General features: G+C 65.5%; 96 protein-coding genes, 2 tRNA genes and 2 pseudogenes (2 of these 100 only partly in view). 53 read left to right on the top strand and 47 right to left on the bottom strand.

Annotation, left to right across the window (positions count from 1 at the left end):
* The 3 genes from HNP47_RS10905 to chpT form a co-directional block, all read right to left on the bottom strand.
* Positions 1-788, bottom strand: partial view of a protein-glutamate O-methyltransferase CheR gene (locus tag HNP47_RS10905; RefSeq protein WP_184279570.1) — the 5' portion only. It extends 28 nt beyond the left edge of the window; 788 of the gene's 816 nt are visible here — the first part of the coding sequence; the start codon lies at positions 786-788; the stop codon falls past the left edge of the window.
* Positions 785-1,162 carry a response regulator gene (locus tag HNP47_RS10900; RefSeq protein ID WP_017505646.1) on the bottom strand — a complete coding sequence of 126 codons (378 nt, stop codon included), beginning with the start codon at positions 1,160-1,162 and terminating at the stop codon, positions 785-787. Before HNP47_RS10900 ends, HNP47_RS10905 begins: the two co-directional genes overlap by 4 nt.
* A 91-nt stretch (positions 1,163-1,253) precedes the next feature.
* Complete coding sequence (gene chpT / locus HNP47_RS10895) at positions 1,254-1,925, bottom strand: histidine phosphotransferase ChpT (protein ID WP_184279569.1); 672 nt, start codon at positions 1,923-1,925, stop codon at positions 1,254-1,256.
* A gap of 96 nt (positions 1,926-2,021) precedes the next feature.
* On the opposite strand from chpT, the gene cysQ reads away from it, so the two are divergent.
* Positions 2,022-2,849 (top strand): 3'(2'),5'-bisphosphate nucleotidase CysQ, encoded by an 828-nt coding sequence (gene cysQ / locus HNP47_RS10890; protein WP_184279568.1) that lies wholly within the window; start codon positions 2,022-2,024, stop codon positions 2,847-2,849.
* A gap of 3 nt (positions 2,850-2,852) precedes the next feature.
* Here cysQ and HNP47_RS10885 read toward each other — a convergent pair whose 3' ends face one another.
* From HNP47_RS10885 to HNP47_RS10870, 4 genes are all read right to left on the bottom strand, one after another.
* A complete protein-coding gene (locus HNP47_RS10885; protein WP_184279567.1) occupies positions 2,853-4,067 on the bottom strand; it encodes a hypothetical protein in 1,215 nt (404 codons plus the stop codon).
* Positions 4,068-4,173: 106 nt separating this feature from the next.
* Complete coding sequence (locus tag HNP47_RS10880) at positions 4,174-4,518, bottom strand: hypothetical protein (RefSeq protein WP_184279566.1); 345 nt, start codon at positions 4,516-4,518, stop codon at positions 4,174-4,176.
* 55 nt (positions 4,519-4,573) lie between these two features.
* Positions 4,574-6,217: a peptide chain release factor 3 gene (locus HNP47_RS10875; protein WP_184279565.1), complete on the bottom strand. Its 1,644-nt coding sequence runs from the start codon at positions 6,215-6,217 to the stop codon at positions 4,574-4,576.
* 31 nt (positions 6,218-6,248) lie between these two features.
* Complete coding sequence (locus HNP47_RS10870) at positions 6,249-7,853, bottom strand: hypothetical protein (protein ID WP_221415073.1); 1,605 nt, start codon at positions 7,851-7,853, stop codon at positions 6,249-6,251.
* Positions 7,854-8,053: 200 nt separating this feature from the next.
* On the opposite strand from HNP47_RS10870, the gene HNP47_RS10865 reads away from it, so the two are divergent.
* Entirely contained in the window at positions 8,054-8,200 is a 147-nt protein-coding gene (locus HNP47_RS10865; RefSeq protein WP_184279564.1) for a hypothetical protein, read from the top strand.
* An 18-nt stretch (positions 8,201-8,218) separates the two neighbouring features.
* Here HNP47_RS10865 and HNP47_RS10860 read toward each other — a convergent pair whose 3' ends face one another.
* Positions 8,219-8,593 (bottom strand): hypothetical protein, encoded by a 375-nt coding sequence (locus tag HNP47_RS10860; protein WP_045811590.1) that lies wholly within the window; start codon positions 8,591-8,593, stop codon positions 8,219-8,221.
* Positions 8,594-8,821: 228 nt separating this feature from the next.
* Here HNP47_RS10860 and HNP47_RS10855 point away from each other — a divergent pair, with 228 nt between their 5' ends.
* Entirely contained in the window at positions 8,822-10,966 is a 2,145-nt protein-coding gene (locus tag HNP47_RS10855; protein ID WP_184279563.1) for a malate synthase G, read from the top strand.
* On the opposite strand, the gene HNP47_RS10850 is transcribed toward HNP47_RS10855, so the two are convergent.
* The 3 genes from HNP47_RS10850 to cysD are packed head-to-tail and all read right to left on the bottom strand — an operon-like array spanning position 10,954 to position 14,925.
* Entirely contained in the window at positions 10,954-12,003 is a 1,050-nt protein-coding gene (locus HNP47_RS10850; protein WP_184279562.1) for a mechanosensitive ion channel family protein, read from the bottom strand. The genes HNP47_RS10855 and HNP47_RS10850 overlap by 13 nt on opposite strands.
* Positions 12,004-12,043: 40 nt before the next feature.
* Entirely contained in the window at positions 12,044-13,957 is a 1,914-nt protein-coding gene (gene cysN, locus HNP47_RS10845) for a sulfate adenylyltransferase subunit CysN (protein ID WP_184279561.1), read from the bottom strand.
* Positions 13,957-14,925 carry a sulfate adenylyltransferase subunit CysD gene (gene cysD / locus HNP47_RS10840; RefSeq protein WP_184279560.1) on the bottom strand — a complete coding sequence of 323 codons (969 nt, stop codon included), beginning with the start codon at positions 14,923-14,925 and terminating at the stop codon, positions 13,957-13,959. The genes cysN and cysD overlap by 1 nt, the downstream gene beginning before the upstream one ends.
* 148 nt (positions 14,926-15,073) lie before the next feature.
* Here cysD and HNP47_RS10835 point away from each other — a divergent pair, with 148 nt between their 5' ends.
* A complete protein-coding gene (locus HNP47_RS10835) occupies positions 15,074-15,625 on the top strand; it encodes a lipocalin family protein (protein ID WP_184279559.1) in 552 nt (183 codons plus the stop codon).
* Positions 15,626-15,637: 12 nt separating this feature from the next.
* Positions 15,638-16,960 (top strand): sorbosone dehydrogenase family protein, encoded by a 1,323-nt coding sequence (locus tag HNP47_RS10830; protein WP_184279558.1) that lies wholly within the window; start codon positions 15,638-15,640, stop codon positions 16,958-16,960.
* 58 nt (positions 16,961-17,018) lie between these two features.
* On the opposite strand, the gene HNP47_RS10825 is transcribed toward HNP47_RS10830, so the two are convergent.
* Entirely contained in the window at positions 17,019-17,582 is a 564-nt protein-coding gene (locus HNP47_RS10825; protein WP_184279557.1) for a hypothetical protein, read from the bottom strand.
* Positions 17,583-17,907: 325 nt separating this feature from the next.
* On the opposite strand from HNP47_RS10825, the gene HNP47_RS10820 reads away from it, so the two are divergent.
* The 6 genes and pseudogenes from HNP47_RS10820 (at position 17,908) to HNP47_RS10795 (ending at position 23,922) form a co-directional block, all read left to right on the top strand.
* Positions 17,908-19,707: a long-chain-acyl-CoA synthetase gene (locus HNP47_RS10820; protein ID WP_184279556.1), complete on the top strand. Its 1,800-nt coding sequence runs from the start codon at positions 17,908-17,910 to the stop codon at positions 19,705-19,707.
* An 86-nt stretch (positions 19,708-19,793) separates the two neighbouring features.
* Positions 19,794-20,648 (top strand): annotated as a pseudogene (motA, locus tag HNP47_RS10815) (flagellar motor stator protein MotA); the annotation flags it as partial.
* A 110-nt stretch (positions 20,649-20,758) separates the two neighbouring features.
* Positions 20,759-21,064 (top strand): hypothetical protein, encoded by a 306-nt coding sequence (locus HNP47_RS10810; protein WP_184279555.1) that lies wholly within the window; start codon positions 20,759-20,761, stop codon positions 21,062-21,064.
* A gap of 85 nt (positions 21,065-21,149) precedes the next feature.
* The gene (gene mnmC / locus HNP47_RS10805) at positions 21,150-22,982 is read left to right on the top strand and encodes an FAD-dependent 5-carboxymethylaminomethyl-2-thiouridine(34) oxidoreductase MnmC (RefSeq protein ID WP_184279554.1); all 1,833 of its coding nucleotides are present in this window, start codon (positions 21,150-21,152) and stop codon (positions 22,980-22,982) included.
* Between the two features lie 25 nt (positions 22,983-23,007).
* Positions 23,008-23,394 (top strand): DUF6491 family protein, encoded by a 387-nt coding sequence (locus HNP47_RS10800; protein ID WP_184279553.1) that lies wholly within the window; start codon positions 23,008-23,010, stop codon positions 23,392-23,394.
* A gap of 87 nt (positions 23,395-23,481) precedes the next feature.
* Positions 23,482-23,922: a hypothetical protein gene (locus HNP47_RS10795; RefSeq protein WP_184279552.1), complete on the top strand. Its 441-nt coding sequence runs from the start codon at positions 23,482-23,484 to the stop codon at positions 23,920-23,922.
* Positions 23,923-23,940: 18 nt separating this feature from the next.
* Here HNP47_RS10795 and gyrB read toward each other — a convergent pair whose 3' ends face one another.
* The 5 genes from gyrB to rpsT all read right to left on the bottom strand — a co-directional run bounded on the left by gyrB (position 23,941) and on the right by rpsT (position 31,091).
* Complete coding sequence (gene gyrB / locus HNP47_RS10790; protein WP_184279551.1) at positions 23,941-26,367, bottom strand: DNA topoisomerase (ATP-hydrolyzing) subunit B; 2,427 nt, start codon at positions 26,365-26,367, stop codon at positions 23,941-23,943.
* A gap of 144 nt (positions 26,368-26,511) precedes the next feature.
* Positions 26,512-27,633: a DNA replication/repair protein RecF gene (gene recF, locus HNP47_RS10785; RefSeq protein WP_184279550.1), complete on the bottom strand. Its 1,122-nt coding sequence runs from the start codon at positions 27,631-27,633 to the stop codon at positions 26,512-26,514.
* 29 nt (positions 27,634-27,662) lie between these two features.
* Positions 27,663-28,781 carry a DNA polymerase III subunit beta gene (gene dnaN, locus HNP47_RS10780; protein WP_165113673.1) on the bottom strand — a complete coding sequence of 373 codons (1,119 nt, stop codon included), beginning with the start codon at positions 28,779-28,781 and terminating at the stop codon, positions 27,663-27,665.
* 109 nt (positions 28,782-28,890) lie between these two features.
* The gene (gene dnaA / locus HNP47_RS10775; protein WP_370458459.1) at positions 28,891-30,366 is read right to left on the bottom strand and encodes a chromosomal replication initiator protein DnaA; all 1,476 of its coding nucleotides are present in this window, start codon (positions 30,364-30,366) and stop codon (positions 28,891-28,893) included.
* A gap of 455 nt (positions 30,367-30,821) precedes the next feature.
* On the bottom strand, positions 30,822-31,091 hold the full coding sequence (gene rpsT / locus HNP47_RS10770) for a 30S ribosomal protein S20 (RefSeq protein WP_017505938.1): 270 nt from the start codon (positions 31,089-31,091) through the stop codon (positions 30,822-30,824).
* A gap of 339 nt (positions 31,092-31,430) precedes the next feature.
* Here rpsT and HNP47_RS10765 point away from each other — a divergent pair, with 339 nt between their 5' ends.
* From HNP47_RS10765 to HNP47_RS10750, 4 genes are all read left to right on the top strand, one after another.
* Entirely contained in the window at positions 31,431-33,974 is a 2,544-nt protein-coding gene (locus HNP47_RS10765) for a TonB-dependent siderophore receptor (RefSeq protein ID WP_184279549.1), read from the top strand.
* Between the two features lie 199 nt (positions 33,975-34,173).
* Complete coding sequence (gene gpmA / locus HNP47_RS10760; protein WP_184279548.1) at positions 34,174-34,887, top strand: 2,3-diphosphoglycerate-dependent phosphoglycerate mutase; 714 nt, start codon at positions 34,174-34,176, stop codon at positions 34,885-34,887.
* Positions 34,884-35,513, top strand: coding sequence for a bifunctional diaminohydroxyphosphoribosylaminopyrimidine deaminase/5-amino-6-(5-phosphoribosylamino)uracil reductase RibD (locus HNP47_RS10755; protein ID WP_184279547.1), 630 nt, complete (start codon positions 34,884-34,886; stop codon positions 35,511-35,513). Before gpmA ends, HNP47_RS10755 begins: the two co-directional genes overlap by 4 nt.
* A gap of 52 nt (positions 35,514-35,565) precedes the next feature.
* Entirely contained in the window at positions 35,566-36,834 is a 1,269-nt protein-coding gene (locus tag HNP47_RS10750; RefSeq protein WP_184279546.1) for a pentapeptide repeat-containing protein, read from the top strand.
* 4 nt (positions 36,835-36,838) lie between these two features.
* Here the strand turns inward: HNP47_RS10750 and metK are convergent, their stop codons facing one another.
* A complete protein-coding gene (gene metK, locus HNP47_RS10745) occupies positions 36,839-38,044 on the bottom strand; it encodes a methionine adenosyltransferase (protein ID WP_184279545.1) in 1,206 nt (401 codons plus the stop codon).
* A 160-nt stretch (positions 38,045-38,204) separates the two neighbouring features.
* Between metK and HNP47_RS10740 the strand changes: the two genes are divergently transcribed.
* From HNP47_RS10740 to HNP47_RS10725, 4 genes are read left to right on the top strand one after another with little or no spacing between them, the layout of a single operon-like run.
* A complete protein-coding gene (locus HNP47_RS10740; protein WP_184279544.1) occupies positions 38,205-38,651 on the top strand; it encodes a helix-turn-helix transcriptional regulator in 447 nt (148 codons plus the stop codon).
* Between the two features lie 27 nt (positions 38,652-38,678).
* On the top strand, positions 38,679-39,017 hold the full coding sequence (locus tag HNP47_RS10735; RefSeq protein WP_184279543.1) for a hypothetical protein: 339 nt from the start codon (positions 38,679-38,681) through the stop codon (positions 39,015-39,017).
* 14 nt (positions 39,018-39,031) lie between these two features.
* Positions 39,032-39,487 (top strand): hypothetical protein, encoded by a 456-nt coding sequence (locus HNP47_RS10730; protein WP_184279542.1) that lies wholly within the window; start codon positions 39,032-39,034, stop codon positions 39,485-39,487.
* A 5-nt stretch (positions 39,488-39,492) separates the two neighbouring features.
* Positions 39,493-39,861, top strand: a complete 369-nt coding sequence (locus HNP47_RS10725; protein WP_184279541.1) for a hypothetical protein — start codon at positions 39,493-39,495, stop codon at positions 39,859-39,861.
* On the opposite strand, the gene HNP47_RS10720 is transcribed toward HNP47_RS10725, so the two are convergent.
* The 4 genes from HNP47_RS10720 to hemC form a co-directional block, all read right to left on the bottom strand.
* Positions 39,862-40,215 (bottom strand): helix-turn-helix domain-containing protein, encoded by a 354-nt coding sequence (locus HNP47_RS10720; protein WP_039246365.1) that lies wholly within the window; start codon positions 40,213-40,215, stop codon positions 39,862-39,864. It abuts the gene before it with no gap.
* A 171-nt stretch (positions 40,216-40,386) separates the two neighbouring features.
* Positions 40,387-40,462, bottom strand: a tRNA-Thr gene (locus tag HNP47_RS10715).
* 41 nt (positions 40,463-40,503) lie between these two features.
* Positions 40,504-41,211: a uroporphyrinogen-III synthase gene (locus HNP47_RS10710; protein WP_184279540.1), complete on the bottom strand. Its 708-nt coding sequence runs from the start codon at positions 41,209-41,211 to the stop codon at positions 40,504-40,506.
* Positions 41,208-42,161 (bottom strand): hydroxymethylbilane synthase, encoded by a 954-nt coding sequence (hemC, locus tag HNP47_RS10705; RefSeq protein WP_184279539.1) that lies wholly within the window; start codon positions 42,159-42,161, stop codon positions 41,208-41,210. The genes HNP47_RS10710 and hemC overlap by 4 nt, the downstream gene beginning before the upstream one ends.
* Here hemC and tsaD point away from each other — a divergent pair.
* The 3 genes from tsaD to HNP47_RS10690 are packed head-to-tail and all read left to right on the top strand — an operon-like array spanning position 42,160 to position 44,751.
* Positions 42,160-43,350: a tRNA (adenosine(37)-N6)-threonylcarbamoyltransferase complex transferase subunit TsaD gene (gene tsaD, locus HNP47_RS10700; protein ID WP_260394789.1), complete on the top strand. Its 1,191-nt coding sequence runs from the start codon at positions 42,160-42,162 to the stop codon at positions 43,348-43,350. The two genes, hemC and tsaD, sit on opposite strands and share 2 nt — an antisense overlap.
* A 26-nt stretch (positions 43,351-43,376) precedes the next feature.
* Positions 43,377-44,375, top strand: a complete 999-nt coding sequence (locus HNP47_RS10695) for an NAD(P)H-dependent glycerol-3-phosphate dehydrogenase (protein ID WP_184279743.1) — start codon at positions 43,377-43,379, stop codon at positions 44,373-44,375.
* The gene (locus tag HNP47_RS10690; RefSeq protein ID WP_066554261.1) at positions 44,368-44,751 is read left to right on the top strand and encodes a Rieske (2Fe-2S) protein; all 384 of its coding nucleotides are present in this window, start codon (positions 44,368-44,370) and stop codon (positions 44,749-44,751) included. Before HNP47_RS10695 ends, HNP47_RS10690 begins: the two co-directional genes overlap by 8 nt.
* A gap of 7 nt (positions 44,752-44,758) precedes the next feature.
* Here the strand turns inward: HNP47_RS10690 and ppk2 are convergent, their stop codons facing one another.
* On the bottom strand, positions 44,759-45,508 hold the full coding sequence (ppk2, locus tag HNP47_RS10685; RefSeq protein ID WP_055753901.1) for a polyphosphate kinase 2: 750 nt from the start codon (positions 45,506-45,508) through the stop codon (positions 44,759-44,761).
* A 102-nt stretch (positions 45,509-45,610) separates the two neighbouring features.
* Between ppk2 and HNP47_RS10680 the strand changes: the two genes are divergently transcribed.
* Together HNP47_RS10680 and HNP47_RS10675 are read left to right on the top strand one after the other, a co-directional pair.
* Complete coding sequence (locus tag HNP47_RS10680) at positions 45,611-46,372, top strand: extensin family protein (protein ID WP_153923337.1); 762 nt, start codon at positions 45,611-45,613, stop codon at positions 46,370-46,372.
* Between the two features lie 196 nt (positions 46,373-46,568).
* The gene (locus HNP47_RS10675; protein WP_017505920.1) at positions 46,569-46,772 is read left to right on the top strand and encodes a cold-shock protein; all 204 of its coding nucleotides are present in this window, start codon (positions 46,569-46,571) and stop codon (positions 46,770-46,772) included.
* 83 nt (positions 46,773-46,855) lie between these two features.
* Here HNP47_RS10675 and HNP47_RS10670 read toward each other — a convergent pair whose 3' ends face one another.
* From HNP47_RS10670 to HNP47_RS10660, 3 genes are read right to left on the bottom strand one after another with little or no spacing between them, the layout of a single operon-like run.
* Positions 46,856-47,749 (bottom strand): DMT family transporter, encoded by an 894-nt coding sequence (locus tag HNP47_RS10670; RefSeq protein ID WP_184279538.1) that lies wholly within the window; start codon positions 47,747-47,749, stop codon positions 46,856-46,858.
* 57 nt (positions 47,750-47,806) lie between these two features.
* Positions 47,807-49,981: a histidine kinase dimerization/phosphoacceptor domain -containing protein gene (locus tag HNP47_RS10665; protein WP_184279537.1), complete on the bottom strand. Its 2,175-nt coding sequence runs from the start codon at positions 49,979-49,981 to the stop codon at positions 47,807-47,809.
* Entirely contained in the window at positions 49,978-50,565 is a 588-nt protein-coding gene (locus tag HNP47_RS10660) for a biliverdin-producing heme oxygenase (RefSeq protein ID WP_184279536.1), read from the bottom strand. Before HNP47_RS10660 ends, HNP47_RS10665 begins: the two co-directional genes overlap by 4 nt.
* A 131-nt stretch (positions 50,566-50,696) precedes the next feature.
* Between HNP47_RS10660 and HNP47_RS10655 the strand changes: the two genes are divergently transcribed.
* Positions 50,697-51,473, top strand: coding sequence for a transglutaminase family protein (locus HNP47_RS10655; RefSeq protein WP_184279535.1), 777 nt, complete (start codon positions 50,697-50,699; stop codon positions 51,471-51,473).
* Between the two features lie 7 nt (positions 51,474-51,480).
* Here HNP47_RS10655 and HNP47_RS10650 read toward each other — a convergent pair whose 3' ends face one another.
* Positions 51,481-53,205 carry a M1 family metallopeptidase gene (locus tag HNP47_RS10650; protein WP_184279534.1) on the bottom strand — a complete coding sequence of 575 codons (1,725 nt, stop codon included), beginning with the start codon at positions 53,203-53,205 and terminating at the stop codon, positions 51,481-51,483.
* Between the two features lie 109 nt (positions 53,206-53,314).
* On the bottom strand, positions 53,315-53,611 hold the full coding sequence (gene rpmB, locus HNP47_RS10645; protein ID WP_026108540.1) for a 50S ribosomal protein L28: 297 nt from the start codon (positions 53,609-53,611) through the stop codon (positions 53,315-53,317).
* Between the two features lie 236 nt (positions 53,612-53,847).
* Here rpmB and HNP47_RS10640 point away from each other — a divergent pair, with 236 nt between their 5' ends.
* Positions 53,848-54,327 (top strand): DUF3617 family protein, encoded by a 480-nt coding sequence (locus tag HNP47_RS10640; RefSeq protein WP_038294089.1) that lies wholly within the window; start codon positions 53,848-53,850, stop codon positions 54,325-54,327.
* Positions 54,328-54,399: 72 nt separating this feature from the next.
* On the opposite strand, the gene HNP47_RS10635 is transcribed toward HNP47_RS10640, so the two are convergent.
* Positions 54,400-54,930, bottom strand: a complete 531-nt coding sequence (locus HNP47_RS10635; protein WP_055753908.1) for a CarD family transcriptional regulator — start codon at positions 54,928-54,930, stop codon at positions 54,400-54,402.
* Positions 54,931-55,230: 300 nt separating this feature from the next.
* The gene (gene fdxA, locus HNP47_RS10630; protein ID WP_017505910.1) at positions 55,231-55,572 is read right to left on the bottom strand and encodes a ferredoxin FdxA; all 342 of its coding nucleotides are present in this window, start codon (positions 55,570-55,572) and stop codon (positions 55,231-55,233) included.
* A 171-nt stretch (positions 55,573-55,743) separates the two neighbouring features.
* Between fdxA and HNP47_RS10625 the strand changes: the two genes are divergently transcribed.
* The gene (locus tag HNP47_RS10625; RefSeq protein ID WP_184279533.1) at positions 55,744-56,370 is read left to right on the top strand and encodes a YceI family protein; all 627 of its coding nucleotides are present in this window, start codon (positions 55,744-55,746) and stop codon (positions 56,368-56,370) included.
* 23 nt (positions 56,371-56,393) lie between these two features.
* Here HNP47_RS10625 and HNP47_RS10620 read toward each other — a convergent pair whose 3' ends face one another.
* Genes HNP47_RS10620 through HNP47_RS10605 form a run of 4 tightly spaced genes read right to left on the bottom strand, consistent with a single transcriptional unit; the run spans position 56,394 to position 61,198 of the window.
* Positions 56,394-56,672, bottom strand: coding sequence for an RNA-binding S4 domain-containing protein (locus tag HNP47_RS10620; protein WP_184279532.1), 279 nt, complete (start codon positions 56,670-56,672; stop codon positions 56,394-56,396).
* The gene (locus HNP47_RS10615) at positions 56,669-59,158 is read right to left on the bottom strand and encodes a helicase-related protein (RefSeq protein WP_184279531.1); all 2,490 of its coding nucleotides are present in this window, start codon (positions 59,156-59,158) and stop codon (positions 56,669-56,671) included. Before HNP47_RS10615 ends, HNP47_RS10620 begins: the two co-directional genes overlap by 4 nt.
* Before the next feature lie 34 nt (positions 59,159-59,192).
* Complete coding sequence (gene fixJ, locus HNP47_RS10610) at positions 59,193-59,804, bottom strand: response regulator FixJ (RefSeq protein ID WP_184279530.1); 612 nt, start codon at positions 59,802-59,804, stop codon at positions 59,193-59,195.
* Positions 59,804-61,198 carry a nitrogen regulation protein NR(II) gene (locus tag HNP47_RS10605; protein ID WP_260394787.1) on the bottom strand — a complete coding sequence of 465 codons (1,395 nt, stop codon included), beginning with the start codon at positions 61,196-61,198 and terminating at the stop codon, positions 59,804-59,806. Before HNP47_RS10605 ends, fixJ begins: the two co-directional genes overlap by 1 nt.
* A gap of 507 nt (positions 61,199-61,705) precedes the next feature.
* Here HNP47_RS10605 and HNP47_RS10600 point away from each other — a divergent pair.
* From HNP47_RS10600 to HNP47_RS10540, 13 genes are all read left to right on the top strand, one after another.
* Entirely contained in the window at positions 61,706-63,637 is a 1,932-nt protein-coding gene (locus HNP47_RS10600) for a methyl-accepting chemotaxis protein (protein WP_184279741.1), read from the top strand.
* Entirely contained in the window at positions 63,637-63,912 is a 276-nt protein-coding gene (locus HNP47_RS10595; RefSeq protein WP_184279529.1) for an STAS domain-containing protein, read from the top strand. The genes HNP47_RS10600 and HNP47_RS10595 overlap by 1 nt, the downstream gene beginning before the upstream one ends.
* On the top strand, positions 63,909-64,274 hold the full coding sequence (locus HNP47_RS10590) for a response regulator (RefSeq protein WP_039246220.1): 366 nt from the start codon (positions 63,909-63,911) through the stop codon (positions 64,272-64,274). The genes HNP47_RS10595 and HNP47_RS10590 overlap by 4 nt, the downstream gene beginning before the upstream one ends.
* 29 nt (positions 64,275-64,303) lie before the next feature.
* Positions 64,304-66,541, top strand: coding sequence for a chemotaxis protein CheA (locus HNP47_RS10585; RefSeq protein WP_184279528.1), 2,238 nt, complete (start codon positions 64,304-64,306; stop codon positions 66,539-66,541).
* A 3-nt stretch (positions 66,542-66,544) separates the two neighbouring features.
* Positions 66,545-67,000: a chemotaxis protein CheW gene (locus tag HNP47_RS10580; RefSeq protein WP_039246217.1), complete on the top strand. Its 456-nt coding sequence runs from the start codon at positions 66,545-66,547 to the stop codon at positions 66,998-67,000.
* On the top strand, positions 66,997-67,857 hold the full coding sequence (locus HNP47_RS10575; protein WP_184279527.1) for a protein-glutamate O-methyltransferase CheR: 861 nt from the start codon (positions 66,997-66,999) through the stop codon (positions 67,855-67,857). Before HNP47_RS10580 ends, HNP47_RS10575 begins: the two co-directional genes overlap by 4 nt.
* The gene (locus HNP47_RS10570) at positions 67,854-68,903 is read left to right on the top strand and encodes a chemotaxis response regulator protein-glutamate methylesterase (RefSeq protein WP_184279526.1); all 1,050 of its coding nucleotides are present in this window, start codon (positions 67,854-67,856) and stop codon (positions 68,901-68,903) included. Before HNP47_RS10575 ends, HNP47_RS10570 begins: the two co-directional genes overlap by 4 nt.
* Before the next feature lie 3 nt (positions 68,904-68,906).
* Entirely contained in the window at positions 68,907-69,296 is a 390-nt protein-coding gene (locus HNP47_RS10565) for a response regulator (protein WP_184279525.1), read from the top strand.
* Positions 69,293-69,835 carry a chemotaxis protein CheD gene (locus HNP47_RS10560; protein WP_184279524.1) on the top strand — a complete coding sequence of 181 codons (543 nt, stop codon included), beginning with the start codon at positions 69,293-69,295 and terminating at the stop codon, positions 69,833-69,835. Before HNP47_RS10565 ends, HNP47_RS10560 begins: the two co-directional genes overlap by 4 nt.
* A gap of 2 nt (positions 69,836-69,837) precedes the next feature.
* Positions 69,838-70,182 carry a hypothetical protein gene (locus HNP47_RS10555; RefSeq protein ID WP_184279523.1) on the top strand — a complete coding sequence of 115 codons (345 nt, stop codon included), beginning with the start codon at positions 69,838-69,840 and terminating at the stop codon, positions 70,180-70,182.
* 4 nt (positions 70,183-70,186) lie between these two features.
* Positions 70,187-70,777: a response regulator gene (locus HNP47_RS10550; RefSeq protein WP_184279522.1), complete on the top strand. Its 591-nt coding sequence runs from the start codon at positions 70,187-70,189 to the stop codon at positions 70,775-70,777.
* Positions 70,774-71,253 carry a hypothetical protein gene (locus HNP47_RS10545; protein WP_184279521.1) on the top strand — a complete coding sequence of 160 codons (480 nt, stop codon included), beginning with the start codon at positions 70,774-70,776 and terminating at the stop codon, positions 71,251-71,253. The genes HNP47_RS10550 and HNP47_RS10545 overlap by 4 nt, the downstream gene beginning before the upstream one ends.
* A gap of 207 nt (positions 71,254-71,460) precedes the next feature.
* Positions 71,461-71,537 (top strand) — tRNA-Arg (locus HNP47_RS10540).
* Positions 71,538-72,369: 832 nt separating this feature from the next.
* On the opposite strand, the gene HNP47_RS10535 is transcribed toward HNP47_RS10540, so the two are convergent.
* From HNP47_RS10535 to HNP47_RS10520, 4 genes are read right to left on the bottom strand one after another with little or no spacing between them, the layout of a single operon-like run.
* Positions 72,370-73,710: an McrC family protein gene (locus tag HNP47_RS10535; protein WP_184279520.1), complete on the bottom strand. Its 1,341-nt coding sequence runs from the start codon at positions 73,708-73,710 to the stop codon at positions 72,370-72,372.
* Positions 73,707-76,220, bottom strand: coding sequence for an AAA family ATPase (locus tag HNP47_RS10530; RefSeq protein ID WP_184279519.1), 2,514 nt, complete (start codon positions 76,218-76,220; stop codon positions 73,707-73,709). Before HNP47_RS10530 ends, HNP47_RS10535 begins: the two co-directional genes overlap by 4 nt.
* Complete coding sequence (locus tag HNP47_RS10525; protein WP_184279518.1) at positions 76,213-79,569, bottom strand: TM0106 family RecB-like putative nuclease; 3,357 nt, start codon at positions 79,567-79,569, stop codon at positions 76,213-76,215. The genes HNP47_RS10530 and HNP47_RS10525 overlap by 8 nt, the downstream gene beginning before the upstream one ends.
* Before the next feature lie 4 nt (positions 79,570-79,573).
* Positions 79,574-80,590, bottom strand: a complete 1,017-nt coding sequence (locus HNP47_RS10520; protein WP_184279517.1) for a YafY family protein — start codon at positions 80,588-80,590, stop codon at positions 79,574-79,576.
* An 81-nt stretch (positions 80,591-80,671) separates the two neighbouring features.
* Between HNP47_RS10520 and HNP47_RS10515 the strand changes: the two genes are divergently transcribed.
* From HNP47_RS10515 to HNP47_RS10495, 5 genes are all read left to right on the top strand, one after another.
* Positions 80,672-80,965: a hypothetical protein gene (locus HNP47_RS10515; RefSeq protein ID WP_184279516.1), complete on the top strand. Its 294-nt coding sequence runs from the start codon at positions 80,672-80,674 to the stop codon at positions 80,963-80,965.
* 109 nt (positions 80,966-81,074) lie between these two features.
* Complete coding sequence (locus HNP47_RS10510) at positions 81,075-81,899, top strand: PD-(D/E)XK nuclease family protein (RefSeq protein ID WP_184279515.1); 825 nt, start codon at positions 81,075-81,077, stop codon at positions 81,897-81,899.
* Between the two features lie 12 nt (positions 81,900-81,911).
* Positions 81,912-82,520, top strand: coding sequence for a hypothetical protein (locus tag HNP47_RS10505; protein ID WP_184279514.1), 609 nt, complete (start codon positions 81,912-81,914; stop codon positions 82,518-82,520).
* 61 nt (positions 82,521-82,581) lie between these two features.
* Complete coding sequence (locus HNP47_RS10500; RefSeq protein ID WP_184279513.1) at positions 82,582-83,121, top strand: hypothetical protein; 540 nt, start codon at positions 82,582-82,584, stop codon at positions 83,119-83,121.
* Between the two features lie 107 nt (positions 83,122-83,228).
* Positions 83,229-85,916 carry a UvrD-helicase domain-containing protein gene (locus tag HNP47_RS10495; protein ID WP_184279512.1) on the top strand — a complete coding sequence of 896 codons (2,688 nt, stop codon included), beginning with the start codon at positions 83,229-83,231 and terminating at the stop codon, positions 85,914-85,916.
* A 220-nt stretch (positions 85,917-86,136) separates the two neighbouring features.
* Here the strand turns inward: HNP47_RS10495 and HNP47_RS10490 are convergent, their stop codons facing one another.
* Positions 86,137-87,933, bottom strand: a complete 1,797-nt coding sequence (locus HNP47_RS10490; protein WP_184279511.1) for an ATP-dependent endonuclease — start codon at positions 87,931-87,933, stop codon at positions 86,137-86,139.
* Between the two features lie 158 nt (positions 87,934-88,091).
* Positions 88,092-94,040 carry a DUF3320 domain-containing protein gene (locus HNP47_RS10485; RefSeq protein WP_221415071.1) on the bottom strand — a complete coding sequence of 1,983 codons (5,949 nt, stop codon included), beginning with the start codon at positions 94,038-94,040 and terminating at the stop codon, positions 88,092-88,094.
* Between HNP47_RS10485 and HNP47_RS10480 the strand changes: the two genes are divergently transcribed.
* The 4 genes and pseudogenes from HNP47_RS10480 to HNP47_RS10465 form a co-directional block, all read left to right on the top strand.
* Positions 94,040-95,359, top strand: coding sequence for a DNA repair exonuclease (locus HNP47_RS10480; protein WP_221415070.1), 1,320 nt, complete (start codon positions 94,040-94,042; stop codon positions 95,357-95,359). The genes HNP47_RS10485 and HNP47_RS10480 overlap by 1 nt on opposite strands.
* Positions 95,346-98,807, top strand: coding sequence for a YhaN family protein (locus tag HNP47_RS10475; protein WP_184279510.1), 3,462 nt, complete (start codon positions 95,346-95,348; stop codon positions 98,805-98,807). The genes HNP47_RS10480 and HNP47_RS10475 overlap by 14 nt, the downstream gene beginning before the upstream one ends.
* 38 nt (positions 98,808-98,845) lie before the next feature.
* Positions 98,846-99,454 carry a BRCT domain-containing protein gene (locus HNP47_RS10470; RefSeq protein ID WP_184279509.1) on the top strand — a complete coding sequence of 203 codons (609 nt, stop codon included), beginning with the start codon at positions 98,846-98,848 and terminating at the stop codon, positions 99,452-99,454.
* A gap of 45 nt (positions 99,455-99,499) precedes the next feature.
* Positions 99,500-99,649, top strand: a pseudogene (locus HNP47_RS10465) (hypothetical protein); the annotation flags it as partial.
* A gap of 131 nt (positions 99,650-99,780) precedes the next feature.
* On the opposite strand, the gene HNP47_RS10460 reads toward HNP47_RS10465, so the two are convergent.
* The 5 genes from HNP47_RS10460 to HNP47_RS10440 all read right to left on the bottom strand — a co-directional run bounded on the left by HNP47_RS10460 (position 99,781) and on the right by HNP47_RS10440 (position 108,534).
* Positions 99,781-100,815, bottom strand: a complete 1,035-nt coding sequence (locus HNP47_RS10460) for a hypothetical protein (RefSeq protein ID WP_184279508.1) — start codon at positions 100,813-100,815, stop codon at positions 99,781-99,783.
* 726 nt (positions 100,816-101,541) lie between these two features.
* Positions 101,542-104,715, bottom strand: a complete 3,174-nt coding sequence (locus tag HNP47_RS10455) for a type I restriction endonuclease subunit R (RefSeq protein ID WP_184279507.1) — start codon at positions 104,713-104,715, stop codon at positions 101,542-101,544.
* Positions 104,715-105,728, bottom strand: coding sequence for a DUF4268 domain-containing protein (locus tag HNP47_RS10450; protein ID WP_184279506.1), 1,014 nt, complete (start codon positions 105,726-105,728; stop codon positions 104,715-104,717). Before HNP47_RS10450 ends, HNP47_RS10455 begins: the two co-directional genes overlap by 1 nt.
* A complete protein-coding gene (locus tag HNP47_RS10445) occupies positions 105,725-106,978 on the bottom strand; it encodes a restriction endonuclease subunit S (protein ID WP_184279505.1) in 1,254 nt (417 codons plus the stop codon). Before HNP47_RS10445 ends, HNP47_RS10450 begins: the two co-directional genes overlap by 4 nt.
* Positions 106,975-108,534: a class I SAM-dependent DNA methyltransferase gene (locus HNP47_RS10440; RefSeq protein WP_184279504.1), complete on the bottom strand. Its 1,560-nt coding sequence runs from the start codon at positions 108,532-108,534 to the stop codon at positions 106,975-106,977. Before HNP47_RS10440 ends, HNP47_RS10445 begins: the two co-directional genes overlap by 4 nt.
* Before the next feature lie 335 nt (positions 108,535-108,869).
* Here HNP47_RS10440 and HNP47_RS16535 point away from each other — a divergent pair, with 335 nt between their 5' ends.
* The 4 genes from HNP47_RS16535 (at position 108,870) to HNP47_RS10420 (ending at position 113,116) form a co-directional block, all read left to right on the top strand.
* Positions 108,870-109,781, top strand: a complete 912-nt coding sequence (locus tag HNP47_RS16535) for a DUF3883 domain-containing protein (protein WP_184279503.1) — start codon at positions 108,870-108,872, stop codon at positions 109,779-109,781.
* Between the two features lie 39 nt (positions 109,782-109,820).
* A complete protein-coding gene (locus HNP47_RS10430) occupies positions 109,821-111,071 on the top strand; it encodes a hypothetical protein (RefSeq protein WP_184279502.1) in 1,251 nt (416 codons plus the stop codon).
* Between the two features lie 163 nt (positions 111,072-111,234).
* Positions 111,235-112,323: a DUF4062 domain-containing protein gene (locus tag HNP47_RS10425; protein ID WP_184279501.1), complete on the top strand. Its 1,089-nt coding sequence runs from the start codon at positions 111,235-111,237 to the stop codon at positions 112,321-112,323.
* Positions 112,324-112,399: 76 nt separating this feature from the next.
* Entirely contained in the window at positions 112,400-113,116 is a 717-nt protein-coding gene (locus HNP47_RS10420) for a hypothetical protein (protein WP_184279500.1), read from the top strand.
* A gap of 11 nt (positions 113,117-113,127) precedes the next feature.
* Here HNP47_RS10420 and HNP47_RS10415 read toward each other — a convergent pair whose 3' ends face one another.
* Positions 113,128-113,853 carry a GIY-YIG nuclease family protein gene (locus HNP47_RS10415; protein ID WP_184279499.1) on the bottom strand — a complete coding sequence of 242 codons (726 nt, stop codon included), beginning with the start codon at positions 113,851-113,853 and terminating at the stop codon, positions 113,128-113,130.
* A 5-nt stretch (positions 113,854-113,858) separates the two neighbouring features.
* Positions 113,859-114,485, bottom strand: the 3' portion of a protein-coding gene (locus tag HNP47_RS10410) for a DNA cytosine methyltransferase (protein WP_184279498.1). 537 nt of this gene lie beyond the right edge of the window; the window shows 627 of its 1,164 coding nt (coding positions 538-1,164); its start codon lies beyond the right edge, outside the window; its stop codon occupies positions 113,859-113,861.

The raw sequence follows: 114,485 nt of genomic DNA, 5'->3' as shown, positions 1-114,485 counted from the left end.
GCCTTTACATACAGGCCCCGGCGGCCATTCACGGCGCGGAAGGCGACCGTCTCGCCTTCAAGACTTTCGTCCACGCCCAGAAGCAGGCAGCCGTCATCGACGAGGCGGCGCTCCAGTCCGTCGAGCAGACGCGCCCGGCGCGACGGGTCCATATCGGCCATCACATTGCGGCAGAAGATGACGTCGAAACGGGCGTCATCGGTCGGTTCGTCCAGCAGGTTGGCGCGACCGAAACGCACGGCGTCAGCCAGTTCGGCCTTGACGATCCACTGGTCTTCTCGCGGTTCGAACCAGCGCAGCATAGTCTTGGCCGTAAGCCCGCGCTGGATTTCGAAGCCGGTATAGAGGCCCGAGCGCGCCTTCTCGATCGCGCGCTGCGACAGGTCGGTGGCGACCAGATCGACATCGACACCGATCTCCCTGGCCGTCATGGCGATGGACCAGGCCTCCTGGCCGGTCGAGCAGCCGGCCGACCAGATCTTGATCCGCCCGTCGGGCCGCGCCTTGGACAGGGCCGGCAGAAGTTCGGTTTCGAGAATGCGGAAGGGCGTGCGGTCGCGGCGGAACCAGGTCTCGGCGTTCAGCAGAGCCTCGATGACCGACCAGGCCAGCGAGGCGACCGGATTGGCCCACAGGTTCGTCAGCAGAGCCTCGACATTGGCGTAGCCTTCGCGCCGCGCGATCGGACCCAGCCGGTGTTCGGCCAGGTGAATGCGATCCCGCGACAGCCGATAGCCGGCGCGGGTGGCGAGAAGGGACTGCAGCTTGTCGAAGTCCTCAGGCGTCATGCGGCGATCGCTCCGACCTCCGTCAGCTTGGACTGCAGGATTTCGCCGTCGAACGGCTTCATCACATAGTCGTCGGCGCCGGCGGCCAGAGCTTCGGCGATCCGCTCGGGGCGGGTCTCGATCGTGCAGAACAGCACCTTGGGTTGCTTGCCGCCCGGCATGGCGCGCAGGCGACGCAGGAAGGTGATGCCGTCCATCACGGGCATGTTCCAGTCCACCAGCAGCACGTCGGGCATGGCGCCGGTGCAATAGGCCAGGGCCTCGGAGCCGTCCGCCGCCTCATCGACCTCATAGCCCAGGCCCTCGACGATGCGACGCGCAACCTTGCGGATGATGCGGCTGTCGTCGACGATCAGGCAGGTTCGGAAGTCCAAGGTCGATCCCTCAATGGCACGACGGCTTTCGCCCGTGGCGCATGGACTGCTTTTATCTCAAACGCCAGTTAATGAGTCGTTTGGAAACGCCTCAGGCGGGCATTCGCGCGACCAGTGCGACCTTTCCGTCTTCAACCTTAACGCGTAGAGCGCCGCCTGCCTCGTTCACGGTCAGCCACAGCCAGTAGGGCTGGATCCACTGGCCGGCCAGGCCGTCGACCAGGCGTTCGCCAGCCAGACCCGTGACGGCCTCCGGCTTCAGCCGGGCGCGGGCGCCCTCAGCGAAGCCTTCCAGATAGAGCAGGCCGTTTTCCACCCGCGACTGAATGGTCGCGACGCCGCCCATCGGCAGGGCGCCGACGGTTAGATAGGCAAGGTTGGTCAGGGCGCGGGCCTGGGGCTTGGTGAACTCGCCGTCGACGATCCGCCAGTCCACCGAGGCGCGGCCGCCCTGGACCATGCCGGACACCAGGCCTTCGATCTCGCGGGCGGTGAACTTCTCGCTAGTGGTGGCGGCGCCGAAGGCGACGCGGGCGAAGTGAACCAGGGCGACCATCTTCCTGGCGCTTTGCTCGATCAGGGCCAGGGCATCGTCGCGCATGTCCTGAGCCGTCGGGTCCTGCATCAGGTCCAGGCCCGAGACGATGGCGCCCGACGGACTGATGAAGTCATGGCACAGCTTGGCCGCGATGTAGGTCGCCAGCTCCGTCCCATCGACCGGAAGGTCCAGCGGAGCGGCGTCTGTGTCGTGGGGGGAGGTCATGATGTCTGGCGCGCTCAGGTCACAGTTCGTGTCGCGCGCGAAGTTGGAGTGATTTGCCGGTTCATGGAACCGCCCGGATGGTCTATCGACCCGCCAATGACGACCTCTTTGACACCTGCTCTTGAGCGCGATCTGACGTCCGGCGCGCTGTCCCTGGCCATCGCCGAGATCGCAGAGGAGGCCGCGCGGCTGATCCTGCCCTATTGGCGCGCAGGCACGGCGGTCGAGACCAAGTCCGACGACAGCCCGGTGACGCAAGCCGACCGGGCGGCCGAGGCCCTGATCCTGGAGCGGCTGGCGGCCCTGTATCCGGGCGTGCAGACGGTGGCGGAGGAAGCCGTCTCGGCCGACGGCGCGCCTGAGACCGCCGAGGACTGGTTCTGGCTGATCGACCCGCTGGACGGCACGCGCGGCTTCGTGCGCGGCGGCGAGGCCTTCACCGTCAATATCGCCCTGATCCATGACGGCTATCCGGTCGCTGGCGTGGTTACGGCGCCGGCGACGGCGACGACCTGGCGCACCGACAAGCCCGAGGGCGGCGCCTTCCGGCGTCAGTTCGGCGCCCTGCAGGCCGGCGAGGCCCATGCGGGCGAAGACTGGCGCCCGATCCGGGTGCGCGATCGGCCGCAGGAAGGCATGGCCCTGCTGAGCCATAGCGTCACCGACGAAGAGGCGACGCGTCTGGCCGCCCGTCACGGCTGCTCGCGCTGGCAGGGGACGGATTCGTCGCTGAAATTCTGCCTGATCGCCGAGGGGCGGTTCGATGCCTATCCGCGCACGGGCCCGACCTCGGAATGGGATACTGCAGCAGGCCAGGCGGTGCTGGAAGCCGCCGGCGGGCGGGTGCTGGCCGATGACGGGCAGCGGATGGCCTATGGCAAGACGCGGTTCCTGAACGGCGCCTTTGTCGCCATGGGCGGCTGAGGTCTAGGGCCCCAGAAGCGCCTCGGCGCGGTCGGCCAGGGCGTCGACGCCCATTTCCCGCGCGGTCATCGCCGCCTCGCCCAGGATCAGACCCAGGTCGGTCGGGACGACGCCGCCCAGACGATGACGGGCCAGCATGATCTCGGCCATGCCGATCTGATCGGCGGCCCAGTCGAGCGGCGTCGCGGTCGCCATGCGCGCCCGCAACCGGGTTTCCAGCGTCATCAGGGCGGTCAGGTTCTTGACCGCCTCGGCCAGGGCCACTTCACGCGTGATGCGGCGCTCGCGCGCCAGGGCGCCGATGATCAGTTCGCCGCCCTGCGTCAGGGTTTCCGCCTGGGTCAGCAGCATCAGCGGCTGGGCGTCGTCGCCGACACGCAGCACCTGGATCGCGGCCCAGTCCAGGGGGCTGTGATCCGGCGTGAACTGATCAGCGGCGGCGTCGAACATGATCCGCCCCTGGTTACGCGCCTCGTCATGCCCCGCAATGGCGGCCAGGGCCGACAGACCGGCGCCGCACAGGGCCAGGGCGCGGGCGCGGGTCAGGGGGCGATGGTCGGGCGAGGCGGCCTCGACCAGGGCGCCCAGGTCGCGGCCGGCCTGATCCAGCAGATGCACGTCGCGCTGGACCACGCCCATTTCCAGCGACAGGGCCGCGCGATCCATACGCAGATCCATGTCCTCAGCGTCGTCTCTGCGCACCGCATCATCCATCAAGGCAGCCGCCTGATGAAGGCGGGCGATGTCGCCGCTCAGCCGGGCCGTGCGGACCGTCAGCCGCGCGTGAAGCGCGGCCATGTCGACGGCGATGCGTCGGCTGCGCGGCTGTCCGACCGCCGAAAGGGTCGTCGCCGCGCGGTCCAGACGGGCGGGATCGCCGCACATATCAAAGCGCAGCATCAGGACCGCCGCCTTGGCCATGCCCGCTCGCGCGATCTGATCCTCGCCCACGGCTGAACGCGCCAGGCTGTCGGCGCAGCGTTCGGCCCGGTCCAGACTGTCGGCGGCGCCGGTGCGTCGGGCGTGTTCGCGCCACAGGGCGCAGGCGCGGTTCTCGGTCTCGAAGGGACGGGCGCAGGAGACGCGTCCGGCGTCCGTGGCCTCGCGTTTCGCCTCGGCGCGCAGCAGATCCGCGCCGATCAGTTCGACCCAGCCCAAGTCTTCGCTCTCTCGCGCCTGGGCGAAGAGTTTTCGAAGATCACGGCCGAATTCGAACATGCTGGACCTCGGTTATCCCGCTTCGGGACGCAGACTGCGTCACCTGCGGCGTCCAATGCAAACGCAGCGCCGGGAATGCGGTTCGGCTTGGCCTTAAGCCGGCGACCTAGTCGAGTTTCGGCGTCTTCTGCTGGCAGCGTTGCAGGTTGGCGCGCGCCTCGGGCGCATCGGCGTTGAGCTGACGCACTGCGGCGATGCGCGCGCGGGTCTGATCGGCCTCTGCGGCCGGCGCCGCCTTGCCCGCCGCCGTCGCGGCCTGCATGGCCGCAAGGGACCAGTAGAGCGCGGCGTCATACAGCCGCCGCCCCTGGGCGCTCTCGCCGCCTTCAAGCTCCGACGCGGCCTGGGTCAGGCCCGCACAGCGCACCGCCTCGTCATACGAAACCAGCCCCACGGAAGGGGCGGCCTGCAGCATTAAGACGGTGCTGGCGAAGGCGAGAAGCGTCGACATGACCTGAGAATGGCTCAGCCGCGTGACCAAAGGAAGTCGTTTGCGGCGCCTGGGCTTACCCGCGTTCCTTCGTCTTGGTGAAGGCGATCTTGGGGAAGCGTTCGCCGACATAGCCGGTTTCCCAGCTCGACTTGGCCAGGAAGACCGGGGCCTGGTCGATGTCGCGGGCCATCTGGGGGCGATATTTGCCGCTGAAGTCCTCGACGTCCGCGTCGGAACCCTCCGCGCCTGGAGCGATCCAGCGCGCTTCGGCGTAGGGGGAGGGTTCGAAGACGACGTCCAGGCCGTACTCCTCGCCCAGACGGTCGGCCATGACTTCGAACTGCAGCTGGCCCACGGCGCCGACGATGAAGTCCGAGCCGATTTCGGGACGGAAAAGCTGGGTCACGCCTTCCTCGGCCAGACCTTCCAGCGCCTTCTTCAGATGTTTGGCCTTCAGCGGATCCTTCACGCGAACCCGCTGCAGAATTTCCGGGGCGAAGTTAGGCAGGCCGGCGAAACGAACCACGCCGCTCTCTGACAGGCTGTCGCCGACGCGCAGCACGCCGTGGTTGGGAATGCCGATCACGTCGCCGGCGAAGGCGTCGTCAGCCAGTTCCCGATCCGAGGCGAAGAACATGATCGGCGCATTGACCGACAGCGACTTGCCGGTGTTCTGCACCTTCAGCTTCATGCCGCGCTTGAAGGCGCCCGACGCCATACGGAACATGGCGATCCGGTCGCGGTGGTTGGGGTCCATGTTCGCCTGGACCTTGAAGACGAAACCGGTGACCTCGTTCGATCCCGGCTCGACCTCGGTCTCGACGGGGGCCGGGGCGTTGCGGGTCTCGGGCGGCGATTCTTTCTTCGCCTTCATCACCTTGGGCGCCGGGGCCCAGTCGCCGATGGCCTTCAGCAGTTCGTCGATGCCGAAGTGGCGAAGCGCCGATCCCCACAGCACCGGCGTCATGTGACCCTCCAGGAAGGCTTGGCGGTCAAAGGCCGGATAGCCGCCCTCTACCAGTTCGACGGCCTCGGCGAGGTCAGCCTGCTCGCCCGCCTCGAAATACTGCGCCGCCTGATCCAGCGGCAGGGCGGGGGGGTGTTCGGGATCCTCGGCCGACCCGGCGACCTTGCGGGTATAGGGCTGGAACCGGCCGGTTCCGACCTCGACCATGCCGCGCAGGCGATTGCCGCTCTCGGCCGGCCACCAGATCGGGGCGGGGTCCAGCTGAAGGCGCGACGCGATGTCGTCCAGCAGGGCCATCGGGTCCTGGGCCTCGCGGTCCAGCTTGTTGATGAAGGTGATGATCGGAATGTCGCGCAGGCGGCAGACCTCGAACAGCTTCAGCGTCTGCGGCTCGATCCCCTTGGCGGCGTCGAGCACCATGATGGCGCAATCGGCGGCGGTCAGGGTGCGATAGGTGTCTTCGGAAAAGTCCTCGTGCCCGGGGGTATCGAGCAGGTTGAACATCTTGCCGTCGTGCTCGAACGTCATGACCGAGGCCGAGACCGAGATGCCCCGCTCCTTCTCGATCTTCATCCAGTCCGAACGGGTGCGCCGGTTCTCGCCGCGCGCCCGCACAGCGCCGGCCGCGCGAATGGCGCCGCCCGCCAGCAGGATGTGCTCGGTCAGGGTGGTCTTGCCCGCATCCGGGTGGGCGATGATGGCGAAGGTCCGGCGGCGCGCCGCTTCTTCAGGCAGGGTCAAGGAGGACATGGCGCGCGACTAACCCGCCGCGCGCCGAAAGTCACTCGCTGGCGGGAGATGGAGCGGATTCAGACGGTGTTTGCGGAGGGGTTTCCGGCTCCGGCTCGCTGATTTGAGGCGCTTCGGCGTCTTGCGTGATTTCCGGCAAGGCCTGGCCCTTTTCGATTGCGGCGATCATGCCGCTGGCGAAGACGGAGGCGGCGCCGCCGTGGGGATTGTTGGCCAACGGGTTCAGCACCGCGATCGCCTCTTCCGGCTTGCCGGTTTTCACCAGGGCGTCCGCATAGGGGAAGCGCACCGCCGCCAGCTGAGGAGCGCGGTCCAGCGCCAGGCCCAGGGTCAGCAAATCGTTGTCATTGGGATAGCCGGGCTGGGTCCGGCGAAGTTCGGACAGCAGCATAAGGGTGCGGTAGTCGTTCTGACCGGCTGCATAGGCGCGAGCGAGATAGCCGCGCGCCTGGACGCGCAACGCCTTGGCCTGGTCGTCGTCTTCGGCCTCGCGCGCCTGTTTGAGCCGCTCCTGCGCCAGGAACTGCAGGGCTTCGACATGGTCCGGATCGATTTCCAGCAGGCGTTGAAGCGCACGTTCGCCGGCGGGGCGATCACCGAAATGGAGACCGGCATGGCCGGCGGCGAGCAAGGCCAAAGGATCGTCGCCATGCCGGGCCGCCAGCCTGGCGACCTCCTGGCCCAAGGCCTGGCGATCTTCGTCGGGGACGCCGATCTTGAGCCGTTGATTGATGAGCAGGAGGTCGTCGGCGGCGGGCGACAGTCGCGTGACGCTGATGTCGGCCGTTGGAAACTGGCCGCTGAGCGTCCTGCCCATCAGGCGACCACGGGTGTAGCGTCGAAGCGCGGCCTGAAGCTCTCGCAGCGACATGCCAGTGGAAGCCTCCATCGCAGATACGGAGTCCTCGCCGGCCGAAACGCGCTTCAGATAGTCTTCGAACTGCGCCAGACGCGCAGGATCGCTGATGAACCAGTGGGTCAGCAGCCAGGCGATCGGATAGTAGGTCGCCTTCTGACTCTCGGACTGAACTTCACCCGGACGCTTGGTCAGCAGGACATCAAGCGGGATCCAGGTTTCCGCCATGATCCAGTAGGCGCGGTTCTGGTTGAACTGGCCCAGCTGAACCTTTCGATCTCGGACGTCGATGTCCGCGGTCATGTAGTATTCGGCAAAGCCTTCGACGAACCACGCCGGGTAGGATCCGGGGAAGTTGCCCAGCATGAAATGGTGGGCGTATTCGTGCATCAGGATGTCGTCGCCCGACATTCCGCCGGAGCCGTCGCCTCTGATGGCGACCGCGAAGATGTCCTCTTCCGTCGGGAAGTAGGTGCCCATCGTGTTTTCACCGCTTTGCGGATGCACACGCGTCAGGCCTCGGCGACCGCTGACGAGATAGATCGGCATCTTGCGCTGCGGCTCGGCCGACATCGAGCCGCCGTGTCGAACCTGCATGACACGATCGAAAATCTCGAGTTTCTGGACGTAATCGCGCAGGGCGCGCTCGCCGCCGTCGCTATAGACGATGAAGCGTTCGCTTTCGGCGCGCAGCCAATCCGCCCGCGCGGGCTGGGCCATTGCGGCAAACACAATCGATCCCACCGCCGCAATGGCGCAGGTCACCAGCTTCGAACTCATACAATCAGTCCCGAACATCTCTTGGGCGCGAGCGTGCAACTTCCACGCGCCGCCGTCCAGCCGATTGGTCCACGTCAAATAACCCCTCGCCATGAAGGGCTATCGGAGTCATGCTCGGTTCTGGAGGAGACGATCAGGCCGTCAGAGTCCGACGCTCCCCTCCCGGATCGATCCGGGATCATAGGGAAAGGACAAGGACGATGGCTCTCATCCATCCTCAAGACCGTATCGCCCATGCGCCGCGTGAGCGGGCGCCGCTGCATCCGGCGGTGGGGCTGGTCGTCGGCTTCGGTTTTATCGTAGCCGTGGCGACGCTGGTCCATGTGGTGTTCAACGCCGTCTTCTGACGGCGTTCCAGGCCGCGATCAGGCGGCCAGGCGGTTCCAGACGGCGCGGTCGGCAGAGACGGCGTCGAGGCGACGGCCCTTGGCCTGAAGCTGGCGCATCACCTGTTCGGGCAGGGTGCAGAAACGCGGCTCTACCAGGTCCGGATTGCAGGCGGCGGCAGGCGCCGCGAACAGAGCGGCGTTCACGTCCGGGCTGCGCTCGGCGATGAGCCAGGCCAGGCGACGGGCGCGTTCGGGATCGTTGCGATGAAGCAGCGGGTCCTCGGCGAACAGTTCGCAACCCAGTTCCAGCAGATAGTCCAGACCCAGCTTCTCGAACCGGCGCGCGTCGGCAGGCGTGACCGGGCAGGCCTCGTCCAGGTCGAACACGACGTCGTTCAGAAGAAACAGCATGGGCGAGACGCTCGACTGACCGGACGCGAGTTCGTCCGTAAGCTCACAATAGGCGCCGTCGCTTGCGGTCCCGTTCACGGACGCGGTTAAGCGTTTGTGACCAGCCGGGCTTCGCCTTGGGCGAAAAGCGACGGCGATGACGCGACGTGACCCTTGCGCCAGTGTCCGGCCTCGGCTTACCTGATCACGCATTGTTACAGGCCGGCGTCGCGCCGGAGAGAGGCCGTCATGACGACCCATGAAGATCGCGCAGGGCTGAAGGTCGCGGGCGAACTGATCGCCCTGATCGAGCAGGATGTGCTGCCGGGGCTGGGGCTTGATGCGGCGGCATTTTGGAGCGGGGCGGCGGCGATCTTCGAGCGGTTCGCGCCAGAGAACCGGGCGCTGCTGGCGCGACGCGACGCCTTGCAGGCGCAGATCGACGATTGGAACCGGGCGCGGCGGGGCCAGCCGTATGATGTGGCGGCGTCCGAGGCGTTTCTGAAAGATATCGGCTATCTGGTCGAGGAGCCGGCGCCGTTCACGATCGGGACTGAAGGCGCGGACGCCGAGATCGCGCGCATGGCCGGGCCGCAGTTGGTCGTGCCGGTGCTGAACGCTCGCTTCCTGCTGAACGCCGCCAATGCACGGTGGGGCAGCCTGTATGACGCGCTTTACGGCACGGATGCGTTGGGCGACCTGCCGGCCGGCGGCGGCTATGACGCGGCGCGCGGCGCGCGGGTGGTCGCGCGGGCCAAGGCCTTTTTGGACGATGCGGCGCCGCTGGCCGATGGTTCGCACGCGGACGTGGGCGGCTGGTCGGTGGTCGATGGCAAACTGTCGCCCGCGTTGAGGGATGCGGGACAGTTCGTCGGTTTCACCGGCGAGGCCGGCGCACCCGCCTCGATCCTGCTGGTCAACAACGGACTGCACATAGAACTGGTGATCGACCGCAGCCATCCGGTGGGGCGCGGCGATGCGGCGGGGCTGGCGGATGTGGTGCTGGAATCGGCCCTTTCGACCATCGTCGATCTGGAGGATTCCGTCGCGGCCGTCGATGCGGCGGACAAGGCCGAGGCTTATCGCAACTGGCTGGGTCTGATGCGCGGCGATCTGTCGGCGACGTTCAAGAAGGGCGGCGAGACACTGACCCGCGCTCTGGAGCCGGATCGCCAGTGGACGGCGCCGGACGGGTCGTCGGTGATCCTGAAGGGGCGCAGCCTGCTGTTCGTGCGCAACGTCGGCCATCTGATGACCACGCCGGCCATTCGCCTGGCCGACGGGTCGGATGCGCCCGAGGGGATCATGGACGCGATCGTGACCAGTTTGATCGCCCTGTATGACATCAAGGACCTGGGGGCGTTCGCCAACAGCGCGACGGGCTCGGTCTATATCGTCAAGCCGAAGATGCATGGGCCGGACGAGGCGGCCTTCACCGACCGGCTGTTCGACGCGGTCGAGGATCTGCTGGCCCTGCCGCGCCATGCGATCAAGGTCGGGGTCATGGACGAGGAGCGGCGCACCTCGGCCAATCTGGCGGCCTGTATCCACGCGGTGAAGGACCGGATCGTCTTCATCAACACCGGCTTCCTGGACCGGACAGGCGACGAGATCCACACCGCCATGCAGGCCGGGCCGGTGGTGCGGAAGGCGGACATCAAGTCCAGCCCCTGGATCGCGGCCTATGAGGCGAGAAACGTCGCCATCGGCCTGAAATGCGGCCTGTCGGGCAAGGCGCAGATCGGCAAGGGGATGTGGGCGGCGCCGGACCGGATGGCGGACATGCTGGAGCAGAAGATCGGTCATCCGAAGACGGGCGCGAACACCGCCTGGACCCCCTCGCCGACGGCGGCGACCCTGCACGCGCTGCACTATCATGCTGTCGATGTGTTCACGGTTCAGAAGGAGGTGGCCGGGCGCGAGACGCCGGGGCTGGAGGCTTTGCTGACCCCGCCGCTGGCGAACGGCGTCAACTGGTCCGAGGACGAGGTGGCGGCCGAGTTGGACAACAACGCCCAGGGCATACTGGGCTATGTCGTGCGCTGGATTGATCAGGGCGTGGGGTGTTCCAAGGTGCCGGACATCCACGACATCGGCCTGATGGAAGACCGGGCGACGCTGCGGATCAGTTCGCAGCATATCGCCAACTGGCTGCTGCACGGGGTCTGCACGACCGATCAGGTCGAAGCGGCCTTCCAGCGCATGGCGGCCAAGGTCGATGGTCAGAATGCGGGCGATCCGCTTTATCGGCCGATGGCGGCGGACCCGGATAGCAGTCTGGCCTATCAGGCGGCGCGGGCGTTGGTGTTCGAAGGCGTCGAGCAGCCGAACGGCTATACCGAGCCATTGCTGCATGCCTGGCGGTTGAAGGCGAAGGCCGCTCAGTCCGTCTGACGGGCCTTGGGTGAAGCGGGCGGTTCCGGGATCTCCGCTTCATCGTCGGCCATGACGTCGTCGGCGGCGTCGTTGGCGGTTCGGGCGGGGCTTTGCGGGCCGGTCGGTCGCGGTGGTGCGCCGACGCCGTAGCCTAGGCGCTTCAAGGCTTCTTCGCCATCCAGGCCGAAGGCGGTGCGCAGGCGAAGATCGGTCTGGGGCACCGGCACCTCGACGCCCGCTGAATCCAGGGCGTCGGCGATCAGCCAGGTGTAGGCGGCGTGCATGGCCGCCGGACGTTTGACGGCGTCACGCGTCGGCCAGACCACCAGTTCGAACGCCAGGCCCCGATCGCCGAAGGCCACCAGCCAGACCTGGCTCTTGCGGGCCTCCGTCTCCGGCAGGGTGAAGGGGCTGGCGCGGGCGGCGGCCAGGACCGCATCGCGCACCTGTCCCCGGTCCGAGCCATAGGCGACGGTGAAGGGCACATGGATGCGGCGGGTGTCGCCCTTCATGGTCCAGTTGGTGACGGGCTGTTCGATGAAGCGCGAGTTGGGCACCAGGACATTGACGTTGTCGTTGGTGCGGACACGGGTGGCGCGAGGGCCGATCTCCATGATGGCGCCGCGGATGCCGATGTCTTCGATCTCGATATAGTCGCCGACCGACACCATCCGGTCGAAGATCAGGAACAGGCCGGAGACGAACTCCTTGACCACGCCCTGCAGCCCGAGACCCACGCCGATGCCGAGCGCGCCGGCGAAGACGGTCAGGGACGACAGGTTCAGCCCCGCCGCGGACAGGGCCGACATGATCCCCACGACGATGATGCCGTAGCCGGCCAGACGCTCCAGCAGATAGATCGCCTGACGGCTGCGGTCCGAGCGCTCGCGCACCCGGCGCAGCGACCGCGTCACCAGCCAGTGGGCGGCGAAGGCGATCAGGAGGATGACGCCCGCGCTGATCAGACCGCCCAACGTCAGATTGATCCCGGCGATACGGGCGATCTGCGACTGCTCGATGGTGTCGAGGCCCAGCTTCTGGATCGGATTGGTCATCGCATCCTAGAGCGTCCAGCGAACGGTCAAGGTTCCGAACCTAGATGGCGAAGTCCTCGGTCGAGAAGCGCCCATCAAGCCAGGCGACGATGCGCTCGGCTGCGTCCTCGGGCGACATGGTGGTGGTGTCCACGACGATCTCGGGGCTTTCGGGGTCTTCATAAGGGCTGTCGATGCCGGTGAAGTTTTTGAGCTCTCCCGCGCGGGCCTTCTTATACAGACCCTTGACGTCGCGAGCCTCGGCGACCGCCAGCGGCGTATCGACATGGACCTCGACGAACTCGCCCTCGCCCAGCAGGTCGCGGGCCAGACGGCGTTCAGCGCGGAAGGGCGAGATGAAGCTGACCAGGACGATCAGGCCCGCGTCCACCATCAGTTTCGACACCTCGGCGACGCGGCGGATGTTCTCGACCCGGTCCTCCTCTGTAAAGCCCAGGTCGCGGTTCAGGCCGTGGCGGACATTATCGCCGTCCAGCAGATAGGTGTGGCGACCGTCGGCGTGCAGCCGCTTTTCCACCAGATCGGCGATGGTCGATTTGCCTGCGCCCGACAGGCCGGTCAGCCAGATGACGCGCCCTTTTTGGTTCTTGATGGCCGCCCGAGCGTCCTTGTCGACCGACAGGGCCTGCCAATGGATGTTGTGGGCGCGGCGCAGGGCGAAGTGCAGCAGACCAGCCCCGACCGTGCGGTTCGAGATGCGGTCGATCAGGATGAAGCCGCCCAGATCCTTGTTTTGGGCATAGGGGGCGAAGGCGATGGAGGCGTCCAGCGACAGGTTGCAGACGCCGATCTCGTTCAGTTCCAGCCGCTTGGCCGGTTGCTGCTCCAGGGTGTTGACGTTCACCTTGTGCTTGGGCTCGGTGATGGTGGCGCCCACCAGTTTGGCGCCGATCTTGAGCAGGTAAGGGCGGCCCGGCAGCAGGGGCTCGTCGTCCATCCAGACCACGGTGGCCTCGAACTGATCGGCCGCCTCGGGCGGGGCGTCGGCGCTGGCCAGGACGTCGCCGCGCGAGACATCGATCTCGTCGGCCAGGGTCAGGGTGATCGACTGGCCGGCGACGGCCAAACCCAAGTCGCCGTCGGCGGTGACGATGCGGGCCACGGTCGAGGTCTTGCCCGACGGCAGGACGCGGACGGGATCGCCGGGCCGCACCGTCCCGGCGGCGATCTGGCCGGAGAAGCCGCGGAAGTCGAGGTTGGGCCGGTTGACCCACTGCACCGGCAGGCGGAACGGATCGGCCTGAAGATCGTCGCCGACCTCCAGCGATTCCAAAAGGCTCATCAGCGGTGGGCCGGCGTACCAGGGCGAATGGCTGCTGGGTTCGGTGTTGTTGTCGCCGCGCAGGGCCGACATCGGTATGGCGTCGAAGGTCTGGAGCCCGATCTGGCCAGCGAAGGTGCGGAAGTCGGCGACGATGGCGTCGAACACCGCCTGCGACCAGCCCATCAGGTCCATCTTGTTCACCGCCAGGACGACGTGGCGGATGCCCAGCAGGCTGACCAGATAGGCGTGACGGCGCGTCTGGGTCAGCACGCCGCGCCGGGCGTCGATCAGGATGACGGCGGCGTCGGCGGTCGAGGCGCCGGTGACCATGTTGCGCGTGTACTGCTCATGGCCGGGCGTGTCGGCGACGATGAACTTCCGCTTTTCGGTCGAGAAGAAGCGATAGGCCACGTCGATGGTGATGCCCTGCTCCCGCTCGGCAGCCAGACCATCGACCAGCAGGGCGAAGTCGATGTCGCCGCCCTGGGTGCCGACGCGGCGGCTGTCCGCCTCCAGCGCCGCCATCTGATCCTCGAAGATCATCTTGGAGTCGTAGAGCAGTCGCCCGATCAGGGTGGACTTGCCGTCGTCCACGCTGCCGCAGGTGATGAAGCGCAGCAGGCTCTTGTGCTGGTGGGCGTCCAGATAGGCGTCGATATCCGCGGCGATCAAATCCGATTGGTGAGCCATCAGAAATAGCCCTCCTGCTTCTTCTTCTCCATCGAGGCGGACTGGTCGTGGTCGATCATCCGGCCCTGGCGTTCCGAGGTGGTGGTCAGCAGCATTTCCTGGATCACCTCGGGCAGGGTCGCGGCCGTGCTCTCGACTGCGCCGGTAAGGGGGTAGCAGCCCAGGGTGCGGAACCGGACGGACTTCATCTGCGGCGTCTCGCCGGGGCGCAGCCGGAACCGGTCGTCATCGACCATGATCAGGGCGCCGTCACGTTCCACCACCGGCCGTTCGGCGGCCAGATACAGCGGCACGATGGGGATCTGCTCGAGGTGGATGTATTGCCAGACATCCAACTCGGTCCAGTTTGAGATAGGGAAGACGCGGATGCTCTCACCGGGCTTTTTGCGCGTGTTGTAGAGCCGCCAGAGTTCAGGCCGCTGGTTCTTGGGGTCCCAACGGTGTTCGGCGGTGCGGAAGGAGAAGATGCGTTCCTTGGCGCGCGATTTCTCCTCGTCGCGACGGGCGCCGCCGAAGGCCGCGTCAAAGCCGTAATGGTTCAGGGCCTGTTTCAGACCTTCGGTCTTCCACAAGTCCGTGTGCAGGGCCGAGCCGTGATCGAAGGGGTTGATGCCGCGCGCGACGGCGCCGGGGTTCTGGTGGACCAGCAGTTCGACGCCCAGATCGGCGGCGGCCCGTTCCCGCATCGCGTACATGGCGCGGAACTTCCACGTCGTGTCGACGTGCAGAAGCGGGAAGGGCGGCTTGGACGGATAGAAGGCCTTCTTCGCCAGATGCAGCAAGACGGCCGAGTCCTTGCCGATCGAGTACAGCATGACCGGACGCTCGACCTCGGCCGCCACCTCGCGCAGGATATGGATACTCTCGGCCTCCAGGCGCTGTAGGTGCGTCAGGCGCGGCGCGGACAGGGCGAGGCTGTTTCTGGTTAGGGTGGCGATATTCACCGAGGCGTCTCCGTCGAACGCCATGTGACAACGCCAATGTGCGCCAGGGGACAAGCGAGGGTTCCTGTTCCCCGCTAGGAGATTTTCGGCCCGCAGCGTCCGATTTCGTCGTCGGAGCGTAACGGAACCAGGGTCGCTGAAAGCGGCTTATGGCATCAAAACGGAAACGCCCATGTCCAGCCTGAAATCCCTCGCCGCATCCGCCGCCGCCGCGATCGCGCTGGCGGGATGCGTGACCGCACCGTCTCCATCCGAATATCGCGCGCCGCAGCCGGCCAAGCCGGTGGATGTGCAGCGTCTGTGGTCCGGGCGTTGGCACGAGATCGCGCGCCTGCCGGATCGGCTGACCGACGGCTGCGTCGCCGGCGTGTCGATCTATACGCCGGTGGAGGGGACGCGGGTCGACGTGCGCGACACCTGTCAGGTCGGCACGCCGGCCGGCAAGGAAAAGGCTATCGGCGGACGGGGCGAAATCCTCGACCCAGGCACCAACGCCAAGCTGAGGGTCAAATACCTGGCCGGGTTTGTGACCTGGGACTATTGGGTGCTGGACCGGGCGGACGACTACAGCTGGTTCATATCGGCGGATCCGACCTTCAATCGCCTGTTCATCTACACGCGCGACCTGCCCAGCGAGCAGCAGGTGCGCGCCTTGACCGAACGGGCGCGGGCCCTCGGATACGACGTCAGTCGACTGGAGTTCCCGGCCCAACCAGCGCGGTAAGGATCAAAGGTTATGCGCTCTTCCCGGACGGTCTTGTTCGCCTCGACACTGCTTGCGACGGTGATCGGTCTGGGAGCCTGCGCTGGCGGAACAGCCTTGCCCGTCGCGGCGGGATTTGGTCCAGACCCGCAACTGCCAGAGCCGCGTCAGGGCTTGCTGCCTACCGTCAATATCGCCCCGGCGTCGAGCTGGCCCGAAGGCGCGACGCCGGTCGCGGCGGCGGGATTGCGCGTACAGGCGTTTGCGACAGGCCTGGATCACCCGCGCTGGCTCTATCGCCTGCCCAACGGCGATATTCTGGTCGCGGAGTCGAATGCGCCGCCCAAACCCGAAGACAAGAAGGGCGGTCTGCGTGGCTGGGTGATGGGCAAGGTCATGGCCGAGGCCGGCGCCGGTGTCCCGAGCCCCAACAAGATCGTCCTGCTGCGGGATGCGGATGGCGACGGCGCAGCGGAGATCACGACCGATTTCGTGACCGGACTGAACTCGCCATTCGGCATGGCTCTGGTCGGCGACCGGCTGTATGTCGCCAATGCCGATGCGGTGGTGGCCTTTCCGTATCGGAGCGGCCAGACGCGGATCGACGCTGCATCCACGAAGGTCGCGGACCTGCCTGCCGGCCGCAATCACCACTGGACCAAGAGCCTTGTCGCCAGCCCGGACGGGCGGAGGCTGTATATCGGGGTCGGATCCAACTCCAACGTCGGCGAAAACGGCCTGGACGAGGAAGTCGATCGCGCCGCCATCCTGGAGATCGATCCGGCGACGGGCGCGCGGCAGGTCTATGCCTCGGGCCTGCGCAATCCGGTCGGCATGGATTGGAACCCGCAGACCGGCCAGCTGTGGGTGGCGGTCAACGAGCGTGATAAGATCGGCGACGATCTGGTGCCCGACTATATGACCTCGGTGACACCAGGCGCCTTCTATGGCTGGCCGTGGAGCTATTACGGCCAGACTGTCGATACGCGCCCACCCGCCAATCCGGCGATGGTCGCGCGCGCGATCCGGCCGGATTACGCCCTGGGCGCGCACACGGCGTCGCTGGGGCTGACATTCGGACAAGACGCGAGCCTGTTGCCGCCAGCCTTGCGCTCGGGCGTTTTCGTCGGCCAGCATGGATCGTGGAATCGCAGCGTCCGCAGCGGATACAAGGTGATCTTCGTGCCGTTCGTCGATGGGCGTCCCGCCGGGCCGCCGCAGGATGTTCTGACCGGATTTCTGAACGCCCAAGGTCAGGCTCAGGGCCGGCCCGTCGGGGTACAGATCGACCGGCAAGGCGCGCTGTTGGTCGCCGACGACGTGGGCAATGTCATCTGGCGCGTCAGCGGCGCCTGACCCTCGATCATAGAAAAAGCCCCAACCGAGGCCGGGGCTTTCCATTATTCTGCTGAGATCAATTCAGCGGCTGGACCGTAATCGCGGGAGCGGCGGGTGTGGTCGCGACCGGAGCCGGGGTCGAGGCTGCGGGCCCGGTGTTCAACTGGCTGGTGCTTGACGTCGAAGCGGCCGGCGCACTGTAGGCTTGCGGACCTGCAGGCGTAGCAGGCGTTTCAACACGAGCGGCGGCCGGGCGTTCAACCACTGGCGCAGCGCGACGGGCCACGGGTTCGGCGCGGCGAGCGACCGGCGCAGGGGCGGCAGCGGGCGTTGGCGCCGCAGCCGGCGTGGGCGCGACCTCAGCTGGGGCGGGCGTGACCGGCGCCTGGGCGGCCGTCATTGCGGCGGGCGCGGTCTGCATGGCCGGTGCGGCGGTCTCGGCGGGCTGGGCCGGAGCAGCCTGTTCGCCGCCCATCATCATGGCGACGCCGCTGCCCAGCAGCACGACTGCGCCGATTGGGGCCAGGATCATCCAGGTCTTCACCGACTTCTTGGACTTTGTCGTGCGGGCGTAGCGCGGAACGAAGGTCGTGTCGTCAGCGCGGGCTTCGGTGTTGGCGTTGGCATAGGTCATAGACATTGTTTCTGTCCTCCATAACGTCGATCAACCAACCCGCCGTCCGGCAACGCCGTTCCGCGTAGTGCGCAAAAGCCCTGAAGAAACACCGTTTCCGCCCGGAATGGGGCGAAGACCGTGCGCGCGTCCGCCGCATTTGCCGTCAATGCGGCAATAAAAAGCAGAGCGGCACTCTGGATTTCCGCCGCGTCAAGCGAACAAATGGATCACGGCTGCACGGCAATTCGTCAGGTTCGCGAAGGATTGCGGACCCTACGGTTGACCCGACCGGCCGCCTTCGTCCATCACCGGACCGGGTGGAACACGCATTGACCGGAGTACGGCGCGCATGGGTTTTGTAGCCAATATCCGTAGGGATGTCCGGTTCGCGCGCGGCCTGTTCCGTCTGTTGAAACGCATCAAGCCCATCGAGTTGGACAGCGACGTCCTGCTTTGCGACGACTTCGAAGAAGCCGTCGACAAGTTCGCCGACAACATCGCCATCGACGACGGTCAGCGCACCCTGACCTATCGCGACCTGGACGCCATGGCCAACCGCTTCGCCCACTGGGCCAAGAACCGGGGACTGCGCCGCAGCGACACCATCGCCCTGATGATGACCAACCGGATTGAGTATCTGGCGGCTTGGATCGGCTTCTCCAAGGTCGGCATCGCCACGGCCCTGATCAACACCAATCTGAACGGACAAGGGCTGGCCCACTGCCTGGCCATCTCCAAGGCCTTCAACGTCGTCGCGGACGAGGATTGCTGGCGTCAGATCGAGGAGGCGCGGCCTCTGGTCGATCACAACCTGGCGCTCTGGGTTCTGGGCCTGACCGACGATCTGGAGACCAGCGACCGTCGCGGCCTGGACAAGCCCGTGCGCGGCGGATCCTCGGTGCGGCCGTCCAAGTCGGCGCGCGAAGGCCTGACCAACCGCGACACCGCCCTTTATATCTACACCTCCGGCACTACCGGTCTGCCCAAGGCGGCGCGCATCCCGCATTCGCGCGCCCGCACCTATATGCGCGCCTTCGCTGGCGCCACGCGTTCGACGCCCGAGGACCGGATCTTCAACGTCCTGCCGCTGTATCACTCGACCGGCGGTCTGGTCGGGGTGGGCGCAGCGCTGCTGAACGGCGCGCGGCTGGTGATCCGCAAGAAGTTCTCGGCCAGCACCTTCTGGCCCGACGTGCGCTCGTCGGGCGCGACCATGTTCGTCTATATCGGCGAACTGTGCCGCTATCTGGTCAACTGCCCGCAGCACGAGGACGAAACCAAGCACAAGCTGCGTCTGGCGTTCGGCAACGGCCTGCGCGCCGATGTGTGGCCCGACTTCCAGAGTCGGTTCAAGATTCCTGACATCCTGGAGTTCTATGGCTCGACCGAAGGCAATGTCTCGCTGTTCAACTTCGACGGCAAACAGGGCGCGATCGGTCGGGTGCCGAGCTTCCTGAAGTCGCAGATCAATATTCGCCTGGTCGAATTCGACGTGGAGACCGAACAGCCCATCCGCGGCTCGGACGGTCTGTGTCGCCTGGCGCGCGTCGGCGAGGTCGGCGAGGCCATCGGCCTGATCGGCAACGACATCCGCCACGACTTCTCGGGCTATGCCGACAAGGCCGCCTCGCAGAAGAAGATCCTGACCGACGTGTTCAAGAAGGGCGACCGCTGGTTCCGCACCGGCGACCTGATGAAGCAGGACAAGGAAGGCTATTTCTACTTCGTCGATCGGATGGGCGACACCTTCCGCTGGAAGGGCGAGAACGTCTCGACCTCTGAGGTCGAACAGGTGCTGATGGACGCGCCGGGCGTGACCGAAGCCATCGTCTATGGCGTGCCTGTGCCGGCCCAGGACGGCAAGGCCGGAATGGCGGCCCTGGTGGTGGAGGGCAAGTTCGACGCCCAGGCCTTCTCCGACCATGTCGAGGCCAAGCTGCCCGCCTATGCCCAACCGGTGTTTGTGCGGCTGATCAAATCGGCGGAGACGACCGGCACCTTCAAATACCGCAAGGCCGATCTGGTAGTGGACGGGTTCGATCCGTCCAAGACCGGCTCCGCCCTCTATGTGCGGGGCGGGGCTGCGGGCTATCAGAAGCTGACGGCGGCGGGACGCAACGCCATCCTGAAGGGCGAAAGCCGTCTGTAACGACTGGGAAGGCGGCGTTCGCGAAACGCCGTCTTAATGATTAATGGCGATAGTCCCGACCTCTCGCGTCAGGATTGTTCGCCTCCATGTTCCAGATCATCGGCATCGTGCTGCTGTTCGGCCTCGTCTTCGGCAGCTACGCCATTTCGGGCGGCAAGTTCGAAGTGATCCTGCACGCCGCGCCGCACGAGCTGATGGCCATCGGCGGGGCGGGCATAGCCGCGTTCCTGATCTCCAACTCGCTGCCGGTGATCAAGGGTTCCATGGCGGGGCTGGGCAAGACCTTCGCCGGGCCTAAGTGGAAGAAGCAGGACTACAAGGACCTGCTGTCGCTGCTGTTCCAGCTGACCAAGACGATGAAATCCAAGGGCGTGGTGGCGCTGGAAAGCCATATCGAAAAGCCCAAGGAATCGACCATCTTCCAGAAGTACCCCAAGGTGCTGAAGGACCATTTCGCCGTCGACTTCATCTGCGACACCCTGCGGATGATGACGATGAACCTGGAGGATCCGCACCAGGTCGAGGATGCGATGGAAAAGCAGCTCGAAAAGCACCATCACGAGCATCTGGAAAACGCCCACGCGCTTCAGAACCTCGCCGACGGCCTGCCTGCGCTGGGCATCGTCGCGGCCGTGTTGGGGGTCATCAAGACCATGGGTTCGATCACCGAGCCGCCCGAGGTGCTGGGCGGCATGATCGGCGGCGCCCTGGTCGGCACCTTCATGGGCGTGTTCCTGGCCTATGGTCTGGTCGGTCCGTTTGCGGCGCGCCTGACGGCCATCATCAACGAGGAAGCCGCCTACTATAAGATCATCCAGTCGGTGCTGGTCGCCCACCTGCACGGCAACGCCGCCCAGATTTCGGTCGAGATCGGCCGGGGCGACATCCCGTCATCAGCGCAGCCTTCGTTCGGCGAGATGGAAGAGGCGCTGAACAGCATCACCGCCGACTGATCCCGACTTTCGTGATCTTAACTTGCCCTGCGTCGCGCGGCGGCCCTATCGTTTGCGCCAAGAGACGTTCCGGTCTCGCTAGCTTCGGAGACATCTTCATGCGTATCAAAGCCCTCGTCGCCGCATCCGCCGCGCTCCTGGTCCTGGCCGCCTGCAGCAAGGCCCCGGAAGAAAAGGCCGAGGCGCCGGCCACCGATGCGGTCGAGGCCGCCGGCAGCGCCGAAGAAGCCGCCCTGACCGTCGATCAGGCGGCCAAGGACGCCGAAGCGGCGGCCAATCAGGCCATTCAGGAAGACACCGCCGCCCAGGCCGCCACGACGATGCAGGGCGCCGATGCCTCCGCCGCCGCGCCGGCGCCTGTCGCGCCGGCCGAACCTGCGCATGGTCCGTCGGCCGCCCACTAGGCCGCGTCGCAACCAAAGACCGAAGAGGCCGCTCCGACCGGGGCGGCCTTTTTCATGTCGGCGACGAAGGTGCTAGAGCCGCGCGATGACGCCTGATGACGACGCCTCGCCCCTGCTGACCTGGACCGAAGAGGGCGAGCCGCGCTCCGGCCGGTTCGGCGACGTCTATTTTTCGCGAGACGACGGCCTGGCCGAAACGCAGGCGGTGTTTCTGGACGGTTGCGGCCTGCCGGACGGCTGGACCGGTCGGGACCATTTTACGGTGGCCGAGCTGGGGTTCGGCACGGGGTTGAACATCGCCGCCCTGCTGGATCTATGGCGACGGACCCGGCCCGAGGGCGGGCGGCTCAACATCTTCTCTATCGAGGGGTTTCCGTTGACGGCGGCGGAAGCGGCGCGGGCGCTGGGCGCCTGGCCCGAACTGACGGAGGCGACCGAGGCCTTGATCGCAAACTGGCCGGCCGCGACGCCGGGCTTTCACCGGGTGGACCTGCCGGATTTCAACGCCGTGCTGGACCTGGCGGTGGGCGATGCGGCCTGGGCGCTGGAGCAGTGGTCGGGATCGGCGGACGCCTGGTTTCTGGACGGTTTCTCGCCTGCGCTGAACCCGGGCATGTGGTCGCCCGAAGTGATGGCCTTGATCGCCAAGCGCTCGGCGCCGGGCGCGCGCCTGGCCACCTTCACCGTCGCGGGGGCCGTCCGCCGGGGCCTAGCCGAGCAGGGGTTCGTCGTCGAGAAGCGCCCCGGTCATGGCCGCAAGCGCGAGCGTCTTGAGGCCCATCTCCCCTCGGTTTTCGAACCATCGCCGCCGCCCCGCGTCGTGGTAATCGGCGCGGGCATCGCCGGCGCATCGGTGGTGCGGGCCCTGAAGGCGCAGGGCGTCCGGGCGATGGTGTTCGAGGGCGAGCGCCCCGGCGCGGGCGGCTCGGGCTTTCCGGCGGCCCTGGTTACGCCGCGTCTTGATGCTGGCGACCACGGCATCGCCGCCCTGCACGCCCAGGCGCTGGAGCGGGCGCGGCATCTCTACGCCGCGATCCCGGACGCCGTGACGGGCCATGGCGTGTTGCAACTGCCCCAGGCGCCGCGCGATGCCGCCCGGTTTGAAAAGATCGCTCGTCAGCCGATCTGGAATGACGATGAAATGTCGGTGCTGGACGACGGGGAGGCGTCAGCCGTCGCCGGCGAAGCGACGGGGCAGGGCGGTCTGCTGATGAAGGGGGCATTCGCGGTGCGCCCTGCGGCGGTGCTCTCGAACTGGCTGGCCGACGCGGAGATGCACTCTGAGCCCGTGACACGGCTGGAGCGCGCCGACGGCTGCTGGCGGCTGATCGGCGACGACGACGTCGTGACGGGCGAGGCCGATGCGGTGGTTCTCGCCGCCGGCTGGGGATTGGCCGCCCTGCTGAACGGGTTCGACCAGACGCCGCGCCTGTCGCCCGTTCGGGGCCAGGCAGACTGGATCGACGGGGACGTGACCGTCCACCCCATGGCCTGGGGCGGCTATGCGGCTCCGACGGGCCAAGGGGTACTGTTCGGCGCGACCCATGATCGGGGCGACACCGACACGGCGCCGCGCGGGGACGACAGCGCGCGAAATCTGGCGAACCTGGAAGCGCGCCTGCCAGAGTTGGCCAAGCGCATCGCGGCGGCTGGGCCAATCCAGAGCCGCGCCGCGATCCGCGCCACCACGCCGGATCGCCTGCCTGTGGCGGGCCCTCTCGATGACGGCCTCTATGTGCTCGGCGGTCTGGGGTCGCGCGGCTTTTGCGTCGCGCCCTTGCTGGGCGAGCATATCGCCGCCCTCATCCTTGGTCAGCCCTCGCCGCTGCTGCGCGATCTGGCGGCGCGCGTGTCGCCCCGTCGGTCTGCGGTTCTGACGGACGCCCTTGCATCGTCGCCGCCTACGCGCGCAGGATGAAGCGGGGCTTGTTCAGGAGTTGAATGTGCATCGTCTTATCCTGTCGTCGGCGGCCCTCCTCGCCTTGTCAGCCTGTGCGCCATCGCCGGGCGTGGCGACGGCCAGCCGCGCCGACGCCGGCCAGTGCTTCCGGCCCAATCTGGTGCGCAACTTCACGGCGCCGAACGACCAGACCCTGTATGTCCGCACGGCCGACGCCGGGATGTTCCAGATCGAAACCCCCTTCTGTCGCGACATGACCCGCGCTCTGTCGATCGCGCTGGAACCGGTGGCCGGATCCAGCCGCCTGTGTCCCGGCGATCAGGCCGCCTTGCTCACCCCAGCGACGGGCCCTCAACCGTGCCGCGTGCGGATCATAAAGAAGCTGACGACCGCAGAGATCGAGGCCCTGCCGTCTCGCGATCGGCCCTGATCGAAAACGCGTTCGGGGCCGTCGGGAGAGATTGAATTCTCGCGCGCGCGGGTATGAAATGGTCGCCTTGCCTGGGGAGGGAAGAGGATGATCAGAACAATCGGCGTGGCGGCGATCCTGGCGATGGCGGCGATCGCATCGCCATCAGCAGCCGAAAGCTGGGCTGCGTTTTCACGCAGCGACGCCACCGTCTATCTGGTGGATGTCGATGCGCTGACGCCGGTGGACGGCGTGGCGACGACGCGGATGGCGCGGGTGCCTGCGCGTGGCGAGGCGACCAATCTCAGCCATGAAACCGAGGAGGTCATGGTGCGGTGTTCGGACGGCCAGTCGCGTTCGGGCGCGACGGTGACCTATGGCGCGGACGGGGCGGAAACCGATCGCTATTCCGAGGACACGCCGTGGGAAGCGACGCCGGCCGGCGGCATCTATGGTGCCATCAAATCCTTCGCCTGCGAGGACATGCGGCCCCAGACTGCGGCGTTTCCCACCATCCAGGCCTTCATCGCGGGTGGGCGCGGCCAGTAGGCCGCGCCCCTTTCGCCATCAGACGTCGACGGCGGCGTCCAGGGCGTTGTCCTGGATGAACTCGCGCCGGGGTTCGACCACGTCGCCCATCAGTTTGGCGAACAGGTCGTTGGCGTCTTCCTCGTGCTCGACCGAGACCTGCAGCAAAGTGCGGGCGTTGACGTCCAGCGTCGTCTCCCACAGCTGCTCGGGGTTCATCTCGCCCAGGCCCTTGTAGCGCTGGATCGACAGGCCCTTCTTGCCGGCGTCCAGCACGGCGGACAGCAGGTCCAGCGGACCGCGAATGGTCGTGGACTTGTCCTTGCGGCGGTAGGTGGCGGGGGCAGTGAAGACGCCGTCGAAGGCGCCGGCGCGTTCGGCCAGACGACGGGCGTCCAGCGAACGGATCAGGGTCTCTTCGAGCACGATCGTCTCCTGCACCGCGCGACGGGTGCGGGTGAAGACTACGGCGCCCTGTTCGCCCGGCGCGCCCGTCCACTCGCCATCGCCCTCTTCGGCATAGAGGTTCAGGCGCACGGCGGCGGCGGCTGAGGCGGTCGCCATGTCCGAATGCTCGGCGAACAGACCGGCGAGCGCCGCCTGTTCGATGGCGAAGGCGGGGGCGCGCTGGCTGAGGCGATCGACGCCGGCGCTGAAGGCCTTGGCCTCGCGCACTAGGGATTGCAGGTCCAGACCCAGGCGACGCTCGCCGGTGGACAGGTCCAGCTCGGCCTCTGACGAGCCTTCCTCGATCAGATAGGCGTCCATCTCGGCCTGATCCTTCAGGTAGCGCGACTGCTTGCCCTTGGAGACCTTATAAAGCGGCGGCTGGGCGATATAGACGTGGCCGCGCGTGATCAGCTCGGGCATCTGGCGATAGAAGAAGGTCAGCAGCAGGGTGCGAATGTGGGCGCCGTCGACGTCGGCGTCCGCCATCAGGATGATCTTGTGGTAGCGCAGCTTGTCGGCGTTGAAGTCGTCGCGGCCGATGCCGGTGCCGAGCGCCAGGATCAGCGTGCCGATCAGATCCGACGACAGCATCCGGTCAAAGCGCGCGCGTTCGACGTTCAGGATCTTGCCGCGCAGGGGCAGGACAGCCTGGTTCTCGCGGTTGCGCGCCTGTTTGGCCGAGCCGCCGGCGGAATCGCCCTCGACGATGAACAGTTCGGACTTGGCGGGATCGCGCTCCTGACAGTCGGCCAACTTGCCCGGCAGGCTCGAGATTTCCAGCGCGGACTTGCGCCGGGTCAGGTCGCGGGCCTTGCGGGCGGCCTCACGCGCCGAGGCGGCCTCGATGATCTTGGCCACGATCTGTTTGGCCTCGACCGGATGCTCTTCGAACCAGGTCGACAGGCCTTCCGAGCACAGGCTTTCGACGGCCGGACGCACTTCGGAGGAGACCAGCTTGTCCTTGGTCTGGGAGCTGAACTTGGGATCCGGCACCTTGACCGACAGGACGCAGGTCAGACCCTCGCGCGCGTCCTCGCCGGTGACGGAAACCTTCTCCTTCTTGCCGGCGCCCGAGCTCTCGATATAGCCGCCCATGACGCGGGTCAGGCTGGCGCGGAAGGCCGACAGGTGGGTGCCTCCATCCCGCTGGGGGATGTTGTTGGTGAAGCACAGCATGGTCTCGTGGTAGCTGTCGTTCCACCACAGGGCGAGATCCAGTTCGATCCCTTCCTTCTTGCCGCGAATGACGATGACGTCCTTCAGGATCGGCGTCTTGGACTTGTCGAGGTGGCGCACGAAGGCTTCGACCCCGCCCTCGTAGTGCAGGATCATCTCGACCGGCTCGGCGTGGCGCTGGTCGGCCAGCTTGATGACCACGCCCGAGTTCAGGAAGGCCAGTTCGCGCAGACGGTGTTCCAGCGTCTTCAGGTCGAAGTCGATGTGGCTGAAGGTCGTGACGGACGGGAAGAAGGTGACCTCGGTGCCGCTCAGCGGCTTGCCGGTGTCCTCGCGAATGGGGGCGTCGCCGGTGACTTCCAGCGACTTGACCGTGTCGCCGCGCTCGAAGCGCATCTGGTGCGCCTTGCCGTCGCGATAGATCTTCAGCTCCAGCCAGTCGGACAGGGCGTTGACCACGGACACGCCCACGCCGTGCAGACCGCCGGACACCTTGTAGGAGTTCTGGTCGAACTTACCGCCGGCGTGCAACTGGGTCATGATGACCTCGGCCGCCGAGACGCCTTCGCCCTCGTGGATGCCGGTGGGAATGCCGCGGCCGTTGTCGGTCACGGTGACCGAGCCATCGCTGTTCAGGATGACCTGGACCAGGTCGGCGTGGCCGGCCAGGGCCTCGTCGATGGCGTTATCGACCACTTCATAGACCATGTGGTGCAGGCCCGAGCCGTCGTCGGTGTCGCCGATATACATGCCGGGGCGTTTGCGCACGGCGTCCAGGCCTTTGAGAACCTTGATGGAATCGGCGCCGTATTCGGGCAGGTCGGCAATCGGATCGGTCATGAAGTCATTGGCTCTGAAGTCCCGACCGGGACGGGGATGGAGCGCCGGACCCGGCGCTCGAATCGACGGCGGGATCGCACCGCGCCGAAGCCCGCAACATATAGGAAATTCCGGCGAAAAAGCGAGGAATTCCGCGATTGGAGCCTAGTCGGTTTCCAGCGCGCCGCCGGCCACGCGGACGAACTGGGCGCGGCCTTCCAGACCGGCGAACAGGTCGCGTTCGGTCCCGGTCATGAAGGCCTGCAGATCCAGCGCCGTGATCTCGTCGAACAGGGCGGTGCGGCGCGCCTCGTCGAGGTGGGCGGGGGCTTCGTCAAGCAGCAGGATCGGGCGCGCAGCGTGATCGGAAAGCCGCGCGATCTGCGCCAAAATCAGGTTCAGGACCAGGGCCTTCTGCTCGCCTGAAGAGCCCTCGGCGGCGGGGCGCTGTTTCTCGCGGTGAAGCGCGGTCAGGTCGGTGCGATGCGGCCCGAACAGGGAACGTCCGGCGGCGCCGTCGCGGGCGCGGGCCTTGGCCAGGCCGTCGCGGATGGCGGCGGCGATCTCGTCCTCCTCGGCGCCCGCTTCGACCATCTGTTCGGCGGCGCCGTCCAGACCCAGGTCGGCCTGGGGGAAGGGGCGGTCGCTGCGGGCGTCGATGGCGGCCTGAAGCGCGTGCAGGGCGGCGACGCGGGCGAGGGCGGCGCGGGCTCCGGCCTCGCCCAGCCGAACCTCCAGGGCGTCCAGCCAGACCGGGTCGGCCTCGCGACCGTCCTGAGCGTCGTTCAGCAGGCGCAGCCGCTCGCGCAGGGCTTTCTCATAGGCGGAGACGCTGGCGGCGTGGTCGGGGTCGGCGGCGAAGACCAGCCGGTCGAAGAACTTCAGCCGCTCGGCGCGCGCGTCCGAAAACAGGCGGTCCTGTTCCGGCGTGGCCCAGACGGGACGCAGGTAGTCGAGCAGCCGCCCCGGCTGCGCCGTCTCGCCATCGATCCGCACGATGCGCCGCGCGGCGCCCGCCGCCTGAACGCCGGTGCCCAGCCGCGTCTCGTCGTCCAGTTCGACCATGACGGCCCAGGCGCGTCCGGTCGCCTCGCCCGGCTCGCGCCGCCCCATCTCGGCGGCGGTGGCGCCCCGCAGCCCCTTGCCGGGGGTCAACAGGCTGATCGCCTCCAAGAGATTGGTCTTTCCCGCCCCGTTCGGCCCATGCAGCACGACAGGCCCGGAGGTCATCTCCAGCCGCGCCCCTGCATAGGAGCGGAAGTCGGTGAGGGTGAGGGAGCGGATCACGCTCGCTCTCTAACGCGGGTGAGGCAGGATTACACCCGCAGGGGCATCAGCACATACTGAACGCCCGGATCGCCCGGATCGAGCACCAGGGTCGGCGAGGCCGGGTCGGCGAAGCGGAAGGCGGCGTTTTCGCCGGTGATCTGGCCGGCGACGTCCAGCAGATAGCGGGCGTTGAAGCCGATTTCGAACGGTTCATCGGAATAGCCGATCTCGACCTCTTCCTCGGCCTGGCCGGCTTCCATGTTGCGCACGGTCAGCTTCACCCGGTCGTTATCGAAGGCCAGCTTCACCGAACGGCTCTTCTCGGCCGAGATGGTGGCGACGCGGTCGACGGCCTTGGCGAACAGGGCGTTGTCGATGTCAGCCTGTTTGTCGTTGCCGCGCGGGATGACGCGCAGATAGTCGGGGAAGGCGCCGTCGATGACCTTGGACGTCAGGGACGCCTCGCCCATCTGGAAGCGGATCTTCTGGGCCGAGACGGTGACCTCGACCGGGCCGCCGGCGTCGTCCAGCAGGCGACGGACCTGATCCACGGTCTTGCGCGGCACGATGACGCCGGGGCCGCCGGCCGCGCCTTCAGGAGCTGGGGTCTCAGCCAGGGCCAGTCGGTGGCCGTCGGTGGCGACGGCGCGCAACAGCGGAATGCCGGCCTCGGCGACCGTGTGCAGATAAAGGCCGTTCAGATAGTAGCGCGTTTCCTCGGTCGAGACCGCGAACCGGGTCTTGTCGATCAGGCGGGCCAGGTCTTCCTTGGGCAAGACATAGGAGGCGCCGGCGCTGTCGGTGGACATGACGGGGAAGTCGCCCGCCGGCAGGACCGGCAGGTTGAAGCGCGACCGGCCGGCCGAGACGACCAGGCGTGGATCGTCGCCCGAATAGAGCAGCGAGACCTCGGCGCCTTCCGGCAGCTTGCGCACGATTTCGTACAGGGTGTGGGCGGGGGCCGTGATCTGACCCTCGACCTGAACCTGAGCCTCGGCCTCGTCCACCATCTCCATATCCAGATCGGTGGCGGCGAAGGCCAGCCGGTCGCGGCCCGCGCTCAGCAGGACGTTGGACAGGATCGGAATGGTGTTTCGACGTTCGACGACACTCTGCACGTGGCCCAGGGCCTTCAGGAGCGCGGATCGTTCGATGGTCAGCTGCATGTCGTCTCGCCCGGCGCGGCCGACTCGCAAGGCGGCTGCGGTTAAGTGACCTGGGACACTAGCGGATTGCGCGGCGGGAGCAACGGGTCAGACCCGCTGCTCCACAGCTTCAGCCCCGCAGCTTGCGTGTCAGGGCCTCGACGTCGCGGGCGATCTGATCGTCCTGCGGCATCAGCTCCTCAATCTTGCGCACGCCGTGCAGGACCGTGGTGTGGTCGCGTCCGCCGAACCGACGCCCGATGTCGGGGTAGGAGCGGGTCGTGTGCTGCTTGCACAGATACATGGCGATCTGGCGCGGGCGGGCGACCGAACGGGTGCGGCGCTCGCTCAGCAGGTCGGCCTGTTTCATGTTGAAGTGGTCGGCGACCGTCTTCTGAATCTCGTCCACGGTGATGCGACGCTCAGGACCGCCGCGCATGGCCATGCCCAAAAGGGTCGAGGCTTCGTCGACCGACACCGACGACAGGCGCGCGCCCGCAGCGGCGGCCAAAGTGTTCACGGCGCCCTCAAGCTCGCGCATCGAGCCGGGGGTGCGGTCCACCAGCTGGGCCAGGACCTCCGGGTTGGCCTCGCCCTGGACGACGCCCAGGGCCGACAGGGCCTTCAGACGGTTCTGGGCCACGGCGATCTTCAGCTCGCGGTCGCCCGCCTCGACCGGGCAGGTCAGGCCGGCGGCGAGGTGGCTGCGCAGGCGCGGCTCGACCTCGGTCAGGGCCATGGGCGCACGGTCGGCCGAGAAGACGATGCGTTTGCCGTCCTCGATCAGAGCGGTCAGGGTCGAGAGCAGCTCTTCCTGGGTCGAGGTCTTGCCGCCCACGAACTGGACGTCGTCCAGCAGCAGCATGTCGGCCGAGCGCAGGCTTTCCTTGAAGGCGGCGGTCGAGCGGTCCTGCATCGCCTTGACGAAGGTGGACAGAAAACGTTCGGCGGTCAGATAGACGACCTTGGCCTCTGGCCGCAGACGCTGGGCCTCCCAGGCGATGGCGTTCAGCAGGTGCGTCTTGCCGTAGCCATAGGGGCCGCAGAAGAAGACGGGGTTGAAGTGTCCGTCGGCCCAGCTGGCCACCTGTTTGGCGATGGCCAGGGCGAAGGCGTTGCCCTGGCCCTCGACGAAGCTGTCGAACGTCAGGCGATCCTGCAGACCGGCGGCGCGTACGGCGCGGGCGCCGTCGGCGCTGATCGGGGCGGCGGGCGCCATCTGCGGCGTGGCGGCGAAGGCGGCCAGGCGCGGGGCGGCGTCCACCACATTGCCCGGCATCACGGCCGAGGCCGGCGGGGCCGAACCCACTTCGGCGCGGCAACGCACCTCGAGGCGGCGCGACAGGCCGTCCAGGCCCAGCCACAGCTCGTTCATGCGACGCAGGGCGTTCTTGCGCACCCAGTCGCGGGCATAGGCGGTCGGGGTGACCAGGATCAGATGGCCGGCGTTGTCCAGGCGGACGGCAGACGGGGCGATATAGGAGGAGAACGGGCCATCACCGATTTCAGCGCGCAGGCGCACGGACGCCTCGCTCCAGATGCGGTCCGGATCCGTCAGTCCCGACGTCTTCGTTCCGCCTGCCATCGCCGTTGCGCCCCCAACCATCTTTGCCCGCCCACCTTAGAAGAACCATTCCGACCTTCCGCGCTTCAGGGCGATGGTTCAGGGACGACTTCTCCTGCGCCGAAAAGCGATGCTTTTCGGACGGGGTCTAACCTCTGAACAGACATCTCCCGCCGACGCGAAACATAGGCCTCGCGCCGTCTTCATCCGTGCTGGGATGGAAGTGCGTTAGAGGCCAAAACTTACGCCGCGAGCCGGGTGGGTCAACGCTGATTCGTTGGTCGATTCGCAGTTAAATTGTTTGACTCCGCCAAACCCTGACACCGCTTGGAATTTCGGCCGGATCATGGCTCGACGATCAGTGTGTTCGATTTTGACAGTTAGCGACACAACGCAAAACGGCGAAGGAGCTTGCGCGCCTTCGCCGTTGATATTGCTTTACAATCCCACAACGAAACAGCGACAGCTGCTCCGTCCGCTGCTGGATTAATTTTGGCTCAGGCGGCCGACAGCTTCTTCAGCTGGGCGGCCAGGCGCGAGACCTTGCGCGAGCCGGTGTTCTTGTGAACGACGCCCTTGGAGACGGCGCGCATCAGCTCGGACTGAGCCTCGATGAAGGCGGTCTTGGCGACGGCGGCGTCGCCGCCGGCCAGAGCTTCCTGGAACTTGCGCAGATAGGTGCGGACGCGCGAGCGGCGCGCCTTGTTCACTTCGGTACGCGCTTCGATCTTGCGGATCGCCTTGCGGGCGCCGGGGTTGTTGGCCATGTCAAACCTTCGAACGGAAAACGCCGCGGAGCACACGTCCACGGCGCGGAAATCTCAAGAGGGCGGGCCTATAGCCGAAAGCCCGGAGGCGGTCAACGCGGAGTCTTCATCGCTGGACTCCGAGGTTGGGCCAAGACGTCAGTTTGAGCGCGCCTTGCGCGTTACCTTCGGAACGCAACCCAACAGGCTTTAACGCGCTTTAGCGGACTTTCCGTCGCAGGTTTTTGCGTCGTGTTGAAAGTACGCAACGCTTTCACTTTGTTCATGAATTGTGTCGTTTTACGGCCATGTTTGTCGCGTCCTGACAAGGGCTGAAATCATCTCCCGGATCGTCGTTCCATGACCCAGACCGCGCTTCTCCTGCTTGCGCTGGCCCCCGCCGCCGGTGTCGTCCAGCCTGTTCAGGCCCAAACCACCGAGGCTCAACCTGTCGAAGCCCAGGCGCAGGTCCAGCAGGACGAGCCGACGGTCGTTCTGCCGGACGTGGAAGTGACGGCGGCGCGGCGCGGGGTGGCCCTGGGCGGGCAGGAACCGATCGTCTCCTACGATACCGCCCAGATCCAGGCGTTCGGCGCGACCAATATCGGCGAACTGATCACCCTGCTGGAGGCCCAGACCCGCAGCGCGCGCGGCGGGTCTCCGGTCTTCCTGGTCAACGGGCGGCGTATCTCGGGCTTCCGCGAGATCCGCGGGATTCCGCCCGAGGCCATCGACCGGTTCGACGTCCTGCCGGAAGAGACCGCGCTGTCCTATGGCTACAGCGCCAATCAGCGGGTGGTGAACATCGTGCTGAAGGCGGACTTCAAGTCCCTGACCGCCTCGGTCAACGTCAGCCGGCCAGAGCAGGGCGGTCGCACGACCACCGCCAGCGAGAATAACGTCCTGCGCATCGCCGGGTCCGACCGTTGGTCAGTCGATATCAACGGCACGACCTCCAACACCCTGTTCGAGACCGAGCGCGACATCGACCGCAGCACGACGGCGGGCGGCGACAGCGAACTGGCCAACGCCTATCGCACCCTGCTGCCCAAGACGGACGAGCTGTCGGTGTCGGGGACTTACAAGCACGACCTGAACGACAAGGTCGGCATGACGCTGAGCGGCAGCGTGGAGGACTCCAACAGCTTCAGCTACCAAGGCCTGCCCAATGTTCAGCTGACCGTGCCGGGGACCAATCCGTTCTCGCCGACCGGCCAGGACGTGAACCTGTTCAGCTATCTGGACCTGCCCGGCGCCCTGACGCGCAAGACCGATACCCGTACCGCTGAGCTGGGCACGGTGTTCGACGGCTATGTCGGCGATTGGCGCTGGACGGCGACGGGCGAATACAGCCGTGTCGAGACCGACACCACGACGGGGCGTGGCGTCGATGCGGATGCGCTGCAGGATCTGATCGAGGGCGATCTGACGGTCAATCCGTTCGGCGACCTGACCGACCGGGCTGTGGTGAGGCCGCGCGACACCGCCAACTCGGTGGCCCAGACGGCGACGGCGGAACTGGTGCTGAACGGGCGTCCCTATGAGCTGCCGGCCGGCGACATCACCTCGACCTTCAAGGTGGGGGCCGGTTATCAATCACTGGATTCCGAGAGCCTGCGATCGGGCGTGGCCGTGGATCGGTCGCAGTCGCGCAACTCGGGCAGCGTCCAGGCCAACTTCGACCTGCCGATCTCCAACGTCGAGCGCGGCGTCCTACCCAAGATCGGCGACCTGTCGGCCAATCTGAACCTGGCTTACCAAGAACTGTCAGACTTCGGCGGCGTATCTTCGGTCGGGGCCGGGCTGAACTGGTCGCCGGTCGAGCGGCTGTCCTTCTCGGCCAACTATTCCGACGAGGGCAAGGCCCCGACGGTCCAGCAGTTGAACGACCCGACGGTGGGGACGCCGAATACGCCGGTCTTCGACTTCCGCACCGGCCAGACCGTCGAGATCAACCGCATCACCGGCGGCGATCCCAATCTGCAGGCCGAGGATCGGCGCATCCTGAAGCTGGGCATGAATTGGCAGCCGGTGTCGGACAAGGATTTCCGCCTGAACCTGGCCTACACCCGCACCGAGGCGGACAACGAAATCTCCAGCTTCCCAGCCATCACTCCGGATCTGGAAGCGGCCCTGCCGGATCGGTTCGTTCGCGATGCGGACGGCAATCTGGTGTCCATCGACGCCCGTCCGCTGAACTTCTTCAAGCGCGAGCAGCAGGACGTTCAGTGGGGCTTCAACTTCTCGCGCCCGTTCGGCAAGCCCAACCCCGCGGCCGCGGGCGGTCGGGGTCCGGGCGGACGCGGCGGTCCTGGTGGCGGTCCGGGCGGCGGCGGCATGATGATGATGGGAGGCCCGGGCGGCCCCGGCGGAGGCGGGCGGATGCGCGGCGGGCGGGGATCGGGAATGCAGCCTGGCCAAGGCATCTTCAACCTGTCGCTGACCCACACCTGGCGTGTCCAGGACGAGGTCACCATTCGCGACGGTCTGGCGCCGCTGGACCTGCTGGACGGCGATTCCATCTCCGGCTCGGGCGGTCAGTCGCGCCATGAGGTTCAGCTTCAGACCGGCCTGTCCAGAAACGGCGTGGGCGCCTTCGTCAACGCCAACTGGCGCTCGGGCACGACGGTCAACGGCGACGCGCTGGGCTCGCCCGATCTGGACTTCTCGGGACGGACCACGGTCAATCTGTTCGCCTTCGCCGATTTGACCCAACGCACGTCATGGGTCGAACGCTTCCCGTTCCTGAAGGGCACGCGGATCGGCTTCGGCGTTCAGAACATCTTTGACGACCGCGTCTCGGTGACCAGCAGCGACGGTCAGAGGCCGGTCAACTATCAGCGCGACTATCTGGACCCGCAGGGGCGCGTCTTCCGCATCAATCTGCGCAAGATCCTCTTCTAACGGATCAGGGCCAGACGGTCGCCAGCGCGATCATCATGACGGCGGCGGCGAGCGCCAGGGGAAAGAAAAGACGGTCGGACATCGATCCGATCGTTACCCCGACCTGCGCGGCGCGACAAGCGATGGCGAGGCCCGCGAGCCTTGACCGACTTCGGAGGGCGTCCTACCCCGAAAGGCCGTATTTCGAAGGACCGACCGAATGCCGCGCCTGATCCTGCTCCGCCACGGCCAGAGCCAGTGGAACCTCGAGAACCGCTTCACCGGCTGGGTCGACGTCGATCTGACGGCTGAGGGCGAGGCCCAGGCGCGTCGCGGCGGCGAACTGATCGCCGAGGCCGGGTTCAAGCCGGCGGTGATGTTCACCTCGGTCCTGACGCGCGCCCAGCGCACCGGCGCCTTGGCGTTGCAGTCGGCGGGCCTGACCGATGTGCCGGTGATCGAGGACTGGCGGCTGAACGAGCGCCACTACGGCGGTCTGACGGGTCTGAACAAGGCCGAGACGGCGCAGAAGCACGGCGAGGACCAGGTCAAGATTTGGCGCCGCAGCTATGATGTGCCGCCACCCCCGCTGGCGCCGGGCGGCGAGTTCGATTTCAACGCCGACCCCCGCTACGCCGGCAAGGCCATACCCGACACCGAAAGCCTGAAGACCACGCTGGACCGGGTGAAGCCCTATTGGGACGCCGAGATTGCGCCGCGCCTGAAGGCGGGCGGGGACGTGCTGATCGCCGCCCACGGAAACTCCCTGCGCGCCATCGTCAAACTGCTGTTCGGCGTGCCGGACGATGAGATCGTCGGCGTCGAAATCCCCACGGGAAATCCGCTGGAGATCGATCTCGACGCGAATCTGAAGCCGACCGCAGCCCGCTACCTCGACGCCGCTCGCGCCGAGACATTGCCGACCGCATCATGAGCTGGAGCGAAGCCGACCAGGCCTTCATGGCCCAGGCGATCGCCCTGGCGACCGGCCGCATGGGCGAGACCTGGCCCAACCCGGCGGTCGGCTGCGTCATCGTCAAGGACGGCCGGGTCATCGCCCAGGCCGCCACCGCACCGGGCGGTCGTCCCCATGCCGAGGAGCAGGCCGTGCCCGCCGCCGGCGCGGACGTCGTCGGCTCGACCGTCTATGTCACGCTGGAACCCTGCGGCGCCCGGTCGTCGGGCCGAAAGTCCTGCGCCCACTTCCTGACCGAGGCGGGCGTGGCGCGGGTCGTAATCGCCTGTATGGACCCGTCGCCGTTTGCGGCCGGACGCGGCACCGAGCGCCTGCGCGCGCAAGGGCTGACCGTGGAAACCGGGCTGATGTGCGAAGAGGGCGCGGCCCTGTGCGAAGGTTTCCTGCATCGGTTGGAAACCGGCCGCCCGATGGTGCGCATCAGCGAGGACGGCGCCGGCTTCGACGGCCGGTTCGTCGCCTCGCCCAAGGCCGATCTGGTCACCGAGCTGAAGCGGCTGGGCGAAGCCGGTTATACCCGGCTGTGGACCGGGCCGGGGGAACTGGCCGAGGCCCTTCAGGCCCAGGGGCTGCTGACCGCCTGAGACGGCTTCGCCGTTCAAAGGTTTCTTAAGTCAGGGCGCGTAATGTGCCCCGATGGCCCTCGCCGCTGAACCCCTCGTGAGAAAGCGCCTGACGCAGGCGGAGCTGGACGTCATCTGCGCCCGGCACGACCGGCTGTTCCAGGCCCGACCCGGCGGCGCGCGCGCCGTCTTCGCCTGGATGGACCTGTCGGGCCTCAGCCTGAAGGGCCGCAATCTGGCCGACGCCGATTTCGCCGCCGCCTGTCTGGAAGGCTGCGACCTGACCGGGGCCAAGCTGGATAACGCCAACTTCTTCGGCGCGGACATGCAGGACGCGATCCTGGCCGAAGCCAGCCTGCGCCGCTCCGACCTGCGCGGCGCCTGCCTGCGCGGGGCGGACCTGTCGGGGGCCGATCTGTTCGAGGCCGACCTGCGCGAGGGCACCATCGCGGCCGCCGACGCCAGATTAGGCTTCAAGGTCATCGAACCGCGCCACCGCGACGAGACCGAGGCCAGCGGCGCCTGCCTGGCCGGCGCCAATCTTCAACGCTCCAAAATGGCCGGCGTCATCGCCGTGAAGGCCGACTTCTCCGGCGCGGTGATGAAGGACTGCAAGCTTGTGCGGGCCAATCTGAAACAGGCGGATTTCCGCGGCGCCGACCTCGCCGGCGCCGATCTGTCAGGGGCGGACCTGTCGGGCGCGGACCTGCGCGACGCCATCCTCGTGGGCTGCAAGACGACCATGTGGCGCGCCGACGGCGCCGATATGCAGGGCGCCCTGACCGACAACAAATCGTCCTGCGAGTCCGTGGAAAAGATGCCCGCCGCCGAGATGCTGCGCGAACATGCGCGCTGGTGCGAGACTGGTGGAGCCGAGGGGCAGCCTTCGGTCTTCAACGGCGTCGACCTGCGTCCGCTGAAGTCGATCACCGGCCTGAACCTGACCGCATTGTCGGCCAAGGGCGCGGTCTTCTACGGCCTGGATATGGAGGGGGTGCAGTTGCAGGGCGCCCAGCTCGACAACGCCGACCTGCGCTCAGCCAAACTGCGGCGCGCCGACCTGCGCGGCGCGCGCCTGCGAGGCGCGAGACTGAACGGAGCGGACATGCGCGAGGCGCAACTGGGCCCGCTTCTGATCGCCGCCGACCGGCTGATGCCTGCCGATCTTACTGGCGCCGTGCTCCGCGGCGCGGACCTGTCGGGCGCCGACTTGAAGCGCGCCGTCCTGGCCGGCGCCGATCTGGGTCGTGCGACATTGCACGGCGCCCAGACCCGTCAGGCCGACCTGACCGACGCCAATGTGGCGGGCGTGCGCGGCCTGACCATCGATCAGGCCGCTTGAAGGCCTAGGCCAAGGCCTTCAGCTGATCGACCAGATCAGTCTTTTCCCAGCTGAAACCGCCGTCCGCATCCGGCTCGCGGCCGAAATGGCCATAGGCGGTCGTGCGGGCATAGATGGGCTTGTTCAGGCCCAGGTGCTGGCGGATCGCACGCGGCGTGGCGCCGCCGATCAGGTCCAGAATCTTGTCTTCCAACACCGCTTCGGAAATCTTGCCGGTGCCGTGCAGATCGACGTGGATCGACTGGGGCTTGGCCACGCCGATGGCGTAGGAGATCTGGATCGTGCAGCGGTCGGCCAGGCCGGCGGCGACGACGTTCTTGGCCAGATAGCGGCAGGCGTAGGCGGCCGAACGGTCCACCTTGGTCGGGTCCTTGCCCGAGAAGGCGCCGCCGCCGTGGGGCGCCGCGCCGCCGTAGGTGTCGACGATGATCTTACGGCCGGTCAGGCCGGCGTCGCCGTCCGGTCCGCCGATCTCGAAGATGCCGGTCGGGTTGATGTGCCAGACGGTGTTCTCGTCGGTGAAGCCTTCCGGCAGCACTTCGAGGATATAGGGTTTGACGATCTCGGCGACCTGTTCGGAGCTCAGACCCTTGGCGTGCTGGGTCGACAGGACGATCGAGGTGGCGCGGACCGGCTTGCCGTCCTCGTATTCGATCGTGACCTGGCTCTTGGCGTCGGGCTCAAGCTGCGAGCCGCCGGCGTGACGAACCTCGGCCAGGCGCTTCAGGATGTTGTGGCTGTACTGCAGGGTGGCCGGCATCAGCTCGGGCGTCTCGTTCGACGCATAGCCGAACATGATGCCCTGATCGCCCGCGCCCTCGTCCTTCTCGGTGGTCGAGTCGACGCCGACGGCGATGTCGGCCGACTGGGCGTGCAGGAAGCAGGAATAGTCCGCCGTCTCCCAGTGGAAGCCCTCCTGCTCATAGCCGATGTCCTTGACCGCGGCGCGGACCAGCGGCTCCAGGCTGTCGATGATGCTCTGGGTGAAGGCTTCGTTCTGTTCTTTGGTGTTGCCCGGCTGGGTGGCGCGAACCTCGCCGGCCAACACGATGCGCTGAGTCGTCACCAAGGTCTCGCACGCCACGCGCGCCTCGGGATCCTTGGCCAGGAAGGCGTCCACGACGGTGTCCGAGATGCGGTCCGCGACCTTGTCGGGGTGGCCTTCGGAAACGCTTTCCGAGGTGAAGAGGAAGGAAGAACGAGCGGCCAAGAGAGGCTCCTGTCAGTGTCAGACCGACAGGCATATAAAGATATGCTTATATGTTCAAGTGATCTGACGCGGCGCGCAACCTGCAGAAACTGCTTCGCGGCGTAAGCATATCGGCTGACTCCCCCTCATTTTAGGCTAAACAGGCCCCAAGGGGGTTCCCATGCGAGACGGCCTGACGACGAGAGAGAGCGAATGCGTCCGCCTGGCCGGCCAAGGTCTGGAGGACAAGGAAATCGCTGCGCGCCTGCGCATCTCGCCACGCACGGTCGGCAACCATCTGCATCGCGCCTACGCCAAGCTGGGCGTTTCGGACCGCAAGCTGGCGGCCCGGCGACTGAGTATTGGCTACTCAGAGGCGTCGATACTCATTCCCGACACCGGCCTCCATACGCTCAATGATCCCACGTCGGCCGAACAGTCGGACGATGCGGTTTCCGACCCAACGACTTCCTGGCTTCTGCCTGCGCCTCCTCGGGGCGCTCTGGCGAGAGTGGGGATCATCGTCGCCGGGGCCGCCATCGCCCTTGTGTTCGCCATCGGGATCGTGACGGCGGGCATGGTGGTTCCATCCCTTTTCGACCGGCTTGCTCCCGCTGAAATGCGCTGACCAAACGGCTTAAAGGAAGGTGAGCCAATGAAGAACATGCACGTCGGCGTCCGCGTGGCGCGGCAGGTCAGAACCGCAGAATACGCCGTCGATCAGGCGATGATCGAAGTCAGCCGCTTGGTTCAGACCGCGTTGGAAGGTCGGGTCGAGGCGCGTCTGGCGGCCGAAGTCGGACAGGAAGCCTTGGCCAATATGGTGCGCGGCCTAAGCCAACTGGCCGAGGTTCGTAGCGCCGTGATCGCCAGTCACTGCGAACTGGCCCAGGTCGCCGACGACCATCAGGTCGGCTGGTATATGGACGGGGCGCACGAAGACAAGACTGTCAAACCCACTGGGTTCGCCCCGGTTCTCGCCGTCGCCGCTTGATCGCGACCGTCGGAATGGGGTCGCCGCTGTCCTTGTTTCTGATGTGCCTGACCTACGGCGTCATGGCGCTTTTGCTCTGGAAGGGTCGTATGCCAGAGCGGATCGCCCTGGTCGCACTGTTCGTCCTCAACTGGGGCACGCCATTGGTCGATCACCTGTTCATCGGGCATTTCCGGTGGGGGGTGGCGATCCTGTCGGTGTCCATGTTCTGTCTGCTGGTCGGTCTGGCGCTCCGTTACGACCGATGGTGGCTGCTTCTAGCCGCCGGCGCCCAGCTCATCGCGGTTTCGACCCATCTGGCCGGCATCGCCGGTTCCGACGCTCTGCTGTGGTCGATCGTATCGACCCGAATGGTCGTCTGGTTCGAGCTCCTGCTTCTCGCCCTCTTCGGCGTCTGGGAGGCCCAGTGCGCCCCCTACGCCCGTCCCAAGTCAGCGCCCGGATCGATCCGGGCGCTACAGAAAGTCTGAATGTCATGAACACCCAAACCACCCCCGCCTTCATGCCGCTTTTCCGCTCGTGGCTGGAAACGGCCAATCTGGCGAAACAGGTCGGATCGTCATCGCTGTCCGCCAGCGGCGAGAATCTGCTCGTCGAACTGGATTTGGCGCCGATGGAAGCGGCGGAAACCACGCTTCTCGATCACGCCCCGACCTCGGCCGTCGAAGCGGTCTGCATGATCGAGATCATCCGCCAGAGCCTGTCCGACGGCGGCCGCTCGGACGGTCGCGATGCGCGTGCGCTGGACGCCATCCAGTCATGGCTGGCACGCGCGGCTCTCGACGGAGCCGACCATCGCGATGAGGTCGAGAAGTTGCTGAAAAGCGCCAGCAACCGGGCCTGATCAGCCGCGCAGGCCCTTGGCCACGGTCAGAAGGGCGTCGCGTTGAGCGGCGTCCTTGATGCCGCGGAAGGCCGCCAGCAGTTCGGCGACGCCGGGGGCAGCCAAAGCCAGCTCGTCGCCCTCGGCCGTTTCCAGTTCGCCCAGCAGGGCCGCGCCGGTCGATTTCAGCACCGAGGCGATCTGCAGCAGGCGGGCGGCCGAGACGCGGTTCACGCCCCGCTCATACTTCTGAATCTGCTGGAAGGTCACGCCAGCGCCGGCGGCCAACTGCGCCTGGGTGATGCGCAGTTCCTCACGACGGGTGCGGATGCGTCCGCCGATGGCGATGTCTACGGGATCAACTGCGTCGTTCATGTCAGCCTGCGGGCATAGATAATGCGGCGCCATGGCCCCAAAACACCAATCCCGTCAAGCCAAAGCTGCTCAGCTAGGGATTGCTACGTGCGCCACAGGTGACGATTCAACCTTGAGGATATATTTCGGCGCTCCAGACGCCGCCTCCCGCGCGAACCGCGCTCGGGGAAGTGGTGCCGCTTAGGTGACTCGAACACCTGACCCCATCATTACGAATGATGTGCTCTACCGGCTGAGCTAAAGCGGCCCGGTTGCGACGGACGAAGCTGTCCGCGCGAGACGGGGTCTTTATACGGCCGGATCGCGCTTGCCAAGCGCCGCGTTCAAGATCGTGAGCAAGGAGGCCTCATCGGGCGATGTTGCGATGACGGGCGTCAGGCCGAGCGCGACGAGCGGGGCGGCGGCGGCGGGAGAGATGCAGGCGAGGACCGCGTGCGCCAGGGCGTCGTTACCACGTTTGGCGAGCGCTTGTCCGGCGCGGGGGGAGTGGATCAGAACGGCGTCGAACAGCGCGGGCGCCGCGGCTGGCATTTCGATGGCGCGATAGACCGTCAGCGACTGGATCGACACATTGCGGGCGCCGGCGGCGGTGAGGGCGGCGGTGAAATCGCCGGCGGGGGCTTCGGCCTGAGGGACCAGGACGGCGGCGTTGGAGATGGCGCTGGCGATCAAGCGGGCGAGGGCGTGCAGGTCGCCGGAAGCGGAGCGGACATTTCTGAACCCCGCGTCATGGGCGGCCTGGGCGGTCGCATCGCCCACGGCGAAGACCGGCAGGTCGCGACGGGGCGTCAGGAGGGCGAAGGCGGCGACGCCGTTGATGCTGGTGAAGGCCAAGGCGGCGAACGACGCCAGATCGGGAACCGGCGGGGCCAGGTGTTTGATCGCCAGCAGGGGCGTGACGATCGGCTCGAACCCCATGTCGCGCAGACGGGCGGCGGTGCGCGCGGCGCCCGGTTCGGCGCGGGTGATCCAGACGCGTGTTGGTGTGACGTTCATCCGTCCAGGGTCGCGGGATCGACTTCCTGATCGCCGGCCGAGCCGTGGACCTCGCCGCCCAGGCGTTGGCCCAAGGCGCGCGCGTCGGCTTCGGTCGGTTGGAAAAGGTCGCCGACGCGGCGCCAGCGGGCGGAGCCGTCCGGGCTGAGCATTTCGGTGGTCAGATGCAGGGTGTCGTGTTCGATGCGGGCAAAGGCGCCGACGGCGGTGCGGCACGACCCCTCCAGCGCCGTCATGGCGCCGCGCTCGGCGGCGATGCACAGGGCGGTCTCAGGGTGGTTCAAGGCGGCGACCCAGTCTGAGTTGCTGTCGGCGGCGCGGGTCTGGATCGCCAGGGCGCCCTGGCCCGGCGCCGGCAGGAAGGCGTCCAGCGATAGTTTCTCGCGGATAGGGTCGGTGACGCCCAGGCGCGTCATGCCCGAGACGGCCAGAAGGATGGCGTCGAAGTCGCCCTCGGCCGCGCGGCGCAGGCGGGTGTCGATATTTCCGCGCAGCATCTCGACCTTGAGGTCCGGCCGCAGGGCAAGCGCCTGGGCTTGCCGTCTCAGGCTGGCGGTGCCCAGGCGCGCGCCGAAGGGCAGGGCGTCGAAACTGTCGAAATCGCGGCTGATGAAGGCGTCGCGGGCGTCCTCGCGCTCAGGAATGGCGGCGATGCACAGGCCCTCAGGCTGTTCGGCGGGGACGTCCTTCATCGAATGGATGGCGATGTCGATCCGGCCGGCCAGCAGGGCCTCTTCGATCTCCTTAGTGAACAGCGCCTTGCCGCCGACTTCCAGCAGGCGGCGATCCTGGATGCGGTCGCCGGTGGTGACGATCTCGACCAGAGGAACGGCCGTTTCGATCTCGGCCTCGGGCACGTTCAGGGCGCGGCCGATGGCGCGCTGCATCATGCCGGATTGGGCGAGCGCCAGCTTGGAGCGCCGGGTGCCGATGCGGAGAGGAAAGGTCATGAGCGTTGCGCACCGGTCGCCGGGTCGCTACCTCGACCCGATGGAGATGTCCGCCGACTATAGCAGCCGAACCGATGCGGCAACTGGACGGGATGTTCCCGCTCGTCCTGGTCATGCGCTGACGGTGCTGGGCCTGGAGACCAGTTGCGACGAGACCGCCGCCTCGGTCGTGCGCCTGACGGGTGGTCGGGCGGAGGTGTTGTCCTCGGTCGTTCACAGCCAGATCGACGACCATGCGGCCTATGGCGGCGTGGTTCCCGAGATTGCGGCGCGCAGCCATGTCGAGATGATCGCCGAGGTCACGCGCCGCGCGATGGCCGAGGCCGATATGGGCTATGACGGGCTGGACGGGATCGCGGCGACCGCCGGGCCGGGTCTGGTCGGCGGGGTCATGGTGGGCCTCAGCTTCGGCAAGGCGGCGGCGCTCGCGCGCGGTCTTCCGCTGGTGGCGGTCAACCATCTTGAGGGGCATGCGGTGTCGGCCCGGCTGGGGGCTGAGGTGGCCTATCCCTTCCTGCTGCTGCTGGTGTCGGGCGGCCATTGCCAGCTTCTGGAGGTGCGCGGCGTCGGCGACATGAGCCGGATCGGGGCCACCATTGACGACGCGGCGGGCGAGGCCTTCGACAAGATCGCCAAGGCCTTGGGCCTGGGTTATCCGGGCGGCCCGGCGCTGGAGCGGTTGGCCATGCAGGGCGACGGGTCGAAGATCGATCTGCCGCGCGCCCTCTTGGGCCGCAAGGATTGCGATTTCTCCTTCTCAGGCCTGAAGACGGCGGCCTTCCGTATCGCTCAGACCTGCGAGACCGAGCAGGACAAGGCGGACCTGGCCGACGCGGTGCAAAACGCCATCGCGCGCCAACTTTCGGATCGGTCGGAGCGGGCCTTGGCGGCCTATGCGGAGACGCATGACCACAAACTCTTCGTCGTCGCGGGCGGAGTTGCGGCCAACAAGACCATCCGCGCGACCTTGCAGGCGACGGCGGCGAAACATGGCTTCGACTTCCTGGCGCCGCCCATGGCCTATTGCACCGACAATGCGGCGATGATCGCCCTGGCTGGGGCGGAACGGCTGGCGCTGGGCCTGACCAGCGACATCGACGTGGTCGCCCGGCCGCGATGGCCGCTGGACGAAGCGCGCGCCCTGTCTGATCCTTCGCACAAGCCGGGTCGCAAGGGCGCTAAAGCATGACGAACGAAACCGCCTCGGGAGGGCGTATGGAATTCCGCACGGCAGGGGTCATCGGCGCGGGCGCCTGGGGCACGGCTCTGGCGCAGGTCTGCGTTCGGGCCGGACTGGACACGACCTTGCAGGCGCGCGAGCAGCAGTTGGTTGAGACGATGCGGGCGACGCGGGCCAACGACCTTTATCTGCCCGGCGTGCCTCTGGCCGACGAACTGAAATTCACCGCCGATCTGGCTGATCTGGGCGACTGCGACGTGATCCTGGCCGTGCCGCCGGCCCAGCATATGCGCGCGACGCTGACGGCGTTTGCGTCCCACTATCGCGCCGGCGTGCCGGTGGTGCTGTGCTCCAAGGGCGTCGAGCGCGGCACGATGAAGCTGATGACCGAGGTGCTGGCCGAGACCCTGCCGGACGCCCCCGCCGCCGTGCTGTCTGGTCCCAGTTTCGCGGGCGAGGTGTCGCGCGGCCTGCCGACCGCCGTGACCCTGGCCTGTGCGGATCAGACGCTGGGCGAGGCCCTGCTGAACACCCTGTCGGCGCCGGGCTTCCGGCCCTATCTGGCGACCGATCTGGTGGGCGCCGAGGCGGGCGGGGCGCTGAAGAACGTCTTGGCCATCGCCTGCGGCATCTCCGAGGGGCGCCAGTTGGGACGCAGCGCCCACGCCGCCCTGATCACGCGCGGCTTTGCGGAAATGACCCGCCTCGCCGTCGCCATGGGCGGCCAGGCGGAGACGGTGGCGGGCCTGTGCGGCCTGGGCGACCTGGTTCTGACCTGCTCCAGCCCCCAATCGCGCAACATGAGCCTGGGTCTGGCCCTGGGGCAGGGACAGACGGTCGAGCAGGCCTTGGCTGGCAAACGGTCGGTGGCGGAAGGCTATGAGAGCGCGCCGGCGGTTCGCGAACTGGCCGCGCGTCTGAGTGTGGAAATCCCGATCTCCGAAGGCGTTGCCGCCCTGCTGGCCGGCGAAATCGATGTCGATGGTCTGATCGACGGCCTGCTGTCGCGGCCGCTGAAGGCCGAACGTGTCTGAAGCCGCCGAAGCGCCGGCCGAGCGCAAAAGGGTCTGGAAGACGCCGCCTGGCGTGGCGCTGTGCGCCGAGAGCGACATCGCCGACCCCGGCTCGCGCGGCTTCGTGCTGCAGATCGGCGAGGCCTTCTTTCACGGCTTCGTGGTCAGGAAGGACGGTCAGGTCGCGGGCTGGGTCGATCGCTGCCCGCACGCAGGTTTTCCCATCGCCATGGAGATCGACCGCTATCTGACGCCGGACGGCGCGCTGATCCTGTGCGGCTGGCACGGGGCGGTGTTCGAGCCGCTGACCGGCGAATGCAAGGGCGGCCCCTGCGCGGGCGGGCGGCTGACGCCCTGGCCGGTGGCGGCCTCTGGCGGGATCGTCAGAACGGCCTGAGGCGCCCTTAGCGCGCCAGCTTGCCCTTGGCCTTTCCGGCGCTGAAGACCACGTCGGGATCCGGCTTCTTGATGTCGATGCTGGTGTGGCTCAGCACCGACAGGATGTAGCGGCCGATATTCAGCCGAGCCGTCTTCTTGTCGTCGGTGGCCACGACGGTCCACGGCGCGTAGTCGCGGTCGGTCTCGTCCAGCATCCGGTCGCGGGCGTCGGAATAGGCGTCGAACCGCGCTTCGGCCTCGGCGTCCAGCGACGACAGCTTGAACTTCTTCAACGGATCCTCGCGGCGTTCCTTGAGCCGCTTGGCCTGCTCCTTGCGCGAGATATCCAGCCAGATCTTGATCAGGATGATCCCGTCGTCGGTCAGCATCCGCTCGAAGCGCGGCGCGTCCGTCATGAACTGGGCGTACTGCTCGGGCGTGCAATAACCCATGACCGGCTCGACCCCGGCGCGGTTGTACCAGGACCGGTTGAAGATCACCGTCTCGCCCGCCGCCGGCAGGTGCGGGACATAGCGCTGGAAATACCACTGGCTGGTCTCGCGGTCGCTGGGCTTGGGCAGGGCGATGACGCGGGTCTGGCGCGGAGACATATGTTCGGTCAGGCGCTTGATCGCGCCGTCCTTGCCGGCGGTGTCGCGCCCCTCCAGCACGATGACCACGCGCGAGCCATGCTCGATGCTCCAGGCCTGGGTCTGGACGATGGCCAGCTGAATCTGCTCCAGCTCGGCGTCATAGGCGTCGGATTTCTTTCCCATGGCAAGAGAGTGGGCCGAGGGCCGGCAGAGAGCAAGGGCGAGGGAGCCGACTGCGAAGCTGGGCGTTAAGGCGCCGGGCCCGTCCGGCCTGCGAGGGGCCGAATGAAGCGCGATCTGGCGGACATGTGGAATCTGGTGTGGGAGCTGGCGCTGCTGGTCTGCGCCGGCTTTGCGTTGCTGAACGCCTTCGCCCCGCCCCAGGACCTGCCGTGGAAGCCGCTGGACCTGGATCGTCCGCTGGGCCGCGCGACCACCGCAAAGGTCGCCGCCTTCGATGTGCCGACCGCCGCCACGCCCGAGGCCGTGGAGGGCGCGACAGAGGCCTGTATGCAGGCGCTGCGCAATGCGGGTGTTCAGGTCGAACGCGCGCCCGACCGCGACGACGGCGGCTTCTGCGTGGTGCGCGGGGCGGTGCGGATCACGGGCGGCGAGGTGACGCCGCTGGCGCCGGCCGATGTCGTGATGCAGTGCCCGCTGGCGGTCCGCTACGTCATCTGGGATCGACAGGTGCTGCGCCCGGCCTCGCGCGACATTCTGGGCTCGGCCCCCGCGCGGGTGGAGAACTACGGAACCTATTCGTGCCGCCGCATCTACGGCTCGCAGGACGAGACCGAGCGGCCCAGCGAACACGCCAAGGCCAATGCGCTGGATGTCGCAGCGGTGACCTTAAAGGACGGTCGGACCGTCAGCGTTCTGAACGATTGGCGCGGCGACGGGCCGGCGGGTGAGCCGGGCGGCCGCTTCTTGCACGCCTTGCGCGACGGGGCCTGCCAGCTGTTCTCGACGGTGTTGACGCCCGACTACAACGCTGCCCACGCCAACCATCTGCACATCGACGGGGCCGCGCGGGGCCTCTGTCGTTAAGCTTGAATGCGTCCGGTGCGACTCGCTTTGCTGTTGACCGTCTGGAAAAGCCGGGTGACAACATCGCTGCAGTCCGGATTTCGCGTGGGGTCCAAACCCGCGTTTCGCTCCTTCGCCTGAACGAGCTGTCCAGATGGATTGTCGGGTCACCTCGAGGGGGATCCGCCTGGAAAAGCGCGTTTACGGAGACGCAGACATGGCGACCGGCACGGTCAAGTGGTTCAACCCCACCAAGGGCTACGGCTTCATCCAGCCCGATAGCGGCGGCTCCGACGTGTTCGTTCACGTCACCGCCGTTCAGAAGGCCGGACTTCAGGGCCTCGATGAGAACGCCAAGGTCGAGTACGAGCTGGAAAACCAGCGCGGCAAGACTTCGGCGATCGACCTCAAGGTTCTTTAAGTCGATCCAGCCTTCAAGGCTTAGAGGCGGGCGCGGGAGTTTCTCCCGCGCCCGTTTTGTTTTGTGGGCTACCGCGCTTCGCGCTACTTGAGCCCGTCGGGCTTCGCCCTCTGCGACCGCTGCGCCAGGACGATGGCGCCCAGCACCAGGGCGCCGCCCAGGGCCTGAACCGGCGTCAGGGTCTCGCCGAAGATCCACCAGCCCAGCAGGCCCGCGACAACCGGCTGGATCAGGATGGTCACGGCTGTGACCGATGCCGGCAGTTTGCCCAGCGCCCAGGCCACGCCGCCTTGTCCGAAGACGTGCATCACGCCCATGGCCACGCAGGCGGCCCAGCCCGCCGGTCCGGCGGGGATGACAGCCTCGCCCAGCGCCAGGGCGACGATCAACAGCAGAGGCGCGCCCAGCAGGGTCGCCCAGAAGGTCACCCGCATCGCGCCGGCCGTGCGCCGCGCCGCCTGCACCGCCAGAAAATAGCCCGAGTACCAGACCGCCACCGACAGGGAGAACAGGTCGCCCAGCATCGGATTGGTCCCTTGGCCGCCATCAGCGCCCGCCGCCATGGCGAAGGCGCCGCCCATGGCCAGGGCCAGGGCCAGGATGAACAGCCGGTGCGGCCGCTCCTTCAGTACGAACCAGCCGAAGAGGGTCACGACAACCGGCGTCAGGTTGCACAGCACCGTGGCGTTGGCGACCGAGGTCATGACGATGCCGTAGTGCCAGAAGCTGAGGTCCAGGGCGAAGAACAGGCCCGCCAGCAGCGCCCATTTCGACGGCGCGCCGACGCCGCCCGGCTCGCGCGACGCCAGGATGGTTAGGAGGGGCAGGGCGAACAGGAACCGCCAGAACCCCGCCGCCGCCGGCCCCGTCTCGGTCAACCGCACCAGAATGGGCGCCAGGCCCAACACGCTGGCGGCGATCAGCAGAACGATCAGCGCGAAGGTGCGCGAGGAAGGGCGAAAGGCCAGGGCGGACATGGCCCGGCTCTTACGACGCCCTGCGACCTGACGCCACAGAGGCCGTCTGCCTTGACCTCAAACGAGTGGGTCGATCCGCGCCCGCAGCACGACGCTAAGGCCCGGCGCGCGGTCGCGATAGTCGATCGTCCCGTCCAGCTGACCGACCAGGCTCTTGATCATCATCGAGCCGAAACCCTTGCCGGCCAGATGCCCGCCGGCACCCTCGTCCTCCACCGTCATGCGGAAGAAAGCCTTGTCTTCGTCGAAGCGAATGCAAAGCGGGCCGGGCTTGCCGCCATAGGCGTATTTCTGGGCGTTGATGATCAGTTCGGTCAGGATCAGGCCGATGGTGATGGCGCGCCCTGGTTCGATGCAGACGGGGTCCAGATCCGTCTCCAAGGCAGCGACCCAGTCCGGCCCCATGCTGGAGCCCAGATCGCCGATCAGCTCGCCGATATAGCGGCTCATATCGATAGTGGTGACCTGATCGCTCAGATACAGCCGACTGTGGACGGCGGACACGGCGCGCACGCGACGGCGCGCCTCGTTCAGCGCGGTCGCGGCCGAGCCGCCCGCCTGTTCTCGCGCCTGAAGGCCCAGGAAGCTGGACACCAGCGTCAGGCTGTTCTGAACCCGGTGGTTCACCTCGCGGATCAGATACTGCTGCTGCTCCAGCCGCAGGTCGCGCTCGGACAGGCGGTCCTGCAGCGATCGGTTCAGCCGGCGGATCTGATGGACTGCGGCGTAGTCGGCCAGCGCGTCCCTCAGCCGCGCGGCGGATTCGACCGCGGCGGGGCCCCACCGGTGCGCACGGCCCGAGACGGTGTCCGACCAGCTTTCGAACGACGCGCGGGGCGTCAGAATGGCGTTGGGTCCGGTCTTCTCCGCCGTCGCCGGATTGCCGGCCCAGCGCACCGTTTCCAGCACCTCCGAGCGGAACCACAGCAACGACACGGGCTGCTCCAGCTGCAGGGTCACCGCCAGCAGGCCGCTGGCATGCGTCTTCCACGCCTCAGCGCCCGGTAGGATCGAGGACAGGTGATGCGACGAAACAGGGCGCAGGCCCGGCCGTTCCGCAACCCAGGCGGCGATGGCGCGTACGCCGTCTTCGGGCGGCGTGTGGCCGAAGGTCTGGACATCCCCGTCGCTGACGATGGCCAGACCGTCCGCGCTGGTCAGCTGCATCAGGGCGTCGGCTTTTTCACCCAGCGCCTCTCGCATCGGCCGATCCGGCGACAGCCGCAAGAGCAGTTCGTCCTCCATCCGACGCAGGCGCGTGCGCTCGCGATAGAGGTCGGCGTCGCTCCGGGATTTCAGCTGTCGCGCCAGATTGCGGGCCAGAGCCGTGCAACCCACGCGCAGCTCATAAGGCAGCAGCTTGGGCGAGGCGTTGTGACAGGCCACGAGACCCCACAGGGCGTCATCGACGATGATCGACACCGAGGCCGAGGCCCGAACGTCCATGTTGCGTAGATATTGCAGATGGATCGGCGACACCGAGCGCAGGCCGCTGTCGCTCATGTCCAGCGGCGCCTCGCCAGGCGCGATGGGGCGCAGGGGCTGGGGCGTATAGCGGCTGTCGGGAATGACCCGCACGGGATTGCGCAGATAAAGGGCGCGCGCCTGCTGCGGGATGTCTGTCGCAGGGAAATGGTGGTTCAGGAAGGAGCCGGACCCATCGGCGCGGCTTTCGGCGACGACCTGACCCGCCTCGTCGTCCTGGAAGCGATAGATCATTACCCGGTCGAAGCCGGTCAGGCGCCGGAAGGCGTCCGCCGCCCGCTCGCACACCGTCTGGATCGTCACCGCCCGTTCCAGCGCGGCGCCGGCGGCGTCCAGACTGGCGATCAGATCGACGCCGAGCCGGGCCTGCTGCGAGCTTTGTTCGACCTCGATGATCATCAGATCGTTGATCGCGCCAGCGGTCGTGCCCGGCGCGCGGTGCACCACGACGTCGTATTCCAGACGATTGGTCGCGCGCCAGCGACAGGCGAAGCCGGCCTCCTGATGCGCGGCCATGGCGCGCACGGCCCGGTCGGCGACGTCGCCCAGCACGTCGGCGACGGTGCGGTCGATCCAGACCTTACGGCCGGTCAGCTCCTCGATGGCGCCCGCGCCCTGCCGGATGGTCAGGGATTGCAGATCCAGCACCAGCATGAAGCCGTGCGGCTGGATCGATTGAGGAATGTGGATCGGCTCGCGATCACACTCGTTGAGCGCGGCGTCGGCCAGGTCGAGCGTCTCGGTCATGCCGCGGCCTCCTGCGGCTGGGGTTGCAAGGTGCGGTGGGCGAAGGCGAAGCCATCGACCCCGCCCTTCACCACCTGATCGATCGTGGTGTGGCCGCTTGCACAGGCCCGGTCCAGCAGATCCATGAAGACGCGCCAGCGTGCGCCGGTTTCTTCGCCGTAGGGATCCAGAAAGCCGAGGCCGTCCAGATCGCGACCTTCGGCGGTCAGTCGGCGTCGAATGATCCGACCGCCCAGCATCGACCCTTCGGCCACATAGACCCAGCCCAAGGCTTCGCCAGCCGAGGCGGGCGCGGCCGGACGCGCGGGCGAGGGAACGCGCTGGCCCAGTATCGTCAGGTCCTGGGCGATCCCGTCCGCGCGTGATCGTGGTTCGAAACCTGCGTTGAGGTCGGCGTTCAACGCCGCCACCAGCGGATGGCTGAGCGGCTCCAGTCCGGCATGGAAGCGGTGAAAGGCCGCCACGGTCGCCCCACGCGTGGCGGGGTCCGACAGACGCGGCTCGATCCGAGCCTGGACTTCCAGGGTTTCGTGGGCTGAGGCGGTGGCTTCCCGAAGAGCGAGAAGGGCAGGGGAAGCGATCATGGGGCTCAGATTAACACACTGTCTTGTCTTGTCGATTTGCACGGGCCAGAAGGCGCGGACCGCCACGGAACGGCCCCGACCGCGCGGCGTTCACCAGCAACCTTCTCTTCCCCCTTGATCGGCAGATTTTCATGAAACTGCGCGTCCGCGCCGAACTCGTCTATCGTTTCGATCCGCCGACGGACGCCATCTACAAGATCCAGGTCGCCCACTGGCCGGGTCAGGACATTCTGGAAGAAACCCTGACCTTCGACCCGCCGGTCGATTTCCACGAGGACGAGGACATCGACTTCGGCGCCCGCACCCTGCGTTGCCATGTCGAGGGCGAGGTCAAGCTGACCTATGAGGCGGTGGTCGAGAACGGCGTGCTGAAGGGGCTGCCCCCCAGCGTGTCCCAGCATGACTGGGGCGAGCTGCCCGCCGAGGTCCTGCCCTATCTCCAGCCCAGCCGCTATTGCCCGTCGGACCAGTTCGGCCGCTTCGTGACGCGCGAGTTCGGCGACACGGCGGGCGGTGCGCGCGTGCTCGCGATCCTGAACTGGATCAGCGAGAACGTCGATTACGAGCACGGCGTGTCGGACACCGAAACCACAGCGGCGCGCACCTTCATCGACCGGGCCGGCGTGTGCCGCGACTTCACCCATCTGGGCATGACGCTGTGCCGCGCGTCGGGCATTCCTGCGCGCGCGGTCAGCGCCTTCGCCCACCAACTCAGCCCGCCCGACTTCCACGCCATCTTCGAGGTCTGGCTGGACAATGGCTGGTGGCTGGTCGACCCGACGGGCCTGGCGCCGGTCGAAGGTCTGGTGCGGATCGCCTGCGGGCGCGATGCGGCGGACATCGCCTTCCTGACGACGCAGGAGCGCTGTCAGATGGTTCAGCAGTCAGTGACGGTGGCGGCGGCCTGAACCGTCGCTACTTCGGCTTCTGCGCCGCCTTATAGGCCTGAAGCTCGTCGATCACGTCCATCTGGCGCAGCACCTTATTCTGCGGATCGATCAGCACATGGGCGCCGGCCGGGGCCGCGATCTGGCCGCGCCCGCCGGTCATGACGACAGTCTGAACGCGCCCGTCGATCTCGACCTCCAGCGGCATGGGGAAGACGCCGCCGTCGCCCGTCGTCCACTCCAGCTTCAGCACACCGCCGTCGCGGGTCTGGGTGAGCATCGGCAGGGCGGCGTTGTACAGATAGCCGCGGAAGAACCAGCCATAGTCCTGGCCCGTGACGTCGTTGATGATCGCCAAGAAGTCGCCAGTGGACCGGTACAGCGGCGCGAAATTGCCCGGCCGGGGGTCGGGTCGGCCATAGACCAGACGCGTGACCGCCTGATGGAAGGCGGCGTCGCCGATCAGCATCCGCAGCGAATGGCTTATCAGCGAACCCTTGTTGTAGATGTCGAGCCCCGGCCCAACGTCGCCTTTGTAGATCTCGTCTTCGGTCTTGGATGTGCCCGAGACGACGGGATATTTGTTGATCAGACCCTCGCGCTGATTGGCCAGTTCGCGCTGCATGTAGCGGTCGCCCACCAGCCAGCGGGCATAGAGCGGCTGCATGTATGACCCCAATCCCTCGTGCAGCCACATGTCGTCGGCGTTCTGATTGGTCAGCTGATTGCCGAACCATTCGTGGGCGAACTCGTGCTGCAACAGCCAGTCATAGCCCCGGCCGTCGATCTTGTAGCCGTTGCCATAGGCGTTGATCGTCTGGTGCTCCATGCCCAGGTGCGGGGTCTCGACCACCCCCATCTTCTCGTCGCCGAAGGGGAAGGGGCCGACGGCGGCTTCGAAGAAGTCCAGCATCTTTGGGAACTGGGCGAACAGGCCCTGGACCTGTTCGGGGGTGTCCGATTTCAGATGCCAGTAGCGCATCGGGATCGTGTTGCCGAACCGGCTGGCGTAATCGCCCGACACCTCTTCATAGGGCCCGACGTTCAGCGCGATGGCATAGGTGTTGGGCGATTTCGCCGACCAGTTCCAAGTGGTCCAGCCGTCGCCGTGATCGACCTTACCCAGGAAGCGGCCATTGGACGGCGCCGACAGGGCGGATGGCACAGTGATGTGCAGATCGACCCGGCCCGGTTCGCCGTGCGGGCTGTCGATGCAGGGCCAGAAGATGTCGCAGCCCTCGCCCTGAACCGCCGTGGCGATCCATGGCTCGCCCGACGGCGCGGTGGACCAGACGAAGCCGCCGTCCCACGGCGCACGGGGCGCCACGCGCGGCTGGCCGGCGTAGGCGACGCGCAGAGCCACCGACCGGCCCGTGGCCAGGGTCTCGGGCAGTTGCACCGTCAGCCGGCCTTCGGGGTTGGACCAGCGATCGACGGCGACCTCGACCCCGTCGATCTGGACCGAGGAAATGGTCAGCAGCGCATCCAGCTCGACGACCAGAGCGGTCAGGGGCGCCTTGGCTGTGAAGTCCAGCACGGCGACCGCGTCGATAGCCTTGTCGTCGGGCAGGACCTTGATCGACAAATCGGCCTTGTCGAACTGCATCGCCTGCTGTTCCGGCGTCAGCGGCTGATCGGTGGCCAGGGTGAAGGCGGTCGATTCGCGCGGCGTCGGCGCCGGCTGGGCGACGGTGGCGCAGGCCGACAGGGTCAGCGCGCTGGACGCGGCCAAAAGCAAAATCTTGATGCGCATGAACCGTCCCCCGTCTGAGGCGACAGGCTAGCGCGAGCAGGCAATGGCGCAAAGAAAAAGGCCGGTGTTTCCACCGGCCTCTTCCAGAACTCTATATCGCGGTCGCCGATCAGGCGGCGGCTTGTTCGGCCAGCTTGGCGCGAATCTGGCGCTTGATGCGCTGAGCGGCGATCGACAGCTGCTCGTCGCGGGCCTTGACGATGAAGACGTCCAGGCCGCCCTTGTAGTCCAGGGTGCGCAGCGCGGCGTTCGAAATGCGCAGGCTGAACGTCTGGCCCAAGGCTTCCGACGTGACCTTGACCGTCTTCAGCGACGGCAGGAAGCGGCGCTTGGTCTTGATGTTCGAGTGGCTCACGTTGTGGCCGACCATGGGGCCGATACCGGTGAGTTCGCAACGACGCGACATCGTCAGATCCTTAAGGTGCGGCGTCCAGCCCGAGCGTGGGAGAGGACGCATGAAACAGTTGCGCGCGGGAACCAGCCCGCGCGAGAGGGGGCCGTATAAGGGAAGAGGCGGTTCGGCGTCAACCCGAGTCTGGGCCTATCGTCCCCACACCTCGTTCAGCCGTCATTCAAATGCCGCCCTGTATGGCCCATATGATGACGACCTCAAAAGAGACCCAAGCAGAACAGAAGGCTTCCATGTCCCGTCCGTCCTTGATCGACCGTCTGCCCAAGCGCGCGCTCGCCGTCCTGGCCCCGGTGATGGCCGGCGGCTTCATGCTGGCCTCGCCCGCCATCGCTCCGGCCCAGACCGCGGCTCAGTCCGAAGTCCTGCCAGGCTACTGGGAATACACCACCAGCGCGGTGGGCCAGCGCGACACTGAGCAGAAGTGCGTGCGGCCCAGCGAGATCAACCGATTCTTCGGGGGCCTGTCGACCAACAAGTGGCGCTGCACCTATCCGACCCGCGTGGTCGGCAACGGCAACGCCCGCTTCGAGGGAACCTGCCAGGATCGCAAGGGCCGTCGCATCGCTGTCCGCCTGAACGGCACCTACACGGAAACCAGCTTCAGCTTCCGTGGCGGCGCCCAGATCGTGCGCGGCACCCCCTATATCCCCGCCAGCATAACCGCGCGCCGCATCAGCGCCCAGTGCCCGGCCAACGCCGAATACTTCTGACCCCGGCTCTGCGACGCATCAAAAAAGGCCCCGGATCGCTCCGGGGCCTTTTCTTTGTCCGAAACTCGAAGCTTAGGCGGCTTCTGCGGTCGGGATCGGCTTTTTGGCGCTGAGCGACTTGGCGAGCAGTTCGACGGCGGCGTCCTTGTCGATCTTGTTGGCGGCGGCGACTTCGCGCGCCATGCGGTCCAGGGCCGATTCATAGAGCTGGCGCTCCGAATAGGACTGTTCCGGCTGGGTGTCGGCGCGGTGCAGATCGCGAACCACTTCGGCGATGGAAATCAGGTCGCCCGAGTTGATCTTGGCTTCGTATTCCTGGGCGCGACGCGACCACATGGTGCGCTTGATGCGCGCGCGGCCCTTCAGGGTGGTCAGGGCCTTGGTCACGACGTCGTCGGCGGCCAGCGAACGCAGGCCGGCCGTCACGGCCTTCTTGGTCGGGACGCGCAGGGTCATTTTCTCGTGGTCGAAGGTCACGACGTAGACCTCCAGCGACATACCCGCGACTTCCTGGGTCTCGATCGCCGCCACCTTGCCGACGCCGTGCGCCGGATAGACGACCGCGTCGCCAACCTTGAACTCCAGACCAGTCTTGCTCGTCATAATCGTCCTTTCCCGGTCAGGGCCGGGCGAAACGAAGGCGCAGGAAACGCAAACAGGATCTCATCCGCCGGATCGCTCCGTCGGAGGGGATGATGTTGGACGTCAAAAGCGGAAACGGATCACCAAACCTCTGGCCGATCCCGTCTAGGGCGGGATTCTGTCGCAAACACGGGCGGCGCGAAGATTTCGCGGACCGCCCGATCCAATGAAACAGAACCTATCACAAATCTGCGGAATTTCAAAACGTCCACAGGGCGGACGTGCAAACACGGCAAGGCTTGAGCGCCGCCAAGCCTTAAATCAGGAACCCTTGCCCGGCTTGGGGCTGAAGTATTTCTCGTATTTGCCGGTTTCGCGCTCGTACTGTTCGCGGTCGGCGGGGGGCGTGCCCTTGACGGTGATGTTGGGCCAGACCTTGGCGTATTCGGCGTTGACCTGAAGCCATTTGCCGTCGGGCTCGTCCTCGGTGTCCGGCACGATGGCGTCGACAGGGCATTCCGGTTCGCACACGCCGCAATCGATGCATTCGTCCGGCGCGATCACCAGGAAGTTCTCGCCCTCGTAGAAGCAGTCCACCGGACATACCTCGACGCAGTCCATGAACTTACATTTCACGCAGGCGTCGGTGACGATGTAGGTCATTGGGTGAAAAACGGGTGTCGGTCTGTGGGCGGGAGGCCTGCGACATGGCGGCCACGCAACCAACTGTCAACAGCGCGGCTTAAGGCGAGAGCCATTCGCAGCGCCTTGACAGAACAGCGTCTAATCGCAACTGTATTGATTGCATATCCGCCCCATCGACAGGAACTCCCCATGCGCACCCCCTTCATGAAATACGCCGTCGCCGGCGCCGCCGCCCTCAGCCTCGTCGCAGGCGGCGCGGTGGTGGCTCAGGCTGCCCTGACCAAGAACCCCGCCGAAGTCACCGCCGGGAACTACGACCTGGAATCCAGCCACGGCAAGATCACCTGGTCGGTCAATCACTTCGGCCTGTCGACCTATACGGGCCAGTTCGTGAACGTGAAGGCCGTGCTGAAGCTGGACCCGGCCAACCCGTCGGCCTCGACCCTGACCGCGACCATCCCGCTCACCGACGTGGCGCCCAACGACGACCGTCTGAAGGCCCACCTGCAGACCGCCGACTTCTTCGACACCGCCCAGTACCCGACCGCGACCTTCGTCTCGCGCTCGGTTACGGTCGACGCCGATGACGCCAACGAGGCGACCGTGGTCGGCGATCTGACCCTCAAGGGCGTGACCAAGCCCGTCACCATCGAGGTCGAGTTCAACGGCGCAGGAACCGTCATGGGCGCCTACAAGGCTGGCTTCGACGGCGAGGCCACCATCAAACGCTCGGACTTCGGCATCAACTACGCCTTGCCGGCCGTGTCCGACGAGGTGAAGCTGCACATCGAAGGCGAGTTCGTCATTCAGAAATAGGGCTATCGCGCTACTTGAGCCCGTCAGGGTTCTATCGTTTTGTAAAGGGCGCGGGCCTCATCGGCAGGCCCGCGCCTTTCGCCCAGCCCCTCGATCTTCAGGCTGGTGACGCGTCCGTTCTGGGCGAAGGTCAGCAGGTCGCCGACGTGAACGCACCGGCTGGGCTTGTCGAGCCGCGTCTCGCGCCCCTGGTGCGTCAGCCGCACCGCGCCCCGCTCCACCAGACCGGCCGCCAGGCCACGCGTCTTCACGAACCGCGCGCGCCACAGCCAGATGTCGATGCGGCAGGCGTTCTCGTTCAAGCCTTCGCCTTTCGACGCGGACGACGACGCTTGGGCCGGGCCGGCGGCGCCTCCGTCAGGGCGGCGAGGGCGGCGAAGGGCGAGTCCTTGACGATCTTCGGCGCCGCGCCCGGCTTGTCGGGCAAGCGGGCGCGTTCGACCTTCAGGGCGGCGATGATCTGTTTGGCCTGATCGGCGCGCCAGCCCAGATCCGTCAGGGCCTCGTCGGACAGCCGGCCGTGATTGGCGGTCCTGAGGTCAGCCATCTTCTCCAGCGTCTCGACCGGCGCCAGCCACCGTCCCGCCAATCGCAATCCGTGTGCGGACAACAGACGCGCCGAGGCCGGCTCCACGGGCGCGGGGATCAGATCGGGCGTCGCCGGGATCAGCGGCGCGGCGACGAAGGCCTGGGCGAAATGGCGGCCGCGCGGTTTCTGAAGACCAGGCAGCCACACCGAATGCACGCCGATGCGGATGGCGAAACTGCGCAGCGTGCGGCGCTCGACCTGACTGAGCGCGGCCAGATCGCGCTCGACCTCGCGCCGGTCGATCACGCCGCCGGCCTCGATCAGACGGAAAGCGATGCCGCGCGGAAGGCCCTTCAATGTCCCCGACTCCACCGCCTGACGCAGCCGTCGCAGATCACGCAGCGCACGGCCCGCTTCCGCCGCCAGCCACGCCTCGATCCGGCGCTGGGCGCGCTCGCGGGCGGGCGTCGGTCCCAGATCGCCCAGCAGGCGCACGGAGGGCGTAAAGGGATCGACCCCCTGCGGCGTCGCATTGATCTGCGCCGTCAGCACGCCGCGCCACAGCACCGCCCCGTCCGGCGTGACCGAAAATCCGTCGTCGGTCTCGGCCGCCAGACGCCCCAGCCGTCGATTGATCTCGGGCGTCACCGCACGCACGGCGGCCTGGCGCAGGGTGCGGTCTTCCAGGGCCGAAGAGCCCTTCTCCATCTGAAAGCGCACGCCCTCCAGCTGGCCGACGACCTGGCCCTCGACCGTGACCTCGCCGTCTTCTGCGACGCCTGCAAACGTGTCTTCGCGCACGTTCAGCGCTCGCATCAGGGCGGTGGTTCGGCGATCCACGAACCGGGCGGTCAGCCGCTCGTGCAACACGTCGGACAACCGGTCCTCCAGCGCACGGGTCTTGTCGCGCCAGGCTTGCGCGTCGTGAACCCAATCCGGCCGGTTGGCGATGTAGGACAGGGTGCGCACCGCCGACAGCCGCGCCGACAGCTGGTCGATCTGACCGTCGTCACGATCCACGAAGGCGAAGCGTGGCGCCATCCAGTCGTCGGTCAGCCGGCCCCGCTTGCCGGTCAGGGCGTGGAAGACGTCCTTGGCCAACCGGGCGTGTTCATCCAGCGTCGTCTTCTGGAAGTCGGGCAACTGGCACGCCTCCCACAAACGCATGACTGCGCCGCGCGAGCGCCCCACGCGTGCGATCTCCTCATCCTTGATCAGGCGACGCAGCAGGGTCTCGTCCAGCGCCTCCGCCGTCAGGCTCAGTCCCGATCGCTGGGGCGTCACCGTCAGCGAGCGCAGCAGATCGGGCAGTGTGTCGAAATCCAGCCGGGCGTTCCGCCACTCCGCCGCCTCGATGGGATCGAACCGATGCTCGACCACCTGTTCGACCAGATCGGGGTCCAGATCCTCCGCCTCGGCCGTGACGCCGAAGGTGCCGTCGCGCAGATGCCGGCCGGCCCGCCCGGCGATCTGGCCGATCTCATGGGCGTAAAGCCAGCGGGTGCGCCGCCCGTCGAACTTTCTCAGGCCCGCGAAGGCGACATGGTCCACATCCATGTTCAGCCCCATGCCGATGGCGTCGGTGGCGACCAGGAAATCGACCTCGCCCGACTGATACATGGCCACCTGGGCGTTGCGGGTGCGGGGAGACAGACTGCCCATCACCACCGCCGCGCCGCCGCGCTGACGTCTGATCAGTTCGGCGATGGCGTACACCCGGTCCGTCGAGAAGGCGACGATGGCGCTGCGGCGGGGCAGGCGGGTCAGCTTCTTGGAGCCCGCATAGGACAGGGTGGACAGCCGGTCGCGCGTCACGATCTCCACGTCCGGGACCAGGCGGCGTATCAGGGGCTCCATGGTGCCTGCGCCCAGGAACATCGTCTCGAACCGGCCGCGCGCGTGCAGCAGCCGCTGGGTGAAGACGTGGCCGCGTTCGGGGTCGGCGACCAGCTGGATTTCGTCGATGGCCAGAAACTCGACCGATCGCTCCAGCGGCATGGCCTCGACGGTGCAGACAAAATAGTGCGGACGCGGCGGGACGATCTTTTCCTCGCCGGTGATCAGGGCGACGGCCGCCGCGCCGCGCTGCTTGACGATCCGCTCATAGATCTCGCGGGCCAGCAGGCGCAGCGGCAGGCCGATCATGCCCGAGGCGTGACCCAGCATCCGCTCGACCGCCAGATGGGTCTTGCCGGTGTTGGTGGGCCCCAGGACCGCAGTCACGCGGGACGGGGCGAGGCCTGCGGACCGGTCGCTCATGTCGCGACTAAGGTGGCGACGAATCTCTTCGGGCTCAAGCGTCGCTGGCGCGCATTCCGATTCGGACCAGGGTGGACAGGTTCGCGGCCTGCATTTTCGTCATCACCTTGGCGCGAAAGATTTCCACCGTGCGCGGGCTGATCTCCAGCCGCTGGGCGATCTCCTTGTTGGAGCAGCCGTCGATCAGGGCGTCGAAGACCTGCCGCTCGCGCGGGGTCAGGGTGTCCAGTCGGGCCTTGGCGTCCTCGCGCGCGATCCGCTCGGCCTCCAGACTGGTCAGTGAGGCGAGGCAGCTGGAAACCGCGTCCAGCATTCGCTGCGGATCGAATGGCTTTTCGACGAAATCCACGACGCCCGCCTTCATCAACTCAACCGCCAGCGTCACCTCCCCATGACCCGTGATGACGATCACCGGCCAGGTGTCGCCGCGCAGGCTTTTGAGGCGCCCGACCAGCTCAGAACCTTGAAGCCCCGGCATCCGCACATCAGTGATGACACAGGCGCTGCGGTCTTCGGGCAGATTGGTCAGGAAGTCGTCGGCGCTGACGAAACTGCGCGCCCGATACCCGGCCCCGCGCAGCATCAGCACCAGGGCGTCGCGCATGGCGGGGTCGTCGTCGATGATGAAAACAGAGTGCGGGCTCATCAGATTTCGGACTCCGTTGGACGCGGCAGACGAAACGAGAAGGTCGCTCCACCTTGAGAATTTCGGCTGATGACCAGAGTCGCGCCGTGGCTCTCGACGATTGAACGCGTGACCGACAGCCCCAGACCCATGCCGCCAGCCTTGGTCGTCGCCATCGGATGAAAGATGCTGTCGATTCTGTCTTCGGGGATGCCGTCGCCATTGTCGCACACCGCGATCTCATAGCCGTCCGCGCCCAGCGTCCGGCCGGTCACCGTCACGTGCGCGCCCTCGCGTCCGATGACGGCGTCCACGGCGTTGCGCACTAGATTGGCCAGCGCCTGCTGAATTTGAATGCGGTCGGCCAGAACCTGATCGTCGTCTTCTTCCACATCCAGAGCGATCGTCGTGTCGGTGTCCTGTCCCGTCAGGGCGAAAACCGGCGCCAGGTCCAGGACGATCAGCGAGGCCCGCTCCTCGGTGAAGGACTGCGAACCTGTGGCGACCTGTTCGCGCATGCGCCGGATGATGTCTCCCGCGCGCAGCAACTGGGTCTTGGCCAGGTCGATGGTCCTGGCTGGCCGCTCCCCCGGCGGCCCCAGCCGTGTCAGTTCGGCCTGGCCGGCATGCAAATACACGGTGGCGGCGGTCAGCGGCTGGTTCAGTTCGTGGGCCAAGGTTGCGGCCATTTCGCCCATCGAGTTCAGACGCCAGACGCTGCTGAGCTTGTCGTTCAGGTCGCGTTCGCCCTTGCGGATCGTCTCGGCCTGGCTTTGATCGCCCAGCGTCAGAACGATGTGTTCGGGGGCGATGTCGTCGGGGAGCACATTGGCGTGAAGCGTCAGCGACGGCCCGGGTGTATCTATGTTCCGGCTTGTCCAGGGGCTGGAGGACGGAGCCAGAACCTCGCCTCCCTGGCGAGCCTTCGCCAGGGCCGCGTCGTCGAAGCCGGGCAGCAGCGATGCGAACGGCTGCGCCATCGCCGCCTCGCGATCCACGCGCAGCAGATCGGCGGCGGCTGGCGTTACGCGGCGCGTGCGTCCTTCCCGGTCCAGCGTTACGATCGGCGTGGTGGCCACGATGGTGTCGAGCAGCATCTCGCGCAGCGCCAGATCGCGCGTCAGGGCGCGAGCCTGTTCCAACGAGTCGATCAGCCGACGACAGACCTCGGCGATGACCCAGGCGATGACTGCGAAAAGCGCGGCGTTGGTCGCCGCATCAACTGTACTTTCGCGATCCACCAACCACAGATTGGCCCCGATGGCCAACAGGATCGCGAGCACGACCGCCCCCCTTTGCGCCAGCAGAGCCGTAACAATCACCGCCGGAACCAGAGGCAGATAATAGAAGTTTCCAAACGGTTCGAGCGCGCTACGAACCAGCGTCGCCACAAGGATAGCCAGGCACGCGATCAAGACCCCGCTCCACCATGTCATGGATCGGAAATTCATAATTCTATACTGAATGAATCGGGAGATATGCACGGTGAATGCAAGATTTCATAGCAGCGTGATCTAATCCTGAACGGCCAGGTCATTTTCCTGACATTTTGTCATAGACGTATTTTCGATACGTGAAAATACGTATGTGGGGTTGTTGGATTACGCTGGAGCCCAGGCCTTTGCCCTCTCGGGCCCTTCCGCCGACTCTCCAAAGCAATCCTACATAATACCCGGCTCAGGTTCGGTATTAATCATCGCCTCATCCTTAAGCTGCAGAATGACGCAGCTCCGAGGATCGCCATGCGTCGCTCACCACCTTTTTACAGACCTTCGACCGATCGGCCGACGTCGATAGCGACGCAAGAGCAAGACCTTGGAGCAGGGCGTCGCCGACCGCATGGCCGGTCTGCTGCGACCGCCACCCATTCGTTCTGAGTTACCGATCCACCGGGGGATGCTGAGTTGAAGTTGATTGAAAATATGCCTGTCGGCCGCAAGCTGTTCGCGGCCTTTGGTCTCGTTTTGGCGGCGATCGCCGTCATGGGCGCCGTCGTCATCGCCAGTCTGCTTCAGTTGGAGAAGGCCAGCGAGGTTCGCACGGCGGAAAATCAGATCAATCGCACCACCGCGACGGCGGAGTTCTATATCTCGCGTCAGGAAAACGCCTTGCGTGGCTACCTGCTGTCTCAGGATCCCTACTATATCGAACGCATCGACGCGCACCGCGCCAAGTTCCTGGCGGCCATGGAGGAGCTGCGCGGCGAACTGCCCGCCGATCGCTCCGCCCTGATCGACAAGGCCGTGGAGGGCAATGCGACCTGGTACAAGAATGTCGTTGAAGCCGGTTCTGCGATGGTGCGCGACGGTCGCGCGGCCCAGGCCGTTCAGATGGTCGGGCGCAACGGAACGGCCGACAACTACGTCGCGCCGATCGAAGACACGATCGACCAGATCAAGAGCGCCAATGGTGTGGCGCGCAAGGCCTCGACCGAAGCTCAGGCCGCCGCCAGCCGCACCGCGCTGATCGGCACGATCGTGGGCCTGATCTCGGCCTTGGTGATCGCCGTCATCGCCGGTTTTGTCGCGACGCGCTCCATCGTGCGCCCGATCTTCACGATGATCGGCTATATGCAAAAGCTGATGGCCGGCGACACCGACATCAAGGTCGCCAGCGCCGAGCGCAAGGATGAGTTCGGCAAGATGGGTCAGGCTATCGTGGCCTTCCGCGACGCCGCGATCGAGAAGGTCCGCGTCGAAAAAGATGCGCTGTCGCAGCGTTCTATGTCCGAGCAGGAACGCGCCGAACGCGAGGCTGAAAAGGCGCGCGAAGCCGCAGACGACGCGCGGGCCGTTGCGGCCTTGGGCCAAGGTTTGTCGGCTATGTCGAACGGCGACCTGACTCATCGTATCGACATCGAATTCAGCGCCAAGTCCGCTCAGCTCAAGACCGACTTCAATGCCGCTATCTCCCGGCTGCAGCAGGCGGTCTCGGTCGTGGTCAACAATGTCTCTGGCATCCGCTCGGGCGCCGGCGAAATCTCGCAGGCCGCCGACGACCTGTCGCGCCGCACCGAACAGCAGGCCGCCTCGCTGGAACAGACCGCCGCGGCACTGGATGAAATCACCGCCACGGTGAACAAGACCGCCTCTGGCGCCCGCGCAGCTTCGCAGGTCGTTCAGGCCGCACGTGGCGACGCCGAAAAGAGCGGCGTGATCGTGCATGACGCCGTCCAGGCCATGAGCGCCATTGAAGGCTCGTCATCCCAGATCAACCAGATCATCGGCGTCATCGACGAGATCGCCTTCCAGACCAACCTTCTGGCCCTGAACGCCGGCGTCGAGGCCGCGCGAGCGGGCGACGCCGGTCGAGGCTTCGCGGTGGTCGCCTCCGAAGTTCGTGCACTGGCCCAGCGTTCGGCCGAAGCCGCCAAGGAGATCAAGACTTTGATCTCGGCCTCGACGGGTCAGGTCGGTGTGGGCGTCAAACTGGTTGGCGAGACCGGCGAGGCCCTGCAACGCATCGTGGACCGGGTCGCCGAGATCGACAGCCTGGTCACCGAAATCGCGGCCTCGGCCCAGGAACAGGCCGTCGGCCTGGCCCAGGTCAACACCGCCGTGAACCAGATGGACCAGGTCACTCAGCAGAATGCGGCCATGGTCGAGCAGTCGACGGCGGCCAGCCATTCGCTGGCCCAGGAGGCGGAGAGCCTGCAAGCCTCGGTGGCCCAGTTCCGCGTCGCGGCCTCGTCGCCGCGCGCCGCTGCGCCTGCGCCGGTTCGCACGCCTGCGCCCGTCGCCAAGCCCGCTGCTCGCTCCAGCCACATGGTCGCCGCGCTGAAGACCATCGGCCGTGGCGGCGCCGCGCCCCGGCCTCAAGCCGCCGCCGTCGAAGACGGTTGGGAGGAGTTCTGATGACTGAAACCCTGATCCTGTCCGACATGCTGGACCTTAACGCGGCCGAGCCGCTGAAGGCGGAACTGCTGGCCCTGCGCGGTCATCCGGTGGTCTTGGACGCCTCCGCGGTTCAGCGTCTGGGCGGCCTGTGCCTTCAGATACTGCTGTCGGCGCGAAGGACGTGGGCGGCCGACGGCGTCAACCTAAGTTTAGGGTCTGTGTCCCAATATTGGACGGAACAATGGGCGGCCTATGGCGCGCCGGACTTCAACACCGAGGGGGCGTTGGCATGACCAAGACCGTTCTGACGATCGACGATTCACGCACCATGCGCGACATGCTGCTGATGGCGCTGGAAGACGCGGGCTATACCGTGATCCAGGCGGTGGACGGCGTGGACGGTCTGGAGACCCTGGCGTCCAAGGGCGCCGATGTCATCATCACCGACATCAACATGCCGCGCATGGATGGCTTCGGCGTCATCGAGGGCGTCCGCGCCGATCCGAACCACCGCACGACCCCGGTGCTGGTGCTGACGACCGAGAGCGACGTCGAGAAGAAGGCGCGCGCCCGCGCCGCTGGCGCCACCGGCTGGATCGTCAAGCCGTTCGACCCCGCAAAGCTGGTGGACGCCGTCCGCCGCGTCGCCGCCTGATCGCCTGAAGCCCGCCGGACCTCGACCTAATGGACGCCTTCGAAGCCATCAAAGCCACCTTCTTCCAGGAATGCGACGAACTGCTCGCGGACCTGGAAGCCAAGCTGATGCTGCTTGAACAGGGTCAGACCGACCTGGAGACGATAAACGCCGTCTTCCGCGCCGTCCATTCGGTCAAGGGTGGGGCAGGCGCCTTTGGGTTGGAGGCCCTGGTCCGGTTCGCCCACGTTTTCGAGACCCTGATGGACGAGCTGCGCGCGGGCCGTAAGCCGTGCGACGCCATCACCATCAAGACCCTGCTGCGCGCCTCCGACGTACTGGCCGATCACATTCAGGCCGCCCAAGGTCTGATCCCGCCGGTTGACGAGGCGCGGTCCGCCGCCCTGGTCGCCGAAATGCAGGTCCTGACCCACGGCGGCGAGGCGCCGGTCGAGGTCGAGGAAGACGAAGACGACTTCGGCTTCACTCCCATGGCCTTCGACATGGCGCTGGACGAGCCTGCGCCCCTGCCCATCGCCGACCTGAGCGCCGACGCGCCGTCGGTCGGCTGGCGCATCGTGTTCAAGCCGATGGGCCGGATGTACGTCAACGCCAACGAGACCAGCCTGCTGCTGCGCGAACTGGGCCGCCTCGGCCCGGTCACGGTCGTCGTGGACGACAGCGAAACGCCGACGCTGGACGCGCTGTCGATCGAGGACGGCTGCCTGACCTGGACGGTCGATCTGGCCGCAGCCGTCGATGAGGCGGCCGTGCGCGAGGTCTTTGACTTCGTCGAAAGCGACTGCGACCTGACCATCACGCCCCTGGGCGCCGGCGGCGCAACCGACATCGGCGCGTTCGACGACGAACCGGCCGCCGTCCTGCCCGCCAGCGACGATCTGGATATCGCCGCCCTGCTGGCTAGGGCTTCCGGCGCCGCCGCCGAGCCGGCGGCCGAGGTCGTGCCGTTCGCTCCCTTGGAGCCCGAGCCCGCGCCGGGGCCGATCATCGCCGCGCCTGTCGTCGAGCCGGTCGCCGCACCCGTGGCGGCGACTCCCGCGCCGGCTTCCGCCCCTGTCGCGCCCGCGCCGGTGACGATCCGCGTCGATCTGGATCGCGTGGATCGCCTGATCAACGTCGTCGGTGAACTGGTCATCCAGCAGGCAATGCTGTCGCAGCGCGTTCTGGAAAGCGGCCAGGCCCGCTCCTCCGGCATCGCGCTTGGCCTTGAAGACCTGGAACTGCTGACCCGCGAGATCCAGGACAGCGTCATGGCCATCCGCGCCCAGCCGGTGAAGTCGGTGTTCCAGCGCATGCCACGCCTGGTGCGCGAAGTCGCCGACATGGTCTCCAAACAGGTCCGTCTGGTCACGGCCGGCGAGGACACAGAGGTCGACAAGACTGTGGTCGAACGCCTGGCCGAGCCTATCACTCACATGCTGCGCAACGCCATCGACCACGGGCTGGAAACGCCCGAGGAGCGCGTCGCCGCCGGCAAGCCGGCCGAGGGCACGGTGCGCCTCGCCGCCCTGCACCGCTCGGGCCGGATCGTCATCGAAATCTCCGACGACGGCCGCGGCATCAACCGCGAACGCGTCAAGAAGATCGCGGTCGACAAGGGTCTGATCGCCGCCGACGCGCCCCTGACCGACGAACAGATCGACAATCTGATCTTCGCGCCGGGCTTCTCCACCGCCGCCGTCGTGTCCGACATTTCGGGCCGGGGCGTGGGCATGGACGTAGTCAAACGCTCGATCCAGGCCTTGGGCGGCCGCATCTCCATCAGCTCGGTTCCGGGCAAGGGCTCGACCTTCACCCTCAGCCTGCCGCTGACGCTGGCGGTGCTGGACGGCATGGTCGTCACCGCCGCTGAACAGACGCTGATCGCGCCGCTGCCGGCCATCGTCGAGAGCCTGACCCCGCAAGCCGTCGATCTCCATTTCGTCGGCGGCGTGGATCCCGTCATCCGCTTCCGCGATCGCTTCCTGCCGCTGATCGACGTGGCCCTGATCATGGGCTTCCGAGAACAGCCGATGAACCCGACCGAAGGCGTCGCCGTGGTCGTCGAGACCGAAGGCGGCCAGCAGGCGGCCCTGCTGTTCGACGCCATCCAGGGCCAGCGCCAAGTCGTCATCAAGAGCCTGGAAACAAACTACCAGCAGGTCGAGGGCGTCGCCGCCGCCACCATCCTGGGCGACGGGCGCGTGGCCCTGATCCTGGATGTCGATGTGCTGGTCACCGACATGCGCCGCAAATCCGTCCAACCCGACTTCAAGCTCGCGAGCTGAACCATGACCGAAGCCAAAGATCTCCAGCGTGAATTGATCGCCTTCCGCATCGGCAGTCAGGAATTCTGCGTCGACATCATGTCGGTGCGCGAAATTCGCGGCTGGACGCCGGCGACGCCTCTGCCCCGTTCGCCGGGCTACATGAAGGGCGTCATCAACCTGCGCGGCACGGTCCTGCCGATCATCGACCTTGGCGCGCGCTTCGGCCTGACGACCTCGGAACCGACGGCGCGCCACGTCATCATGGTCGCCCATATCGGCGGCCGCATGGTCGGCCTGCTGGTCGACGCCGTGTCCGACATCCTGCAGATGAGCGAGGCTTCGGTTCAGCCGACGCCCGACGTCGCCAGCGATCAGGTCAAGACCTTCGTCAAGGGCATCTTCTCGATCGACGGCCGCATGATCAGCCTGATCGAACTGGATTACATCCTGCCGCAAGTCGAGGCCGAAGCCGCATGACCGCCGCCGCTGGTCGGGGATCGATCGTCGAGGGCGAGTTCGTCTTCACCGCCGATGATTTCCGCCACATCGCCCAGATGTTGCACGCCCACGCAGGCATCGCCCTGAACGAGGGCAAGGCCGCGCTGGTCTATTCGCGCCTGGCCAAGCGCCTGCGCACCCTGGGTCTGACCAGCTTCCGCGACTATTGCGCTTTGGTCGAGGGCGTGGACGGCGTGGATGAGCGCCAGAAGATGACGGCGGCCCTGACCACAAACGTCACCCGCTTCTATCGCGAACCGCACCATTTCGACGACATGCGCGACCGGGTCATGCCTGGACTGGCGGCCCGCGCCCGCGCCGGCGGCCGGGTCCGTCTGTGGTCGGCTGCCTGTTCGAACGGGCAGGAGCCCTATTCGATGGCCCTGACCGTGCTTCAGGCCCTGCCCGAGGCGGCCGAGCTGGATGTGCGTATCCTGGCCACCGACATCGATCCCAACATGGTCGCCCAGGGCCACGACGGCGTCTATTCCGAAGAGGCGCTGGAGCCCGCGCCCGTCACCCTGTGGCGCAAATATTTCGACCGCGCGGATCGCGGCCAATGGGTCGCGGGCGCGCAACTGAAGCGTCTGGTCAGCTTCAAGGAGCTGAACCTGATCGGCGACTGGCCCATGAAGGGCAAGTTCGACGTCATCTTCTGCCGCAACGTCGTCATCTACTTCGACGACGCCACCCAAGAGCGCGTGTGGAAGCGGTTCACTCCGCTGATGAACCCCGGCGCGACCCTCTATATCGGCCACTCCGAACGCGTCTCCGGCCCGGCGACCAGCCAACTCCAGACCGCCGGCCTGACCACCTATCGCCTGGGTGGCGCATGAGCCCCGTCCGCGTCCTCGTCGTCGACGACAGCCTGACCATGCGCGGGCTGATCTCGGCCGCCCTGAAGTCGGACCCGGAGATCGAGGTCGTCGGCACCGCCGCCGATCCCATCGAGGCGCGCGCCGCGATCAAGGCCCTGAACCCTGACGTTCTTACCCTGGACGTCGAGATGCCCAATATGAACGGGCTGGAGTTCCTGGAAAAGATCATGCGGCTGCGGCCCATGCCGGTGGTGATGGTCTCGACCCTGACGGCGGCGGGCACGGACGTGACCCTGGCCGCGCTGGAAATCGGCGCCGTGGATGCGGTGGCCAAACCGGCGGTCGCCAGCGTCGACGCCTTCCACGATCTGATCGGCAAGGTGAAGACGGCCGCCCGTTCGCGCGTCCGCGCCCGCGGCGACACGCCCGCCGCCGCCGAGGCCCCGCGCGCCTATTACGCCGATCCCAATCAGATCCTCGCCATCGGCTCGTCCACCGGCGGGGTCGAGGCTCTGCTGACGGTGCTCAGCGGGTTCCCGCTGGACTGCCCCGCGACCGTCATCACCCAGCATATGCCCGCGACCTTCACCGCCAGCTTCGCCGCCCGTCTGAACCGCGTCTGCGCCCCCAGTGTGACCGAAGCCGTGGACGGCGCCCCGCTGAAGCCAGGCCACATCTATCTGGCTCCCGGCGGCGCGACCCATCTTGAGGTTTCAAGCGGTCTGACGCCCCGCTGCCGCCTGATCGCAAGCGATCCCGTCAACGGCCACCGTCCGTCGGTCGATGTGATGTTCGAATCCGTCGCGCGGCTGAAGCGCCCGATGACCGGCGTCATCCTGACCGGCATGGGCCGTGACGGCGCCAGGGGTCTGCTGACCATGCGCCAGGCCGGCGGCCGGACCCTCGGCCAAGACGAGGCGACCTGCGTCGTCTACGGCATGCCCAAGGCCGCCTTTGAAATCGGCGCCGTGGAGCGGCAGTTGCCGCTTCACCGCCTGTCCCCCGCCATTCTCGACCTGTGCGCCGATCCGGCTGCGCGGTCTGTCGCCTCATCGGGAGCGTAACCTATGCCCGCCGCCGCCGCACTTCACTGCCTGGTCGTCGATGATCAGATGACGATGCGCTCGCTGGTCCGCACCAGCCTGCAGCAGCTCGGCGTACGCGAGATCCGCGAGGCGGCCGACGGCGAAATCGCCCTGCGCGAGATCGTGTCCAAGCCCGCGCACCTGATCATCTCCGACTACAATATGCCGAATCTGGATGGTCTGGGCCTGCTGCGCGCCGTGCGCGCCCATCCCCCCACCTCCAAGACCGCCTTCATCATGCTGACGGGCCGCGCCGACCGCGAGCTGGTCCAGCGCGCGGTGCAGTTCGGCGTCAACAACTACCTGGTCAAGCCTTTCACCGTCGCCCAGCTGAAGGGCAAGCTGGAAGCCGTCTTCGGTCCCCTGACATGAGTTTCGCCGCCCTGAAGGACACGGTCGAAAAACGCGTTCACGTCGGTCAGGGCGAGCACTTCATCACGTCCGACCCCAATGTCGTGCTCAGCACCATCCTAGGGTCCTGCGTGGCCATGTGCGTGCGCGATCCGCTGGCTGGCGTCGGCGGCATGAACCACTTCCTGCTGCCCGAAGGTTCGGGCGCAGGCACCGACGCGGGGCGTCGCTACGGCGCCTATGCGATGGAGCTGCTGATCAACGACATGCTCAAGGCCGGCGCCCGTCGCGACCGGCTTGAGGCCAAACTGTTCGGCGGCGGCCGCATGTTCGACAGCCTGCGCGACGTGGGGCGCAGCAACGCCGACTTCGCCGAGAAATTCCTGCGCGACGAAGGCATTCCCGTCGTGGGGGGCAGCCTGCGCGGCGATGGCGGGCGACGCGTGCACTACTGGCCCGTCACCGGCCGCGCCCTTCAACGCGCCGTGACCGACGTCGTCGCCCCCAAACCCGCGCCCGTCATGGCCCCGGTCGATACCGGCGTCTTGGAACTGTTCTGAGCATGAGCGCCCCTCCCGAACACGCCGATCTGCTTGCCGCCGTCGCCGACGAGCTGATGTTGGTGCGCGAAGGCATCGACGGGGTCGAAGCCCTGGTCAGCGACTTGGTTCGCCGCGCCCCGCCTGAGGAACGTCCCAACGCCCTGATCCAGGCCCAGGCTCTGGACGCCCTGACCCAACGTCTCGAAGCTTTGTCCGGCATCCTGCGCATGCTGGGCGGCGGCGCCAGCCCGTCCGAGGCCGTCAGCCGCCTGTCGCTGGCCGACATGGCCGGCCGACTTCGTCCCGCCGCCGGCGAGCCTCGCCCTCAATCGACCGCCGACGCCGGCGACCTCATGCTGTTCTGACGCCATGCCCAACAGCGATAGGGTCAATCTGGCGCACACGACGGTCCTGCTGATCGACGATCAGCCCACGTCGCTGAGTATGCTGGGGTCTATCGTTCAGGGCTTCGGCTGCAAGGAACAGATCAAATGCCCCTCGGCCGAGGCGGCCGTCGAACTGTTGGCGCGCCGCTCGGTCGATCTGATTCTGATCGACTGCATCATGCCGGACATGGACGGTTATGACTTCGTGCGCTGGCTGAGGCGCGACTCCCCCGCGCCGACCCGTTATGTGCCCGTCATCATGATCCTGGGTCACGCCTCCCAGGCCAAGGTTCATCAAGGACGCGACTGCGGCGCCAGCTTTATCGTCGCCAAGCCTCTGTCGCCCTCAATGCTGTTGAAACGGATCATCTGGCTGGGCGGCGAGGACCGTGATTTCGTCGAATCCGAACACTATATCGGTCCCGACCGAAGAGTACGTAACTACGGCCCTCCCCCGGGCACTGATGGGCGTCGCGAAAGCGACCTGACCGGCGAGCTGGGCGAGGCGGTCGAAGAAAACATGGACCAGGAGACGATCGACATGCTGATGAAGCCCATGAAGGTCAGCTTGTGACAGAGCCTGTCGTCGCGCCCAAGCCGTCCACAGTCCGCCGCGTTCATACCTCGCTCCAGCGCCAGATGGCGCGGCCCGGCGGCCGCCTGATCGTCGAGGCCGAATCCCGCGCAAACCAGGCTCTGGACGAACAGCGCGACCATGTCTTCACCCTCCTGACGGCCAACGTCGACGCCATAGAGGCCCTGTGTGCGACCCGCCCTCATGACGCGCCGGCCCAAATCTACGCCTTCGCCTCCGCCATGGTCGACATGGCCGGCTATCTGGACGTCCCGACCTTCTTCGAAGCCGCCTTCAGCCTGTGCGAGATCGCAGACCGGATGAAGGGCGCCGGCGTCTGGTCCTGGCCGTCGGTGGAGGTCCACGTCCGCGCGCTTCGCCTGACCCTGGCCGCCCAAGGCCAGACCAGCGCCGATTCCGATCGTCTTCTGGAAGGCCTGCGCGCCCTGACCGCCCACGTTCCACCGGTCGGTTAACGACCGTTCCGTTCTCGCGGAACAAGGGCGAAACGAATCAGGACCGAATCGCTGACATCGCCCGTTTCGTTCTTTGTTCACCGCGATATCTGGTAGGTTAAGACCGCTTAACCACAAACGCCGAGGCCCCTTCCGCCGCCCCGCCGCCGGACTTTTTCGCCGTCCCGACTTCCCCCCGCCGCCCCGACCCGCTACGGCGTCGAACGTGGCCCCGTAGCTCAGCTGCATAGAGCAAGGCTTTCCTAAAGCCGAGGTCGGAGGTTGGAGTCCTCCCGGGGTCGCCATATTTTTCAGTTATTTAGGCTGATGGCGGCCTAGTGCCCGGTGGTCATGGGGCACATTTGGGGCCCGCTTGTGATCCCAGGCATGCGTTTCACTCAAAGAGGTGATCAAGTTGGGTTCGGCCCGCTGACGTGACGTTCGGGGTTCCTCCCGGCAGGGTCGCTTGCGAACACGGGTCAACTTTGTCGGCCTCGGCCAGTGCCCAGTCAGTCCAATCTAAGAAGCGTTGATCCAGCGGAGCTCCTGACGCGAGGAGCCGCTCACCCATGCCTTTCACGAGTGCCCGTGTGTCGGATGCTTTGCGGAAGGCTTCGGCAGCTTCTAGGAGGGCGGTCACTCGCGCGCTTTCAGCTCGCTTGAGCACTTCTGTATGTCGTGCAGCGCGCTCTAGAGCTCGTTTCTGCGCTTCTCCAGCGAGCTTAGCTACAACGCGCTGGCGAACGTCTTCCACTGTCTCCGGAAACTCGCTCTCCACAGGAACGAGCCCGTAGTCGTCCTGGCGTCTCTAATCTGGTGGGCAAAGACGGCCGTCATCGAAAAATAGCTTGAGGCCGTGGCCAGGAGATCTCGGCTCCAGGGCAATCTTGCGAGGCGGCTTGCCCGCATTTCGCTTGGACCAGTGACCCACTTTCGGGGCCGGAATCTGATGGCGTTCGCAAGCCTTCTTCAAAACGTGTTGGGTTACGCCAAAGCGCCTTGCCAGGGCTGTCATTGGGACAGACCAAACAAGTTCGTAGAAGGCATCTCGCGCGATGGTCTCTGGCATCGCTCGCTCCGTTTAGGTGGGCGACATACTTGGCCTGATCTGAAAGGAGTTAGCTTGGTCGTGGGGTGTCATGCAGCGACAACGTTGCGAACGCGCAGTCCAGCCGACCCGAGAGCGAGTTCCTGCAACGCGACCGCCATCGCGGTGAGATCCTTCGCGATGTCGACAGTCGCAATCTGCAGACGGGGCGCGGGTACTCTGCCAGGCACGGCAATGCCGAAGCTAGATTGAAGTCCGTCTCGAACCAGGCCGGCGTGATGGGGATAGAGCAGCAGCATTCGATCGCATTCGTACAGCTGGCTGTAGGCCATCATTTGGTAGACATCGCTCTGCGAAATCCCTTGCTTGCCTTCTTCAGCTTTGGGTTTCAGGCATTTCCACTTGGCGTCGATGATCGCTACGACGCGCCCGGCGCGGCGTATGAGAATGTCCGGTTTGGTCCGGAAGCTCGTGCCGATGCACGGCTGATCCGCTACCCATTGGCCTAGGCAAGCGCGCAGGCCTCCTTGGCTGACCACCTCCAAACCGAGTGGAGACAAAGAGCGTCTCAGAGCCGCCGTCACAGTCGCTTCGAACAGGTCGTTCATCGCGAACATCAGACTGACGGCATTAGCCTGCTGACGCGCATCGTGATGGCTCGCTTGCCACTCCCGCCGGAGGAAAAGTTGGGCAAGCTCGAAGAGAGTTCGCCATTTGCGATTGGATCTGTCGATGCGAATAGATCCCCATGCCAGGCGCGATGGGGAAACATCTCGAACGTCCTGAAGCATAAAGCGAAGCTCGGCGAGCCGGCGCTGTGTCTCGAAGGCGCGTGCGCGGCGGCTTAGGAATATGACGCAGGCCCGCATAACCTGCAGAAGCGGGGTATCGACCGACAGTTCATCAAACCGGCAAGCCAAGCGATCCGGGCGGACGGCGTTTACAGTGAACTGGCGATGCACATCGAGCCGCCCGCGAAGCGCGCCCAGGTCTTCAGCTCGCTCCTGGTAGGAGCGGGGAAGTCCCTGCCGGACCTGGTCGAGCAAACGGTCTGCAAAAATGCGGATCAGAATGTCCAGCAGGGTCGTGTCCTGGCGGGCTAGAGCGGTGGCCTCGCCGGCCGACAAGCCGAAGTCCAATGCAGCGTCCAACATCCGCACAAGTTGGGCCCTGACGGTCGCCGCTTCCGGTGGTGCGGCGTCAGGGTCTACCTTGGGGAGGATCTCGAGGCTGCAATCCCCGGCCGCCAGGACGCCGACACATTGCTTGGCCCGCAGGTGCCCGTAGTGATCCGATAGGATGTTGGAACCTTCCTCGCCCCCTAGATTGTGCGATCGTGCCGCAGAGATGAGGATGTTAGCTTGGGCGCGCGAAAACCCGCCGTCGCCGATTTTGACGCGTCCCCATTCATGGACCGCAAGATGGGTCATTGCGCCCCAGCGGTGGTCTCAGCGACGTCCTCGACGATGAGAGCGCCGGAGGACAGCGGCTGGGTTCGCGCCAGCTGCTCGACGGCGTTTTCCGCGAATGTCGCACGGACTGCCCAGCTGGTGCGCACCGGGCCTCCTGAACCAGTCGGATCGTAAAGCTGACGCCACTCGAGGAAGGCCCCCTTGCCCTCGTTCGATGCGCTCGGCTTCTCATTCAAGATCGCAGCGACCTTGCTCCAGTCCTCGAAGAAATACTCCTGCAGCAGCGGTATGATCTTCTCCCGGAAAGCCGCGTGAACCTCATCTTTCGTGCGGCAGCCCACCAAGTAAGCGTGACCAATCCGGTGGTCGCGGTCGAGCAGGTATTCGATTCGGTCGTTCATAGCCTGCAGGGCTTCGATCACCGGAAGGCCGGAATGGTTTGCCGCCTTTTCGAGCGCTTGGGGCTTGGGCGGCATTTCCTTGAACTGGAAACGCCGGCGCAATGCGGTGTCCAGCAACGCAATCGACCGATCCGCGGTGTTCATCGTGCCGAGGAGGTGGAGATTGTCGGGAACGCCGAAGGGCTTGCGCGAATGAGGCAAAGTGACCTCAAGCGCGTTGTCTTGGCCAAGTCGCTTGTCGGGTTCAATCAGAGTGATGAGTTCTCCGAACACCTTGCTGACGTTGGCCCGATTGATCTCGTCGATAATGAGGACAAACTGGTCGGGATGACCGTCTATGGGTCGGTCGGCGCCACCGCCAATCAGGCGGCTAAGAGCCGAGAAGTTGATCCTGTCATTTGCGATGAGGTGGATGGTCCGCATCCCGAAGTCGCGATCTGTAATCGTGTCGACTGATAGGGGCTCGTCCAGCTTCAGCAGCCACTTCACGGGGCGCCGATGGCAGTAGTCTCCGTTAGCGGTAGGCTCATAAAAATAATCCCCTTCGACTACGCCGATCGCCTTGAAAGCCGATCTCCCCGACGAGGCAATGACGACATCGCCGACCTTCAGATCATTTCTGAAGGCTGCGAGTTGGGAGTAGTTGCTCGGTCGGTCGCTCTCGCGCGGGCTGGATAGCCACTCTTTGCGGATCTCGCTGGATATATCGAACCGAGGCGAGGACCAATCAACGTCTCCGCCCCAGCCCATCACGATATAGTTTCCATCCAGAGCGGCCTGGCAGATGTGGTCTTCACTACCTGCCGCGCCCAAGCTCATTTTCCAGAAGTTCCGCCCTTCCAGGCCAACTTCGTCGGCCTCGGTTGCGCGGGTGCGGGTTCGAGCGTCATTGGCCAGAGCACAGATTTCGCGGAATACGCCCGGCTTGGGCAAGAGGCTGAACCCGGCACCGCCGGTCTCGGCAGGATCAGTTTCTGGCCGAAGGCCCTCCACGAAGGCTTCGTAGTCGATACTTTGGTGGAAGGTCACAAACGCGATGCGCTTGGCGGCCACGAGCGACCGGTAACGAAGCATCAGCGCGTCGCGATCCGCAGGGGTCTCGCCATCACAGAGGCGAACGGCTTCCTCCGCGGTGCTCCAGGTTTTGCCGGTGCCGGGTGGGCCGAACAGTATGAGGTTGGTCGGTGACTGGGTCATGGTTGCACGAGGCTCGACTTGCGTAGGTTTGGTCGTGGAGAGAGCCCTCGGTGCGCTTGGCGCTATGCCGAGGCTGTCGGCGATGTCTGGGCGAAGCCAGACGTCGGAGAAGTTTTGGCCCGGGTAGGTGAGGTAGTTTTCCCCCTTGCCCAGCCACGGTTGGATTCTGACGGCCCGGCCGTCGACAAGCAAAGCGCGCGCAATGCCGGCCCAATCACCCACCTCAATCGCTTGAGCGCGTTTGTTGTTGGCGCCAGGCGGCCGGTAGGTGAAGGCGATGGCTCCCGTCGATCGGTTCTTCGTTCTGACGGGCGCAAAATACTGGCCGTCCTTCGCGAACAGCAGCACGGGTGGAAGCTCCGCCGTCACCAGGCCCAAGGTGTCCAAATGTTTCCGGGCTAGCTGTTCATCAACCACACTGTCTTCAGGCGGTATGGCGTCTGCCGCGTATTGGCCGGCGACCGCGATGATGGCGCGCGCCGGGAGGAACTGGCCATCCTTGAGGAGATAGACCGAGACATCGTCCCAGGCCTGACCATAGCGATCCATGAAGTCAAACGGGCCGAGGTCGAGATGCTCCGCCACGGCCGCCTCCACGGCGGCGAGGTCGGGCAAGGACACGATCCTAGTTTGCCGGGCCGCACCACTTTTGAAGCGCCGATAAAAGTTCACCGTCGCGCGCAGGTGGGACAGGTCTCGGTAAGTGTCGCCCCACAATGGAAGTTTGGAGGGGTTGGGCCGATTGGCCGCCTTGTCTTTCGACGAATAGGCCAGCTCCTTAAGGAGCCCCTCAAGCTTGTCCTGGGCATAGAGGGTCTCGAGGTCCCCATAGACCTTTTCAATCGCTCTGATGTCCGAGAGACGCGTGCTGGTCGTCGACTTTTTGTAGTTCTGAGCGACGGACCAAGCCGCCAGCGCCTTCTCATCCAACTGTTTCGTCTCCAGGGCTGTTGGGGCGCAGCTTAGCCATTTCGGCCCTCGCGAGGAGATCCAATCTTGGAAGATCGAGGAGGCCAGGCGTAGGCAGCTCCAGCAGACGCGAGCCCTTGACCACCACCGCCAGGCATTTGGCGCGGCTGATCGCAACGTTGAGCCGGTTGCGGTTGAACAGGAACTCGGTGCCTCGCGGAGCGTCGCCACCGAAGGAGGTGGCCATGGAGATCAACACCACCGGCGCCTCTTGGCCTTGGAACTTGTCGACCGTCCCGACGCGCGCGCCCTTGGGTAGTCGCTTCTTCAGCAGAAGCACCTGCATGTTGAAGGGGCTGACCACCACGATGTCATCCAGGGTCAGTCGCTGGGTTTCGCCTGCCGCGTTGGTCCAGGACTGTCCCAGAAACTCACCCATCAGCGCGTTGATCTGGTCTGCCTCTTCGTCGCACGACTGGGTGCAGCCGCTGTGCGGAAGGTCGATCGTGCTGACGCCGGTCGGCTTAAGGGCAGGGTGAAGTCCCTCAGCGAGCTCCAGCCGCTGAACGGCGGTGGAGCCCTCCGCCTGCAAGCGACCTTCGTAGACGGCGTCCGAAATGAAGCCGCAGACGTCCGGGTGCATCCGCCAGGAGATGTTTAGGAGGATGCCGCGCTCCGGCGGAACCGTGGGATGGTCTTGCATGGCGTAGTCTATGGACGACAGACCCGTCTCACCGGGGTGTACGCCTTGAACCGGCTGCGGCAGCTGCATCTGATCGCCGACCAGAATCAGGTTCTTCGCGGCGCCCGCCATGGCCAGGAGGTTGCCCAGTGAGACCTGGCCGGCCTCATCGACAAACAGATAGTCGAACGAGTTCGCGGGATGCTTCGCCAGTTCAAACGCAGTCGCGCCGACGAGCTGATGTTCCCCCTGATCGTCGAGCGAGGCCTTCGCGATGACGCCGTAGCCGGCGAAGACGGTTTCCGGATCGCCGGCGGTGCACTTCTTCACGCCATCCAGCGGCAAGCCGTCGGCCTCGCAGTAGCGCGACACCCCGGCAAGCAGATTGTTGATAGCCTTGTGGGAGTTGGACGACACCGCCACGCGCTTGCCGTCCTGAAGCAAGGCCGCGATCGCGCGGGCGGTGGTGTAGGTTTTGCCGGTCCCTGGCGGCCCTTGGATGACCAGGCAGCTATCATCCAAGGCGCGCACCGCCGATGTGGCGGCGGCGACCAAGTCATCGCCCTCGGTAACCACCGGGGATCCAGCCTGTCGCCCAGCCAGACGCGGCGGCGCGCGGCGCAGCATGTCCAGGACGGCTTGGTCGGTCTGAAGGTCGCCCTTGGCCAGGCGACCCGCCATCGACATCAGGGCTTCTTCCAGCAGCTTCTGGCTGATCAGCTGGCCAGGAGACAGGGCTGCGGTGTCGGGGAAGGGGCCGGCCTTGGACTGACGGCGCAGGCTCACCTCGCCCCGCGCCACATCCAGATCCGTGATGGACCCAGCCGCTTCCAGGGTTAGGGCGATCTTGGGACGATCGCCTTCCTTCAGCTTGGTGTCCTGAGGCGGGAAACGGTAGGTGGCCACGATCGAGCGACCATCGGGTTGCTGATCGACAAGGCGTAGCCCGCCGAGGCTTTCCGCATCCTCGATGAGTTCTTCATCGGTCCAGGTTTGACGGTCGAACAGGGCCCACCACTGGGGCTTCTGTGACCGCTGGTGGAACCACAGCAACTCCGCGATCAGTTCGCGCAGGGCGGGCTCCAGGTCGGTCTGGGCCCGGATCGCCTCGGCCATGGCGATACGGTCGCGCTCAAACTGGGCGCGCTCTTCGGCCTTCGCCGAGGCCTGGGGCGTCGGCGCTTCCGGCTCCACCTCATCCAGACCAAAAGGGGTGTCGGCCGGCCGCATCTCTTCGAGCCAATCCCGCAGCTTGGCGGTCGAGACGCAGTCGTCCTCGTTATAGCGCTCGATGGCGTCCAGGGTCGCCTGATCGCCGAGCTCGCGCCAACGCTCATACTCCACGATGCTGTCGCCCGCGTTGGTGACCTCGCCCGAACGCTTGCCCCAGTAGATCTTCTCCAGATCCTTCAACGAATAGCTTTCAGTCGACGCGCGGATGGCGTGGCGAACCACCGCGTAGAGATCGACGAAGCGGTGGTCGCGCAGCATCTGGTCAAGCTGAGCCTCGCGCGTGGCGTACTTCATCGCCAGGCGCTTGAGCGCGGTCTGTTCATAGGCGGCGTAGTGATAGATCCGGGCGTCGGGGAAGCGGGCGATATGCGCTTCGAAGAGGTCCATTAGGGCTTCGAAGGTCGCCTTCTCCGCGGCGTGGTCATGGGCCCACAGCGAGACAAAGCGATCAGTGAGATCGTCGCCTAGCGGACCCCACAGGCCGTGCAAATACTCCAGTCCCTCCGGGTAAAGCGGATCGCCTTCGATGTCGTAGAAGAGGTCCCCGCGGGCTGACGAGGGCAGGGTGGCGAACCCCCGCAAGGGTTCGGGCGGCAGAACTTCAGCGAAGTGCGCTCCAGCCTCCACACCTCGCCTCTGCAGGCGGGCCTGGTAGGTCAGCTTGGCCAGGGTTTCTGCGCCAATGCCCTGAACCGTTTGTCCCGCCGGCAGGGCGGCGATGTCCGACAAGGTGCGCACGCCGGCCCGTTCAAGTTTGACGATCTGGTCTGCGCGGATGCCGGCCACGAACACCGGGCTGTCAGCGGCGCGCCATTCGGCGGTGCACCGCTCATTGAAGTCACACTGGCCGCAGGCGCCGTTCTTGACCGCCGCCGTCGGTTCAGGCGCGTCGATGAAGGTTTCGAACTGCCGCATCATCCGGCGCGTGATGTGGGCGGTCTCGTCCAGGCGGAAGCGCTCGGGCGCGCCGCCAGAACCATGGATCACACCCTCGCCGGGGCGATACCCTGCCATGTGGTGGACGAGCTCAGCGTAGACGCCCAGCTGAAGCAGGTGCTCAGCCTTCGCCTTCTTGGCGAGCTTGGCGTCCTCGGGCTGATAGCGCCACTGCCCCTCTACCGGGTCGGGGTGGCGGATCAGAAAGTCAGGGTAGCCGACCCAGCGACCATCAGTGAGCGCAGCTTGGTAGATGACCGGCGCACCCGCCGCCATCGCGTCACGCGTGAGCTGAACGCGATGGTCGAGCGCGCCTTCGCCGGGGATTTCGACCACTTCGCCATAGGATTCTCGAAGCCTGTCCACGACCTGCGCTTCATGCTCGAAGCCCTTGTTCCGGATGAGGAGAATGGCGTCGTCGGCGCGCTCGGGCGGCTTGATGCCTTGGAGCCAGAGGGCAGTCTGGTGGCGGCAGGCCTGAAAGGCGTTGAGGCGCGATGCGGAGAGAAGTCGGGTCATAAGCTCAAGCCTGACGAGGCTTTGCGACAGTTTCGGTCGCAGATGATCCGTGGCGGCTCAGCGCATGTTGGAGTTCCTCGAGCATTACGGTCCGTAGACGCTCAGGCGAGAGGATTTCTACATCGCCGCGCCAGGTGAATAGGTGCCAAGCCAGCTCCAGCATGCCGCCGGTTTGGAAGGCGATGATCAGGGAGCCATCCGGTTGGTGCGAGAGGGTCTGGCCCGGGTGAAAGCGCCAACGCTGGGCATCGGCGACCGCATCGCCGGTAAACCTCAGCCGAACCTCTTCAAGCTGGTCGTGATAGACGCCAAAGGAGCGCGAAGCGTAGTCGGAGATCGAGAAGTCCTCAGGGGCTTCGCTGGCAATCTCGAGCACCTCGAAGGCTTCGATGCGATCTAGCCGCCAGTTACGTGGCTGATCCGAGCCGGCCTCGGCGCCGACCAGATAGTTCATGCGCTCGAACAAAAGCCCGTATGGACTGAGGGTGCGGACCGAGCCCGGACGCGAGCCGCCCATGTAGCGGAAGCGCACCTGGGAATAGCCCATCAACGCCCGACGAATGCCGGCGAGGAGGTCTGGATCTTCAACCGGTTGGGGACCAGCGCGAACCCCGGTGAGTTCGGCCCGCGCAAGGGCGTCAACATCAGGCGTGATCCGTCGGCGCTGCTCGGCCTTCAAAGCGGAGCGGATCTTGGTGTCGAGCCCCTCCAAGACCGTCGCGCGATTGCGGTGACCATTGTCTCGCAAACTGTCGACGGCGCGTGAGAGCTCGATCAGCTCTTCGGTGGTGGGGGACTGGAAGAAGCCATCTAGACCGCGGGGAATACGGAAGCGTTTGCTCGTGCCTTCCTGAAGCAACTCCATCTGGGGAAAGACCTGCGCAACCGCGTCGCGCATGCGCTCTGCGGTCCGCCGGCAGACGCCGAGGTCGCGGGCCATCTCTTCGGTGCTCAGCCCCTCAGCGCTTGCCGCCAGCCGGCGGGCCAGCTCCAGCACAAGGGTCGCCTTCTCATGCCGCATCGAACACCCCCTTCGATTTGCGACCGAAACTGTCGGAAATGAACCCTAGCGTGTCCTTCAACGCCATCAAGGAGGAAAGCTATGGTGCTGCAAATGACCACCCACGCTGTGACGCGCGCGAGTCAACGCGGCGTGCCTCACAACCTAATCGCCGACCTACTGGCCCATGCCGATTTAGAGACCAGCGTCGGAGGAGGCTGCGTCGCCCTGAGCGTGAGCCGGCGTCGGTTGGCGGACCGGGATCTGCGACGGACTGTCGGACGAAACATCGATCGGCTGCGCAATCTGACGGTGGTCTGCGATGCGGGCGATGGCTCGATCGTCACGATCTTGCACCAAGAGGGCGCGCGGGGGCGGCGCTATCATCGAGCCTAGGTCAGCAGTCTGGAGCGGTGGCGATCCGCTGGTGGTCGCAACGGTCTGTGCCTTTGCCGTCAGTCGAGGTGACAACCCATCAGAATCGACTTGCCGTTGCGCGAACAGTTTGGAGGAAGAGATGGAGGCGGTGCGGCCAGAGATGTCGACTGAAAAGTTGGCGGTCTTCCTTGAGCAATGGCGTGGTCTGCGTGCCGTAAGTGAGGAGGCGCCGCTGCAGGACCGTCTTGCGAACTTGCTTGTCAAACTCCGCCCCTTGCTGCCGGCCGGATCCGAGGCGTGGATGGGCGTCTCCACGGCGGTGGCGCCGGCGTTGAGCGTTGAGGCGCTCGAGCCGCTCTTAACTCAGCTCAACGGTTTGCTAGCGGGGGCTCGTCGGCAGGGCGCGTTGGCGAATGTCTGGGCCATGTCCGGGTTAAGGCGGGATGAGGTTCGTAACGCCGGTGTTCTGGCGTCACTGTTCGATCCTCGGGTGTCAGAAGACCGCGCTCCGGCTTTCCTGTCCGCCTTCTTGGCCAGGGTCAGGGAGGGAGATAGACAGCTGCTTCCAACCGACGCGGAGTTGGCGAACGGGTACACCGTGCAGACCGAGGCGCGCCCGCTAGGGGCGCTCGATGATCGCGTGGACCTCTCCATTGAAGGAGCGGACTTTTTGCTCCTAGTCGAGGTCAAGATCGATGCGAGGGAGGGCGCCGAGCAGCTCGCTCGCTACGAGGCGGTCCTGCGGCTTAAGGCTCAAGCCTTGGGTAAGCGGCCCACGCTGGTTTACCTCAGTCCGACCCCCGCGAAATCACCCCCGCCCAGCGCCTTCTATGCGGACTGGAGAGATGTCCGCCGGGCCGCCCTTAGCGTGGCGGCTCAGCGGTCCAGGACGGAGCGCTCATTCCAAGACCTCTTGCTCGCGCAGTTCGCCGAGCACGTCAGAAGCTTCTAAGAGGATACCTCGATGTCTGAACCGGCCCTCAACGCCCTTATCGTATCGAACATCAAAGATCTGGATGCTGCTGCGCAGCACCTTTCGATCACTCTGCAGGCTGAGGTGGGTGCCGCGTTGGACGCGGTGGCCGACCGTGCGCGGGGCGAAGCGGGATGGGATGGCGAAAGCGACTGGTATGACGACGGGATCACCCTCGCACCGAAGACGTGGCGTTTGGAAGGCGGCGCTGACGGGGGGCATAGGGCTGAGTTCTGGTTGACCCACGACGTCGACGAACTGGGCGATCAAGATCACTTTTGGCTCACGCAACTTTTGGGCAAAGGCCATGCCCGGCTTGGCTTCCGATGGTCACGCTTGAACGTGACTAAAGCGCGCTGGAAGAAGGCGTTGGCCCAGAAGTCCGAGTTCATTGAAGAGGCCAGAAAACGCGGCTTCACCTACTTTGAGAAGGATGGCTCCTTCTTCCTCCCGGTGATCATCGACGCCGACCAGCTCGCCGCGGCCTTGGCTGAAGAAACGCCAGAGCAGGCGCTTGCGCCGTTCGAGACGGCGCTGCGGACGCTTATCGAAGCAGAGCCATTCTTCGATCGGCTACTGGCGGCGGTGGTTATTGACTGAACGCCCGCCCTACGTCTGCGGATGAGGTGATTGCGCGGCCAAGCAAAAGCCGGAACCCGCAATGTCATCATCCCTACTGCTGATCGATCGCCTGCCGCCGTTGAAGGTGTCTCACCTCGCTTGGTTCGAGGGGGAGGATGCCGCAGACGGCGTGGGACTAGGCTGCAACCGTGACTACAGGGATCTGCGCGGTTTGACGGTTCAAGACTTGCGCATCGTCGTCGACTGGGAGAGCCGAGAGCTCGACCGCATAACTAAAAGTGGGCCGCGCTGCGTCGGTTGCGAGGACGGCTGCGACGATTGCGAGGCGGAGATCAACGGCCTTGAACTGGGGGTCGCCTCAGTTGTGGTCGCCCTGTCAGTCGCCGGCTGCATTCCCTACACCAGTTGCAACGGCGGCCTGTTTGGCGGGACCCACGCGGCGGAGGTTTGCATCGTCGGCTTCTACATGAGACCGGCCCACGTCTCGCAGGTGAAGGGTGCTGCAGGCCAAGCGGGCGTTGGCCTGACAAATGATCGCTGCGGCGGCTTTTACGTCTTGGCTGACGACCCGCGCGCGATGATGGCATTTGCAGTCGCCTTGAGCGGACTGGCGGACTGATCCAGCTGCCGACTGCACGGCTAGGTGGTTCGACAGTTACCCGTTATCAGCACTTGCCCTGCATCAGTCTTGTCTGACTGCTGAGGCAAGAGGGGGGCGGGCGCCGAGTGCTAGAGTGGATTGTCATCGGCGCGATCGGCCTAGCCGTTGGTGACGGACTGCTGAAAGGCTTCAAAGAGAAGAAGCCGTCGCTGCCGCCGGCAGCCCCGAAGCCTGGCCCTTCTGCGCAAGAGCTGGAAGCGGAGCGCGAACGTCAAAGAGCGGCTTGGGACGCGCTGTTTGCAGCGCGGTTCGATCAAGCAGGCTGGATCCCTTCAGGCGTTGCGAAGCGATTCATCGACCAACATCCCAGGCCGCGAGATGCGACGAGCGGGCTTTTGGCGATCGCGCGCAGCGCCAAGGCGCTACAGGAAGGTCGGCCAGATCCGCACGGCCCGATGCGCAAATTCGAGGTCCATAACCAAGGCGTCTTGGCGCGACACAAGGTTGAGCTGCAGTCCTTCTTCGACACAGTTGAAACGAGCCCGCTAACCGACGAGCAGATCCATGCCTGCGTTTGCATGGACGATAACGTCATGCTCGTCGCTGCAGCCGGATCGGGCAAGACGTCCACGATGGTGGCTAAGACCGGCTATGTGCTGCGTCAGGCGTTGGCGTCACCCGATCAGATCCTGCTTTTGGCGTTCAATCGGAATGCCGCCGACGAGCTCGGGCAGCGGATTGGGCAGCGTCTGGCCGATGTCCCCGGGGTCGACAAGGTCACGGCCAAGACTTTTGACGCCTTTGGGCTGTCGGTCATCGGCAAGGCGACTGGGAAGAAACCCTCGCTTGCGCCTTGGCTCGAGCACAAGGGCCAGGACGTTGCAGCGGTGGTCGATATCGCCCAGGCGCTTGGTGCAGAGGATCAGGCGTTCAGGCGGGACTGGGATCTCTTCAGAACCGTCTATGCGCGCGATGTCGGGGTGGTGGGAGAGCGCGCTGACCCCGAGGCCTTCGATGGCAAACAGCGGGGTTTCAGGACCGCCGATGGCAAGGTGGTCAAGAGCAAGGAAGAGCAGCTGATTTGCAACTGGCTGTTCTTCAACGGCGTCGCGTACGTCTACGAACGCCCATACGAGCATGAAACTGCGAGCGAGGACCGCCGGCAATACCAGCCGGATTTCTACTATCCCGATATCGGTCTTTATCACGAGCATTTCGCCCTGGATGATCATGGCCAAGCGCCGGCGCATTTCGATGGCGACTACGTTGCCGGCGTGCACTGGAAGCGGGCGCTCCATGCTGAGAAGGGTACGGAGCTCTTTGAGACCACCTCAGCGGAGATCCGATCGAACCACGCGCTGCAACGACTTGAGGAGGCCCTGGTCAGTCGCGGCGTTACGCAGAGCTTCGATGCGAACCGCGAGACGGTCGGTCCCCCTCCGATGAGCGACAAACAGCTGGCGTCAACGCTTCGCGTCTTCCAGCAACACGTAAAGAACAACAGGCTCTCGCAGGCCGAGCTTGAACAGGCGGCGCGAGCGCAGGGGTTACAGGGACATGGCTACAGGTCGCAGCTGTTCCTGAAGATCTATGAGCGTGTGTCGAGCGAATGGGAGCGCCGGCTGCGTGACGGCGGCTACATCGACTTCGAAGACATGCTGCGGCTCGCTGCAGAGCACATTGAAGCGGGACGCTATCACAGCCGGTTCAAGGTTATCCTGGCCGACGAGTTCCAAGACAGCTCGCGGGCGCGGGCGCGTCTTCTCCAGGCGCTCACGAAGGCGGACGACACCCACCTGACGGTGGTCGGGGACGATTGGCAGGGGATCAATCGCTTCGCCGGCGCGGACCTGCGGGTGATGTCGGAGTTTGGGGCGTTCTTCAGTCCTTCGACGTCTCTGCAGCTCACCACCACATTTCGCAGTCCTCAGGCGCTGTGCGACATCTCCAGCGAGTTCGTCCAAGCCAACCCGAAGCAGCTGAAAAAGACGGTTCGGACGACGAATGTCTTCGAGAACCGGCCCCTTCAAGCCTTTGGCTTTAAGGATCTGGGTAAGACGGAAGATCATGTCGAACAGCAGCTGAGCCAGATGGTCAGCCTGCTGGACCAGGGAAAGCTGCAGTCAGGTCGGGGAGGGCGAACGCGTGTGCTTTTCCTTGGTCGCTACAAGAGTGATCAGCCCGATCGTTTAAAGCGCTGGGAGCGAAGATTCTCCGCCCATCTCGATATCGACTTCAAGACCGTGCACGCCTCCAAAGGGCTTGAGGCGGAGTACGTCTACGTTCTTGGCGTCGTTGAAGACCGGCGCGGCTTCCCAAGCCAGATCGAAGACGATCCCGTTCTTCAGCTGGCTATGCCGGAAGCAGAGACCTTCGCCATGGCTGAGGAGCGGCGTCTGTTCTATGTGGCGCTCACACGCGCGAGCCGTCAGGTCAGGCTGTATACCTCTCTGGAAAAGCCGTCCCGCTTCGTCGCAGAGCTGGTGTCGAGGAAGCAGCTCGAGGTTGAGGCTGTAGAGGGGGAGGCGCTGGAGACCTGTCCTCAGTGTCAGGCGGGTGTCTTGAAGCTCCGTACGTCAGGGCGCTCGCCTTTCCACGGATGCAGCCGCTATCCACAATGCGATTTCACACGGTCGGTCAAAGAGGGCGAAACGGTCGAAACGCCGGTGGTGCGGCTCGCGTACGCCATGCCCTTGGAAAGCGATTGCCCGACCTGCGGTACGGGGAAGATGCGCCTGTCTAAGGGCAAGCATGGGCGGTTTTTGGGGTGCTCAGCATTCCCGGAATGCAAAACGACGGCCCCGGTAGGGTAGGCGCTTTCGGCGGCTGTTTATGACTCATGGTGGACCATAGCAACGTCTGCATTGTGGATGCCTCGTTGCTGCGCAGTTGGTCAGTGATATTGCGTTAAGTCAGTCTCCCCGCTGGCTTCGTCCGACAGAATTTCTTGCGACCCTCCCGGCCTTGGCCGTGGCGGCCAAGGCCGGCAAGAGCGCACAGCGAGGCTCTTCTTCGCCTTACGGTTCTCCGGAGCTACGCGACGATTTCTGAGGCCGGCGCCCCGTCAGGCTGGAGATCGTTTGCGCTCAGTCGGTCGGAGGTCCGTGCGGCCCCATGCGGAAGTGGCTGAGCATGATCGAGGAGTGCGTAGAGAAGGGCGATGACGGCATCCCGGCCTGACCCGGCTTGCTGAAGGGCTCTGACCGCCGTGGCCGGCTTCTCACTGGATGAGGTGTAACCGAGGTACGCTTGCTCGAAATCAGGTTCGGAGCACACCAAGTTGATACGTGTCGGGTCAGGAGCCGTTTGGACTGCCGCCAGGATATTCGCGTTCGTGGTCCACGCACCGTTTTTCTGTTGCTTGGTCCCGCCTGTCTCTTTGCATTTCACGTCGATGAACTCGGAATCGAGATCGTGCAACACGGAGTAGCCGGTCCCGAAGTGGTTCAGGATTTTGCAGAGCGAGACGATCGTGGCTTTGCCTCGAGCTCTCACGATCACCACATCGCGCAGCAAAGCCTGCGGGATCGGTGATCCGTCGCCGAGGGCACGAAGTTCCTCCACTATAAGACGGAATGCCGAAAACTCTGTGTCGCCCTCCACGACCACGACGCGAGGGCAGAAGAAGAACTCCGCGACGTAAGGGTCCCAGATATTCAGGAGTTTCAGGTTCTGCTTATCGTCAGTGCTGAGCTGAGCGGTGGTAGGCTTGAACAGGGTGGTGCCTTGCACCTCACCGGCTTCGTTACGCTCAACCCGCACAATCGTTTCGTTGTCCCGGGCCAAGTCGATGAATGCCGGATGGTGTGTCGTAACCATCACCTGCCATCCAGCTTTGTCTGCCAAGTCGTACAAGACACGGCAGGCTTCACGAACCGCGGATGGGTGAAGGCACAGTTCGGGCTCGTCAATGAGAAGGAGATGCGGCCGTCCGGTCCCGTTCTGGTCACGTTCGGAAACGATCCGCAGAACGGACCAAAGAAGAGTACGCCGGGCTCCGCTGCCCTGCAGCGAAACCGGACTCATGTATCCATCGGATGGGCCGACCCGCATCGCATTTCCGGCGAAAAGCTTGAACTGTTCCAGTTCGGCAATGGCCGGATCGAATTTGACGGCGTGTTTGGCGAAAACGCCGGCGAGCATCTCGGTAAGCTGCTTCTCGATATCTTCGATGTCCGCTTGGGCGCTGGCCAGCACTTTGGTTTGCAGTGCCCTAATCGCTTCACTTAGCCGATCAAACTCGAGCCCGTCGCCCGACTCTGCCGGAACGGCTTTTGCTCGCTCTTCAATTAGACTCAGTACGATCTGATCGATCTGAGCTGCTTGTTTCTCCGGGCTGTCGAACGCTTGGACCGCGTGAGGCTGGGGGCGCCTTGCGTTCGCAACGCCAGCGAAGCCCCAGGGCTTTGAGGTGTCCCAGTCTCCTAGCTCGACGTTCCAGCCTTGGCGCTCCCCCTTACCAGGCCCCTTCCATTGCCAACGTTCGCGAACCACCTTTCGCCCATCAACTTCGATAATCCACTTCTTCGCTGGGGGATCACCGACAACTTCTGTCTCCAGCTCAATAGTGGGTGGGTTAGCTTCATCAATAGAACCGTTGGGAAAGTCCTGCTCGCTCAGCTTTCCAGCCGCCGACCCTTCGCCCATCGCCACCTCATAAGCCCGCAAGATCGAACTCTTGCCGGCATTATTTGGTCCGACGAGAACAACAATGGTGTCTAGATCGACCTCCACCGTATTCGGTCCTATGGCCCGGAAGTTCCGTACAGAAAGCTTCCGAACTTTTCCGAGCGGGATCTCATCCCCGGCCGCTACTGGTGTCTTGGCCATGACTGCCCTCCCTTTTGTCAAGCTGTAGCGCTGATCGCAAAGGCTGAGAAGTCGCTGGACGCACGCAAAGCGTGCAGTCTTTGGCATGCGAGAGCCCTATTCGTGCACGTCACGTTCCATGTCCGCTTTGCACCGGCGACCCAGCATGCGGCTGTCGATCAGCTGAAATGCCCCTGCGTGGGCGCGGCGGCTCTCAACCTCGCGCGAGCCGCCGAGGACAGCCGCCGAACCCCAAACAGTCGGGCGACATCTACCTCACGGTCCTCGCCGGTACATGACCGGAGCGCAGCAGTGAGCTCCTCCAAAGCGATCTCTTCTATCTGCCGGATGTCAGCCGTGGTGGCTGGGGCTCGAACGTCCTCCCACCGACCCGGGGAGCTTGGGTCAGGCCAGGCGAAGGTGGCGCCGGTGTCTTCCCGCTGGAGATGGACGGTGCGCCTGGCGATGGAAAGCACGCGCTCGCGAACAATTCGGCCGGATCGTCCTATGCCGTGCGCTCGGGCGATTCTCTCGACCAAGAGGTCATCTCGGATTGGCGCCTCCTGCTCGATCACCTTGGCGATCATAGACCTGAGGGTCGGCGTGTACTCCGGCTCGTGGAAGCGCTCTCGGTCGGGGCTGAACGCCTCAAGGCGCGTCCGGGCATAGGAGCCCCCTAGAGGCCCTGCCACCAGAGTACCTGCATCGTCAGCGCCGTCTTCGCTGTTCGCGGCGTCCACGTCGATCGCAGAGCTGTTGGTGCTGGAGGTCTGTACGGCCGCCGGCGCGGGAGGCGGAGGTTCGGCTGCAATCTTGGCTCGGAACCCCTCCAGCTTCTCGCGCAGGAGACGATCAAGCCGATCGAGCGCGCCACGTTGGTCGATCCACCAATCGGTGGACCAGACCCGCGCCAGATCCCAACCCAGGCTTTTCAGCACCGCCTCGCGCACCTTGTCGCGGTCTCGCGCGGTGGCTGCGCTGTGATAGGCCGCACCGTCGCATTCGACTCCGCAGAGGTAGTCTCCGGGTCGATCGGGGTTCACCACGCCGAGATCGATGCGGAAGCGGGACACGCCGATCTGAGGAACCACAGTCCAGCCGCGCTCGCGTAGCCCGCGCGCAACGGCTTGCTCAAAGGGGGACTCAAACCCGCCGACAGAGCCAGCGACGGCCTCGCCGAGCGCTCGCGGTCCCCGCTCGGCGAACTCTAGATAGTGTTTGAGATCACGTACCGCCTCGGCCGCCGTGCGGTTCAGATCAACCATGTGCGGCGGGAAGGACGCGAAGATCATCATCTCACGACGGGCGCGGGTGACGGCCACGTTCAGTCGACGCCACCCGCCGCCCCGGTTCAGCGGACCGAAGTTCATCGGCATGGAGGGCGCGCCGGGCGTCTCAGGTCCGAATCCGATGCCGAGCAGCACCAGATCCCGCTCGTCGCCCTGAACCGTCTCCAGGTTCTTGACTACCACCGGCTCAAGGGCGTCCTCCGCGAAGAAACGCTCTAGCTCGGGACGTTTCTGGCGCGCCTTGTCGAGCAGGTCTTCGATCAGCTTCTGCTGTTCAGAGTTGAGCGTGACCACGGCCAGGCTTAGCGGCTCTCCCGCCTCGTCCACAAAGGTGGGGTCCGTCAGGCGCTTGATCACCTCGGCGACGATAGCCTCAGCTTCAGCCTGATTGGTGCGGAGCTTGCCCCTGGACCAGGCGCCTTGCACCGGCACCAGAGATACGGCGCTGTCCCGCGTGACGGGGGCGGGGAAGGTGACCAGGTCGCCGTCGTAGTAGCGGTGGTTGGAAAACGCGATCAGACTCTCGTGCCGGCTCCGGTAGTGCCAGGTGAGCCGCCGCTGGGGTAGACGTGCGCCCAAGCACTCTTCGAGAATGCTTTCCTGATCCTCCTCCACCTCCGTGTCATCAGCATCCATCGACGCGGCGCGGTCAAAGAAGCTGGTCGGCGGCATCTGTTTGGGGTCGCCGGCCACGATCAGCTGACGGCCGCGCGCAATGGCACCGACGGCGTCCCAGGGGGTGATCTGCGAGGCTTCGTCGAAGATGACGAGGTCGAAGAGGGCGAGATCAGCTGGCAGATACTGGGCGACCGACAAGGGACTCATCAGCAGGCAGGGCGCAAGCGTGGTCAGCGCCGGCCCCATCTCCTGAACCAGCTGGCGGACTGGCTTGTGTCGCTTCTGCAGCTTCAGCTGGTGGGCCAGAAAACCAAACCCAGGCGGCTGCTTCTGGGCTTCTTTCGGTGGCACCACCGCACAGAGACGCGCGCGGATGTAGCGGCGGGTCAGGGTGGCGAACTCTTCATCAAGCACCCTGAACCGCTCTATGGCGTCGCCGTGTTCGGCCAGGTTGAAGTCCCGAAGGGCAGGCTCGATGTCGATCTGCTGTTCAGCCCACCAGCGGGCATACGCCACCTCAAAGGCCTCGGAGGCTTTACCGGGCGCGACCACCCCCTCCCCAATGCCGGTGATCAGTCGGTGGAGGCCGAGGTCCGACGCATTCTGTTCGGCGCGCCGCCAGGCGCACCAGCTGTTCAGCTGGGCCTGGCGCGCCTGGATCTCCTCACAGGCGAGGATGATGGTGGTGAGGAGATCATCAGCTTGACGAGCCGCCGGCGACGAAGCCGCCGCTTCAAACCGGGCGAGCGACTCCTGGAAGAGGTCGTGCGCCTGAACCCACGCATGGCAGGCGCGTCCCACCGCGCCGTCCAGGGCAAGGAGCTCATTGGCGTCCACCACCAAGCTGCGAACCGCCGCGCGCAGTCTGGCGGCCTGCTCAGCGTCGTCCGCAGCGCGCGCCAGCCCGGCGCGAAGGGCGCCCGCGGCTTGGAGGGCGCGCTCCACCCGTGAAGGGTCCGTGGCCAGGCCAGACCAGCCGGAAGCTCGGCCAGCGTCGCCGGCCAAGGCGTCCATCGTCTGAAGATGGTCGCGCATAGCCTTCAGGCGAGGCAGGTCCGCGCCGGGGTCAGCCTTGACTCCCGCCGGCGACATGGCCTTGACTACCGCACCCTTGGCGAAGATCGACAGGGGCCAGAAGGTCGCCTCAGCCTTCGCCCATCGGGCGGCAAGATCATCCAGCGACAGGGTGCGGCCGGCCTCGGGTGCGTACCGGACCGAGAGCGCATTCTCCAGCTGACGGTAAGCGATGAGCTCAGCCAAAGCCTCACGCGTGCGATCAATCACCGACTGGGCGTCCGGCGCAAAAGCAAAGGCGAGATCGAGGCCATCGGCGCCCTGAAGCGCGCGGGCGAGCTCCACTAGGCCCGACAGGGCGTAGGCGTCGGCGGCCAGGTCCACCTTCAGCCGCTCCAGGAGGGTCTCGCGGGCGGCTCTCGCCTTGGTGGCCGCATCTGTCAACGTCCCTGCTGCGGCGACCAGCTCCGCCTGCCAGGCGTTGGACCATTCTGTCCGGCCAACCAGGCTGAAGGCTCCCGGCGCTTCCGCTGAGCGGGTGAGGTCCAGCCGCCGCGCGGCTTCCTTCAGCTGTTTAAGCTGCTCGGTGCTGTGATGCGTCGCGTTCGGCCAGTCCAGGCGGATGAGCTGATCGCCGCCATCCCGGATCACACGGCCGATGGCCTGATGGAGCGTCATGCCATTGGGCCGACGCTGGTGAAGGGCCGCGACATAGCCGTTCAGGAGGTCACGCTTCTTCTTCAGCTCTTCGGCCTTGCGCGCCCAATCCTCAGCCGGGTTCTCCTCCGCCGCCGTCCAGGCGCTGTCGAGCTGACGCAGCACATCCAGCTTGGCCGCCTTGTTGGAGTGCAATTCTAGGCAGAAGGGCCCAAGCCCATGCTGCACCAATCGACGATGCACCACGTCCAAGGCCGCCCGCTTCTCGGCGACAAACAGCACCTTGCGACCGAGCGCCAGGTTGTGGGCGATCATGTTGGCGATGGTCTGCGACTTGCCGGTGCCGGGCGGGCCATCCAGCACGAAGTCGCAGCCGCGGGCCGAGCCCACCACCGCCGCCAGCTGGCTGGAGTCAGCGGGGAGGGGGGTGAAGAGGTCCGCCGGGTCCACCTCCTGATCCAGATCTTCCGCACGCGGTGGAAGGCAGTCGGTCTCGTAGGGCTCCTTGGGCGTCTCCAAGAGGTGACGCACAATCGGGTTGGTCTTTAGCGCCTCGGTTCGATCAACCAGGTCCTTCCACATGAGGTATTTGGCAAAGGAGAAGGAGCCGAGCGCCACCTCCTCGATCACCTCAAAGCCCGGCGTATCGCGGACCGCACGCCGCACCAGGTTCCAGATGCGGGCGACGTCAATGCCTGCCTGATCGACCGGCAACCCTTGCGCGAGCTCAGGAATGTCGAGGTCGAAGTCCTGCCGCAGCATCTGCAGCAGGGTGAGGTTGAAGCGCGGCTCATCTTCATGGACAGAGAGCCGAACACCAGATCGCACGCTCCCGCGCTCGAGCTTGACGGGCTGAAGGATCAGGGGCGCGCGATAGCTGCGCGCGTCGGTCTGGGACTTGCGCCAGTTCAGAAAGCCCAGCGCCAGGAAGAGGGTGTTAGCGCCGCCCTCGGCGAGGTCGGCGCGGGCCTTGCGGTAGAGCTCCACAAGCGCAGCCTCGAGCTTGTCCTTCTCCAGCGGAGAGATCAGCTCGCCGCGTTCCAGCGCTTCGGCCGCATATGCCTGATCCAAAGCCTCGCCGGTCCGGGCGCGGTGCAGGTCCGCGTCGCGCCCCGCGCCGCCCTCAAGCTCTGGCGCGGGCACGATCTTGAACTTGGCACCATCCGCCAGCCGATCTTCCAGGGCCGCAGGATCGGGGCAATGAAGACGCAAGGCCGATGAGCCGTACTTCACGCTGAGCAGGCGGTTGCGGGTGGTCAGGTCCAACAGCTTGCGCTGCCAGCGCTCCAGCCGGCCCTCCGCGGTGGTGGGATCCGAGATCGGATCAACCATATCAAAGTCGGGGAGGGGCGGGGCCTCTTCAAACGAGGCGCTCGCGGCCGCCTCTTCTGGATCGGCAGCGTCCTCACCGGCCAAAGCGGCCGGAGCTTCGATTAGCGCCAGGGGACGCAGCCGCTGCATTCGCGCGCGGCGCACGTCGATCGCCATGACGAACTCGCCCTCGCGCTCTTCCGAGATCAGCCGGTTGCTTTCTGCGATCGCGCGAGAGAAGGGGACGCCGCCCCGCTGAGCCGCGAAGGTGGTTTCGAACACCACCAGCTCCTGAAGGGTGACGCGTTTACGGAGCGAAGCCGCTTCGTCGGTCAGAAGCGAGGCGAACTCCTGGGGCTGCAGCCACACCCCCACAAAGGCGTGACCCTGGGTGAGCACAAGGACAGGGTAGAGCCCGGCCTGCTCCAGGCTCGCTGCAAAAAGGAGGGCGGTGTCCAGACAGGTGGCCAAGCCGCTCTCGAGAACCTGAGACGGCGAGCGCACCTTCTGACCATGGGTCTCGAAACTCGCCGGCGGCTCGGCATAGGTCAGGCCAAGCCCACCGATCGCGGACCAGATAGCGGACGCCAGTTCGAAGCTGCGCGCCCGCGTGCCGGACTGATAGCCGTTCAAGCCGTCGGGCTTGCCCGCGCGCCGCAGCACTTCGCTGGCCGCCTTGAGCACCCGCGAGACGGCCGGATCATTGGGTTGAACAAAGGCGGCCAGAAGCTCAGGCATGGCGACCGCCCCGCCCCATTCGTTGCGCGCCAGGAGCTCCAGTCCGTGTTGGCGCTCATGAAGCACCTCTTCGCCGCGCTTCACCCGAACGGTTGCTCGGGCACGGACGGCTTCGGACAAGCCCATCAGGAGGCCTGCGTTCAGGGCCACATCCAGATCGGCCGGTCGGAGCGAGGATTGGGGGGCGAGCCGATCCAGACGCCAAGCCTTGGGGGCGAACACCGGCGGGTCGCATTCCAGCTCCACCACGAGGCCCTCGATCAGCTCAGAGCCGTCATTGAAGACCCGCAGGTCCCGAAGGACGGGCACGGCGTTTTGATGGGTGGCGAAACTGATCTTCGGGGCAAGCGTGGCGTCGACCTGCACGGCCGAACCGTCAGGGACAGGAGCGTGGGCCTCATGCGCGTCGGATTGGCTTGGATGGTCGCGGAGGGCGATGTCGGGAGCCGCGTCTTGATCCTCCAGCGCCTCGGCGCCGACCAGCCCGTCCATCACGCTCATTGCACCCGCCCCTCAACTCCGCTTACGGTTGCACGCGAGCGGGAGCGGGGTCTATAGGTATGTCTGGTTTTCGCTTTCTGCATGCGGCGGATATCCACCTCGACAGCCCGTTGAGCGGCCTATCCCGTTATGAAGGGTTGCCGGCGGACCAGCTTCGCCGCGCAACGCGGGACGCGTTCGACAACCTGATCGAAGCCGCGATCCGTGAGGCCGTCGACTTCGTGATCATCGCCGGCGACCTGTTCGACGGCGACTGGAAGGACATGTCGACCGGCCTCTACTTCGCCCGGGCCATGGGCCGGCTGGAAGCCGCCGGCATCCGCGTCTTCATTCTGAAGGGCAACCACGACGCGGAGTCGCTCGTCACCAAGAGCCTGCCTTGGCCCGGCAATGTGTCTGTCTTCTCCAGCCGCGCGCCCCAAACCTTTGACCTCGCTGATCTTGGCGTGGCGCTTCACGGCCAGAGCTTCCCCACTGGAGCGGTGGTGGAGGACTTGAGCGCAGCCTACCCGCCGCCCACACCGGGCCGCTTCAACATCGGGGTCCTTCACACCGCCCTTGGCGGCTACGCCCAGCACCAGACCTATGCGCCCTGTTCGGTTCAGGGCCTCTCGGCCAAGGGCTATGACTACTGGGCGCTTGGGCATGTGCACGCCCAACAGGTGGTCAGCGACGATCCCTACATCGTCTTCCCTGGCAACCTTCAGGGCCGTCACGCCAAGGAGATCGGGCCCAAGGGCGCTATGCTCGTGGAAGTGAGAGACGGTTTGGTTGTGGGGGTGAAGCCGCTCGAGCTGGACGTCCTCAGGTGGATCGCGGTCGAGGCGGACTGCACCGACGCAACCACCCTGCCGGACATCCACGAGCGGGTCCGGTCGCAGCTGATCAAGGTCCGAATCCAAGATGCCGGCGACCGCCAGGCGGTGTTCCGACTGACGTTGACGGGGCAAACCGCTTTGTCTGGACTGTTGAGCGACCGGCGAGACGCGCTTCGAGACGAGGTGTGCGCCATCGCTGAAGCACTTGGCGACCTATGGCTCGAGAAGTTGATCGTGCGCACCATACCGCCGCAGGAGCTGACGTTGGGCGGCGGCGATGACGCGTCCGGCTTGGTTGATGAGGCCCTGGGCGAACCGGAGCTCCTGCAGCTCCTGGAAAGCGAGCTCAAACCCTTCCTCGACGCCGTTCCGCAAGATGACGGCGACCTCGACGGCCTTCGGGCGGCGGCTCGGGACGGAGACTGGGACACAGTGCTGGCCGCCGCATCGCTCGCTTTGAAGACCCGCCTCGCTCCCGGAGGCGCAGATGCGGATCGCTGAGCTCAGCTTGGAACGCTACGGCCGCTTCGAAGGCCGCCAGCTGACATTGCCCCACCGAGAGCAGGACTTCCATCTCATCTACGGCCCCAACGAAGCCGGCAAGACGACCACCCTCTGCGCCGTCGCCGATCTGCTGTTCGGCTTCGAGCATCTGGTGAACCACGCCTACAGGTTCTCCGCATCGGCATTGAGAGTGGGAGCGGTGCTGGAAGCCGGCGGTGAGCATCTGTCGTGTCGACGGCGGCGAGGAAAAACAGGCACGCTTGTTGACGCCGCTGACGCCCCCCTGGACGAGGGCCGGCTGATCGCCATGCTCGGCGGGATCAGCCGAGATGCGTTTCTTCAATCCTCCAGTCTCGACCACGCCCGCCTCCGCGCCGGCGGGCGGGCCATGGTGGAGAGCCGAAATGATCTGGGTCAGATGCTGTTCACCGCCGGTTCGGGCGCGACAAACGTCAAACAGGTTCTGGACAGCTTAGACCGGGAGTTGGACGCGCTCTGGGGACAGAGGCGTTCCGAGCGGCGGGCCTTCAGTCGAGCGGAGGTCCGCTGGAAGGAGGCGAGAACCGGTCTTCGAGATGCAGCCGTTCGACCCGCCGACTGGCTCAAAGCAAAGTCGGAGCTCGATCTGGCGACTAAGGCGTTTCTACAGGCGGACGCGGCCCGGCAAAGGGCGGCGCTCGCCCTTGCTGGCGCCGAGCGGCTCCGGCGCGTCTTTCCGCTCCTGGGACGTCGTAAAGACTTGGTTGAGGCGATCGCCAAGCACCCTGGCGTCGCTATGTCAGAGACCGTCGAAGCGACGGCTCGGGAGGCTCTCGACGCTGCAGCCGAGCATCAGCAGAAACGGCACACCGCCGAACAATTGTTGGCGTCCGCGCGGCAAAGGCTCGAGGCGGAGCCGGATCAGTCGCCGGTGCTCTCGCTAGCTGATGAGATCGACCGCCTTGTTCAAGATATGTCTGCGGAGCAGGAGCGTCGCACCGCTCGGCCCGCACTAGGGGCCGAGATCGACACGATCCGAGCAGAAATCGGCGAGCTTGCCGTACAGCTTGAGCTAGAGGCTGAGACCGCCCGCACGACCAGCCTTCCCGCACCAGGGATCATCCAGAAGCTCCGCGAGCTTGCCTCTCGTCGCGTCGCCTTGGCGACGCGCGTCTCGACGACGGAGCAGGCCGCGAATCTTGCCAGGGCGGAGGTGGAGGCCGCGGATCAGGCGCTCACCCAAGCTGAGCCTCCCGCTGTCCTGGACCAACTGCAGACGACCGTAACAGCCGCGCAGCGCGCCGGGGAGCTGGACGAGCAGATCCACAAACAGGAGGCGCTTGTCTCCAAGACCGGTGAAGCGCTGGCGCAGGCGCTCCGCGCGCTGCTGCCCTGGGCCGGCGATGTGCAGACCTTGGCGACGCTTGTGACGCCGCTTGAGGATGAGGTCGACCAGGCCGCCACCACCGCTGACACTCTTGCACAGAGAGCGGCGGACGCCGCACGCTTGGTCAGCGAACGCGCCGAAGCCCTGGAGCTCGCCCGTGCCAAGGTGGAAGCAGCAAGGCGCACCCAAGGCGTGGTTCCGCTCGATACCCTGCTTCAGGCGCGGACTGACCGTGACCAATCCGTCGATCGCGTCGCGCAACACTTGGCCGGCGAGGCGATCCTGCCGTCGCCCATGGAGGAGGTGGAACAGCTCAGGCGAACCGTTAGCGAGGCCGACGCTCTTGCAGACCGAAGGTTCGCGGCCGCCGATGCAACGGCCCAGCTCGCAGCCGCTGAAGCGGAGGTGACCCAGGCCGAGATCAGGCATCGCAACGCTCAAGAGCAGTCGGAGAAGCTGACCAGCGAGCTCGAGCGGAGCGGGGAGGATTGGCTTGCGCGCCTTCGTCTTCAGGGCCTGCCCGAGCTCCAGCCCGACGCGCTCCGTGGTTGGCTCAGACGAAGAGTCCAATGCCTCGTGGCTCGAGATATGCATGAGGATGCTAAGAACGAGCTTCTTCGGCTGAAGTCCCGGCGAGACGGCCTGCTCCGCGAACTACGAGCCGTCGTGGAGACTCCGCAGGTTCAACACGCCGAAGCGCTTGAGCCCGTGCTCGCCGAGGCCGCAACCAGGCTTGAAGCCTTGCGACGGACCGCAGCAGCCTTCGATGCGCTGAAATCAGACTCCAGAAACGCAAATGCGCGACGCGACGAGGCGCTCAGAGGAGCCCAGGCCGCGCTCCAGCAGCTTCAGGACTGGCAGGCGGAGTGGGATGCCTTCAACGCCGAGGTCGGCCTCAGCCTGCAGCCCATGACGGCGGAGGTCCGTCTATCGGCTTGGGAAGCGTTGGCGCGCTCGCGCGAACGCCTGGAGGAGCTCAGGCGTCGCCTGGACCATCTGGACACCAGCGCGCAAGACTTCGCGGCGCGAGCCGTGAGGGTTGCAAGGGACCTTGGACTTGGGGCTACGGACGACGCGCTGGAAGTAGCGCGGAAGGCGAAGGCTGCGCTCGAAGCCGCGCGCGCCGCTTCCGCGCGCCGAAGGGCGCTTCAGGATGAATTGGACAGTCGAGACCAGGAGCGAGCAGCCGCAGCGGCGGCGCTCGACGCCGCCGAGACTGCCTTGGCCGAGGCGTTTACAACAACCCGTTCGTCGGATCGCTTGAGCCTGGCGGCCGCGCTCGACCACGCGCGGGACCGCCGCAACCTCGAAGGCGAGCTCAAGAAGATCGACGACGAGCTCGCCCTCCAGGCGGATGGCCAACCGATCGCGTCCTTAGAGGCAGAGTGCGCGGAGGCTTCCTACGACCTGCTGAGCGCTCGCGCTGAAGAGGCGCGCACGGAACTCGAGCAGGCATCCCAGGCCGCCATCGCTGCAAACGGCGTCATGAGCGAAGCCGCGGTTCGTTTTAAGCGCTTCGAGGGGCAGCAGGATGCGGCCAACTGGGCATCAGAGCTAGAGTTGGCCCGCGCCGAGCTCGACAGTTTGGCGGAAACCTACATCCTCAAGAAGGCGCAGCGGCTCCTACTCGGCCACGCCATGAAGCGCCAGGCCGAACGCGCGCGCCACCCCTTGCTGAAACGCGCAGCCGAGCTCTTCCAGACGCTGACGCTCAAGCGCTACGCCGACCTGATCATCGACCGTGAGGCCGACAAACCAAGGCTGCTAGGCGTCTGTGACGACGGGCAATCGACCATCCAGATCGATGACATGAGCGAGGGCACGCAGGACCAGTTGTTCCTGGCCTTGCGGCTCGCGGCGGTTGAACAGGCTATGAGCACCGGCAGCCGGTTACCATTCTTGGCGGACGATCTCTTTGTCACCTTTGACGACGACCGCGCGCGCTCGGGTCTTCAGGTGCTGGGCGAACTTTCACGCACCACACAGGTGCTGTTCTTCACCCACCACGCCCACCTTCGGGACTTGGCCGAAACGCTGTTTCCCAGCCTGTCGGTCCACGACCTCCAAGAGGCGACGTGAGGGGGTGCGGTAGAGCTAGAGGGAAGAGGAGGGTGATCATGGATGATCAGACGCTGAACCGTTTGGGCGGAGATCGCCTACATGCCCGTCAAGTCGATGAGCTGATCGGTCTGGTGCGCGGTCTGACGGCCGATGGAGACTTGAATCAAGCCGAAGCCGAGTTCCTGCAGAAATGGCTGGCGGCCAACCTAGCGGCCACGGACCAGCCGCTGGTGCGGATGCTTTACCAGCGGATCAGTGAAGCCTTAGCTGATGAGGTGCTGGACCCGGATGAAAAGACATCCCTGCTCGATACGCTGAACAGCTTCAGCAACCGGGACTTCGAGCTCGGCGAGATGCTGAAGGCCTCAACCCTGCCGCTTTGTGATCCAGCCCCGAGTTTGACCTTTAAGGGACAGACCTACTGTTTCACCGGGACCTTCATCTACGGCCAGCGACGCTTCTGCGAGGAGGCGGTGGTGTCACGGGGAGGCTGTGCTGGAGCATTGAGCCGTAGGACCAATGTGCTGGTGATTGGCGCCTACGCAACTGAGTCCTGGAAGCACTCGAGCTTTGGCAATAAGATCCTTCAAGCCACCGCATGGAGGGAAGAAGGCAAGCCGATTGCCATCGTCTCCGAAGAGCATTGGACACAGCATATCCAGTAATGCGGATCTCGAGAGCAAGAGGGCTTCCGGCCCCATAGATGCTTTGGCGGCAAGCGCAGCCTCGCCCTTCGCGAGTTCGCGCTCGGACACGAAGCCCTGAAGCGGTTCGTGGCAAGGGAGCCGCGGCGACGTGTCCACGAATGTGTCTTCGCGGTTCTTGCGCTGGAGAGCGAGCCGATCGATCCGCGCCTCTAGATCGGGGGCAACGAACCTCCGCTTTCTGCTGCGGCGCCAAGTTCCGCTTCTGGCACCATGCTGACGGATGACCACACATAAAGCGTCTGGGTTAAGACAGGCCGGGCCTCGGGACCAAAGTTCGCGTGGCGTCAGGTCTCGTCCTTGCGGCCGTCCCAATGCTCCCCCGGACTCATGCCGGTTTCGTCGGAGATCGCCAGGTGGTGTTCGAGCGGACGGACTACAGCGTGGGATCCGATCCTGGTCCAGGCGGTCGTCTCGTGCATCGCCCAAGCTTCGTCGGGGCGGGTGGTTACGACCGGAGTGAAATAATTGATGTAGGCGAACCGTAAGCGGGACTGCCGAGGCTCGAATATTCGGGCCTTCATGACGTTGCGAAGGTGCCGGACCTGATCCGTGGCATCGCCGCTCCAGGTCTCGATGCCGACGTGGAGCACGCCAGGTGCTTCGTCGCCCAGCTGGTCGTCGGCCTCCTTCAGAAAGCCACCGATGTCTCGAGACCGCCCTAGAATTGATGCTTCGGACCCGTGGCGCACCGTCATCAGGCTGGCTTGATAAACGGCGTCTGCCCAGAAGGGCCGCTCGGGATGCGGGCGCCATTGCGCCCTGAGGCTATGGTCGGCCTCGTGGTCATAGCCACCGGCGAGTAGCTCGATCATGCGGCTGGCGCCAAAGTAGACGAAGTCACGGCTCAGGACGCTTCGGGCGAGGCGCCAGTCAATATCCCGCACCCGTCCAGTAGACAGGCCGTCAGCCCACCGATCTTGGGCCGGATCGGACAGGAAAGCGGCCGCCCGCTGGGCGAAGTAGTCGTCGGGAATCGTGTCAGCTGGCACCAAGAGAGCCGATTCCAATACGATGGATCGTCCGGCGTCGAGAGCCAGGGCATGCATTGGCGTGGCCAAGACTTCGGTCCTGGCCTTTTCCGCTATCGCCAATTGTGAGGTCTTTGGGCGTTTGCATTCAGCGTGGAAGCGACGCCGGCCTTGGCGGACATCCAGGTCCGGCGTCTTTGGCCCGCCACGGACCTCTGGGATGAAGCCAACCCTCCATCCGTGGCGACAGTAGGCGAGGGCGACTAGAAGCTCGTAGAAGCCGCCGTCTGGATGCGAGAGGTTCTGGGTCATCAGGCGGGCGAGCCGATCCTCAACGCCACCAATCTTCATGAGAGTCGGGATTGACCGACCTAGTCGGGTCATGATCGGTGCGATTAGGGCTCCGCCTTCTGGAGACCAGCGGCTTCGGTCCGTAGCGTAGGCGCGAGCTTGAAACACCAGCCAAGCCAGGCGGTCTTTCGGATCGAATAGGTCCGGAACCGATTCGCCCTCCCGCCGTCGCCTCCAACTCTCGAAGAAGCGTGCTTCAACAGCCGCCTGGCGACGTCGCCACGCGTCCGCGTCGACATAAGATTCCAATAGGACGACCGCTCGCAGTACGTCCTCGTCGATCCAGTCATGTCCGGTCTTCGGCGCTGTCCAGGAGAGGTCGCGGGGGCTGCGGGGAATGACAGTGGCTCCATCTAGGGGAGGGTAGCGGTCAGAGCTTCGATCAAAGTGGCCTTCCCGACGCTTGGACGCCAATCACCACAGAGAAGGATTATTTCTATCGCAAGCCCGCCATTCTAGCCATGTTGGTTGAGGCGGTGTGGTCAGGCCGGTGTCCACAAACACAGGTTCGCACGCAGACCCGCTGCTAGCGGTGGAATGTGAGTCCGCTTTCGCGGCGGCGATACCGCTGATGGCGCGTGACCATCTGGCGTTTTCGGCCGGCGGGCGTTTCTGCAACAGGCGCTAACTGTCGCTTGATGGCCGCCAGGCTGCTGCATATCACAAGGCTGGTAGGGGGACTGTACAGCTAAAGCGCAGCGCCAGCCTTGTCCTCGACCGAACGCTTCAAATCACGCGCGAGCCTTGCGATGCTGCGTACCGCGTGAGAACGAAGTCCCATACCTGATCGACCTTCGCATCCCAAAGATCCTGGGGGTACGGGGCCTCTGGCAGATCGTTCAGCTTTAGGCGAATTTCAGACCAGACCGCGCCTCGTGACTGCTGATTTCCCGTCCAGTTGACGGCCTTAACGAGCTCGTCCAACCGCTCCAATAACTGTCTGGCGACCACTTTGACCTGGATCTCCTGGGCTTTGGTCAGCTTGGGTTCCGGGGTCGTGAGAAGGTCGAAAATGGCCAGCTCCTCCTCTGACAGCTCCTCACGGGCCGCCCGCTGCTGCTCTTGGTTCAGACCGGCGATGAACGCCTGCAGGGCCTCGAAGAAACGCTCGGGGTCGATAGCGCCCGAGTTGTACTCGGCAACCAGCTTCTCCAGCCGCTCGACCAGCGGGATGCGTGTGGGGTTGGCTTCGGCCATAATCCGCACTTGCTCTTCAGCCTCCTCGCGCATGCGCTCGACGGTGACCTTCGGGCTTTGCTCAAAGAGCCGGGCAAGGGCCTCGAAGTCGATACCCGACAGGTCTACGCGGCCCTCTGGGGTGTCGCCCTCGACAATCGGGGTCAGGATCGCAACGCCTTCCAGCCGCTCGTCGATGATCTCGGCAATGCGGTCGGAGATGGCCGAGATGTCTACTGGACCCAACTTGGCCTTCACGGCGTCAGAAAGGGTGTGCAGGACCGCGACGGGCTTCATGAAGGGAGCGGCCCGCTCGTCGGGCAAGATCGCCTTATAGGCCTTCGTGACCGCCGCGGTCAGGCGCAGGAACTCTCTCCGCCGATCGTCTGGAGCTATCAGAGTTTCGACGGCGCTCGAAATGAGCTTGAGTCTGTCGAAGCTCTTCTGTGTTGCGCCACCGATCGCGTCCACGTCGACGCCCAACGGCTCCACAAAGGCGCGTGCGGCCCTCAAGGCGTCTTCAAGGGTGCCTACCAGAGCTTCCTTGCCTTCAATCGGCTCACGCTTGCCTTCGCCGCTTCCACCCCCTGCATAGACCGCCAGCGCCTTTTGGAGGTTGTTGAACACGCCTACGTAGTCGACGATCACCCCCGCCGTCTTGCCTTCGGCCCGGCGATTGGCGCGGGCAATGGTCTGCATGAGCGTGTGATTCTTCATCGGCTTGTCGAGGTAGACGGTGCCGATCGAGGGGACGTCGAAACCCGTGATCCACATGGCGCAGACAAACACCAGCCGCAGCGGGTCGTCCTTGTCCTTGAACTTGGCTTCCAGGTCCTCCTTCTGCATCCGCTCCCGGTGGGGCAGGATGTCGAGGCCCTTCTTCTTCAGGTCGTCGATTTCGTTCTGGCCCTGGCTGACGACAACCGCCATGTCGAGCTCACGTAGCCACTGTAGGCGTTCGACGATCGCCGCGCCTTCCGCTTCATGCGCGGTCTTGAGCTTGATCTCGTCTTCGGCGATCCGCCGGGCTACGGACGCCTTCACGCGGTCGTGCATGGCGACGGCAGTGGCCTTGTCGATCGCCACGAACATCGCCTTGCCCCGATAGCCGCGCTGGGCGAAGTGGAGCGCCACGTCGTCGGCCACCTTGTCGAGACGATCGGGCGCGGTGATCAGCGTGTATTGGCGGCCGAACTGGCGCTGGAGCTTCCTCTCCTGCTCCTCGTCGAGCATGGCCTCATCCAGGAGGTCGTTCAGCTCCTCACGCAGGGCGTCGGCGTCCATCTGCAGCTCGGGCTTGCGGGCCTCGTAGTACAGCGGGACCGTGGCGCCGTCGCGGACCGACTGGGCGAAGTCGTAGATGGACACATAGTCACCGAAGACCTCGCGGGTCTTGCTGTCCGCCCCCTTGATCAGCGGGGTCCCGGTGAAGCCGATGAAGGCCGCGTTGGGCAAGGCCGCCCGCATGTTGGCCGCGAGCTGGTCGTACTGGCTCCGGTGGGCTTCGTCGGTGATGACGATGATGTCGGACCGGTCGGAAAGGACCGGCATGGGCTCTCGCTCGGCGGTCGAGAACTTTTGGATCAGCGTGAAGACATAACGCTCGTTGCCCGACAGCAGGGTCTTGAGGTGATCCCGGCTGCCTGCCTGAACCTGGTCGATGTTCTTTGTGAGGGCGCCGGCCGATGCGAACTGACCGGCGATCTGGTCGTCCAGTTCGGTGCGGTCGGTGACGATGACGAAGGTGTAGTTGCCGCCCAGCCGCCGCAGGACCTTCTCGGCGAACATCACCATCGACAGGCTCTTGCCCGAGCCCTGCGTGTGCCAGAAGACGCCGAGCTTGCCCTGGTTGTCCGCGATGTGCTTCACGGCCTGAATGGCGCGGTTGACGCCCAGCACCTGGTGGTACTTGCCGATGATCTTGCGCAGGCCGCCGGGGACCTCGTCGAAGAGGATGAAGCTCTCGATCAGGTCGAGAAAGCGGGCAGGTTCGCAGGTCGCCCGCAGCATCGTCTCCAGGCTCGCGTCCTCGGGTCCGTCTTCGTCGAGCTTCTTCCAGGGGGCGTAGAACTCGTAGGCGGCATGGCTCGCCCCCATGACCGACTCCAGGCCGTTGGAGAGCAACACGAAGCCGTTGGCGTCGAACAGACGGGGCACTGTGTCCCGGTAGTCCCGCAGGTTCTTCTCGTAGGCGTCGGCCAGCGGACAGGTGGGCGCCTTCCATTCGGCCAGGAGCAGCGGCAGGCCGTTGACGAAGCCGATCGTGTCGGGGCGGCGCTTGTGAAGCACGCCTTCGACCCAGACCTGGCTTGTCACCAGGAAGTCGTTCGCCAGCGGGTCCTTCCAGTCGATGACGCGGACGGTCATGTCCTCGAACGCGCCGTCGCCCTTGCGCACCTGGACGCGCACGCCGTCGATCAGGAAGCCGTGCACCTCGCGGTTGGCGTTGGGCGCGAGGGCGCCGGTGCGGTCCTTCGTCAGGGCCTCCTCGGCCAGCTTCAGGGCTTCGGGGGGCAGGCCGGGGTTGAGCTTGGCCAAGGCCTGTTGGAGGCGCGCCGGAAGCCACGTCTGACGAAAGCTCGTCCGGCCTGTCGGGTTCGCCGGGCCCGGTTGCTCGTTCATGAGGTTGGCGTGCGTCCAGCCCAACTCCTGCAGGAGAGCCAGCGCGGGCTGCTCGACGATGCCGTCCTCGGAGGCGATGGTTCCGGTCAGCGAGGGCGCCATCAAGCCTCTTCCGGCTCCTCAGGGCCGGCATCATCGGCCTCGGTCATAGGTATGCCGTTGCCGTCGCTCAAAGCGAGGGCACGTGTCTGGAACACGGGGCGCATCCTCTCCAGCTGCTGGATCAGCCACTCGTGCTGGCGGGGCCAGTCCGCCTCGCGGGTCGGGTCCGCGCCTTCCAGATAGATCGCGATGCGGCTCTGCTTCTTCCCGTCCAGGCGCTCCCACGACAGCGGGGCGCCAAACTCCGCCTCGATGGCCTCTTTCTGCGCGAACAACTCGTCGTACCAGACCTTGCCCGCCGGCCCCCGGAAGCAGAACTCGGCCCAGACATATTTCTTCTGGGAGTGCACGCAGGCGCCAAGCCAGGTTCCCGCGCGGCCGATGGCGAAGGTGGTCCACGACTGCGGGTGGGCCTTTTGCGGCCGCACCTTGCTCTTTCGCTCCAGCAATCGGGTCCGAAGAGCCTGCCAGTAGGCCAACTGCTGTTGCTTGAGGTCGGACACGCCGCCTTCCGCCGACTGCTTGACCTCGCGCGACCATTCGTTCGGTTCGGCCAGGATATTGAGCATGGGCGCGGGGTCGGAAGCGCCGATCTGCCACAGCTCGATCTGGAGGCCGAAAAATTGGTAGGCGTCGCTTGTAATCTCGTTCAGCCAGTCGAGCGCGGCGCGGTGCTCCTCGGCGAAGTCCTGGGCGACCCAGACGATCGTCGCGGCCTTGAGGCCCGCGGCATAGGTCAGCAGCTGGCCCAGGTGGCGGTGATCGGTCTTCTCCAGTTGGTTCTCGACCAACACCCAGTGCTCGTCGGGCGTGTCGGTGCGCTTCGCCAGGATGTCCGCCCGGAAGGGGCCGACGAACTGCTCCATGGCCTCCACCTCCAGGTCCATCCCGAGCGCGTCCTGGAGCAGCTCCAGGCCGTCAGGAGAGGCGAGCCAAGGCGTGAAGTGCGCGGCCTCGTTCGGCCACGCCCTGCGAACGTCGACCTGGATCACCTTGCCCAGCTTCACGGTCATGCGGCCAGCTCCAGGTCCCGTTCGGCCGCCTCGACGGAGAGCTGGCCGGAGATGAGCCGGGGGAGCAGAAGGTCCCGGGAAGTTGCAAGACGTTCGTTCATGCTCCCAAGCTTGCCGACCAACTCCAGCATGGGCCACGCCGCGCTCTCGAACCGATCAAAGAGGTCATCCGAGGCTGGAATGGCCATCGCGTAGGTCGCAACGCTTTCCGTTCGCGCCCGCTGGCGCCCGGTAGCTCCTGACATAGACGACCGGGCATGATCGCGAAATCCGGGAAGGCGCGAGAGGCAGTAAGTAAAAGCAGGTCCCGAGCGCTCACCACGCATCACAATGAACTCCGTGGAACCGAATCCGATTCCGTTTACCCCGGGGAGGTCTCGAACGAGGCCCGTCTTGCCGTTTTCCAGACAGGGAGTGATGCGGGCGAAGAGCGTGTCCCAATTGCGAAACTTGGCGCCCGAGTTGCCCTTACGACTTTCAGGAGAGGCTATCAGCGATGTGACCGTGTCCAAATGTCCCATGGGGATGAATGGTTTGTCGTCGTCTTTTGGGATCTTGGTCTTGGGATCGAAGGCAATGACGTCCTTGGCCTGCCCCCTCGTCCACCCCTGAGGCCGCGGGCCGTCCGGGGTGTCGACAAGGGGCGCGCTCTCGTGGCCGGGGAAGCGGAAGCGGACGAACCACTCCTCGAACAGCCCCCGCGCCATCTCCTCCAGCACCGCCACCCGGCGCCGGTTGACCTCGATCAGGTCGTCATAGGCCCCGAGGATCGACGCGATGCGGCGTTGGGTCTCAAGAGGAGGGAACGGGATTTCGAGAGCTTGGGCTACGCGCACATTGAAATGCTGTTGAGCAGCCCCCACGAGCCGCCCGCCGATCTGTCCTTTACCCCAAGGGCTGTTGAGGACGAACGCAAGAAAGCGCGCATCAAGCGTAGGACCTGGCCTTGCGATCACAAGGTCGGCGCAGTTCGCATCTGGTAGGTCCCCGGGGATCACTGCCGCAGTTCCAGGGTAGCCTGTCCGAACAATGGCCACGTCTCCGGGAGAAAGGCGGGATTTGCGCAACCGCTTGTGGAATTCGGGTGAGATGTACTTCAGGTCCCCCAACTCGATGAAGCCCGGTCGGATGTCTTGGGACCGCAGGAAAGGCACACCAGCATCGACATACTGATCCGACATTTTGCCTACGTGGCCTACAGTCACCTGTGTGCAGAGGTCTCCGAGCCTCCGCGTCTGCCAACCGCTCATGCCTCGAGCACCTCAGCCACGTTCAGCGCGATCAACGCCTGAATCCGCGCCGCCTCGGCGTTCAGCCCCTCTATCTCTTCATGCAGGGCCTCCAGCCGCTCCTTGAAGTCGACGTCGTCCACCTGCTCGCCGGGCGCCACGCCCACGTAGCGGCCAGGGCTGAGGCTCCAGTCCTGGGCGGCAATCTCGGCGCGAGTCGCCACCTTGCACAGGCCTGGGACGTCCTTGTAGCCATCATCGCCGAAGGTCCGGGTCACGCGCTCGCCGCTCCCCGCTTCCAGCTCTGCTTTCCGTCCGCGCCACAGGCGCACGATATTGCCCAGGAATTCGATCTGGTCGGGCGTGTAGTCGCGGTGGGCGCGGGTGACCTGACGGAAGATGTGCCTGGCGTCGATGAACAGCACCTCGTCGGCCCGGTCGCCCTTCGCCTTGGCCTTGTCGAGGAACCACAGGGTCACCGGCAGGGTGACGGTGAAGAACATATTGGGCGAGGTGGAGACGATCACGTCCACCGCCCCGCTCTCGATCAGCTTGCGGCGCATCTCCCGCTCCGCCCCGCCTGCGTCCGAGGCCGAGTTGGCCATGACGAAGCCCGCACGTCCCGTCTCGTTCAGGGCGGCGTTGAACAGGCCGATCCAGAGGTAGTTGGCGTTGCTGGTGGTGGGGATGCCGAGCGAGAACTTCGCGTCCACATGGCCCGCCTCGGTGACCAGACGGCTGCGATCGACCTCCGACTGGTTGAAGGGCGGGTTCGCCATAACGAAGTCGAACTGGCCGACCAGGTCATGCGGATCCTCGTAGTAGCTGTTGGCGATCCTGATGTCGCCCGAGACCCCGTGGACCGCCAGGTTCAGGCGGCACAGCTTTTGGGTGTCTGACATCTTTTCGGCCCCGTAGATGCCGATTTCCCGCGTCGGGTTCTTGTGGTGGCGCTTCACAAACTCGGCGGAGTGGACGAACATGCCGCCCGAACCGCAGGCCGGGTCGAAAATCTTGCCGTGATAGGGTTCCAGGACCTCGACGATCAGTTTCACGATCGAGCCGGGTGTGAAGTATTCGCCGCCCTTCTGCATGTACGACGAGGCGAACTCGCCCATGAAGTACTCGAAGATCAGGCCGTAGGCGTCCCCGTCGATCTTCAGCGGCTGGAGCAGGCGCAGCAGCTCCCTGAGGACGCTATTGGGCAGCGCTCCGTAGCCCTGGGGCATCACGCCCGCCAGGTCCGGATTGTGCTCCGTTATGGCCTTCATGGCCTCGTTCAGGGCCTCCGCCAGGTTCTCCGTCTCCGGCAGGGACAGCAGGTAGGAGAAGCGGGCATGCTCAGGCAGGAAGACGGCGCCGAGGCCGTGGTAATCCCCCGGGGTGGGCTTGAGGCGGCCCGTCATGATCGAGGACAGCTCGGCATGAATTAGGTCGAACTTGGCCTCCATCTGCCGCAACGCGATCAGGGCAAGAACCGGCTGGGCGTACTGGTCCGGGCGCAAGTCGGTGTTGGCCCACAGTTGGTTCGCAGTCTGGAAAAGACGGCGGGTGAGGTCCTGTAGGTCTACTTGCACCGAGTGTGAGCTTTCGGGTGTTGAATGTGGGGTCGACCATACTCCGGGCGACTTCCGGGTCCACCTACTTCAGCCGCATCGTGACGGTCGAGAGCAGAGCGTGCACGTGCTGCACTTTGCCATGAAGCACGGTCGTCGTGGCGCTAAGGCGGGCTTGCGAGGCCTCCTTCAAGCGTGAAGCCGTCGACGAGGGGCGAGCTTTAGCGTTGGTTCGGCTGGCGCCCGTGTCTTAGCTAGGTGCAGGTGATGGACACAAGTTTTGGTCGTGCTACGGTCCAGCTTGTGGCGCTAGGCGCTTTCAGAATAACCCGCCGCTCGGCGCCTGAGATGCGACTGTGCCTATAGTTCTCGTCCATAACGATGTCGTTCGGGATTCCGCGCATAACTGGAATGACGTCGAGGGCGTTCAGTACCATTTCCCGTCAAAGTATCGCGGTAAGGTCCTGCCGGGCGAGCCATTTGTCTACTACCGGGGCGTCGCACGAAAATCCGGGCGGCGCGGGCCTGCTGAGTATCTGGGCTACGGCAGGATCGGCACGATTTGGCCGGACGAGGCTAAGAAGGGCGCCTGGTACTGCAGCATAGTCGACTACGAGCGTTTCGCGAAGCCGGTCAACGCAAAGGTGGATGGTGAAACGCGCGAGCAGATAGCTCGGAACCTCTGGTGGGACGGCGTACGCGCTCTCGATCCCGCTGTGTATGCCGATATCGTGGCGGAAGGTCTGGCGAGCGGCGCCGGTGTAACCGCCACGGCCTCGATCGACCTTGTGACGATTACAGGATCGGATCAGCTGATCCTGCCGCCCTCACTGGGGCGCCATCAGCCTTCGCCAGGTGGCGAACGACGAAGCAAGCGCGCCAAGGCGATCGGCGACTGGGCCGAGCGTGTGGCGCTCAGATACATTCAGGACAACGTCGCGGGCTGCAGTGATTGCGTCCACCGCGCAGCCCAAGGCGAGACGCCCGGGTGGGACATCGACTACCGCGATACCGACGGCGCAGTGCAGCGCGTCGAGGTCAAAGGGACCACCGGGGCGGCTTTCGCAGCAGTCGAGCTAACGGCCAACGAGCTGGCGGCGGCGCAAGCGCATGGGGCCAATTACTGGCTGTGTCTGGTCGCCGGCTGCGAAACCTCCACGCCACTGGTGCAGCTCGTCCAGAACCCGGTGGCCAAACTTGACACCAATGAATGGACGGCGAAGCCCACGCTGTTCGCCATACGCTTTTCTGGGGCTGCCGCCGGCTGAGGGTTCAGTAAGTGCGGATCTTGGGGGCGCTAGTTTCTTATGGAGGGGAAGATTCTCGACGACGGTCGTTTTCCAACGCGCACGATGATCGCGCGCGTCTATCGCCAAGATCCGCTCGAAGACGGCGCTTCGCCTCTGGTGTCTGTCGAACTCGACGGGATCGACGAAGACATTGTCGATGAGGATCTGAGCGCGCTCTTTCTCAATAGAGATAAAGTCGATCCGTTCGGGTTGCTCAGGGTCGAAGTGCCCAAGAACCATGAGATTGATGGGAGGCCTCTGGAGCCGGGGGGCTGGTTTCGTCTTACGCTTTTCGAAGAGGACGGGGACCGGCGGATGCGAGCCGAGCACGCCCAGCTAACTCAGGGCGGCTACACGATCGGGTCAAAGGGCTACGTCGGCGACATCGAGTGGGTGGGCGAAGATGGCGACCCGCCCTTGCACTCTGTCGGAGCAAGTGTCGCCAAGCGGAAGAAACGAGCACAGAAGGCCATCAACGGCGGTGTGTTTCCTCAAGACGCGATCATTCATGTTTCCGGGGTGTTCGTCTGCGGGTGGCCGAAGCAACCGTCCACGGTGCAGGTGCGCGACGTGGGTCAGGCCGGCTTCGTCACCCTGCGGGACGAGTACAACCGCCCTAGCTTGCATTTTGATGCGGGTTGGCCAGTGAGCTTTAACGGGAGCACCGCCCCAGCGACGACTACGGTCGCCAATCTATGGGCGCCGGTGGTGCTCTCTCATTGGGATTGGGACCACCTGCACGGTTACTATGTGTTTCCTAGGCTTCAGCACGTGCCGTGGTTCACGCCTGTTCAGACGCTTGGGCCGGGCGCGAGCCGCGTTGCAGCGCAGCTGAACTCATGGGGGCTGTTACAAGGCCTTACGGGCGGACCCGTAACTTTTGGAGCCGGCGGCTGGGGGCGTCTCGCCGTTTGCGCCGGACCAGCGGGCAACAAGAACCAAACCGGACTCGCCCTTGAAGCTCGCGTGCGCGCCAAAGATGGCACGGAAGACTGGGTTCTGATGACCGGGGATGCGGACTACCAACATGCGATAGCCGCCCTGGGGACGAGCAACGTCTATTCGGGGCTTGTTGTCGCCCACCATGGCGCGACCTTTGCGGGACCCGTACCGAGCCCCACGGGGGCAGCGAGAGCTGCTGTCTCTTATGGTGACGGCAATACCTACGGGCATCCATCGGCAACAGCGTTGACCGCTCACGCGGCTTGGAGCCTCGAGCGAACAGCAACGCACAAATCAGTCTCCCGCGGTTGCCGGTATCTTCCCTGATCTGATCACTCGTATTCGCTAGGCTTCGCGAGCCCCGCCCGAAGGGGCCGCTAATCGATTTTTGAAGAGCTCTGGGATCGTCTCAGGGCCGTTCTTGAGGGGTAGGCCAGTGGCGAAGCCGCGATCCAAGAAAGGCCGTAGCGCCATCCGCCGGATAAAGGTGATGGTGTCCAGCCGCTGCAACGACGCGTTTCCGGCTGGAGGTAACGTCTCTCTGACTGATACGCGACGCCAGCTCAAAGAGCGGATCGAGAACGTGCGTCTCTTTGATCAGCAGCTGTTTGATGTCTGGATCAATGAAGATGCGCCCGCTCTGGCCACGCAGGACAGTTGGGACACCTGCATGGCGCAGGTCGACGCCTGCGACATTCTGTTGGTGCTTTTCAATGGTAACGCTGGCTGGACGTTGGGCGAGGGGGATCTGGGGATCTGTCACGGTGAATGGCAACGGGGACGGCACAGCGCGCCCGGCAAGGTTCACCTGATTCAGCTCGGCAGCGATGAAGACTTGAAGGCCTGTGATCGCAAGCCGGACAAACGGTTCCGAGACGAGGTCGCTAAGTCAGGCGACTTCACTGCCCGCGCCTTGAGCCCGGAAGCCCTCTTCGATGAGGCCAGTCAGACGCTGCTTCATGCCGTTACGCAGCTTGTCAGCCTTGGCGGCCAGGACTCTCGTGGAAGCCGTTTCCACCTGGGCGAAGCGCTAGAATGGAGCAAGCTCGATTATAGAGCCCGCGCCGATCGGATTGCCGACACCCTTGGCGCATCGATCGTGCAGAACGGAGGCGAGAAGGTCGGCGCTCGGACGTTCACCAGACAGATTGAAGGCGTCTCAGTTTTCTTCGCTGTGCATGCGGTCCCAGGTGCCATGAGCATCGGTGCTGCTCGCGAGATGGTCGGTCGCCCGTTCCTGCGAGATCATGAGCACGTGGCGGCGATGGCCGGCGCTGCTGGTCCAGTTCACCTCATCGGGTGCAACCGAACCGCCACTGAGACCCAGGCGGCGACGCTGCTCGGATTTCCTGATGCAGCGATCGTCGCGGCGCCCTTCGGCATCTACGTCGCTGATGAGGTGCAGAAGGTGCAGTTCGTTCTCCTCGAGAACTGCAGAGATGACGCCCTGACCCGGCTGGCGTTGCAGCGCTTCATCGCTTGGTTGGAGCAGACGGGTGAAGGGGGCGTGCTCGCTGCGAGGGCTGAAGCGCGCAAACGTATCGCTAAAGCCATCTATGCCGAGCGGGCGGCAGGCTAGGAGAAAAGCGCGGCCTCAGGATCTGTGCGACCGCTTTAGTCGGGTAGGGCGCCTACCTTCAGAGCCGGAGGTACACATGACCCATAAAGCAGTTCCGCCGATGCCGACGCGTGACGGTGGGGAGTTTGGCTACAGCGTGATGAAGGTTGCGCTGGGAGCCATTCCGATGGCCGGAGGCGCCGCTCAGGAGCTCCTGGAGAAAGCCGTCGGCGATCCGTTACGCCGGCGGCAAGAAGCCTGGACGGCTGAGCTTGGAATGGCGCTCAATCTGCTGATTGAACAGGTCGAAGGCGTCACGCCTGAAAGCCTCGCCGAGGATCCGATCTTCGTGTCTGCCGCGGCCAGAGCGACCCAGGAAGCAGTGCTCTCTCACGGGGAGCGCAAGCGCGAGGCGCTTCGCAATACGGTCCTGAACATTGCGGCAGGCGTCCGGCTTGACGAGATTTTGAGCGGCGCGTTCATGGACTACATCGCTCGTTTCTCTGAAGGCCACCTAAAGCTACTTGCCCTCATGAGGAACCCGATGGCGGATGCGGCTTACGCCCGTGAAGCCTCGAGCGTTTACATGGGCTCGGTCCACGGCGTGATCGTCAAAAGCCATCCGGACCTGGCGGCCCAGCCCGAGCTGCTCGACCGTCTCAACTCCGACCTCGAGAGGGAAGGGCTGATCAGCGGAGGTCTGAAAGCCATGATGACCGGCAACGGTGTTCAGAGCTCGCGCACCACCGCAATCGGCAATGCCTTCTTGGACTTCATCACCGCGCCCGTGGAGCTGCAGACGCCAACGAGCTAGTGGAAGGTGCGCTAGGCGTCGGTGTCTGCGGCGGATTCACGTTCGACGGAGGCTTCGCCGCCGAGCGCCTCATAGCGGCGCTCGGCCAGCCATTGAAGGCGTCGCGCCTGGGTCTGGAGGACGCGGCGAAGACCTCCCTGGACCTTCCGCTCGGAAATCACCTGCGCCAGGCGCGAGATGATCAGTGCGCGCCGTGCGATGCGGAAGTCCGGATGGGAGCGCAGCTCATAGACACGATCGGAGACGATGCGGCCGCGCAGTGAGGGCGGTGGCTCGACCGCCAGGAGCCCCGGGGGCGGGTCCTTCTCGTTGAGGATGGCCTTGAAGGCGGAGCGCTCTACGGCCTGCTCGGTGATCAGGCGCTCCAGCGCGTCCAGGCGCTGTCTGGCGTCCACGTCCTTGCCTCCAACCGTTTGGAGTTCAGGTAGGGGCCAGACCTCGATCTCATAGACCTCGAACGGATCCAGCACCGACATGGCGACGGCGTCGGTACGTTGGTTGGTCAGATGCCGACGGATGCGCGTGCGCAGCATCTCATTCGTCTGGCCCACATAGATCGGCTCGCCGTCGTAATCGAAGAAAGCGTAGACGCCCCATTTGTAGTTGCCGACCCGGACCGTATGGCCTGCGGGATCGTCAAAGGGCGTATCCAGAAAGGCGGCCAGGTTGGCGCGCAGATCCTCCGTTTCAAACGGCGGAAGCTGAGAGGCGTCTCTGTCCCTAGCGCCAGCAGCCATTGGGTCTATGCGACCTTACGCAGGGTGCTGGCTGCGTCCAGCAGGGGCTCGAACACGTGCTGCGCCAAATGGCGGACCACCGGCGCAGCGACGCCGTCGCCGGTCAAGTGATAGGCCTCGTTGTAGCGGCTGGGCAGGACATAGTTGTCGCTCAAACCCATCAGACGGGCGGTCTCGCGCGAGGAGATCAGGCGCGAGCGTACTCGGTGGCCGTCTACGACCATGATGATCTGCCGACTGGAGCCGCCCGCGGGAGTGCGAAGGCAGCCAGCAATGTCGTCGAAACGAACCTCGGCGCGCTGCACCTTCTGTCCATTCTCGTCAAAACGGGTCCGGCGATAGATGCCGCCAACCATCCGACGGCCGGCTCGCTTAGCCGCCTCCACCTTGGCCAAGTTCAACGGCGACATCATGTCCAGAAGCTTCTTGGTCTCGGCCTGATTGTGCCAGGATACGCTGTCGGGATTGTCTTCGATGATGTCGGCGAAGGTGCTAGCCCGCCGCTCAGGCGTGGGGACATTCCACCAGACGAGTTTGTCGGCGACGTCCGCCGGAAGGTTGGAGACCGCCTTGTTCAAAGCGCGGGTGTGGAAAGGGTCGATCGGCTCGGGCGAGAGCAGCTCGGGCGCTAT

This window comes from Brevundimonas vesicularis, assembly GCF_014204545.1.
In the GTDB taxonomy this organism is placed as follows: domain Bacteria; phylum Pseudomonadota; class Alphaproteobacteria; order Caulobacterales; family Caulobacteraceae; genus Brevundimonas; species Brevundimonas vesicularis_B.
The sequence above is the reverse complement of the archived record's forward strand: the minus strand, read 5'-3'. Positions and strand labels throughout refer to the sequence as shown.

Excerpts from the sequence above, each read along its gene's own strand:
- chpT (WP_184279569.1), bottom strand. The coding sequence starts at position 1,925 with ATGACCTCCCCCCACGACACAGACGCCGCTCCGCTGGACCTTCCGGTC.
- cysQ (WP_184279568.1), top strand. The coding sequence starts at position 2,022 with ATGACGACCTCTTTGACACCTGCTCTTGAGCGCGATCTGACGTCCGGC.
- HNP47_RS10885 (WP_184279567.1), bottom strand. The coding sequence starts at position 4,067 with ATGTTCGAATTCGGCCGTGATCTTCGAAAACTCTTCGCCCAGGCGCGA.
- HNP47_RS10880 (WP_184279566.1), bottom strand. The coding sequence starts at position 4,518 with ATGTCGACGCTTCTCGCCTTCGCCAGCACCGTCTTAATGCTGCAGGCC.
- HNP47_RS10875 (WP_184279565.1), bottom strand. The coding sequence starts at position 6,217 with ATGTCCTCCTTGACCCTGCCTGAAGAAGCGGCGCGCCGCCGGACCTTC.
- HNP47_RS10870 (WP_221415073.1), bottom strand. The coding sequence starts at position 7,853 with ATGAGTTCGAAGCTGGTGACCTGCGCCATTGCGGCGGTGGGATCGATT.
- HNP47_RS10865 (WP_184279564.1), top strand. The coding sequence starts at position 8,054 with ATGGCTCTCATCCATCCTCAAGACCGTATCGCCCATGCGCCGCGTGAG.
- HNP47_RS10860 (WP_045811590.1), bottom strand. The coding sequence starts at position 8,593 with ATGCTGTTTCTTCTGAACGACGTCGTGTTCGACCTGGACGAGGCCTGC.
- HNP47_RS10855 (WP_184279563.1), top strand. The coding sequence starts at position 8,822 with ATGACGACCCATGAAGATCGCGCAGGGCTGAAGGTCGCGGGCGAACTG.
- HNP47_RS10850 (WP_184279562.1), bottom strand. The coding sequence starts at position 12,003 with ATGACCAATCCGATCCAGAAGCTGGGCCTCGACACCATCGAGCAGTCG.
- cysN (WP_184279561.1), bottom strand. The coding sequence starts at position 13,957 with ATGGCTCACCAATCGGATTTGATCGCCGCGGATATCGACGCCTATCTG.
- cysD (WP_184279560.1), bottom strand. The coding sequence starts at position 14,925 with ATGGCGTTCGACGGAGACGCCTCGGTGAATATCGCCACCCTAACCAGA.
- HNP47_RS10835 (WP_184279559.1), top strand. The coding sequence starts at position 15,074 with ATGTCCAGCCTGAAATCCCTCGCCGCATCCGCCGCCGCCGCGATCGCG.
- HNP47_RS10830 (WP_184279558.1), top strand. The coding sequence starts at position 15,638 with ATGCGCTCTTCCCGGACGGTCTTGTTCGCCTCGACACTGCTTGCGACG.
- HNP47_RS10825 (WP_184279557.1), bottom strand. The coding sequence starts at position 17,582 with ATGTCTATGACCTATGCCAACGCCAACACCGAAGCCCGCGCTGACGAC.
- HNP47_RS10820 (WP_184279556.1), top strand. The coding sequence starts at position 17,908 with ATGGGTTTTGTAGCCAATATCCGTAGGGATGTCCGGTTCGCGCGCGGC.
- HNP47_RS10810 (WP_184279555.1), top strand. The coding sequence starts at position 20,759 with ATGCGTATCAAAGCCCTCGTCGCCGCATCCGCCGCGCTCCTGGTCCTG.
- mnmC (WP_184279554.1), top strand. The coding sequence starts at position 21,150 with ATGACGCCTGATGACGACGCCTCGCCCCTGCTGACCTGGACCGAAGAG.
- HNP47_RS10795 (WP_184279552.1), top strand. The coding sequence starts at position 23,482 with ATGATCAGAACAATCGGCGTGGCGGCGATCCTGGCGATGGCGGCGATC.
- gyrB (WP_184279551.1), bottom strand. The coding sequence starts at position 26,367 with ATGACCGATCCGATTGCCGACCTGCCCGAATACGGCGCCGATTCCATC.
- dnaN (WP_165113673.1), bottom strand. The coding sequence starts at position 28,781 with ATGCAGCTGACCATCGAACGATCCGCGCTCCTGAAGGCCCTGGGCCAC.
- dnaA (WP_370458459.1), bottom strand. The coding sequence starts at position 30,366 with ATGGTTGGGGGCGCAACGGCGATGGCAGGCGGAACGAAGACGTCGGGA.
- rpsT (WP_017505938.1), bottom strand. The coding sequence starts at position 31,091 with ATGGCCAACAACCCCGGCGCCCGCAAGGCGATCCGCAAGATCGAAGCG.
- HNP47_RS10765 (WP_184279549.1), top strand. The coding sequence starts at position 31,431 with ATGACCCAGACCGCGCTTCTCCTGCTTGCGCTGGCCCCCGCCGCCGGT.
- gpmA (WP_184279548.1), top strand. The coding sequence starts at position 34,174 with ATGCCGCGCCTGATCCTGCTCCGCCACGGCCAGAGCCAGTGGAACCTC.
- HNP47_RS10755 (WP_184279547.1), top strand. The coding sequence starts at position 34,884 with ATGAGCTGGAGCGAAGCCGACCAGGCCTTCATGGCCCAGGCGATCGCC.
- HNP47_RS10750 (WP_184279546.1), top strand. The coding sequence starts at position 35,566 with ATGGCCCTCGCCGCTGAACCCCTCGTGAGAAAGCGCCTGACGCAGGCG.
- HNP47_RS10740 (WP_184279544.1), top strand. The coding sequence starts at position 38,205 with ATGCGAGACGGCCTGACGACGAGAGAGAGCGAATGCGTCCGCCTGGCC.
- HNP47_RS10735 (WP_184279543.1), top strand. The coding sequence starts at position 38,679 with ATGAAGAACATGCACGTCGGCGTCCGCGTGGCGCGGCAGGTCAGAACC.
- HNP47_RS10730 (WP_184279542.1), top strand. The coding sequence starts at position 39,032 with ATGGGGTCGCCGCTGTCCTTGTTTCTGATGTGCCTGACCTACGGCGTC.
- HNP47_RS10725 (WP_184279541.1), top strand. The coding sequence starts at position 39,493 with ATGAACACCCAAACCACCCCCGCCTTCATGCCGCTTTTCCGCTCGTGG.
- HNP47_RS10720 (WP_039246365.1), bottom strand. The coding sequence starts at position 40,215 with ATGAACGACGCAGTTGATCCCGTAGACATCGCCATCGGCGGACGCATC.
- HNP47_RS10710 (WP_184279540.1), bottom strand. The coding sequence starts at position 41,211 with ATGAACGTCACACCAACACGCGTCTGGATCACCCGCGCCGAACCGGGC.
- tsaD (WP_260394789.1), top strand. The coding sequence starts at position 42,160 with ATGAGCGTTGCGCACCGGTCGCCGGGTCGCTACCTCGACCCGATGGAG.
- hemC (WP_184279539.1), bottom strand. The coding sequence starts at position 42,161 with ATGACCTTTCCTCTCCGCATCGGCACCCGGCGCTCCAAGCTGGCGCTC.
- HNP47_RS10695 (WP_184279743.1), top strand. The coding sequence starts at position 43,377 with ATGGAATTCCGCACGGCAGGGGTCATCGGCGCGGGCGCCTGGGGCACG.
- ppk2 (WP_055753901.1), bottom strand. The coding sequence starts at position 45,508 with ATGGGAAAGAAATCCGACGCCTATGACGCCGAGCTGGAGCAGATTCAG.
- HNP47_RS10680 (WP_153923337.1), top strand. The coding sequence starts at position 45,611 with ATGAAGCGCGATCTGGCGGACATGTGGAATCTGGTGTGGGAGCTGGCG.
- HNP47_RS10675 (WP_017505920.1), top strand. The coding sequence starts at position 46,569 with ATGGCGACCGGCACGGTCAAGTGGTTCAACCCCACCAAGGGCTACGGC.
- HNP47_RS10670 (WP_184279538.1), bottom strand. The coding sequence starts at position 47,749 with ATGTCCGCCCTGGCCTTTCGCCCTTCCTCGCGCACCTTCGCGCTGATC.
- HNP47_RS10665 (WP_184279537.1), bottom strand. The coding sequence starts at position 49,981 with ATGACCGAGACGCTCGACCTGGCCGACGCCGCGCTCAACGAGTGTGAT.
- HNP47_RS10660 (WP_184279536.1), bottom strand. The coding sequence starts at position 50,565 with ATGATCGCTTCCCCTGCCCTTCTCGCTCTTCGGGAAGCCACCGCCTCA.
- HNP47_RS10655 (WP_184279535.1), top strand. The coding sequence starts at position 50,697 with ATGAAACTGCGCGTCCGCGCCGAACTCGTCTATCGTTTCGATCCGCCG.
- HNP47_RS10650 (WP_184279534.1), bottom strand. The coding sequence starts at position 53,205 with ATGCGCATCAAGATTTTGCTTTTGGCCGCGTCCAGCGCGCTGACCCTG.
- rpmB (WP_026108540.1), bottom strand. The coding sequence starts at position 53,611 with ATGTCGCGTCGTTGCGAACTCACCGGTATCGGCCCCATGGTCGGCCAC.
- HNP47_RS10640 (WP_038294089.1), top strand. The coding sequence starts at position 53,848 with ATGTCCCGTCCGTCCTTGATCGACCGTCTGCCCAAGCGCGCGCTCGCC.
- HNP47_RS10635 (WP_055753908.1), bottom strand. The coding sequence starts at position 54,930 with ATGACGAGCAAGACTGGTCTGGAGTTCAAGGTTGGCGACGCGGTCGTC.
- fdxA (WP_017505910.1), bottom strand. The coding sequence starts at position 55,572 with ATGACCTACATCGTCACCGACGCCTGCGTGAAATGTAAGTTCATGGAC.
- HNP47_RS10625 (WP_184279533.1), top strand. The coding sequence starts at position 55,744 with ATGCGCACCCCCTTCATGAAATACGCCGTCGCCGGCGCCGCCGCCCTC.
- HNP47_RS10615 (WP_184279531.1), bottom strand. The coding sequence starts at position 59,158 with ATGAGCGACCGGTCCGCAGGCCTCGCCCCGTCCCGCGTGACTGCGGTC.
- fixJ (WP_184279530.1), bottom strand. The coding sequence starts at position 59,804 with ATGAGCCCGCACTCTGTTTTCATCATCGACGACGACCCCGCCATGCGC.
- HNP47_RS10600 (WP_184279741.1), top strand. The coding sequence starts at position 61,706 with ATGCCTGTCGGCCGCAAGCTGTTCGCGGCCTTTGGTCTCGTTTTGGCG.
- HNP47_RS10595 (WP_184279529.1), top strand. The coding sequence starts at position 63,637 with ATGACTGAAACCCTGATCCTGTCCGACATGCTGGACCTTAACGCGGCC.
- HNP47_RS10590 (WP_039246220.1), top strand. The coding sequence starts at position 63,909 with ATGACCAAGACCGTTCTGACGATCGACGATTCACGCACCATGCGCGAC.
- HNP47_RS10585 (WP_184279528.1), top strand. The coding sequence starts at position 64,304 with ATGGACGCCTTCGAAGCCATCAAAGCCACCTTCTTCCAGGAATGCGAC.
- HNP47_RS10580 (WP_039246217.1), top strand. The coding sequence starts at position 66,545 with ATGACCGAAGCCAAAGATCTCCAGCGTGAATTGATCGCCTTCCGCATC.
- HNP47_RS10575 (WP_184279527.1), top strand. The coding sequence starts at position 66,997 with ATGACCGCCGCCGCTGGTCGGGGATCGATCGTCGAGGGCGAGTTCGTC.
- HNP47_RS10570 (WP_184279526.1), top strand. The coding sequence starts at position 67,854 with ATGAGCCCCGTCCGCGTCCTCGTCGTCGACGACAGCCTGACCATGCGC.
- HNP47_RS10565 (WP_184279525.1), top strand. The coding sequence starts at position 68,907 with ATGCCCGCCGCCGCCGCACTTCACTGCCTGGTCGTCGATGATCAGATG.
- HNP47_RS10560 (WP_184279524.1), top strand. The coding sequence starts at position 69,293 with ATGAGTTTCGCCGCCCTGAAGGACACGGTCGAAAAACGCGTTCACGTC.
- HNP47_RS10555 (WP_184279523.1), top strand. The coding sequence starts at position 69,838 with ATGAGCGCCCCTCCCGAACACGCCGATCTGCTTGCCGCCGTCGCCGAC.
- HNP47_RS10550 (WP_184279522.1), top strand. The coding sequence starts at position 70,187 with ATGCCCAACAGCGATAGGGTCAATCTGGCGCACACGACGGTCCTGCTG.
- HNP47_RS10535 (WP_184279520.1), bottom strand. The coding sequence starts at position 73,710 with ATGACCCATCTTGCGGTCCATGAATGGGGACGCGTCAAAATCGGCGAC.
- HNP47_RS10525 (WP_184279518.1), bottom strand. The coding sequence starts at position 79,569 with ATGACCCGACTTCTCTCCGCATCGCGCCTCAACGCCTTTCAGGCCTGC.
- HNP47_RS10520 (WP_184279517.1), bottom strand. The coding sequence starts at position 80,590 with ATGCGGCATGAGAAGGCGACCCTTGTGCTGGAGCTGGCCCGCCGGCTG.
- HNP47_RS10515 (WP_184279516.1), top strand. The coding sequence starts at position 80,672 with ATGGTGCTGCAAATGACCACCCACGCTGTGACGCGCGCGAGTCAACGC.
- HNP47_RS10505 (WP_184279514.1), top strand. The coding sequence starts at position 81,912 with ATGTCTGAACCGGCCCTCAACGCCCTTATCGTATCGAACATCAAAGAT.
- HNP47_RS10500 (WP_184279513.1), top strand. The coding sequence starts at position 82,582 with ATGTCATCATCCCTACTGCTGATCGATCGCCTGCCGCCGTTGAAGGTG.
- HNP47_RS10490 (WP_184279511.1), bottom strand. The coding sequence starts at position 87,933 with ATGGCCAAGACACCAGTAGCGGCCGGGGATGAGATCCCGCTCGGAAAA.
- HNP47_RS10485 (WP_221415071.1), bottom strand. The coding sequence starts at position 94,040 with ATGAGCGTGATGGACGGGCTGGTCGGCGCCGAGGCGCTGGAGGATCAA.
- HNP47_RS10475 (WP_184279510.1), top strand. The coding sequence starts at position 95,346 with ATGCGGATCGCTGAGCTCAGCTTGGAACGCTACGGCCGCTTCGAAGGC.
- HNP47_RS10470 (WP_184279509.1), top strand. The coding sequence starts at position 98,846 with ATGGATGATCAGACGCTGAACCGTTTGGGCGGAGATCGCCTACATGCC.
- HNP47_RS10460 (WP_184279508.1), bottom strand. The coding sequence starts at position 100,815 with ATGAAGATTGGTGGCGTTGAGGATCGGCTCGCCCGCCTGATGACCCAG.
- HNP47_RS10455 (WP_184279507.1), bottom strand. The coding sequence starts at position 104,715 with ATGGCGCCCTCGCTGACCGGAACCATCGCCTCCGAGGACGGCATCGTC.
- HNP47_RS10450 (WP_184279506.1), bottom strand. The coding sequence starts at position 105,728 with ATGACCGTGAAGCTGGGCAAGGTGATCCAGGTCGACGTTCGCAGGGCG.
- HNP47_RS10445 (WP_184279505.1), bottom strand. The coding sequence starts at position 106,978 with ATGAGCGGTTGGCAGACGCGGAGGCTCGGAGACCTCTGCACACAGGTG.
- HNP47_RS10430 (WP_184279502.1), top strand. The coding sequence starts at position 109,821 with ATGGAGGGGAAGATTCTCGACGACGGTCGTTTTCCAACGCGCACGATG.
- HNP47_RS10425 (WP_184279501.1), top strand. The coding sequence starts at position 111,235 with ATGGTGTCCAGCCGCTGCAACGACGCGTTTCCGGCTGGAGGTAACGTC.
- HNP47_RS10420 (WP_184279500.1), top strand. The coding sequence starts at position 112,400 with ATGACCCATAAAGCAGTTCCGCCGATGCCGACGCGTGACGGTGGGGAG.
- HNP47_RS10415 (WP_184279499.1), bottom strand. The coding sequence starts at position 113,853 with ATGGCTGCTGGCGCTAGGGACAGAGACGCCTCTCAGCTTCCGCCGTTT.